Raw genomic sequence first — 114,844 nt, forward strand, 5'->3', positions numbered from 1 at the left:
TTGTCGAAGCCCTGGGCGTCGCCCTTGAGTTTGCCCAGCCACAGGTAGGTAAGCGGGCCGATCACCACCGGCTTGACGCAATGGCCGAGGGCCTGGGCTTCGGCCACTTCCTCGAACAACTGTTCCCAACTGAGGGCGAACTGCTGGTCGGCGGTGAATTCGGGCACCAGGTAGTGGTAGTTGGTATCGAACCACTTGGTCATCTCTTGCGCATGGGCACCGCCGCAGCAGGCGTCGCCACTGACGCCACGGGCCATGGCGAACAGCGTCTCCAGGGTCGGCTTGCCGCTGGCCGGGCGGAAGCGCTCGGGAATCACGCCGAAGGTCAGCGAGTGCGCCAGCACCCCGTCATACCAGGCGAAATCGCCGACCGGCAGCAGCCCGATGCCGGCGTCCTTCTGCACCTGCCAGTGGCGAGCACGCAGCTCGCGGCCCACGGCGCGCAGACCGGCTTCGTCCAGCTCTCCTTTCCAGAACGCTTCCTGGGCTTTCTTCAGTTCACGGTCACGTCCGATTCGGGGGAATCCGAGGCTGTGGGCCAGGGCCATGGCGATCTCTCCAATACATAAATGATGGTGTGCATTGTCGAGACTCTTTTAAGTTGAAACAAACTCAACGCACTAACGTTAAAAACAAGTTTCCCTCATGTTGAAAACGTCGGCTCAGGAGTTCCGCTCCCTGGCTTGAGGTGGCTGGTGCATTCGGGCAAGCTGGCCGCAGCCTTCTGGACAGAAATGGCATGCCTGAATTTCCCGACGACCCCGCCCAGACCGAGCGCACCCGCGAAACCGTGCTGCGCTATCACTACAGCTGGAAGTACCGCGACCTGGACGCAGTAATGGCGCTCTATCACCCCGAGATCGAGTACCACGACTTCTTCCTCAACCGCAGCATGGGCCTGGCCGAGCTGCGCGACTACGTGCTCGGCACCATGCCGCGCCAACCGGACGAAGCACTGGAACATACCGACCGCATCCGCATCGACGGCCATACCGCGTTCATCCAGTACCGCTACACGCTACATGGCGGCGAGGGGCTGGTATCGTTTCGCACCGCCGAGGCCATCACCGTGCGCGACGGGCTGATCTGGCGGGTCAACGAATATGCCTCGCTGGTGCACGAAGGCCCCGATGCGCGTGCGCCGATCCAGAGCAGTGCGGCAATCAGCAAGCTGGGCCTGTCGACCCGCCAGCTGGGCTTCATGGCCCAGGACCTGCAGGATTACTTTCAGCGCCGCCAGCCTTTTCTCGACCCGGCCCTGAGCCTGCAGCAGGTGGCCAGTGCCACCGGCTACAGCCGCAACCAGATTTCCTACCTGCTCAATCAGGTGCTCGGCCAGAGCTTCTACCGCTACGTCAACCAAGCGCGCCTGCAGCATCTGCTCGATCGCCTGCAGGCCGGCAACGACCTGCGGCGCATGGACGAGTTGGTCTTCGAAGCCGGCTTCAACTCCCTGACCGCCTTCTACAGCACCTTCCGCCGCCATACCGGGATGACGCCCAAGGCCTACCTGAAGGAGCTTTACGCGCGGGCACGCACGCAAGACAACACCTGAGTCGGCCACTAGTCTTGCCCCATACATCTTGTGTGGAAGCGGTGCATGAACGACTGGCGCAACATCAGCCTGTGGATGGATCAACTCGATGAGCCACTGACGCCGCGCCCGTCGCTGTCCGGCGATCTGCAGGTCGACGTGGCCATCATCGGCGCGGGTTACACCGGCCTGTGGACGGCCTACTATCTCAAGCGCCAGGCGCCCAATCTGCGCATCGTCATCCTCGAGGCGAAGATCGCCGGTTTCGGCGCTTCCGGTCGCAACGGCGGCTGGCTGATGGGCAACCTGCTTGGTGAGGATCGTCTGCTCGCCGGCCTCACCCCGCAGGCACGACGGGAATCCTACGACCTGCTGCACGGCATTCCCGACGAGGTCGGCCAGGTGCTGGAGCGCGAAGGCATCGACTGCGACTACCGTAAGGGTGGCGTGCTGTACTGCGCGGCCCGCTACCCGGAGCAGGAGTTGCGCCTGCGCGAGTACCTGCGCGGCTACCGCGATGAGGGGCTGAACGAGGACGATTACCGCTGGCTGCCCGCAGAGGAGTTGGCCCAACAACTGCGCATTCCCGGTGCCTACGGGGCCATCCACACACCGCATTGCGCGACCATCCAGCCGGCCCGCCTGGTCCGTGGTCTAGCGCGCTGCGTCGAGGCCATGGGCGTGAGCATCTATGAAGGCACCCCAGCCCTGAGCTGGCAGGCCGGCAGCGTGCGCTGCGAGGCTGGTGAGGTGCGCGCCGACTGGGTGGTGCCGGCCGTCGAAGGCTACTCACCCAAGTTGCCGCCGCTGGGTCGCTATCAGATTCCGGTGCAGAGCCTGATCGTCGCCACCGAACCGCTCCCGGCCTCGACCTGGGCGGAAATCGGCCTGGAGCGCGGCCAGGCGTTCAGCGAAGCCAGCCGCCAGGTTACCTATGGCCAGCGCAGCCGCGACGACCGACTGATCTTCGGCGCCCGCGGTGGCTATCGCTTCGGTAGCCGCCTGCGCAGCGACTTCAACCTCAACGACGAGGAACGCGGCCTGCGCCGCTACCTGTTCAGCGAACTCTTCCCGCAGTTGCGCAGCGTGCGCATCACCCACGCCTGGGGCGGCAACCTTGGTATGGCGCGGCGCTTCCACCCGCACATGCTCTGCGACCGCAGCGCCGGTATCGCCCTGTCCGGCGGTTATGGCGGCGAAGGCGTGGGCGCCAGCAACCTCGGTGGCCGCACCCTCGCCGACCTGATTCTCGGCCACCACACCCTGCTTACCCGCCAGCCCTGGGTGCGCCACGACACCCGCGTGCAGGACCTGCCACGCTGGGAGCCGGAGCCCTGCCGCTGGCTGGGTTACAACGCGATCATCCGCAGCTTCGTGCGCGAAGACAAATTGCTAGCCGACCCAGCCAGCCGGCCTTGGCAACGCAGCATGGCGCAGCGTGTGGCCAGTCTGATGGAAGGATTCATGAAGTAGACGCCCCTCCCCAACCCAAGGTTGCAAGCCATGACCATCACTCACTTCCGCGACACCGCAAGCGTCGCACTCGATGAACACAACCCGGTCGCCGTGCCGCTCAGCGAACCCGCCGCCGTCACCTCGGTGACCTGCGTGGAGCGCGACGATGGTGTGGAAACCGGCATCTGGGAATGCACCCCCGGCCGCTGGCGTCGGCAGATCGTGCAGCAGGAGTTCTGCCACTTCATCGCCGGGCGCTGCACCTTCATCCCCGATGTGGGCGACCCCATCGAAATCAAAGCTGGCGACGCCCTCATGTTGCCGGCCAACACCACTGGCGTGTGGGACATACAAGAAACGCTGCGCAAAACCTATGTACTGATTTTCTGACTGCTGCCTCCAAAACATCGACAACAATCGTTGAGGTCTCCCATGCTGAAAACGCTCATCCCGCTAATGCTCGTCGCCTCGGTCAGCCAGGCAGCGCAGGACGTACGCATCTACAACTGGACCGACTACATCGCCCCCGACACCCTGAAGAGCTTCCAACAGGCCAGCGGTGTCACGCCCCACTACGACGTCTACGACAGCAACGAAACCCTCGACGCGAAGCTGATGGCCGGGCGCTCCGGTTACGATGTGGTGTTTCCCTCCAACCACTTCATGGCCCGGCAGATTCAGGGTGGCGCGCTCAAGGAGCTGGACAAGAGCCAGCTGCCCAACTGGAAGAACCTCAACCCGACGCTGCTCAAGGCCCTGGAAGGCAACGACCCGGGCAACAAGCACGGCTTCCCCTACCTGTGGGGCAGTACCGGCATCGGCTACAACGTCGAAAAGGTCAAGGCCGTGCTAGGAAGCGACGTGCCGTTGGATTCCTGGGACCTGATCTTCAAGCCCGAGCTGATGGCCAAGCTGAGCAAATGCGGCGTGGCGATTCTCGACAACGGCCCGGAAATGCTGCCCATCGCCCTGCACTACCTGGGCCTGCCGCACCACAGCCAGAAGGCAGAGGATTACAAGAAGGCCGAAGCGCTGCTGATGGAGATGCGCAAAAACGTCGCCTATTTCCACTCGTCCAAATACGTGGGCGAGCTGGCCAACGGCGACGTGTGCATGGCGGTCGGTTTCTCCGGCGATATCATGCAGGCCAGCGCCCGTGCCAAGGAGGCTGGCAACGGCGTGAACATCGCCTACGTGATCCCCAAGGAAGGCGCACCGATGTGGTTCGACATGGTCTCCATGCCAAAGGACGCGCCCAACGAAAAGGCCGCCTACGCCTTCATGAACTACCTGCTCGAGCCAAAGGTAATTGCCGGCATCAGCGATTACGTGCATTACGCCAATGGCAACAGCCAGGCCGACGCGCTGGTCGACCCGGCGCTCAAGGCCGACACCACCGTCTACCCACCCGATGACGTCATGGAAAAGCTCTACGCCTTGGAGGCCATGCCGCTGAACATCGACCGCATCCGCACACGGATCTGGACCAAGGTGAAAAGCGGCACCTGACACGCTTGCCAAGGGTTGGCGCTCGCAGGAGCGCCAACCCGGCCGTCAGATCCACAGATCATTGATCGCCGTACGTTCCCCGCCCTCCGCCCCGGTGTTCAGCACGCCGCGCGGCTCGATCAGCAGCAACTTCACCTCATCCTCGGCATAGGGTTTGTGCTCCACGCCCCTGGGCACCACGTACAGCTCGCCGCTGCCCAGGGTTACCGAACCGTCGCGAAAATCCAGGCGCAACTGGCCGTCGAGCACCAGAAAAGCTTCGTCGGTCTCGGCATGGGCGTGCCAGATGAAATCGCCCTGCAGGCGCGCAACCTTGAACTGGTAGTCGTTCATTTCCGCGACCACCCGCGGCGACCATTGCTCGGCGATCAGGTCGAACTTGCGGATCAGGTTGATGGATTGTTTGGCAGACGAAACTGGCGGGTTCATGGAGCGTTCCTCGGTTGATTTTCACCACTCTAGCGAGGGGCCCCAGGCGCTATCTTGTACGATCCTGCAACTTCTGCATGGCCAGCCAGCGCGCCGGGGCCAAGCCGAAGCTGGCCACGAAATGCCGGGTCATGTGGCTCTGGTCGAAGAACCCGGCAATCAGCGCCGCATCGGCCAGGCCGACACCCGACAGAGCCAGTTCACGGCAGCGCGCCAGGCGGCGCATGGTCACGTAGCGATAGGGGCTGGTACCGAACAGGGCACGAAAATCCCGCGACAGGCTCCAGCGATCCCGCCCGCTGACGTGCTCCAGCTCGTCCAGGGTGACGCTCGCGCCGTTGCGGCTGTGAATGTACTCGCGCGCCCGCTGCGTGGCGGGGTAATCGAAGGCGCGGCGGCCACGGGGCTTGCCGGCAACCGCCTGCAGGGCATGGGCCAGGTCGTAGATCGCGTCGTCTTCCTGCAAGGATTCCAGCGGGTCGTCCATTGTCTGCAGGAAGCGCTGCGTCGCCCGGCGCAGGCGTACGTCATCGCTCAAACCACCCTGAATGAACGGCAGCGGCTGGCCGCCCAATACCTGCTGGATCAGCACGGGGTCGATGTACAGCATGCGGTAATGAAAGCCGGCGTCGGTGCCGGCCATGCCGTCGTGGAGCTCATCCGGGTGCAGCACCAAAGTGCCGCCGGGCAGGCTGTGACGCATGGCGCGCCGGTAACGAAAACTCTGCACACCGGACAGCGTGCAACCGATGGCGTAAGCGTCATGGCGATGAGGGTCGTACCCATGGCCGCTGAAATACGCCTCGATGCGCTCCACCCGCCCCTGATCAGGGCTGCGCAGCAACCAATCGCTGCGGCCTGTCGATTTGCCCATGTCGCCGTTCTCCGTGCCGCTGCCAGGCAGGCGATACGGTAAACCGTCGGGCGCTAAAAAGCTCGTGGCTCGATAACCCGGGCGACGTCAAGGCATCCGTTGCGCCGCCCTCCTCACCGCGACCACTGCGGGTCCGTGGTGAAGGCGATGGTCAGCCAGCGGTTGGGGCCTTCGTCGCCGATGGCCTGGCCGATGACGTCGCGCACGGCGTCCCATTCGTCGAGGGTTTGCGCCGGCCAGTCGACCGGCACGATGAAGTACAACTCGATCTGCCGGGCGCGGCCAATCCGCGCGACATAAGCCTGGTAGCTGATGAAGCCGTACTGCTCGACGATGTCCTGGGCCACGGCGTCGACATGCTGTTTGAGATCCGGCGGGGTGGCCAGCAGGATGTCCGACAGCGCCTGGCGTATGGTCGCCAGCGGCATCGGCAGGATCACCAGGCAGATCAGCGCCAGCACCGCCGGGTCGATGTAAGGGCCGAGCCAGGCGTAGCGCGTCTGCTCGGTCAGGTAGCCGACGGCGAAGGCGATCAGAAGGGCCAGGGAAATGCACCCGGACATCACCCAGCCTTTGGCATCCAGGGCGAGAAAATCCGAGCGGATGCGCCGGTTGGCGCGAAATTCGTAGCTGGCGAATGCGAAGCAGATCAGTGTGGCGGCCCCGGCATACAGCGAGGCCAGGCCGAACTCCAGCGGCGTGCCGCCGGACAGCAGGTTGGCCACGGCGTTGATCAGCGCGTAGGCCGCCACCCCGCACAAGAGCGTGCCGTTGAGCGCCAGTACCATGGGCTCCAGGTGCCAGAAGCCCATGTTGAAACGCTCGGCCAGGCGGCGGCTGGCCTCGTTTTGCGTGGTGTGCCGGAGAATCAGGGTGGAGACCATCAGAGCCAGGCCGCTCATGCTGGCGTCGGCCAGGGAATAGACGCCATCGAAAACGATGGAGAACGATCCGGATGCCAGGCCGATGACGATCCCCAAGCCGCCCACCAGCAAGGTCATGGCAATCGAGCCGCGCAAGATGCCCTGTTCCGTTTTCATCGCCATCTGCACGCTCCCTTTTCGGACAAAACCGTAAGGATACCGGTCCCGTTCAGCCGCTGCTGGCAGGCTTGTTTAGCGCCTGTTTCAGGCCGAGGAGTTCAGCGGTTTACCGTGCAGGCTGCGCCGCCCGAAGGTCAGCATGATGATCACCAGCACGCAGCCGATCAGGATCGCCCCCGCGGACAGCACGAAGATGCTGTGCCGGTCGTTACCCTCGATGAACAGGCTCAGCAGGGTCGGCGCCGCGGCGGCCGATGCCACCTGCACCACGCCGACCAGCTTGGTCAGGCGGCCGGCCGGGTCGTGGGCCACCACAGAGGACATGTAGTAGGACAGCGCCAGGTTCCAGCCGAAGTTCATCAGAAACACCGCGATCATCAGGTCGGACGCCGTATGGATGCGCGTGGCCAGCATATAGATGGCGCCCAGCACGGCCAGCGAACCAGTGAGGATCATTGGCACGCGGCCCAGGTGCCGCCCTGCCACACTGGGCAGCGCCGCGCCAGGCAAGCCGCCGAGCAAGCCGATGCTGATCGCCCAGCCGATGTCCACCGGCGCGACGCCCGCCTCGCTGGCGATGCCCTCGACGAAGCCCCACAGCGAGTAGATCGACAGTTGCAGGAACAGCATGCCGAGCAAGGAGCAGACACCGATCAGGGTCAGTCCGGACAGCAGCGGCTCGCTGGATACCTGGCGATCCTCCAAACGCTGCCTGACCGGCAGGCAGAAGCACACCAGGCAGACCAACAGGAACCAGGCGGCCAGGTAGTAAATCGCCCCCGCGAAGCCTTTCCACTCGGCGATCATCGGCAGAATCACCGCGCTGCTGGCGAACAGGCCGGTCTGCACGAACAGCAGGATGCCGAAGGAGCGATCCGGCCCGTTCATGCGGCCCAGGCAATAGATGGCGTAGGAATACAGGATGCCCGAGCAAATGCCCGAGATGCAGCGCAGCACCAGCAGCGTGTCGAGCCCGCTGATACCGGCAGTGGCGGCGTTGGCGACCAGCAGCAGGAGCGCCGTGCTCAGGGCGATGGTGCGTGGGCCGAGAAAGCGCAGCATCGGCACGTACAACAGTGTGCCGACGATGGAGCCGCACATCTCGGCGGACATGGTCCAGCTCTGCTGGGTCAGCGTCAGTGCCAGGCGCTCGGTCAGCAGGCCGATGAAGATCGGCTGCACGCCGATGACGAGAATCGAGGCCGCGGCAATGAAGATGCACGCGGCACGCACTACGGTTTGATTAGCGATGTTCATGGTCGTTACCCGCCGGCTCGGCCACGGGGTGGCCTGCCGCTTCAGTGAAATTCATCAATGCCGATAAGGAAAGCTGGTCAGGTGAGCCGATAGCAATGAATGGCGACCTGCTCCGCAGTGGGGTAGATCACCTTGCCGATCATCACGCTGCGGGTCAGCCAGTCGAGCCGTCCGCTCGCCACCTGAAAACGCGGTGAGCAACTGCATCGGTACTCCTGCTCGGGAATGGGCCAGATGCCCTGCGCTTCCAGCTCGCGGCCCTTGTCGCTGAGCACGATCAGGCCGGTGTTGTGGATGTTGATCCACTCACCGCGGTCGCTCAGCAGGCTGTATCGAGCATCCAGCTCACCCACGCCGTCGCTGCGCTGAAGATAGAAATCGGCGCCGCCGGCGATCACCTCGCCGCGCACCTCCAGGCCTTCGAAATGGCCACCGCGTATCCGGTAGTTGCTGCGTTGGCCATCCGGGCAGGTGCCCAATCCATCGCCCGGGGCGATCGCCACATGGATACTCATCACCCATTCCAGGGTCGGCACGCCGAGCCCGGTTTGCGCTGTCGTCGTCATCACGCACTCCTGCGCCCCGAGGGGCGTCTGTGGCCCGGTTTCAGTAGCGGTAGGTGAAATACAGTTCAAGGGCGCTGAATTGATCGTCGTCGCCAAACGCCTGCCTGGCCGCCGACTTGGCCTGCACCCAGTTGTACGAGAGCGAGCTGTAGAAACGCTCGTTGGGCGTCCAGTCGAGATACACCACGGTCTCGTCGGCGAAGCGGCGGTCGTCCACCGCGGCGCCGCGGAAGTTCTTTTCGTCGAGCCAGAACTGATAGTGGATGGCGCCTAGTGTGAGGGTATCGGTGAGGCGGTTCTTGATGGAGAACTGCTGAACCCGCTCGTTGCTGTTGAACAACAGGTAGTTGCCCACCACGTCACCGACCAGCCAGGTGCTCCAGTCCACGAAGCCCTTGCTGAGCGGGTCCCAAGCTTTCTGAGTGTTGTCGCCCAGGTCGTCATCACCGGAGAACACCGCATAGCGATAGCCGAGCGTGGGGGTGAAGGGCAGCGCCTGGAACTGGTAGTCGACCTGGGCGTACCAGGCCTTGGCGTCGTACTTGAGGGAGCCGTCGCCGCCGCGCTGCACGGCGTACTCACCGTTGAGGGTCAGGTTCGGCACGCCCGGCAGGTGGCCACGCAAGGCGCGCAGGTTGAAGACCTGCATGCCGTCGCGGCGCACGGCGTTGCTGCGCGTGCTGGCCAGGGTGTCGACTTCCATGGCCATGGCGCCGAGCGTCACCTGGCCGTCGAGGTCGTAGTCCAGGTTGGCGCCGTTCATGCGGTAGTCGCCATAGTGGTCGTCGGTGCGCAGGGTGAACGCTTGCGCCTGCACCGGGCCATGGCTCCAGGCCAGGATGGCCGAGTCCTTGAAGGCGGTGCGCGGGCCGAGCCAGTAGGCGCCGTCGTCGAGCAGATCGAGGTTGCCGTCCATGACGATGAAGCCGCTGCCGATGATGTAGTTCTGCCGGCCAGCGGTGAACCTCCAGTCGCCCGCTCGCACGCCGGCGTAGAGTTCTTCGGTGGCCACCCGACCATCGGAACTGCGCGAAGTGCCGCCGGCGTCACCGTCGCCAAAGGTGGTGGCGCCGATCACCGAGCCGCCGGCGAGCAGGCTGACGGTGTCGCTGAGCGAGTAGTCGAGGGTGATACCAGGCTTGAAGTAGAACTCCTGCCAGCCGATCTTGGTGCCGTCGTTTTCGCCGTTACGGGCGTCGATACGACCGGCACCGAAGTTGACGCCGCGGGTGGTGACGGAGGCGCCACCAACCGTCAGGTTGAGTTCGCCTTTGAGGTTATCGTGCTCGAACTGATAACCCGCCAGGGCCGATTGGCTGGCCAGCGGAAAGCCGAGTGCGAGCAACACGCAGGGAAAGCGCTTGGACGTGTACATATGAAGCTCCTGTGTATTTTTCTTGTATTACAGGGCAGTGAGCGGTGGCCGAAAGCGACCACCGAATACCTGACGCAGCAGGCAGGAGCACTGGCGAACCGGCGCTCTTGAATCTTGTAATGGTTGATTCAGCCGTGCAGATGGGCGGTGATCGCTCGCAGCATGCGCACGGTGTCGATATCCAGTTCGGTGACCGCTTCGGGCAGCGACGACTGCTTGACGATCACCACGTCCGAGGCGCAATCGACGAACAGGTACTGGCCATGGATGCCAGCGGCCATGATGGCTGGGCTGTGATCGTTGAAGACGTACCACTGGCTGCGGTAAGAAGCGCCCGGCGTCCACTCGGAGAAGTCCTTGTGCACGCCGTAGACTGCCGGATCGGCGCCGGCCGCGATCGCTTCGATCACCTGTTTATCGATGACCTGCCGACCGTCGACCATCCCGCCGTTGCCGAGCATCAGGCCGAAGCGTCCCATGTCGCGCAACGTGGCATTGAAGCCGGCACCGGCGACGCTGCGACCCCAGGGATCGGCCATGAAGTAGCCGTCGCGCTCGCAGCCGAGCTGTTGCCATACCGCCTGCAGCTGCTCGGCGCAGGCCACACCACTGGCGCGCTCCATCACCCAGGCCAGCACCTCGGTGGTGGCCGTGACGTAGTGGAACAGGCCGCCGTGCTCGCAGCGTTTGCGCAAGGAAGGCAGGTACTGATACAGCGACGCGTACTGGGCATATTCGGGCAGCGCCGGTTTGAAGCCACAGGCGTAACCGTATTGGGAGCTTTCCGAACTCGGGTCGTCGTAGATCTCGCTGTAGTGAACGCCTACCGCCATGTCGAATAGCTGGCGCACGGTGGCGTCGCCAAAGGCGCTGCCGGCCAGCTCCGGCACGTAGTGCTGGGTCTGGGCGTTGGCGTCAAGCAGGCCGTCGTGGATCAGTTGCTCACCGAGCACGCCGATCAGCGACTTGGTGACCGAGAACATGATGTGCCGGTCGCTGGCGACCTGACCGTTGAAGTAGTTCTCGTAGACCACACGCCCCCTGTGCAGCACCAGAAAGCTGTCGGTCTTGCTGGCCTCGAGGTGGTCTCGCACCTGCACGGTGCGACCGCAGGTGCTTTCGAAACTCAGGCCTTCGACTTCCACCGGAGCGTGGGCCAGCACCGAGCTGGGCCGTGAGCCGGCGGCGACGTCGATGCTCGGGCGCAGGCGCGCCAGGTTGCGAAAGCCCCAACGGTTGAAGGGTGGCGACATCCAGTTGGCCCAGGTCACACGCTTTTCGGGCTCGGCAGGGAAACCCTGCATCAGTACGGGTTCTTGTTCTTGTCTGTCGTACATCTCGCTGACTTCCGTATGACGGGAAACCAGGGAGCGGTCGAGAATCTGGTTCATGTGACGGGTCCTGGAAGTGGCCCTGCGTGAAGCAGGTACGAGCAAATAATTAATCCTATTAATTTCTTTAGTCAATAAAATATTTTCCCAAGAAAACCTGGCCAGCTATGATGGCCCCATCTCATAAATGCCCAGGAGCGACGGTGAGCGGATTACGCGAGCGCCAGAAGGAATTACGCCGCACGGCCATTTCGGCAGCGGCCGTGGCACTTTTTCAGCGACAGGGCTTCCGCGAGACCACGGTCGAGCAGATCGCCCGTGATGCAGGCGTCTCGGCGCCCACGGTGTTCAAGTATTTCGGCAGCAAGCACGAGATCATCCTAGAGATGATCAAGGAGTCCGATCGCCGCGCCCTGGTGGATGTACGCCAACGCATCCGCGAGTTCGACGACCCGGTCGATGCGCTTTGCCATCTGGAACACCTGCTGGTCAGCTATGCCCTCGAAGTGCTGCCCGCCGCACTCTGGCGCGAGCTGCTGCCGCTGGTGCTGGTCGGCGGCGACACGGGCCTGCCCGAGGCTTACCGGCAGACGAATCGCGGCCTGCAGGGCGAGATCGCCAATGTACTGCGCGAGTTGCAGGAGACCGGCAAGCTGCGCGCCGATCTGGATGTCGAACTGGCTGCCTTTCTGCTCAACGATTATTCCCACCTGCAACTGCTGCGTCTGACCGCCAACGACCGGATGGACCGCCAGGCCCACGCAGCCAACGTGCGCAACACCACACGCCTGATCTTCGAGGGCATGCGCGCGTCGCCGTGATGGCCTTCAGACTTCATTAAGGTTGCGCCTCGATAGTGTCTCCACCGCCTGGTCGCTGGAGCACCACCGATGATCGATACCGAATGGAAACTTGCCTTTCCCCTGCCTATCGGCCCCCACGCCGGGCGTGATCTGTCGCTGGCGCTGGTGCCGCAACAACACGCCGATCGTGAGCCCCTGGAGTGGTTCGTTCGCGAGTGCTTCGCCAACGTCCACCAGGCCGATATACGCCATTTCATGCCTACCCTGCTGGCCCTGCGCGACCGGCACGGCGCGTTCTGCGCTGCCGCCGGCGTGCGCACCGCCGACAGCGGCGCGCTGTTTCTCGAGCAATACCTGCAACAGCCGGTCGAGCGCGTGGTGTCCCGGCTCGCCGGCAGCACGGTGGAGCGCCGGCAGATCGTCGAGGTCGGCAACCTGGCGGCTCGCAGTGGCGGCAGCGCACGGCTGATCATCGTGGTGATGACCTGGCTGCTGGCCCACCGCAAACTCGACTGGGTGGTGTTCACCGGTGCCGCCTCGCTGATCAACAGTTTCCAGCGCCTGGGTCTCAATCCGCTGCTGCTCGGTGATGCCGATCCGCAGCGCCTGGGCAGCGAACAGCACAATTGGGGCCGCTACTACGCCGGGCGCCCGCAGGTGTTCGCCGGCAGCATCCGCGCCGGTCTGGCCCATCTGCAGGTCAGTGGCATGGCCGCGCGCCTGGGCCTGCCGGCCTCCCTGGAGCACAGCCATGCTGCCTGAGCTGAATGATTTCAAGGCGCTGTTGCTGCTACATGCTCATCGCCAACCATCGCGCCCGGCGCTGCGCGACGAGACCGAAAGCATCGACTACGGGCAACTGTGGAGCGAGATCGAAACACGCAAGGCGCTGCTGCTCGCCCAGCCCGGCAGAACCTTCGCACTGATCATGGACAACGGCCCGCAGATGCTGCTCTGGGACCTGGCCGCGCTATTCGCCGGCATTCCCTGCGTGACCCTGCCGCCGTTCTTCACCTGGGCGCAGACCGCCCATTGCCTGGAGCAAAGCGGCGTCGACTTGCTGCTGAGCGACGCGCCCCTGGCCGAACGACTGAGCGCAGCGGGCTTTCGCCAGGCCGGTGGTTTCTGGATGCGCGAGCCCTCGCCGGGCGAGCCGTTGCCGAGCGGCACCGCCAAGGTCACCTACACCTCGGGCACCACCGGCGCGCCCAAAGGCGTGTGCCTGAGCGCCGAAGCCCTGCTGCGCGTGGCCAGGGAGCTGCACGCCGCCAGCCGAACGGCCGCGCCACGTAATTACCTGGCGCTGCTGCCGCTGGCGGTACTGCTGGAAAACCTGGGTGTATACGCGGCCCTGCTGGCCGGCGCCAGCGTCACCCTGCTGCCCCAGCCGAGCCTGGGCATCGAAGGCGCCACGCGGGTCGACTGGCCGCGGCTGCTCGGCCAACTGGTGCGCCAGCAGGCGCAGAGCCTGATCCTGGTGCCGCAATTGTTGCTCGGCCTGATCACCGCCCTCGAACACGGCCAGCTGGATGCCGGGCAATTTCATTTCGTCGCCGTCGGCGGCGCGCGGGTCAGCGATGAGCTGCTCGAACGTGCCGCGCAGCTCAACCTACCGGTGTACCAGGGCTACGGGCTGTCCGAATGCGCCTCGGTGGTGTGCCTCAACACCCCGGCGTACAACCGCCCTGGCAGCGTCGGTCGCCCCCTGCCCCACGTGCAGCTGCGCATCGCCGATGACGGTGAAGTGTGGGTGCGTGGCTCGGCGCTGCTGGGTTACCTGGGCGAGGCGCCATTAGCCGGCGACTGGCTGGCCACCGGCGATATCGGCCTGCTCGACGCCGACGGTTATCTGTTTCTCAAGGGCCGCAAGAAACACCAGTTCACCACCAGCTTCGGCCGCAACGTCAACCCCGACTGGGTCGAGGCCGAACTCACCCAGCGCGGGGTGATCGCCCAGGCCTTCGTGCACGGCGAGGCCATGGATCACAACATCGCCCTGCTCTGGCCGGTCGACCCCGAGTGCAGCGACGAGGCCCTGGAGCACAGCGTTGCCTGGGCCAACATCGAGCTGCCCGACTACGCCCGGGTGCACCAGTGGCAACGCCTGGCCGAACCCTTCACCGCGGCCAACGGCCTGCTCACCAGCAACGGTCGCCTGCGCCGCGTGGCCATCCTGGCCCGCTATGCCCATCGCTTTTCAACCCCCGTTGTCCCCAAGGAGCAACCATGAGTTTCTTCGACCAACTGCAGGATGCGACTGCCGCCGAGCGCCAGGCGCTGAACGCCACGCCGGTGATCCGCGATGCGCTGGCCGGCCAGGTCAGCCTGGAGGCTTATCGCGCCTTCCTGACCCAGGCCTACTACCACGTGCGCCACACCGTGCCGCTGATGATGGCCTGTGGCGCGCGCCTGCCGGCACGGCTGGAATGGCTGCGTGGCGCGGTGTGCGAGTACATCGAGGAGGAATACGGCCACGAGCAGTGGATCCTCGATGACATCCGCGCCTGCGGCGGCGATGCCGAAAGCGTGCGCGACGGCCAGCCATCGTTGCCCATCGAGCTGATGGTGAGCTTTCTCTACGATCTGATCGCCCGCGGCAATCCGGTCGGTCTGTTCGGCATGGTCAACGTGCTCGAAGGTACCAGCATCGCCCTGGCCACCCAGGCTTGCGAAGCCATCCGCGAAGGCCTGCAACTGCCGCCCACCGCGTTCAGTTACCTGGCATCCCACGGTTCGCTGGATGTCGGCCACATGAATACCTACCGCGGCCTGATGGACCGTCTCGACGAGCCCGCCGACCAGCAGGCGGTGATTCACGCCAGCAAGGTGGTCTATCAGCTCTACGCCGACATGTTCCGCGGCCTGCCGCGCCTCGAGCCGGCCCAGCGGGAGACCCGCCATGCGGCTGTCTGACTGCCAGGTAGTGCTTACGGGCGCCAGCGGCGGCATCGGCCAGGCGCTGGCCGAACAGCTATGCGCCGAGGGCGCTCAGGTGATCGCCGTGACGCGCCAGCCCCAGGCACTCGAGGCCCTGCAGCACCTCTACCCGCAACGCATCCATCGGGTGGAGGCCGATCTGCGTGATGCCGCTGGCCGCCACGCCGTGCTCGATGCGGCGCGGCGCCTGGGCGGCATCAACCTGCTGCTCAACGCCGCCGGAGTCAACCGCTTCGCCCTGTTCGAGCAGGTCGATGACGGGCAGATCGACGACCTTCTGGCCGTCAACCTGGTCGCCACCCTGCAACTGACCCGCGCCCTGTTGCCGACCCTGCGCAAGCAGCCCCACGCGCTGATCGTCAACGTCGGCTCGACCTACGGCTCGATCGGCTACCCGGGCTACGCGGTGTACTGCGCCAGCAAGTTCGCCCTGCGCGGCTTCTCCGAAGCCCTGCGCCGCGAGCTGGCCGATACCGCAGTGGACGTGCTCTATGTAGCCCCGCGGGCGACCCGCACCAGCATGAACAGCAGCGCCGCCATGGCCCTCAACGAGGCCCTCAACAGCCGCGTCGACGAGCCCCAGCGCGTGGCGTGGCAGGTGACCGGCGCCATCGAGCGCAACCTCGCCGAGCTGTATCTAGGCTGGCCGGAAAAACTTCTGGTGCGCCTCAACGGCCTGTTGCCCGGCCTCGTCGACCGGGCGATCCGCAAGCAACTGCCGATCATCCACCGCATCATCCACTCCACCGAGATGCCACCTCGATGAACGCCTCCCCGATGAAAAAGACCCTGACTCACCTCGCCCTGGCCCTAGCCGCCCTGGGCATGCAAACCGGCGCCTGGGCGCTGGACACCGCCGGCACCCAGCAGCTGCAAGACATTCAGCAACGCTGGGCGCAGATTCAGTACGCCACCGCGGACGACCACAAGGTCGCTGAATTCGAGAAGCTGGCCGGGCAAGCCGAGGCCTTCACCCAGGCCCAGCCGAAAGCCGCCGAGGCGTGGATCTGGAAAGGCATCGTCACCAGCAGCTGGGCCGGAGCCCAGGGCGGCCTCGGTGCGCTGGGCAAGGCCAAGCAATCGCGCAGCGACTTGGAAAAGGCCCTGCTGCTAGACCCCGACGCCTTGCAGGGCTCGGCCTATACCAGCCTGGCGGCACTCTATGATCGGGTGCCGGGCTGGCCCATCGGCTTCGGCGATACACAGAAGGCCGACGAGTTGCTCCGGCAGGCGCTGCTGATCAACCCGGACGGCATCGACAGCCTGTATTTTTGGGGTGATCATCTGGCCCGCGAGGGCAAGTACGCCGACGCCAAGGCGGCGCTGCTCAAGGCCCGCCAGGCAGCGCCACGCCCCGGTCGCGAGCTCGCCGACAAGGGTCGCCAGCGCGAGATCGCTGCTTTACTGGAGCAAGTCGAGCACAAGCTCGACTGATCGCCACCACCTGACCGAGGACACCCATGCGACTGCTTCTGGTGGAGGACGACCTGCCGCTCGGCGAAGGCCTGCGCGCGGGCCTGCAAGCCGAGGGTTACACCGTCGACTGGCTGCACGACGGCGCCAGCGCGGTGCACGCCCTGCTCAGCGAAACCTTCGACCTGCTGGTACTCGACCTGGGCCTGCCGCGCCTGAGCGGCATCGGGGTGCTGCAACAGCTGCGCAAGAGCGGCTCGCACCTGCCGGTGCTGGTACTTACCGCGCGGGACGAAACCCGCGACCGCGTCGCCGGCCTGGATGCCGGTGCCGACGACTATCTGGCCAAGCCGTTCGACCTCAACGAACTCAAGGCGCGTATCCGTGCCCTGCTGCGCCGCAGCGCCGGTCGTGGGCGGGCGTTGATCGAACACGCCGGCATCACCCTCGACCCGACCAACCAGCAGGTGCATTACGCCGGCAACCCGGTGCCCCTGACGCCGAAGGAATACCTGCTGCTCCACGAACTGCTCGCCCATCCGGGCAAGGTGTTCACCCGCGAGCGCCTGGTGCAGCTGCTCTACGGCTGGGACGAAGAAGCGGAAAGTAACACCCTGGAAGTGCACATCTCCCACTTGCGCAAGAAACTGTTCAGCGAGCTGATCAGAACCGTGCGCGGCATCGGCTATCTGGTGGAGACCTGAGATGACCTCGTTGCGTCGCCGCACCCTGGTGCTGGTGCTGGGCCTGTTGCTGCTCGGCACCCTGACCATCAGCGTCTACAACTTTCACGACAGCCGCCACGAAATCGGCGAGATCTACGACGCCCAGTTGGCCCAGAGCGCCCGGCTGCTGCAGGGTGCCATTCAGGCAAAGCTGCCGGACGAGCAGCGCCAGGCGCTCTACCGCGCCTTCAACGCCGCCTTGAGCCAGGCCGGCAGCCACCGCATCGGCCACCCCTACGAGGGCAAGATGGCCTTTCAGGTGTGGGACAAGGAGGGCCACAGTCTGATCCGTTCCTCCAGCGCGCCGAGCTTCGAGCGGCCGCCGATCACCCCTGGCTTCTCCGACCAGACCCTGTACGACGTCAACTGGCACGGATTCCTGCTGCCCGATGACCGCCACGGCCTGCTGATCTGGGTGGGCGAGCGCGAGGACGTGCGCCAGGACCTGGTCAATCGCATCGTGCGCCACACGCTGATTCCCAACCTGATCGGCATCGTCGTGCTGTCGGCGCTGATCTGGCTGGCCATCGGCTGGGGCCTGCGGCCCTTGCAGAACATGGCGCAGATCATCCGCAAGCGTCATGGCGGCTCGCTGGAACCCTTGGAGCTCACCCCATTGCCCAGGGAGCTGGAACCGATGCAGGCAGCGCTCAATCGCCTGTTGTCGCAGATCGAGCAGTTGCTGCACCGCGAGCGACGCTTCATCGGCGACGCTGCCCACGAAATGCGCACACCTCTGGCGACCCTGCGCATCCATGCCCAGAACGCCCTGCAGGCCACGCAAGCCGAGCCACGCGACAAAGCCCTGAATCATCTGGTTGGCGGCGTCGACCGACTGACCCGCGTGGTCAACCAGCTGCTGACCCTGGCCAGGGTCGAGCCGCAGGTCGCTCGCCAGGCCTGGCAACCCGTCGACCTGGAAATGACCGTGCGCGAGGCCCTGGTAGAGCTGACGCCCTGGATGCTCGGCAAGGGCCTGGAGCTGGCCCTGGAGGTGAAGCCCGGCCGCCACCTGATCCACGGCGATGCGCAACTGGTCGAAATCGCCCTGCAGAACCTGGTCACCAACGCCGCCAACTTCTCGCCCGCAGGCGCCGAGGTGGAGGTGAGGCTGGAGACCGACGAGCGACAGCAGGTCTGCCTCAGCGTGCGTGACCACGGGCCGGGCATCGACGAACAGAAGATCGAGCGCCTGTTCGAGCGCTTCTACAGCCGCGGCAACCCTGGCGGCGCGGGCCTGGGCCTGTCCATCGTGGAGATGATCGCCAGCCACCTGGGCGGCAGCATCGCCCTGAGCAATCACCCGGACGGCGGCCTGCAGGCCACCCTGGTGCTGCCCTGTGCGCCCCACGACGAATCCTGATTTTTTCCAATCGTAATCCCGAGAGGTCACCATGAGCAGTACCGGCACCCCCCATCGCGACGCCGCTCGGACGCCGCCCCGCTACAGCGCCGCCAGCCGCCGGCTGCACTGGCTGATGGCCGTCCTGGTGGTGCTGGCCTACATCCTGATCACCAGCCGCAGCTGGTTCGAAAGAGGCAGCGATCCGCGGCTATTCGTGGTGCAGGGCCACTTCTGGGTAGGCATCGCGGTATTCGCCCTGGTGTTGCCTCGCCTGCTGGCACGCTTCGCCAACCCGACACCGGCAATCGTGCCACCGCTCGCCCCGCTGACCCACCTGGCCTCCAGGATCACCCACGTTGCTCTGTACGCCTTCCTGCTGCTGCAACCGGCGATGGGCATGCTGGTGGTGTTTCTAGAACGCGGCGGTATTCCCCTCGGCGGGCTGATGCTGCCCTCACCCTTCGAGCTGAACCCGCACCTCGCCCACCGCATCGAGGACCTGCACATCACCGTCGGCACCGCGTTCTACTACGTGATCGCCCTGCATGTCGCCGCTGCGCTCTGGCACCACTTCGCGCGCCGCGACAACGTGCTCAAACGCATGATCTAGACGCAGCCCAGCCATCGGACGGCCGCCTGGAACACCCCGGCGCAGATCAAAAAATACGGATTCTTTATGCGCCACTAGTTGTGTCCGGAGCGATTTTCGAGGTAAATCGCGTCCAGATATTTCAGGTGGCGTGATTCGAGCCTGGGCATGCAGCGGAAAAAACCTTGGTCACGGGCAGATTCAGCCAACCCCAGGCACCGTTCGGCCCTCGCAGACGCCACCCGCGAACCGACTGCACGCTGCCGGGCATTGCCTGGTGGCGTGCCTTGGCATTCCACGGGTAGAGAGCATCGCAGGCATGGCAAACCGCTTCAGCGCTCACCCAACGACCGCCGACCGCAACGCAGGCTGCCCGGCCCTTCACCAGGGCCGGCAGCTACCAGGCACCGCATCGATCAACAACACCACGCGCTGCCTGGAAAAACCCACCTCTCTCACGAGCCAGACGTAACCTTCCATGTTCGAACTATTCAGCGGGCTTGATGCCTGGTTGGCGCTGAGCCTCGCACTCGCCCTGCTCTTCGTCCTCACCTTCGAATTCATCAACGGTTTCCACGACACGGCCAACGCCGTGGCCACGGTCATCTACACCAAGGCCATGCCGCCAAACCTGGCGGTGGTCATGTCCGGCATCTTCAACTTCCTCGGCGTGCTGCTGGGCGGCGTCGGCGTGGCCTATGCCATCGTTCACCTGCTGCCGGTGGAGCTGCTGATCAACGTCAACACCAGTCGCGGCCTGATCATGGTGTTCTCGCTGCTGGCTGCGGCCATCACCTGGAACCTGGGCACCTGGTATTTCGGCATCCCGGCGTCCAGCTCGCACACCCTGATCGGCTCGATCCTCGGCGTCGGCCTGGCCAACGCGCTGCTCACCGACATCCCGCTGGGTGACGGCGTGAACTGGCAGAAGGCGATCGATATCGGCCTGTCGCTGGTGTTCTCGCCGGTGGCCGGCTTCGTGGTCGCCGCCCTGCTGTTCCTGGCGCTCAAGTACTGGATGCCGACGCCCAAGGTGCACAGCACGCCGGTGGTGCGCAAGGAAACCAAGGGCAAGAACAAGCCGCCGTTCTGGAACCGCCTGGTGCTGATCGTTTCGGCCATGGCGGTGAGCTTCGTGCATGGCTCCAACGACGGCCAGAAAGGCATCGGGCTGATCATGCTGGTGCTGATCGGTATCGTGCCGGCCAAGTTCGTGCTCGACCTGAACAGCACCACCTACCAGATTTCCCGTACCCGCGATGCGGCCGTGCACCTGGGCGAATTCTACCAGCGCAACGCGCCGACCCTCAGCGAATACCTGGCCCTGGGCCAGGCTGCCAATACCGAGCTGCCCAAGCAGTTCCGTTGCGATCCCAAGCTCACCGAGCCGACCATCAACGGCCTGCTGCGCACCCTCGATGGCGTCAACGACTACCGCGACCTCAGCGAAGAAGCGCGCATCGACATCCGTCGCTACCTGCTGTGCCTCGACGACTCGGCCAAGAAGGTCGGCAAGCTGCCGGACCTGCCGGCGCGCGAGAAAGCCGACCTCGACAAGCTGCGCAAGGACCTGACCGCCACCACCGAGTACGCGCCCTTCTGGGTGATCCTCGCCGTGGCCCTGGCCCTGGGCATCGGCACCATGGTCGGCTGGAAGCGCGTAGTAAAAACCGTCGGCGAGAAGATTGGTAAACAGGGCATGACCTACGCCCAGGGCATGAGCGCGCAGATCACCGCGGCCTGCGCCATCGGTCTGGCCAACGTCTACAGCCTGCCGGTGTCGACCACCCACGTGTTGTCCTCGGGCGTGGCCGGCACCATGGTCGCCAACCGCAGCGGCCTGCAGGGCAGCACCATCAGCAACATCCTGCTGGCCTGGGTGCTCACCCTGCCCACCTCCATGGCCCTGGCCGCCGGCCTGTTCTACGTCTCGACGCTGATCTTCGGCTGATCGAATAAACGAGGCACCCGTTCCGGGTGCCTCGTCCTTTCACCAATCGTTACTTGCAGCCCCAGCGCATGCTCTGCGCCAGGATATGCGGGTGGCTGTCGATGGGCTCCCATTCGTCCAAGAACACGAAACCGTGCCGCTGATAGAACTGCACGGCGCGCCTGTTCTCGGGAGCAACTTCGAGAAACAGCGCCTCCAGGCCCAGCTCCACGGCATGCGCCTTCACCGCCGCCACCAGCTCGTCCGCCACGCCTTTGCCCCGCGCTGCCGGCTCGACCCACATGGCGATCAGCTCATAGCGGGCGGGATCGCGAAAGCCCGCGCCCACCAGGCCGACCGGCCTGCCACCGTCGAATGCCAACCAGAACCGCGTCCTCTCGCCCGCCGCCCGCGCCTGCCATTGCGCATCGCTGTCGGCCGCCGCCGTCTGGTAACTCACGCCAAAGGCAGTAGGCGTATCCTGCAGGGCAGCGAGACGGATCTGTTTCAGTAGCTGCCAGTCATTCTTTTGCGTGGCGCGGATATCCATGGGTGTTCCGTTGGTGATTTGAAAGAGGCATTCACGACCATTCAGTAATTTCATGGCTGGCAGAGTCGCTCTGCACGGGCCGAAAGCCACAGCGAACATAGAACGCGGCGCCCGCTTCGGTATCAGTGAACAGACGCACCTTCTGAAAGTGCTGCGTCGCACGAGCGAGGAGCGCCCGTACCAACGCTTCGCCGATGCCATGCCGCCTTGCTGCAGGGGCGACATAAAGCCTTCTCAAGCGCCCGGTCTGCGCGTTGCCATGGGGATCGCGGGACAGACCGCCGATGGCGACAAGCTCGCCCCGACACCAAGCACCCAGCAAGCATTCGCCGGGCCGGTCGAAGCGATTCGAACCGTTCTCCCACTCCAGCAACAAGCGGGTGAGAAATCTGAAGCCTTCGGATATCGCGGCGGCTTCGAACGCCGCAATAGCGTCCGGCAATACCCTGACCTCTCGTATCTCCAGGTCATTCATCGCGCCGCTCCGTCATCCAGATGATCGATTGATCATTTTCCACAGGCCCGACACGCGCGCCCAGCTCGAAAGGTAGTGCCGACCTTAGGTCGCCGACAACGGTTCTTCTGAGAACTGAGCATCAGCCCAGTGCAGGTCGGTTCAGTACCATCGCACCACGACCTGTCCGAACCAATAGCCCACAAGAAGCGCTGCGATGAAACACAGACTCAAACAACTGGCGATTGTCCTGGCTGTCATTCTGGCGGCGCTGAGCGCGCTGTTCGTTGCCATCGCTTACTGGGCCGTACCGACCGCTCAGGTGCGCAACGACTCGGCCGAGGCCGTGCAGGTGGTGGCGCAGTGGCGGGATCAAAGTCGCGATCTGGGCTCGATCCGACCTGGGCAAACCGTGGCGTTCAAGGTGCCTGGCGAGGGCGGTATCAACTTCAGCGTGACCTACGCCGATGGCCGTCAGGTGACCAGCCGGGAGATGTATTACACCCTGACCACCACCGTGCTGGCGGTGGTCAGCGAGCAGAGCATCAGCGTCGATAGCGAGCTGGGGCTGGCGACCGCTGACCAGGCTGCGCGCAAGAAGCCCGAGCAGGCGCGCTAACGCACAGCCCGGCGTCGCTCAGCCCAGCGCTTCCAACCCCAGCTCGCGCGCGCACTCGGCCAGCGAGCGGCGCTGGGTTTCGGCGTACAGTGCCAACTCGTCGTGCACCGTGGCGCCGAGGGCGGCGTGGAAGGCCTGCTGGTTGGAGGTGGCGTCGTAGCTGACCTGGGCGTCGTCACCGAGGTTGGACTGGAAGATGCCAGCAGCGCTCACCGGCAAGAAATCCTCGTAGACCAGCGGCTCGAAATGCACATGGCCGGCCTCGATCAGGGCGTCCAGGCTGCGCGGTGCGGTTTCGTCTCGGCGCGCGGCCTTGCCGGCTTCGGTGACGAAGTAGCGGAAGTAGGCCAGGCCTTCGCGGCGCATGGCCGTGTAGCTGTCGGGGAAGGCTTCGAAGTGTTGCTCCAGCAAGTCTGCATAGCGCTGGGCATTGGCCTCGTTGGGGAATTCGCCCAGATCCTCGCGGGCCTCACTCAGCAACTGGTCGTACAGCGCGCGGCCGGCAGGGGTAAGCGCTGCACCGCGTTGCTCGATCTCACCGAAGCGCGCGGTATGACTGCCCGCCGCGCCGGGCTGGCCGACGAAGGCCACCGCCTCCTGCAGCGCCTTGAAGCTGGTCTGGCGCAGCAGGATCGGGCACTGGCGCCGGGGCGGGCCCTCGACCACCGCCTTGGGCGTGATGCCGCGCCGGGGCATGGCCGCCTGCACTTCATCGATGTCCAGGGTGCGCGGCGTCAGGTGGTTGATGTGCGGCCCCTTGAAGGCCACCACGTCGGCGATCAGGCGGTGCTGGCCGTGCAACCTGTCGTACTCGGCGGCGCTGACGGTGGCCTCGGTGTGCCAGCGAAAGGTCTCCAGGGCTTGCTTGACGAACGCCTCGGCATCGGCGGCATTCAGGCCGCCCTGGGCTTCGCATTGTTCGATCAGCGCCCGTGCGCGCGGGGTGAAGATGTCGCGCTTGGCGAGAATCTCGGTGGCCAGGGGACGCAGCGCTTCGTCCTCGATCAGTTCCAGGCGCAGCAGCGAGGTGAACACGCGAAACGGGCTGACCTGCAACTCGGTTTCGTGCACGGCCCGAAAGGCGGTGGAATGCACCGGCACGCCGGCCGAGCTGAGGTCGTAGTAGCCCACCGGCTGCATGCCCATGACCGCGAACAGGCGGCGGATGGTCGACAGTTCCTCGGCGGTGCCGACGCGAATCGCGCCGTGGCGCTCCATGGCCAGACGCTCGATTTCACCGGTCCACTCCAGCTGCTGCTTCAGCGCTGTAGAGCCCGCCAGCGCCTGGGCGTTGGTGTCCGCCACCAGGTCTAGCAGGTCGCCATACAGCGGCACTTCGGCGCGGTACATGGCGGACATGGCGCTGGAAAACTGCGCACGGATTTGCGAGGGATCGACGAATCCTGAAGTGTTCATAGCGGGCGAATCTCCTGTCGCACTTGTCGGTTGGCCGTGGCGTTACTCGCCGGCCTGAAAGTTGGCGAATACGCTCAGCCGAGGTTGGCCAGGCAATGTTCGATGATATCCAGGCCCTGCTCGAACAGCGCCGGCTCGATGGTCAGCGGTGCCAGCAGGCGCACGATATGGCGGTTCTTGCCGCTGGGCATCAGCAACAGCCCCTTGGCCCGCGCCGCCTCCAGCAGTTCGGCCAGTTGCGTGGTGCCGGGCTGACCGTCACGGGTGACCAGCTCGATACCGCGCATCGCGCCAACCCCGGTTAGCCGGCCCAGATAAGGCGACAGGCCCTTGGCGCGCCACTGCTCGTAGCGGCGCAGCAGCGCCTGTTCCTGGGCCTCGCCCCAGGTGGCCAGGTTGGCGTCGGTCATCTGCCGCAGGCTGGCCAGGGCCGCCGCACAGGCGATGGGGTTGCCCGAGTAGGTGCCGCCCAGCCCGCCCTTGGGCAGCGCACCCATCAGCTCGGGGCGGCCAACCACGGCGCCCAGCGGCAGGCCGCCGGCGATGCTCTTGCCGAGCAGCAGCAGGTCGGGCTCGATGCCCAGGCGGGTGAAGGCGAAGCGCTGGCCGGTACGGCCGAAGCCGGACTGGATTTCATCGAGCATCAGCAGCACGCTGTGCTCGTCGCACCAGCGACGCAGGCGCTTGGCGAAGTCCGGGTCGAGGGCCAGAAAGCCGCCCTCGCCCTGCACCGGTTCGATGATGAAGCAGGCGACATCGTTGACGTCCACCTCGACGCTGAACAGCCGCTCGATGGCCTTGAAGGCTTCGTCCGCGGTCACGCCGGTATCCGCGCTCGGGTACGGCACGTGATAGACGGGCCCCGGCAGCACGCCGACTTTCTGCTTGTACGGCGCCACCTTGCCGTTGAGGTTGAGGGTGGCCAGGGTACGACCGTGGAAGCCGCCGTCGAAGGCGATCACCACGCTACGGCCGGTCGCCGCGCGCACCACCTTCAGGGCATTCTCGGCGGCCTCGGCGCCGCTGTTGGTGAGCATGCCCGCCAGCGGATAGCTGACCGGCACGAAGGCCGCTAGGGCGTCCATCAGCTGGCGATAGCCCTGGTGCGGCACGGCGTTGAAGGTCGAATGGGTCAACCGCCCGGCCTGCTCGGTGATCGCGCTGACCACCTGCGGGTTGCAGTGGCCGAGGTTGAGCACGCCGATGCCGCCGACGAAGTCGATGTACGACTTGCCCTCGGTATCCCATACCTGGGCGTTCAGGCCATGGGACAGAGTGATGGGATGCACCACGGAAAGGGACGAGCTGATGGGCGAAGCACTCATGGATTACCTACCTGGGCCACCATCACCGCGGCGCGATGACAGGCAGCTGTGCCTGGAAACGATGCGCCTATCAAAGCGAGTCAGGCGGGCCTGCCACAAGCGAAATAAAGTGCTGCCGTCATTCCTTAAATTCAGGAACTGGCTGAACGCCGCCGGCCCCGGCCCTGGCCTTTTCCACAATCCAGTCGATCAGCGCCCTGACCTTGGGCACCTCGGCGGACTGCTCGGCGAAGGCGATGAAGTGGGCGCCCTGACTGGGCTTGTAGTGCTGCCAGGGGATCACCAGCTTGCCTTCCTGCAGCTCGTCCAGCACCAGAAAGCGCGGCACCAGGGCCACGCCGCAGCCCGACTCGGCGGCACGGATGCACATGTAGAAGGTGTCGAAGCGCGGCCCGTGGTAGCTGTTCTCGGTGCTGATGCCCTGCTCTTCGAACCACTCGTGCCAGGCGCCGGGGCGCGAGGTGCATTGCAGCAGCACCAGGCTGGTGAGGTCGCCGGCATCGAACAGCGGCTCATTGGGCAGGATGTCCGGTGCGCACACCGGGATCACATCCTCGCCGAACAGCTCGATGCAGATAGCGCCCGGCCAGGAGCCGGTGCCGTAGAAGAACGCCACGTCAGCCTTGGCCTGCACCAGGTCGAAGGGTTCGAGCTCGTTCTTGATGTCCAGGTGGATAGTCGGGTGGCGCTTCGAGAAACCCTTGAGGTTGGGCACCAGCCAGCGCGCGCCGAAGGTCGGCTGGGTGGCCACTTTGAGCACCTCTGTTTCGCCGCCGTAGGAGAGGATGTAGCGACTGGAGATATCCACCTGGGTGAGGATCTTGTTCACCTCGGCCAGGTACAGCTCGCCGGCCGGCGCCAGTTGCAGGCGGCGGCGCACGCGATGGAACAGCGGGTGCTGAAGCATGTCCTCGAGCTGCGCCACCTGCTTGCTCACCGCGCTCTGGGTCAGGTGCAATTCCTGGGCGGCGCGGGTGAAGCTCAGGTGCCTGGCTGCGGCCTCGAAACATTGCAGGGCGGTCATGGTTGGCAGCAGGCGTTTGGACATGGGTTTCTCGAGGTCAGACGGGGCGACTTGATTCCATGACGGAATGATATGGTGCGTAAACGTCGTTTGTTGAGCGCAGATTCGGGATTAATACTGATCCTCATCCCGGATTTCAACTTCACGACTCAGGAGATCGCCATGGTCAACTCGCTACTCGAACGTCTCGGTGTCAGCGCCAACGCCTACCAGAACGGCAGTCACGCGGTTTACACCCCGATCGACGGCAGCCAGATCGGCAGCCTGACCCTTGAGGGCGCCGACGCCGTGCGCGCCAAGATCACCGCCGGCCACGACGCCTTTCTGGCCTGGCGCAAGGTGCCGGCGCCGCGCCGTGGCGAGCTGGTGCGTCTGTTCGGCGAGGTGCTGCGTGAGCACAAGGCCGATCTCGGCGAGCTGGTGTCCATCGAAGCCGGCAAGATCACTCAGGAAGGCCTGGGCGAAGTGCAGGAAATGATCGACATCTGCGACTTCGCCGTCGGCCTGTCGCGCCAGCTCTACGGCCTGACCATCGCCTCCGAGCGCCCGGGCCACCACATGCGTGAAACCTGGCACCCGCTGGGCGTGGTCGGCGTGATCAGCGCCTTCAACTTCCCGGTCGCCGTGTGGGCCTGGAACACCACCCTGGCCCTGGTCGCCGGCAACGCAGTGATCTGGAAGCCGTCGGAAAAGACCCCGCTGACCGCCCTCGCCTCCCAGGCGCTGCTCGACAAGGCTCTCGAGCGCTTCGGCAACGACGCCCCGCAAGGCCTGGCGCAACTGGTGATCGGCGACCGCGAAGCCGGCGAAGTGCTGGTCGACGACCCCCGCGTGCCGCTGATCAGCGCCACCGGCAGCACTCGCATGGGCCGTGAAGTCGGGCCCCGAGTGGCCGCCCGCTTCGGCCGCAGCATCCTGGAACTGGGCGGCAACAACGCCATGATCCTCACCCCCAGCGCCGATCTCGACCTGGCGGTGCGCGGCATCCTGTTCAGCGCCGTCGGCACCGCCGGGCAACGCTGCACCACCCTGCGCCGCCTGATCGTCCATCGTTCGATCAAGGACGAGGTGGTCGCCCGCGTCAAAGCCGCCTACGCCAAGGTACGCATCGGCGACCCGCGCCAGGGCAACCTGATCGGCCCGCTGATCGACAAGCAGGCGTTCAGCGCCATGCAGGACGCCCTGACCAAGGCCCGCGACGAAGGCGGCCAGGTGTTCGGTGGCGAGCGCCAGTTGGCCGACAGCTTCCCCTACGGTTACTACGTGAGCCCCGCCATCGTCGAGATGCCGGGCCAGAGCGCGGTGGTGCGTCATGAAACCTTCGCGCCGATCCTCTATGTGCTCGCCTACGACGACTTCGAAGAGGCGCTGCGCCTGAACAACGAAGTGCCCCAGGGCCTGTCCTCGTGCATCTTCACCACCGACGTGCGCGAGGCCGAAGCCTTCCAGGGCGCGGCCGGCAGCGACTGCGGCATCGCCAACGTCAACATCGGCACCAGCGGTGCGGAGATCGGCGGCGCCTTTGGCGGCGAAAAGGAAACCGGTGGCGGTCGCGAGTCCGGCTCCGATGCCTGGAAGGCCTACATGCGCCGCCAGACCAACACCGTCAACTACTCCCGCGAACTGCCGCTGGCCCAGGGCATCGTGTTCGACTGATTGCGAGCATTACATCGACACAGTGGGAGTGGGCTGGGACGCCTATTTATGCGAGCGAAATCTCGGGCATGGCCCGCTCCCACAGGACTCGCGTCAACCCGTAATTGCGATAAACCAACCTGATCGGTTTATGGATAGGTTCCAGCCAACACACGGAGCCGCATGGCAAACCGGTGTCGCCCCCGCCACCGATATCTGGAGAGAAAGCGTGATGAGTGGCTTCCAGCAACAGTGTCTGTGGGAAGTGGCGACGCCGGCGCCGATTGACGCCGGCGCCCTGGTTGGCGAGGTGAAGGCCGATGTCTGCGTGATTGGCGGCGGGATCACCGGGCTGTCGGCGGCGCTGCAACTGCTCGAGGCGGGCAAGCGCGTGTGCGTGCTGGAGGCCGTCGAGGTCGGCCATGGCGGTTCGGGGCGTAACGTCGGGCTGGTCAACGCCGGCACCTGGATCAAGCCCGACGACGTGGAAGCCACACTGGGCGAAAAGGTCGGCGGCCGCCTCAACGCGGTGCTGGGCGATGCGCCGGCCAAGGTGTTCGAAGCCATCGAGCGCTACCAGATCGACTGCCAGGCGCGCCATCAGGGCACCCTGCACATGGCCCACAACGCCGCCGGCCTGGAAGATCTCAAGGCCCGCGAATCGCAGTGGCGCCGCCGTGGCGCGGATGTCGAGCTGCTGACCGGCGCGACCTGTGTGGAGCATTGCGGTACCGACAAGATCACCGGCGCCCTGCTGGATCGCCGCGCCGGCACCATCAACCCCATGGGCTACACCAAAGGCCTCGCCGCTGCCGTGCTGCGCCTGGGCGGTACCCTGCATCAGCAATCGCCGGTCACCGAACTGCACAAGCAGGCCGATGGCTGGCTGGTGCGCACCGCCCTGGGCACGGTCACGGCCGAGAAGATCGTGATTTCCACCGGCGCCTACACCGAGGGCGACTGGACCGAGGTGCAGCGCAACTTCTTCCGCGGCTATTACTACCAGGTCGCCTCGAAACCGTTGAGCGGCGCGGCGGCCGACGCCGTCTTGCCCCACGGCCAGGGCTCGTGGGATACCCGCACGGTGCTCAGCAGCATTCGCCGTGATGATCAGGGCCGCCTGCTGCTGGGCAGCATGGGCAAGTCGAGCAACAAGCCGGACTGGTTCGTGCGCAGCTGGGCGGACCGCATCCAGGGCCATTACTTCCCGCAGCTCGGCAAGCTCGACTGGGAAATGCACTGGACCGGTTGCATCGACTTTACCCCGGATCACCTGATGAAGCTGTTCGAGCCGGCGCCTGGCGTGGTCGCGGTGACCGGCTACAACGGCCGCGGCAATACCACCGGCACCGTGTTGGGCCACGCCCTGGCCGACTACCTGCTCAAGAGCGACACCAGCGTGCTGCCCATTCCCCTGTCGCGGATGAAAGCGCTACGTACCGCCGGGCTGCGCGCCTGCTACTACGAAGCCGGCTTCTCGCTGTACCACGCTGGCCAGTGCCTGCGGGTGATCCTTTAGAAGCTGTTCACGGTCTTTTCAGGCGGCGCTGGTGAGGCTGCTGCAAGGCAGGAGCAGACACTCAAACCAACCTGTGGGAGCCCCGACCTCGGGGCGAAACGATTGCAGCCTGACTGCCTATTTCGGCGGTGCCTGAGCGATTCGCCGCGAGGTCGCGGCTCCTACAGTGGATCGGATAACAGCCGCTCCCGCCACTTAACCGCCACCTGGGCTTAAGGATTATGAACAGGCCCGCCCTCCCTTCGGGAGCGGCGGGGACGCCTGGTCCGTGCCCGCAAAAATCCCAGGCCTGCCGCGGTGCTCCCTGTCCTACCTCGCGGCAGGAAGCATCACCAACCAGCCCGTTATTGCAAATGCTCCAGCAACGCCTGAATCGGATGGCGCAACGTGGCGCTCTTCAGGCGCGCCACCTGGCTGCGGCATGAATAACCGGTCGCCAGGGGCTCGGCGGGGGCGCCGGAATCCAGCGCCAGCTCCCAGGACTGGGCGAAGATCGTCCGTGAGGTTTCCAGGTTGCGTGCCTCGTGCCCGTAGGTGCCGGACATGCCACAGCAACCGGTGGCCTCGGCCGACACCTGCAGCCCGGCCTGCTCGAACACCTTCACCCACATCGCCGCACTGGGCGCCGCGTTGGTCTTCTCGGTGCAATGGCCCAGCAGCCGGAACGCCACGCTCTTGGCCGGCGGCTTGGGCTGGCCGTCGAGGGCCTTGAGCAGCCATTCCTGGGGCAGCAGCACGTCCGGGCATTCGAGGCCGGCGATCTTGCGGTACTCCTGGCGGTAAACCAGGGTCATCGCCGGGTCCAGCCCCACCAGCGGGATGTCGAAACCGGCCAGCGCCTGCAGGCCTTTCGCGGTGCGCCGTGCGGTGCGCTCGAAGGCCGGCAGAAAGCCCTGCACGTGCAGCGGCTTGCCGTTGGCCATGAACGGCGCCAGCCACACGCGATAGCCAAGGCGGCTGGCCAGTTCGATGAAGGCGGCGAACACCGGCGTCTCGAAATAGCGGGTAAAGGCGTCCTGCACCAGAATCAGGCTCTTGCCCCGCTGCGCCGCGCTCAGGTGCGCCAGTTCGGCTGGCGTGGCGATCGTCAGGCGATGGCGCGCCACCAAGGCCTTGAAGTCGAAATCGCTGAGCAGCGGGCTGTCAACCATGCCGATGCGCTCGGCCAGCAGGCGCGTCACCAGCGGCGAACCCATCACCCCGTTGTACAGCCGCGGCATGCGGGCGAACAACGGCAGGCTGAATTCCAGCGAGCCGATCAGGTAGTCGCGCAGCGGGCGCAGGTAACGCTGGTGGTAGCGCTCCAGGAAGCGCGAGCGAAACTCCGGCACGTTGACCTTCACCGGGCACTGCCCTGCGCAGGACTTGCACGCCAGGCAGCCGGCCATCGCCTCGTAGACCTCGTGGGAAAAGTCGTCATCGCCTGCGCGGGAATGGCGCCAGCGACTCGGCAGGCTGCGCAGGAAGTCCAGCGGACCGCTGGCGATCGGCGCCAGCACGTCCACGCCGGCCTGGCCCTGCAGGCGCAGCCACTCGCGCACCAGCGAGGCACGGCCCTTGGGCGAATGCACACGCTGGCGCGTGGCCTTCCAGGACGGGCACATGGCGTCGTCCGGGTCGAAGTTGTAGCAGGCGCCGTTGCCATTGCAGTGCACCGCGGTGCCGTAGCTCTGCCACACACGCTCGTCGATCTGCCGGTCGAGGTCGCCGCGCAGGGTCACTCCGTCGATCTTCAGCAGCGCCTCGTCACTGCCCAGGGGGGTGGCGATCTTGCCGGGGTTCAGCTGGTTGTAGGGGTCGAACGCGGCCTTGAGTGCCTGCAGCGAGGGATACAGCTCACCAAAGAACGCCGGCGCGTATTCCGAGCGCACGCCCTTGCCGTGCTCGCCCCACAGCAGACCGCCGTAGCGCTGGGTCAGGGCCGCTACCGCATCGGAGATCGGACGGATGGCCGCGGCCTGCTTCGGATCCTTCATGTCCAGCGCCGGGCGCACGTGCAGCACGCCGGCGTCGACGTGGCCGAACATGCCGTAGGTCAGGCCGTGGCCGTCGAGCAGCGCGCGGAATTCGGCGATGAAGTCAGCGAGGTTTTCCGGCGGCACCGCCGTGTCCTCGACGAATGGCTGGGGTCGCACCTCGCCGTCGACGTTGCCGAGCAAGCCCACCGCGCGCTTGCGCATCGCATAGACCCGCGACACCGCCGCCCGCCCGCTGGCCAGGGTGTGGCCGAGGCGCACTACGCTGGTGTCCTGCTGGATGTGCTGGATGAAACGCTCGACGCGGCCATTGACCTCATCGGGGTCGTCGCCGCTGAATTCCACCAGGTTGATGCCCAGGGTCGGCCGCTGGGGGTCTTCGGGGAAGTACTCGGCGACGCCGTGCCAGACGATGTCGTTCATCGCCAGCAGCAGCACCTTGGAATCCACGGTCTCGATGGACAGCGGCTGCAGGGTGATCAGGTTGCGCGCATCGCGCAGCGCGTCCATGAAGCCGGCGTAACGCACGTTGACCAGCACCGAGTACTGGGGAATCGGCAGCACGTTGAGGCGCGCGTCGACGATGAAACCCAGGGAGCCCTCGGAGCCGCACAGCACGCTGTTGAGGTTGAAGCGCCCGTCCGCCTCGCGCAGGTGCGCTAGGTCGTAGCCGGTCAGGCAGCGGTTGAGCTTTGGAAAGGTCGCCTCGATCAGCGCCGCCTTCTCGCGCTGGATCTGCTCGGCGCACTGGTAAACCTGGCCGGTGCGGTCGCTGCGGGCCAGTTGTTCGCTGAGGGTCGACTCGCTCACCGGGTGGCTGTGCAGGCGCTCGCCGCCGAGCAGGATGGTGGTCAGCTCCAGCACGTGGTCGCGGGTCTTGCCGTAGGTGCAGCTGCCCTGGCCGCTGGCGTCGGTGTTGATCATGCCGCCGATGGTCGCGCGATTGGAGGTCGACAGCTCCGGGGCGAAAAACAGGCCGTGGGGCTTGAGCGCGGCGTTGAGCTGGTCCTTGACCACCCCGGCCTGTACCCGCACCCAACGCTCCTCGGCATTGATCTCCAGGATGCGGTTCATGTGCCGCGACAGGTCGACCACCACGCCGTCGGTGAGCGACTGGCCATTGGTGCCGGTGCCGCCGCCGCGTGGCGTCAGCTTGACGCTGCGGTGCGCAGGCTCGCTGACCACCCGCGCCAGCACTTGCACGTCGTCCTCATCGAGGGGGAACACCGCCGCCTGAGGCTGGCGCTGGTAGATGGAGTTGTCGGTCGCCAGCACCGTGCGGCTGGCGTGGTCACGGGCGATCTCGCCGCGAAAGCCGGCGGCGCCGAGCGCGTCGAGAAAGGCCAGGTAAAGGGCCTGGGTCGGTTGTGGAGCACTCAGGCTGGCGATCATCGGTTATCTCCCATTGAGCTACACGCCTCTAACGGGCGATTGCATCAGACAGTTCAGGTAATGGCAGCATTTTCGGCAGCCTGCGCCTGTGCTACAAGGGTATTTGCCGTGGCAACCCATGAGTTTTATGAATGAATCTGCGCAGACTGACGCCCTCGATGTCCCTGCTGCTGGCCTTCGAGTCGGCAGCGCGCCACCAGAGCTATACCCGCGCCGCCGCCGAACTGTCGCTGACCCAGAGCGCGGTAAGCCGCCAGGTGCAGGCGCTGGAAGCCTTCCTGGGCATCACCCTGTTCCAGCGCGAAGGCCGCAACGTGGTGCTCACCGACGTGGGCCGGCTGTACGCCGACACCCTGTCCGACGCCCTGGCGCGCATTCGCAACGCGACGCTGCAGGCCATCGACTACGGCTCCGGTAGCGGTACCCTGCGCCTGGCACTGCTGCCCACCTTCGGCTCGACATGGCTGCTGCCGCGGCTGCACGAGTTCTACGCCGCCAACCCGGGCGTGCAGGTGCACATCCATTCGCGCATCCAGGCTGATTTCAGCGACGGTCAGCTCGACGCTGCAATCTGCGTGGGTGACGGCGCCTGGCCGGAACTGATGGCCCACCCGCTGCTCGAGGAATCCATGGTGCTGATCGCCAGCCCGGCGATTCTCGCGGCCGGCGAGCCGCTGACGCCCGAGCTGGCTGCCAGGCAGTTGCTGCTGCAGGTCGCCAGCCACCCGCCGATGTGGTCGACCTGGTTCGCACGGCATGGGGTGAACAGCGCGCAACTGCAAGACGGCCCCAACTTCGAGCTGACCTCGCACCTGATCCAGGCTGTACGTGCCGGTATCGGCGTCGGCCTGGTACCTCAAGTGCTGGTCGAGGAAGAGCTGCGCCAGGGCCAACTGCGCACCACCGGCACGCCGGTTGCCAGTGGCCGCACCTATTTCCTCGCCTACCCCAAACGCAATGCCGTGCTGCCGGCGCTAGGGGTGTTCCGGCAGTGGTTGCTCCATGGTGTGGCCAATGGTGGCGAGTGTGGTTGAGGATCGAATCAGCACCGCAAATCGGCCAGTCCTCGGCAACAGCTGGCGGACTGAAAGCCCTTGCGTCGCAAGCGCTTGACGGCGCCCGGCCCGACGCTCATAAACGCATGCCCAAGCGCCTCCAGGAACCGAGCCCATGCCCCGCCCGCCAGACGACCTGCCCATCTACCGCGTATTGACCGGCCCCGACGACGCCAATTTCTGCCGGCGGGTCAGTGCCGCCCTGGAGATGGGTTACCAAATTCACGGCGCTCCGGCCCTCACCTTCAACGGCAAGGACGTGATCGTCGCCCAGGCGGTGATCTGGCCGGGCATGAAGGCTGTGGGGGCTTGAGGCCGCCTATACCGGCAGGAGGAGGGTCACCGCCGCACCTCATGCGCCAGGCAGCGATCGTGCCTAGCCATGAGACAACGCAGCGGCAAGCTCAATGAAAAGACTCGCGGCTGGACTCACAGCGACTGATCTCAGGCCTCTTCCTCCTGGAAGGCTTCCTCTCGCTTCTTGCGAAATGCCGGCAAGACCATCATGACCAGCAGGATCGCCGATGCCGCGAACAGCACCGCGCTGATCGGGCGTTCGATCAGCACCGCAGGGTCACCCTGGGAAATCAGCAGCGCGCGGCGCAGGTTGGTTTCCAGCAGTGGCCCCAGCACGAAACCGAGCAGCAACGGGCCGGGCTCGCATTTGGCCTTGCGGAACAGGTAACCGAGCAGGCCGAAGATGATCACCAGCGCCACGTCGAAGCCGCGGTTGTTGACGCTGTAAACGCCCACACAGCAGAACAGCAGGATCGCCGGGAACAGCAGCCGGTAAGGCACCTTGAGCAAACGCACCCACAGGCCGATCAGTGGCAGGTTGATCACCAGCAGCATCACGTTGCCGATCCACATGCTGGCGATCAGTCCCCAGAACAGCGCCGGCTGATGGTTGATCACCGAAGGCCCTGGAGTGATGCCGTGGATCATCATGGCACCCAACATCATCGCCATGATCGAGTTGGACGGAATGCCTAGCGTCAACAATGGGATGAACGACGACTGCGCCCCGGCATTGTTGGCCGCCTCTGGCGCGGCGACGCCTTCCACCAGGCCGGTGCCGAATTTTTCCGGAGTCTTGGAAACCTTTTTCTCCAGCGAGTAGGCACTGAACGCACTCAGGGTCGCGCCACCGCCCGGCAATACGCCCAGGAAGGTGCCCAGCGCCGTGCCGCGCAGGGTTGCCGGCCAGGCTCTGCGAAAGTCTTCGCGGGTCGGCCACAGGCGGGTGATCTTGCCGGCCAGCGAGCCACGGGCTTCGCGCTGTTCCAGGTTGACGGCAATCTCGGCGATACCGAACAGGCCAACGGCAATGACCACGAAGTCGATACCGTCGTACAGGTCGGTCGAACCGAAGGTCAGACGCGTGGTACCGCTGCTGACGTCCATGCCGACCATCCCCAGTAGCAGGCCCAGGCACACCATGGCCACGGCCTTGATCACCGAACCACTGGCCAGGATGGTCGCCGCCAGCAACCCGAATACCGTCAACGCCACATATTCAGCCGGCCCGAAGGATAACGCGAACTTCGACAGCACCGGCCCCGCAACCGCGAGCGCCACCGTGGCAACGGTGCCGGCGAAGAACGATGCCAACGCCGCCGTTGCCAGGGCAGCTCCCGCCCTGCCCTTCTTGGCCATGGCATGACCATCGAGCGCAGTCACCACCGCCGAGGCTTCCCCCGGCAGGTTGACCAGGATCGCCGTGGTCGAACCGCCGTACTGGGCGCCGTAAAAAATGCCGGCGAGCATGATCAACGCAGCCAGCGGGGGCAGGAAGTAGGTGATCGGCAGCAGGATCGCTACCGTGGCGGTCGGGCCAATGCCAGGCAGCACGCCAATCAGCGTACCCAACAGGGCACCGATCAGACAGAACGCCAGGTTGGTCGGACTCAGGGCTTCGGAAAAGCCTAGATACAGGAGATCGAGAAACTCCATCAGAAAGGCCCCACTGGCATTTGGACGTCCAGTCCATAGATGAAGACGACGAGGCCGAAGAGCGTCAGCAGGGTGCTTGAGATCAGCACCTCACGCATCCGCCACTCGCGGTCGGCCATGCTGCCGAAGATGATCAGGCCGGCTGCCGCGATGATGAAGCCCGCCGACTCGGCGGCCAGCGCGAAACCTGCGACGGAGGCCAGCAGAATCACCAGGGGCCGTAACTGAACGGTGCCGATCGGCTCGCCACCTTTGAACAGTCCGATCAGGCCGACGACGAGCCCAAGGATGACGGTCAGCAAGCCGATCATCCTGGGCATGTAGCCCGGCCCCATCATCGCGGCGCTGCCGGCGGTAAGGTCGCGAGTCGACCACAACACCAGAACGCCCAGACCGATGAAGATGGCGCTGGCCAGAAGATCTGGCCGGCTGCCGCGAATGGTTACTTCACCCATGGCGACTTGTCCCACAGCGCCTGATAGCGGGTCTTCTGCTCATCCAGGCCCTTCTGCCAGTCTTCACCGGAGAGGTAGGCGATGGGCAGCGACAGATCCTTGGCCTTCTTGAGAAATGCAGGGTCTTCCAGCACGGCCTTCACGGCGTCGGCCATGCGCTTTTCGATGTCGTTCGGCACCTTGGCGGGTGCGGCGATGCCTCGTTCAGAGGTCATTACCAGATCCACGCCCTGCTCTTTAGCCGTCGGCAGCTCCGGTTCCTGAGGCATGCGCTCACTGGAGAACTGCGCCAGCACGCGGTACTTGCTGTCGTCGCTCAGCTCGCTGATGTTCTGCCCGGCAGAGCTGATGTGCCCGCCCATCAGCGCGGTGGCCGATTCGGACGCGCCGGCGAAGGGCACATGGGTGAGGGTGATGCCCGTCAACTGTTCGAGCTGCACCATCATCAAATGATCATCGGTGCCGACACCGGAGGTGCCTACCGAGAGCTTTCCAGGCGCGGCCTTGGCGGCCTGGACGAAGTCATCGAGGCTCTTGTAGGTCGATTCGTTGGGCACCGCCAGCACGGTGGGGTCGTCGACGATCCGCGCCACCGGGCGAATGGCGGTTTCCTCGTAGCCGACCTTGCGTTGCACCCGGGTGCTGACGAAGCCTGGAGTATTGATGAACGCGAAGGTGTAGCCGTCCGGCTTGGCCTTGCTCAGCGCGGTGTAGGCGATCTCGCCCGCCGCGCCGGGGCGGTTGACGATGACGATCTTGGCATCCAGACGCTTTTCCAGAAACGGTTGCATGGCACGGGCCATCACATCGGTGCTGCCGCCCGGTGCGTAGGCGACCAGAAACTCGATTGGCCGATCCTGCGGCCAGGCAGCATGGGCATTCGCGGTGAACAAGGCGAGTGAGACGAGCGCGGCACGCGCGCAGAACTTGAACGTGTTCATGGAGGATTCCTCTTTGTTTTTATTGGTGCGGAACGAAACAGATCAATGCGAGCGGCGCCGCGGCTTGCGCGGCCCATCGAATCGGGGCGGGGCATGATGAGGGCTGTAGATAAGCGCCATGGGATGACCTGTGTTTTTTATTGATGTTTCGGGCCAGTCAGCAAAATCTATCAGAATGGAATGTCATTTTAAAATACAATTTTTTGAGTAATTTTCATCGCCAGGCGAGCTGAAGAAAGATCACCATAAATGGCCTGTTGACGGGAAAAGTCGGGGAAATTGGCCCGCCCATCAAAATGATGAAAATAAAATATTGTTTCCGGATAAGCGCTTACACCCGAAAAAACGCCAGCAACACTGGCTCGCGGTGAGCCAGCCCGGCTTGATGGGAGTGCCGCAGCGAGAGGTCGATGTGTGGTCCAACCGCTTGCGGGCCGACGGTCGAGAAGAACGGTATCGCCGTGATCAAGCCCGGCACGCCATTGCAGCGATCAGGCATCCGGGGATTAGCGGCGCAAGGCCTGATAGACGCGCCTTGCCTGGCGGCAGGCGCGCCTCGCAGGAATCAGGCGTCGCCTGGCAGCGCACAGCCCTTGGCTTTCAGCGCCTGGATGACCCAACTGCGATCATTGGTGCCCTCGGCGATCTGCCCCATCTGCTTCTGCTCAGCGGCGTACTTGGCTGTCGCGCGGGCATAGACACTTTCCACATGCGCGAAAGGAACGCAGAGCAGGCCATCATCGTCGCCGATCACCAGGTCGCCCGGTTCGATCACCATGCCGTCGATGGCGATGGGCACGTTGATTTCACCGGGACCGTCCTTGTATGGACCGCGGTGCGATACACCAGCCGCGAACAGCGGGAAGTCACCGGCGCCGATATTTGCCGCATCGCGGATCGCACCGTTGATGACGATACCGGCTACACCGAGCTTCACGGCATAGGCCACCATCATTTCGCCGATCAGTGCGTTGCTCAGGTCACCGCCGGCATCGACCACGATCACGTCACCGGGTTCTGCGATATCCAGGGCGTAGTGCAGCATCAGGTTGTCTCCCGGGCGCGCCTTGACCGTCAGTGCCGGGCCGGCGAGCCCGCCCTCCTTGTGCATGGGCCGCAGACGCGCCCCACCTGCGGTCATGCGATTCATCGAGTCGCTGACGTTGGCGACCGGCAACTCCCGATAACGGGCAACCCATTCGGCGCTGACCTTGCGTGCGCGCTCCAGTACCTGGAAACCAATACTCATGTGACGAACCCTCAGCTGTTGTCTTTGTTATTTTTAGAATTGCATTTCATTTGAATGCAATCAACAGCTTTATCATCCGTCCCAACACCACCCAAATCGACATTGAAAGATAATATTGCAACGTCGTTTCGATATGGTAGGGTTTAGCCGCTACTGTCGCCTCTAGCGCCAGCATCGACACTCAGATAAGAACAAGGTATTCACGATGTCCCGCACCGTTCTGATAACAGGTCCCGAACTGGCGACCGATGCCATGACCCTCGCCGCCGCCGAGGGCGTCCGGATCATCCCCACCACGCCTTACCTGCCTGCCGATGAGCTGCAGGCCATCATCCAGGCCGAGCAACCCGACGCGATCATCGTTCGCCAGGGCCAGCTGACCCGCGCGATGATCGGCGCCTCGGCGAAGCTCAAGGTGATCGCCAAGCACGGTGTGGGCTACAACACCATCGATATTCAGGCTGCCGCCGAGCGCGGCGTGCCGGTCACCATTGCCATGGGTGCCAATGCCCAGTCGGTGGCCGAGCACGCCTTTGCGTTGATGTTCAGCGTCGCCCGCCAGACTGCACTGCTTACTGCCCGCATGCGCGAGGGACACTGGGACAAGTCCACTGCCAACGGCATCGAACTGTCCGGCAAGACCCTTGGCCTGATCGGCCTGGGCTCGATCGGCAGCATCCTGATGGACCTGGTCGCGCCGCTGCGCATGACCGTCAAGGTCTATGACCCCTACCTCAAGGAGCTTCCTCAGCGCGCGCACGTCGAGCGCGAGGAGAACCTCGACCGGCTGTTCAGCGACTGCGACGTGATAAGCCTTCACTGCCCACTGACCGACAGCAACCACAACCTGATCGGCGCGCCACAGCTGGCGCGCATGCGCCCGGACAGCATCATCATCAACACCGCCCGGGGTGAGCTGATCGATACCCAGGCTCTGGTTCAGGCCCTGCGCGACGGCAAGATCGCCGGCGCCGGCCTGGACACCTTCAGCCCCGAACCCCCACCCGCCGACAGCCCGTTATGGGGGCTGACGAACCTGGTCGCCACGCCACACATCGGCGCCAATACCTCGGAAGCCCGCGACCGGGTTGCCCAGGTCGCGTTGCGGCAGATCCTCGACGTCTGCAACGGCGTCGCGCTCGATCCGCGCTGCGTCGTCAATCGGCATTTGCTCGATAATTGACAGATCAAGCGCTGCTTGGCCCTCAGGCAGCGCTTTAAACTGAGTCCGTCAACCTCCAGCCCTAGTGGAGAGCACCATGACTGCCACTACTCCAGCGGTGAGCGAGCTCGAGCGCGTCACCATGCGCCGGGTCGCCTGGCGCATCCTGCCGTTTCTGATTCTCTGCTACCTGATCGCGATCATCGACCGCGGCAACATCGGCATGGCTTCGCTGCAAATGAACGATGACCTGGGCCTCTCGGCACGGGTCTTCGGCTTTGCCAGCAGCCTGTTCTTCTTCGCCTACTTTCTGGTCGAAGTGCCCAGCAACCTGGCGATGCAAAAGTTCGGCGCGCGCATGTGGATCGCCCGAATCATGATCACCTGGGGCCTGGTCTCAGCCGGCACGGCGTTCGTGGTCGGCCCTTACTCGCTGTACGTGATGCGCTTTCTGCTCGGCGCCGCCGAGGCCGGCTTCTTCCCTGGCGTGCTGCTGTACCTCACCTACTGGCTGCCCTCCGCCTACCGCGCACGCATGGTGGCCATCTTCATGGTCGCCATCCCGGCCGCCAACTTCATCGGCTCGCCGCTCTCGGGCCTGCTGCTGGGCCTGGACGGCTGGCTGGGAATGCGTGGCTGGCACTGGTTGTTCATCCTGGAAGGTATTCCGGCAGTGCTGCTCGGCATTGCCTGCCTGTTCGTGCTCACTGATCGTCCCGAACACGCCAAGTGGCTGAGCGACGAGCAACGCAACTGGCTGACCGGGCGACTGCGCGAAGAGGCCGCGAAGAAAACGGCCATCGGCCACATCTCGCTGTGGAAGCTGTTGCGCCACAAGGATATCTGGGTGCTGGCGCTGATCTACTCGGGCGCCTCGGCGGCCGGCAGCACCATGAGCGTCTGGGCGCCGCAACTGCTCAAGACCTTCGACCTTAGCGCTCAGCAGATTGGCCTGGTCAACGCCATTCCCTACGGTATCGCCTCGCTGCTGATGATCCTCTGGGGTCGCAGCTCCGACCGCACCGGCGAGCGCCGCTGGCACACGGCACTGACCCTGCTGCTGATTGCGGCGGGCCTGCTGATGACGCTGTTCACCGATTCGCTGACCGCCACGGTAGTGATGCTGACCATGGTGCTGGTGGGTGCCTACTCGATGAAGGGCCCCTTCTGGGCGCTGGTATCCGGGTGGCTGTCGTCGTCGACGGCAGCTGCCGGCCTGGCAGCCGTAGGTGCCGTGGCCAATCTGGTCGGCGGCGGCATCATGGTCAACGCCTACGGCGCGATCCACGACGCCACGGGCAGCTACTCGCTGGCGCTGATGCCGCTGGCCGCGCTTTGCACGCTGGCGGGCATCATGGTGCTGGTGATTGGCCGCAAGCGCCAACGCGAGCAACAGCAGGCCGGGGCCACGGCAAGCGCCGGCTGACGGCATGCGTAGCAAGACGCCAATCCTGCCCCGCGCAGGATTGGCGTCCTCATCCCCCACAACAAGAAAAGAGACCCACCATGCAGTTTTCCCGACGTCGCTTCCTGCAGGCCGGGGGCGCCCTGGGCGCTACCCTCGCCTTCAACGCCCTCGCCAGCAAGCCCTCGAACAACGCCGAGCTACGCCCGCGCTTCACGCCTCCAGCCGGCAGCGTTGACTGCCACATGCACCTCTATGACAGCCGCTACCCCACCTCACCGACGGCCACATTGTTTCCGCCCGATGCCTCTCTTGAGCAGTACCGCGCCGTACAGAAGCGCCTGGGCATTCGGCGCATGGTCATCGTCACCCCGTCGACCTACGGCACCGACAACCGCCTGATGCTCGACGGCCTGCTACGCAGCCATGGCGATGCGCGCGGCGTCGCGGTGATCGAGAACTCGATCGACGACGACGCACTGGCCAGTCTGCACGAGGCCGGCGTACGGGGCATTCGTTTCAATCTGAGCACGGGCGGGGTAGGCCTCGATGATTTGGAAACCCTGGCGGCGCGGGTCAACGAACTGGGCTGGAACGTGCAATTCGCAGCCGGTAACCTGCTCGCCGAGCTGGAAAACCGGCTGGCCAAATTGCCGGCGAAGGTGGTCATCGATCATCTCGGCCACGTGCCGCAACCCGAAGGCATTCACTCCGATGCCTTCGCGGCCCTCAGCCGCCTGGTGGACAACGGCAAGGTCTGGGTCAAGCTGTCGGCACCCTACGTACGCTCGAAGGTCGGCGGCCCCGGCTATGAAGACGCGGGCAAGGTCGCCACGGCGCTGATCGGCCGGAACCCGGAACGCATGCTGTGGGGCAGCGACTGGCCGCACCCAACCCTCGCCGAAGACCAGAAACCCGATGACGCCAGGGTGCTCGATTTGCTGGCCGACTGGGCGCCTGACGAAAAGGCGCTCAGCCTGATCCTGCGCGACAACCCGGTGTCACTTTACGGTTTCTGAGGCCTTTGTCTTGCCGTCGGCCGGTTTGAAACCGAGGCTGCGCATGAGATCCCGGGCGGTGTCGAGGAACACCTGGCGCAGGCTCGCCGCCGCCTCCTCGGTCAAGCGGCTGGCCGGCCCGGAGATTACCAGCGCGCCCATCAGCTCCTGCTGGGCGCCATAAATGGGCAGCGCGATGGACGAAGCATGGGGATCTGTAGCGCCCCGCGAGTAATAAGGTTTGTCCAGCTTGCTGCCGACTTCATACGACGCACGCAGGGCCTGCGCACCCGCGGCCTCATCCATCGGGCGCATGTCGCCTGGCTGCATATTCATGCGCAGGCGATGCCTGGAGTTCACCCGGAACTGGCACATCCGGTAGGCGCCATGGCGAACGTAGAACGACGCCGTCTCGCCCGAGTACTCGGCGAGTTCCTGCAGCCTGGGCATCACGTGGCGCTCGAGATCCAGCGCCTCCTGGTACACCGCATTGAGCCGCATCACCTCGCTGGCCAGTTGATAGCGCCCGTCGGCCATGCGATTGATGAAGCCGTGATCCTCCAGCGACACCATGAGTCGCATGATCGTGCTCTTGATCAGCCCGGTACGCTCCACCAGCTCTACCAGACTCAACGCCGTATCGCCGACCTGAAAGGCAGACAGAACGGTCAGAACCCGGTCAGCCGAAGCCACTCCGTTTACCGCCGGACGCGGCCGCGCTTTCACCATCAGTGATTCCTCATCAATTTGCCATTGGCCCCGCGTTCGGGACAGCGGCGCATTATCCGCCAACACCGCACGCCCTGCCATAGATGCACCGAACACGGCCGGTCGCACCCCGCTTCGCGCCGACAGGGTCCAGGCGTGCGGCCAACCTGGGCGGCCTCTCTCTGGTACCCGGACGGCAGCGCAGCTAGAAAGGACCGCAAAAAACATAATGAAACAAAGTTTCAAACCCTAGATTTTGGTGCTAACGGCGATGCTGGATCGGGCGTCCATCAGCTGGAGCCCACACCATTGCTGACGCGACAGCTGCAGCCAATTATCGCGTTCTAATCCCAGAGTGCTCGCTGGTCAAAATGCCTGCATGCCATGGAGTCATTTGCCGGACCGCCAATATTGAAATGACGTTCTGTTATGTTTAGTCTCGCAAAATGCTGCGACGCCTGAGAGCGACAGCGGCCGGCGATCAATAAAAAGACAAGGATCCCACCATGAGCCCATCCACGCTCCACACCGCGACAGCCCCTATGGCGCAAACCATCGCTTCGCGCACCTGCCTGCGCCTTCGCGATCACACCCCGAGCCCGCGCTCGACGCCTTGCGCAACCCGACTTAGCGACTAGAACGGCATGCTTCATGGTCAGCATCGGTCTGCCATGAGCAATCCTCTACCAACCCCGAGATGAACGCCCGCACCTGGCACACAGGCCAGAACTTCTGCTGCATTCGCGATCCCGCGTTCACTCACCAGACACCCCGGCAGCCTCTGCCATCGACAACAAAAAGTGCGGTACGAGCGTCTTCGTAGATCCGCCCCAGACAGGAACCCGACCATGGCCATGAACACTCCACGCAAGATGCTGGCATGCGCGGTATTCGCTATCGCCGCCACCGTGTTGCCCGCCCAGGCGGACAGCTACCCGCAGGGCAACATCAACTTCGTCGTGCCCTTCCCGCCCGGCGGCGGTACCGATATACCCTCGCGTCTGCTGGTACAGCAGATCGGCAAGGAAACCGGCTGGAATTTCGTGGTCGAGAATCGTCCGGGCGCGGGCGGCAACATCGGTCTCGCGCAGCTGGCGCGCGCCACCGCCAATGGCCAGTACATCGGCATGGGGCAGACCTCGAACCTGGCGGTCAACCCATCGCTGTACAAGGACATTCCGTACGATTCGATGAAGGACTTCAAACACATCGCGGTCATCTCTACCCAGCCCATGGTGCTGGTGACCCATGCCAAGTCGCCAATCGAGAATATTGAAGGTTTCCTCACGGCCGCCAAGAAGGCCCCGGGCAGCGTACTTTTCGGCACACCGGGCTCGGGCACCGTCGCCCACCTGTCGGTCGAGCTGCTGTCGAGCGAAGCCGGTATCGAGCTTACCCACGTGCCCTATCCCGGCATCGCCCAGGCCATCTCGGACGTGATGAGTGGCGTGGTCGACGTGTACATCGGCAGCCTGCCCAGTGTTCTGCCGCACATCCGCTCCGGCTCGATCCGTGCCCTGGCCGTTACTTCGGCTGAGCGCAACGCGGTGCTGCCGGACGTCCCCACCGTGGCCGAATCGGGCTTCGCGGACTTCGAAACCAGTGACTGGAAAGGTGTCGTCGGGCCGGCCGGCATGACCGACGAGCAAGTGGCGAGCCTCAACGCCGCGATCAACAAGGCCCTGCAATCCGAGCCGCTGCGCAGCTCGCTGGAAGCCGAAGGCAGCACCGTGGTGGTCGAGGACAGCCAATGGTTCTCCACGCTGCTCTCCCAGGAGCTGGAGCGCTGGGCAAGCGTCATCAAGACCTCGGGCGCGACCGTCAACTGAAACCGGCCGGCGCCTTCCTCGGCTGCATGAGGGCGCGAGAGTCACCCTATCCCACTGATGCTGAGGAGCCCGATATGCCGGCTCGCAATTATCAGGATGTCGTCGTCGGCATCCTTATCGCCCTGTGCGGCTTCGCTGTGGCCGCCTATTCATCGAGCGCCTTCAACGCCGGCACCCTGCAGCGCATGGGGCCCGGCATGTTTCCCCTGGCAATGGGCGGCCTTCTGGTATTTCTCGGCCTGTTACTGAGCCTGGTTTCGCTATTGCGCACGCAGGTCGTCAAACCCATCGAGGTGCAGTGGCGGCCTGCTGCGCTGGTGCTGATCGCAGTCACCCTGTTCGCCGTCAGCGTCAAGACGCTGGGCCTGCTACCTGCGGTGCTGGCGGTGGTGCTGGTCTCCTCGTTCGCCGAGAACAAGGCCCGCATCGCTCAGGTGGCGATCCTCGGCGCCGTGCTCTGCGCGCTGGCCTACCTGATCTTCCAGGTCGGCCTGGGCATGAACTTCGTCCTCATTCGGTGGGACTTCTGATGTCTGAAAACATACTGCTCGGCCTCGAGACCGCGTTCTCGATGTACAACCTGTTCTACTGCTTCGTGGGCGTGTTTCTCGGCACTCTGCTGGGGGTGATTCCCGGCATCGGCGTGCTGGCAGCGATCTCCATGCTGTTTCCGATGACCTTCCACCTGGAGCCCACCGCCGCGCTGATCATGCTGGCGGGCATCTGGTACGGCACGTCCTACGGTGGCAATACGGCGTCCATCCTGCTCAACGTGCCCGGCTCGCCCTCCAACGCCGTGACTTGCCTGGACGGCTACCCCATGACCCTGCAGGGCCGCGGCGGTATCGCGCTGCTGATGACCACCGTGGCCTCATTCTGCGGTGGCTCGATCGGCATCATCCTGCTGATGAGCTTCGCGCCGACCATCAGCGCCTACGCCCTGAACTTCTCCTCGGCCGAGTACTTCTCGCTGATGCTGCTGGGGCTGGTGGCGGCGTCCAATATCTCCGGCGGCTCGGTGATCAAGGGTCTGATCATGGTGACCTTCGGCATCCTGTTCGGCACCGTGGGCAGCGACATCTACACCGGCACTCGGCGTTTCGATTTCGGCATTCTGGACCTGGCTGACGGCATCAACCTGGTGGCGCTGGCGATGGGTCTGTTCGGCGTGGCCGAGGTGATCTCCAGCATCGGCAAGGTCGACGGCAGCCGCGTAGACCGCAGCAGCCTCAAGCTGTCCGCCATGAAGCCCACGCGCGATGACGTCAAACGCTCATGGATGCCAATGGTGCGCGGCTCGTCCATCGGCTCGTTCTTCGGCACGTTGCCGGGCACCGGCCCATCGATTGCCGCCTTCATGGCCTACGCAGTGGAACGCCGCGTCGCCAAACAGCCCGAGCGCTTCGGCAAAGGCGCCATCGAAGGCATCATGGCCCCCGAGTCAGCCAACAACGCGGCCGACCAGACATCCTTCATCCCCACTCTGGCCCTGGGCATTCCCGGCAGCGCCACCATGGCGCTGATGCTCGGCGCGCTGATGATCCACGGCATCGCCCCTGGCCCACAGCTAATGACCGATCAGCCGTCGTTGTTCTGGGGGCTGGTGATGAGCTTCTGGATCGGCAACGTGCTGCTGGTGATCCTCAACGTGCCGCTGATCGGCCTCTGGGTTCGCCTGCTGATGGTGCCTTACAAGCTGCTGTTTCCGGCGGTGCTGATGTTCATCTGCATCGGCACCTACAGCGTCAACAACAGCGCCTTCGACGTGTTGCTGGTTGTGGTGTTCGGTGCCATTGGTTACGGCATGCGCGTGCTGGGTTTTCCCGCCGCACCGATGCTGCTGGGCTTCGTGCTCGGCCCGATGATGGAAGAACACTTCCGCCGCGCCATGCTGCTGTCGCGCGGTGATTTCTCGACCTTCATCGACCGCCCGATCAGCGCCACCGTACTGGCCTTCACGGTATTCGTGCTGCTCCTCGGCTTGCGCCCGCTGTTCAGCAGAAAGGCGCCCGCTGCGCAGTTGCCCAACTGATCGTTTGGCTGAGCACAAAGGGCCGCAAGCGAGAGTTTGCGGCTCTTTTTTATGCCCCTTGCACCAGCGCCGCCGCCAACTCCTGCGACGCGTTGTACAACGGCACGTGCCCGCGCTGCAGCACCTGGGCGCTGCGGCGGTAGGCGACGGTGCTGACCTCCAGCCCGGTACCGGCATCGCGAGCCACCACCGTGGCGTCGAGAACACCGGCGGGGTTTTCCATGGCTACCGCATATTCGGCGAACTGCTCGCCGACTTGCGGTGTGGCTGCGGCCAGGCGGGCGGCGACGGTGCCGGGTATCAACGTGGCAGCGGCCAGGCAGCAGCCGCCGGACACGGCCATCGAGGCGTGCAAGGTTTGCGGGGTGAAGTAGCGCACCGAGAGTGTGCCGCCGTTCATAGCCGGGCCGATGATGCACACCTTGGGGATGGTTTCGCTGCGGCTGATGTCCTCGCGGCTCATCGGCTCGCCACTGCGCTTTTTCAGGCCCATGCGCAGCCCCGCCTCGATCCACACTTCACGCAGCGCGTGCATGAAGGCGCTATCGGCTTCCAGCTCGGCGAGCGGCTCGCGTGCAGTCTTGCCAAAGGATGCTGCGTCGATGATCACCATCGGCACCGCCACATCCACGCAGGACACCGGATGGCCGAGAATCTCGTCGAGCGCATTGCCGGTCGGCAGCAAGGCACCGGTCTTGGCGCCGACCGGGTGATGGAGGAACAGATCGACACCGGGAAACTGCCCCGGCACGCCGGGAATCGCCACCTTGCGCAGGGCGTTGTCGGCGTCGCGCAGCACCCGCCCGGTGGTGATCACGCCGGTGTTGGTATTGCGGATATCGATCTCGAAATCACCGTTCGCGCCGTCAGCCAGGCCTACGTCCAGCGCCCACAGCGGCAGCGCCGACGACATGTTGCCGCAGTTCACACTCCAGTCGATGGCCGAGTGGCTGGCGGCCAGTTGCGCCAGGGTGCTGACCAGGCGCAACTGACCCTCGACGTTTTCCAGCTCGACGAAGAATACCTTGTTGCTGGTCGCCGGGCCGCGGCCCAGGCCGGTGAGCTGGCGGTTGCCGGGCGCCTCGCCATGTAGCGGCACACCCATCAGGTGACGCAGCAGTTCTTCGCGCAAGGCGATGTCCTGAGGGGCGAAGCGCTCGTCGATGACCAGGCCGGTCGAGGTGCCGCCGCGCATGAAGTGCACGGGAAAGGCCACCACGCCGCCTTCCACGCGGATACCTGTCGAAAGGGGCTCATGCATTGCCGGTCACTCCTGCTGCTGTGGGTCGTTTGGCGGCACTCAGGCGCTGCGAGAAGTTCTGGTCCTGGAGCGCCTGGGCAGCCGACTGCAACACCAGGCGCAGTGGATGGCCGATCTCCTGCTCGAGCCGTTCTATGGCACGGAAGGTCGCCGCCCAATGGCCGATCAGCACGGGCATCAGCCGCTGCCCGGCCGGTGCCAGGTGAATTTCGCTCTTGCGCGCATCGGCGCCGCGTTGGCGGGTGATCAGGCCGTCCGCCTCCATCTGGCTCACCGTCTGGCTGATCGCCCCTTGAGTCAGGTGGGTGCGCGCGGTGATCTCGGTGATGGTCTGCGCGCCCGCCTCGATGGCGCGCAGCACTGGCGTATAGCGCGCGCGGTAGGTGAGGCCCATGTCCTGATAATGCTGCTCGGCGCCCCGCTCCACCAACTCGGATACGTAGCGCAGCAACTCACCCAGGCCGGGTTCGATCTTCATGGTCATCGACGGCTCCATCAGCACCTTTGCCAAATACATTAGCGCTAATGTAGTTCTCCAGCAACGAACATCCATCGCCTGTCCCGGAGACCACCCCATGTCGACCCTGACCTTTCGCAAAGCACAGCGCGCCGACCTGGAAACCATCGTCGCTCTGCTGGCCAGCGACTCACTCGGCCAGGCTCGCGAAGATGCCTCCACGCCACTGCAAGCGGCCTACGTCAGCGCCTTCGAGGCCATCGACGCCGACCCGAACCAGGCGCTGGTGGTGGTCGCTGACGCGGGCCGGGTGATCGGCACCCTGCAGCTGACCTTCCTGCCGAACATTTCGCGCCTGGGTGCCTGGCGTGCACAGATCGAGGCAGTGCGCATCGACCCGAACTGCCGTAGCGCCGGCATCGGCCGCGAGATGTTCCTGTGGGCCTTCGAGCAAGCCCGCGCACGCGGCTGCCAACTGATCCAGCTGAGTTGCGACCACACCCGCAAGCACGCCCAGCGCTCCTATGAAGGGCTGGGCTTCGAGGCTTCGCATATCGGCTACAAGAAGGCGCTATAGCCTTAACGCTCCTCTTTCAGGCCAGGGCGTCCAGTTCGGCCAGCAACGCAGGGGGAATTACCAGCTCGCTGGCGCTGAGATTCTCTTGCAGGTGCGCCACCGAGGAAGTGCCCGGAATCAGCAGGATGTTCGGCTTGCGCTGCAGCAGCCAGGCCAGCGCCACCCGCAGCGGCGACGTTTCCAGGCGCGCCGCCACGCTGGACAACGCCTCCGATTGCAGCGGCGAGAAACCACCCAGCGGGAAGAACGGCACGTAAGCGATGCCCTGGCGGGCCAGTTCGGCGATCAGCGACTCGTCGTTGCGGTGCGACAGGTTGTAGTGATTCTGCACGCAGACCACCGGCGCGATGCGCTGGGCCTGGCTGATCTGCACCGCCGATACGTTGCTCAGGCCCAGCTGACGAATCAGCCCCTGGCGCTGCAAGTCGGCCAGGGTGCCGAACGCCTCCTCGATGGACGCTTCGTCGGGGGCATGCAGCGTACCCCACGCCCGGAAATTGACGACGTCCAGCGCTTCGAGCCCCAGGTTGCGCAGGTTGTCGTGCACGGCCTGCGTCAGTTCGGCGGGCGTCGCGGCCGGGTGCCAGGATGTATCCGCTTCACGCCGGGCACCGACCTTGGTGACCAGCACCAGCTCATCGCCATAGGGGTGCAATGCTTCGCGGATCAGCTGGTTGGTGACGTGCGGACCGTAGAAGTCCGCGGTGTCGATATGGTCGACCCCGGCATCGCGCGCGGCACGCAGCACCGCCAACGCCGCAGCGCGATCCCGGGGCGGGCCGAACACATGGGGCCCGGCGAGCTGCATGGCACCGTAGCCCATGCGATTGACGGTGCGTTCATCGAGAGTAAAGGTACCGGCCTGGCTGGCGTTGCTCATGTCATCTGCCTCGATCAGTGGATGTCGAGGCCACTATAGGCGTTGACCACTGCGCCGATAATCGAGTGCAATCAGCACAGGTCGTACGGGAGAGCGAACAGTGAGCACCGACATTCAGGATCTGCTGGCCTTCGTGACCGTGGTGAACGCCGGCGGTTTTCGCGAAGGCGCGCGGCTCAGTGGCAAATCCGCCTCCAGCCTGAGCGACGCCGTGCGGCGCATGGAGGCCGGCCTTGGCGTGCGCCTGCTCAATCGCACTACGCGCAGCATCCTGCCGACCGAAGCGGGCCGCCTGCTGATGGACCGCATCGTACCGGCGCTGGGCGAAGTGACCTCGGCGCTGGACGTGATCAACGACTTTCGCGACCGCCCCACCGGCACCCTGAAACTCAACGTGCCACTGAGCGCCGCGCGGCTGGTCCTGCCCACGCTGATCACCCCGTTCCTGAAAGCCTACCCCGACATCCGCGTTGAAGTGATCGCCGAGGAAAGCTTCGTCGACGTGCTGGCGGCTGGCTGCGATGCCGGCATTCGCTACGACGATCGCCTGGAACAGGACATGATCGCCGTGCCCATCGGCCCGCGCCTGCAGCGCTGCGCCACCGCGGCCTCGCCCGCCTACCTGGACGCCCACGGCCGCCCCGAACACCCGCGCGACCTGCTGCAGCACGCCTGTCTGCGCGGCAAGTTCCCCAGCGGCGCGATGCCGTTGTGGGAGTACGAACGCGACGGCGAGATCATCAGCGTCGACCCCGCCGGGCCGCTGATCGTACGCATCGGCGGCGCCGTCGACCTGGCCGTGCAGGCGGCGATCGATGGCCTGGGCTTGATCTACCTGTTCGAGGACTGGTTGCGCCCGCACCTGCAGAGCGGCGCGTTGGAACCGGTACTGGAACCCTGGTGGCAGAGTTTCTCGGGCCCGTTTCTGTATTACCCAGGGCGCCGCTACCTGCCCTCGCCGCTCAGGGCCTTTATCGATTTCGTCAAGGCGGCGCCCTGCTGAGCATCCATGAATGGGGTTTATGTGGCAAAGTCGCACCCGAGCGAATCGCCGCGCTGACTGACTCGGCCAGATGAAACGGGAAACGGCTGCTGCGCGACAGGCTCGTGCCTGGGTAAGCCGCCCAGTCCGCCCGGCATCTCAGGTACGAACCCATGCCCCAGCTGCAGCTCCCCATCCCACCCAGAGCCCTTGCGCATGCCTAGATCCCGTTTGTTCAGCACAGGCGGCGGCCTCTGCCTGGCGGTATTGCTGGGCCTGCTCATGGTGTTTCTGCTCGACCCGGTGCCGGTGCAGAAGGCCCGCCATGCGGTGTTCGATCAGTATCAACGCTTGCAGCCGCGGCCTTATCAGGAAGCGCCGGTGCGCGTCGTCGACCTGGATGAACAGAGCCTCGCGCGCATCGGCCAATGGCCCTGGCCGCGCACCCAGGTGGCGGCGCTGGTGGAGCGGCTCGAGCAGGCTGGCGCGGCAGCGGTGGTGTTCGACGTGCTGTTCGCCGAGCCCGATCGCACCTCGCCCGAGCAGCTCATTCGCGGCAACCTGCTACCGCCGACCTTGGCCACGCAGCTGGCAACCCTGCCGGCCCATGACGGGCAGTTCGCCGAGGTATTGAAACGCAGCAATGTCGTGCTCGGCTTCGCCGCCGAGCAGAGCCCCCGCAATGGCGGGCCACCGCTGAGCCGCTTCGGCATGGTGCAGCAAGGCCCCTCACCCATCGCCTTCATGCCCGCCTTCCAGGGCGCCGCGCGCCCGCTGCCGGCACTGGAACAGGCCGCCCGCGGTATCGGCGCCATGACCTTCAGGCCCGACGCCGACGGCGTGGTACGCCGGGTGCCGCTCTTCGTGTCGCTGAACGGCGAGCTGCGCCCCTCGCTGGTGGCCGAGGCGCTGCGTGTGGCGCAGCGCACGGGGCGCTACCGGATCGTCAGCAGCGAGGCCGGCGTGCAGCGTGTCGATATCGGCCGTGTGCAGATTCCCACCGCAGCCAGCGGCGAGCTGTGGGTGTATTTCTCCCGGCCGCAGGCGAGTCGCAGCATTCCTGCCTGGCAGGTGCTGGACGGCTCGGCGCCGCCGGTCGACGGCAGCATCATTCTTGTCGGCACCTCGGCCCAGGGCCTGCAGGACCTGCGCTTCAGCCCGCTGGGCGGAATCATTCCCGGCGTCGAGGTGCACGCCCAGGCCCTAGAACAGGTGCTGACCGATACCTTGCTGCTGCGCCCCGGCTGGGCATTGGCCGTGGAGGCCCTGGCCCTGCTGCTGGGTGGCGTGCTGCTCGGCATACTGGCACTTTACGCGCCGGCCCTGGTGTCAGCCGTACTGATGCTCATGCTGGTAGCCGCGCTGAACGCGGTGGCCTGGTACGGCTTCGTGACCCACCGACTACTGCTCGACCTGTTCACGCCGTCGCTCGGCCTGATGCTGGTCTACGGCGCCGCGAGCATCGTTCGCCACATGGCTGCCGAGCGCGAGCAGCGCTGGATCCAGGCGGCTTTCTCACGCTACGTGTCGCCCAACCTGGTCAATCATCTGGTCGCCCACCCGGAGCAACTGACCCTCGGCGGGCAGCGGCAAAGCTGCAGCTTCGTGTTTACCGACATCACCGGTTTCACCGCGATGATGGAGCGCCAGGCGCCCGAGGCAGCAGTCAGCCTGCTCAACGACTACCTGGAACAGGTTATCGGCATCGCCTTTCGCCACGAAGGTACGCTGGATCGCATCGTCGGCGATGCGGTGGCGATCATGTTCTCGGCGCCGATCCCCCAGGCCGATCATCAGCAGCGCGCCCTGGCCTGCGCCCTGGAGATCAACCGTTTCGCCCAGGGTTACGTAGCCGCCCTGGGCGAACGCGGCATCACCTTCGGCCAGACGCGCATCGCTGTGCACAGCGGTGACGTGGTGGTGGGCAACTTCGGCGGCTCGGTGATCTTCGATTACCGCGCCCTGGGCGATCCGGTGAACACCACCTCGCGGCTGGAAAGCCTGAACGGGCAGGTCGGCACCCTGCTTTGCGTCTCTGGCGCAATCCGCGAGCACTGTCCAAAGGTGCCGATGCGTCCGGTCGGCGAGGTGGTGCTCAAGGGCAAGGCCGAGGCGGTGCAGGTGTTCGAGCCGCTGGAGGCCATGGTCGTGCCGATGAGTGAGCGTGATGACGCCTATGAAGCGGCATACGGGCTGCTGGCGAGCGGCGCCAGCGAAGCCCTGGTCGCGTTCGAAACCCTCGCCGAGCAGCGCCCCCGGGACGGCCTGGTGGCCTATCACCTGCAACGGCTGCGCCATGGCGAGCATGGCAGCCGGCTGGTGATGGCCAGCAAGTGACGCGGGCTCAGCGGATGGTGATTTCCACCCGGCGGTTGGCAGGCTCCGGCGTGTTGTCCGGGGTTTTCACCAGCAGGTTGCCCTCGCCGTGGGAGGTCACCACCAGTTCCAGTGCCTGCAGGCCGTTGTCCTGCAATTGGCGGGCGATGGCCCGGGCGCGCAGCAGGCCGAGGTCTTCGTTGTCCAGCTTGCTGCCAACGGTGTCGGTATGGCCGATCACCGAAACCGCGGACGGCCCGCGGTCACGCACGGTTTGCAAGATCTCGGGAATTTCCGCCTGGGATTTCGCAGTCAGCTTGGCGCCGCCAGTCCGGAAATACAGCAGGTAGCTCTTGGGCAGCGCCGGCTGGGCTGCCCGCGCGGCGGAGAAGTCCTTGTCGATGCGCGGCTGCTCGACCTGATACGGCGTGGCGCTGCGGCCATCGAGATTGACCCCGTAACCCTTCTGATCCACGCGGGCCAGGCCCCTGTCGGTGCGAACCTCGATGGCGCCGGTGCTGCCATCGGGGCTCTCCATCAGCACCACGTAGGATTTGGAGGCGCAGCCAGTGCTCAGCAGGGCGCAGAAAAGGAGCGCAGCGGCGCGCATCGGATTGGAAAACATGCCGTGTCGGCCTCAATCAACCTTGACGAGAAAATGCGTGCCACGCACGCCGATGGTGCCAGTCGGGGTGTTGATCTCGACGGCCTCCGGCTTGAGCTTGGCGATGGTGCCGGAAATGTAATCGAGCGTGCCGTGGGTGATCTTGGCGCTCAGCTTCAGATCGTCCTGGGCGGGGTCGAAGATGAATTCGTCTAGGGTCAGCTCGCTGTTGGGGCCGAAGGACATCACCGTGTTGTCCTTGAGGGTCACGCCCATGGAGCCCGCCGGGCCGGTCTTCACCGTGCTGCCGACGTACAGCGGCGTGCCGATCGTCGCGGCCTGGCTCGATCCGCCCTGGGTGACGCTAGCCTCACCCTGAACCTTCATCACGTAACCGATCGACGAACTGGGTTCAGCGGCAAAAACCGAACTTACTAGCAATACGCCAGCTAGTGGCCATATCCTGAAAGGTGCAAACACAGTACTCTCCTTCTTCATTCTCATTCCCTGAGTCGAACTGAGCGTTGCACATCCAGCCGCAGCACCGTTGCCTGGTCGGATGGTACGTGAAGTACACGATGGGACCGTAGCGCAGGTTGCAGTATGTCATCAGGGCAAATCAAGCAGCGATTCAGACTCCGCTTCAGGAGCAGGAGCCTGGTCGTCACCCTGTTTCTGCTGCTGCAGCTGGCGCCTCTGCTCGCCCTGACGCTGGGTGCCCCGCCATTGCTGGTGCTGGGCCTGTCCGTGGGCATCCTGTTGTGCACGATGCCGCTGGTGCTGGGCGGTATGCAGAGCATAGATCGCACCATCGATCTGCTGGTGCAGGACACGCAAAAAATCCGCCAGATGGATTTCTCCGGCGAATTGCCGCCGGCGTCGCTGTTCGCCGAGATCGAAACCCTCAACCGCAATCACATCGACATGAAGGCCGCCCTGCAAAGCCAGACTCAGGCACTGCAGGCCTCGCAGCTCAAGCTCGCCAGCCTGGTGGAAAACGGCCTGCTGCTGTCCTCCGAACGCGACCGTGACGCCCTGCTGCGCCATATCCTGATGCAGGGTAAACGCACCTGTAACGCCCAGGCCGCCACCATGTACCTGAAGACCGAACACGGCACGCTGCGCTTCGCCCTGCGCTCGATGGACGACGAGCTGCCGACGGTCGAGATTCCCTTGCACGATCCGCACAGCGGCGCACCCAACGAACGGCACGTGTCGACCTACGCGGCGCTGCACAACGAAACCGTGGTGATCGACGACGTGTACGCCGAAAGCCGCTTCGACCTCAGCGGGACGCGTCGCTTCGACAGCGATTCGGGCTTCCACACCGTCTCCATGCTCACCGTGCCCCTGGCGCCCCGCGGCGGCGAAGTGATCGGCGTGCTGCAGTTCATGAACGCCCTGGACGTCGAGACCGACGAGGTCATCGCCTTCTCACCGCCAGTGGTCGCTTTCATCGGCGCCCTCGCCTCCCAGGCCGCCGTGGCGCTGGAAAACCACAACCTGATCGATTCGCAGCGGGCGCTGATCGACGGCATGATCGAGATTCTCGCTGGCGCCATCGACGCCAAGAGCCCGTACACCGGCGCCCACTGCGAGCGCGTGCCGGAACTGGCGATGATGCTTGCCGAGGCCGCCAGTGAAGTGAACGAAGGGCCACTGGCGGGCTTTCGCTTCACCACCGCAGACGAGTGGCGCGAGTTTCGTATCGGCGCCTGGCTGCACGACTGCGGCAAGATCACCACGCCCGAGCACGTGGTCGACAAGGCCACCAAGCTGGAAACCATCTACAACCGCATCCACGAAGTGCGCATGCGCTTCGAGGTGCTCCTGCGCGACGCGCAGATCGAGCGGCTGCAGCAGCTACGGGACGGGCAGGAGCCGGCGCGGGCGGACGCCCGATACCAGGCTACCGCCCAGGCGCTGCAGGACGAATTCGCCTTCATCGCCGGCTGCAACATCGGCAGCGAACTGATGAACCCCGAGCACGTCGGCACCCTGCAAAAGGCTGCCGAGCGCACCTGGCTCAGGCATTTCGATGATCGCCTGGGGTTGTCCCAGGCCGAATTGATGCGCGTGGCCGAACTGCCCGCCGAGCCACTGCCGGCGCGCGAGCGGCTGCTGGCCGACAAGCCGCAGCACATCTTCCCACGCCCCGAAACCAAGGACTTCGACCCCAAGTATGGCTTCCAGGTCAGCGTGCCGGAGCACCTCTACAACCATGGCGAGCTCTACAACCTGAGCATCAGCAAGGGCACCCTGACCGCCGAAGAGCGCTTCAAGATCAACGAGCACATCATCCAGACCATCGTCATGCTGGAAAACCTGCCGCTGCCGTCGAACCTCAAGCGCGTGCCGGAATACGCCGGCACCCACCACGAAACCCTGCTCGGCACCGGCTACCCGCGCAAGCTGGACAAGAGCCAGCTGTCCATCCCGGCGCGCATCATGGCCATCGCCGACATCTTCGAAGCGCTGACGGCCTCCGACCGCCCCTACAAGCAGGCCAAGACCCTCTCGGAGTCGATCGCCATCCTCGCCACGCTACGCGACAAGGGGCATATCGACGCCGACCTGTTCGCCTTGTTCCTGCGCAGCGAACTGCCGATGCGCTACGCCCAGCGCCACCTGCACCCCGACCAGATCGATGTCATCGACATCGAGCGTTTCGTGCCCGGCGAGCAGACGCAGGAGAACCAGGCTGCTGCAAGCCCTGTGCATTGAAGGCTACCAAGGGGCGGTGTAAGGCGAGCACCTTGCGGCGCCCGCTTTCGCTGCCGCGGCATCACGGCTACCGACCCGCGATCTAGCTCAGCCCCTGCATCACCTGCGCCGGGCCGCCGTCGAAACGTGACACCGCCACCAGCAATGCCTGAATCGAGGCGACGACGATGTTCGCGTGGCTGCCGGCACCGAAGCGCGAGCCGGCCACACCTGGCCAGGCCACCTCGACCAGCGCCAGGGCATCGGCGGCAGCACCGCCACCCAGGCTGCGCTCTTCGTAGCTGTCGACACGGATCGGCAGGCCCAGCGCCGCCACGGCAGCGTCGATGGGGCCGGTGCCGATACCCCGCAGCGTCTGCCGGCGCCCGTCCGGCAGCATGATCTCCAGCGTCACGCCCTGGCCCGCTTCGTCTTCGAACAACTGGTGGCCAAGATAGGCCAGTTCGCCACCGGCACGTGCCGGGGCCAGATAGTGGCGCTGGAACAGGGCCCAGAGCTCGGCGCTGGCCAGCTCCGTTTCGCTGCTGTCGGCCATCTTCTGCACGATGGCGCTGAACTCGACCTGCATGCGCCGCGGCATCGACACGCCGTGGTCGCGCTGCAGCAGGTAGGCGATGCCACCTTTGCCCGACTGGCTGTTGACCCGCACGATGCTGTCGTAAGTGCGCCCCAGGTCTTTCGGGTCGATCGGCAGGTACGGCACTTCCCAGGTGCCATTCGGATCCTGGGCGGCAAAGCCTTTGGCAATGGCATCCTGGTGCGAGCCGGAAAAGGCGGTGAACACCAGATCACCGACATAGGGATGACGCGGATGGATCGGCAGCCCGGTGCAGGTTTCGGCGACTCGCGCCACACCGGCGATATCGGAAAAATCCAGATGCGGGTCGACGCCCTGGGTATAGAGATTCAGCGCCAGGGTGACCAGATCGAGATTGCCGCTGCGCTCACCATTGCCGAACAGGCAGCCTTCCACCCGCTGGGCGCCAGCCAGCAGCGCCTGTTCAGCGCAGGCCACGCCGGTGCCGCGGTCGTTGTGCGGGTGAACCGAGAGCACCACGTGCTCACGGCGCGCCAGGCGCTCGTGCATCCATTCGATCTGGTCGGCGAACACGTTGGGCGTCGCCACTTCCACCGTGGTCGGCAGGTTGATGATGATTGGCCGACCGGGGCCGGCATCCCAGGTGCGAATGGCGGCGTTGCACATGCGCAGCGATACCTCCAGTTCGGCCATGCAGAAGGTTTCCGGGGAATACTGCAACACCCATTCGGTCTCGGGATGCGTCGCCACCTTTTCCTTGAGCAATTGCACGTGGCGCACCACCAGTTGCTCTACCTCGTCCACCGACAGGCCGAACACCACCCGCCGCCAGACTGGTGCGATGGCGTTGTACAGGTGCACGATCACCCGCCGCGCGCCAGCCACGGCGCGCACGGTCTCGTCGATCAGGTCTTCGCGCAGCTGGGTCATGACCATGGGCGTGACGTCGTCGGGAATGCCGCCTTCGTCGATGAGCTGGCGGATGATCTCGAAATCGGTGCGCGAGGCGGCTGGAAAGCCCATCTCGATCTCCTTGAAACCGAGGCGCACCAGCTCGCCGAACAGCTGCAGCTTGCGCTGCCGGTTCATCGGCTCGAACAGCGCCTGGTTGCCGTCACGCAGGTCGGTGGACAGCCACACCGGCGCCTGGCTGATACGGCGCGACGGCCAGCGTCGGTTGGGCAGGTCGATAGAAGGAAAGGCACGGTACTTGGAATGTGGATTGCGCAGCATTGGGCGAACCTCGAACGGGAGACGGGCGTTGCCGACCTCCCCTGCCCGCTATGGCGAGCTGTTCAAGGCCGGGATCTGGGGGAGATCGCAAGTCGGCGCCACACACGCGGCGACAGACCCCGGCCGAAGCTCAGGGCTAGTAGCGGTAGCGAGGGCAGCACAAGGTTCATGGCGCAGTTCCGGTCAGAGAGGTGCCCAGCATAGGCAGACGGGCGGCTGACCACTCACGACAAATGGTCCGTCGTTATCGCCAAATGGTCATCACTGCCGCTAAGCTGGCAGACCGCACAGAATGGACGCGCCCATGGTCGACCACAGCCACCTGCCCTATGAATCGCTGGTGATGCCGGTTACCGGCGTTTCGGTCGACTATCCCAATGGTCATAAGGTGCCCGCCCACAGCCACCCGCGGGCGCAGCTGATCTACGCCATATCCGGAATCCTGTCGGTCGAGACCGCAGCGGGCCGCTGGGTCATACCGCCAACCCGCGGCGTGTGGGTGCAGGCAGGCGTCGAGCACGCCCTGCGCATCCGCGGCAAGGCCTGCATGCGCAGCCTGTTCGTCAACCCCGATGCCGTCGACGGGCTGCCGACCGGCAACTGCGTGATCGATGTATCGCCCCTGCTGCGCGAACTCATCCTGGCGGCCACACAGGTGCCCGCCCATTACAGCGCCGACAGCCGGGACGGACGCCTGATGCGCTTTCTCCTCGATGAACTGCGCAGCCTGCCGGTACTGCCCTTTCACCTGCCCTGGCCGCAGGACGAACGCATCGCCCGCGTGTGCCTGGCCCTGGCACAAAACCCGGCGCAGGCCGATGGCGCCGAGCACTGGGCAGACCACCTGGCCATGAGCCCGAAAACCTTTCACCGCCGCTTCCTGAGCAGCACCGGCATCACCTTCGGCCGCTGGCGCCAACAGGCGCGCCTGCTGCTCTCGCTGGAAGCCCTGGCCGAAGGCCAACCCGTGCTGCAAGTCGCGCTGCAGCACGGCTACGAAAGCCAGAGCGCGTTCGCCGCCGCGTTCCGCCGGCAGTTCGGCGTGGCGCCTTCGAGCTTCTACAGCTGAGTCAATCGTCAAGACGCTGAACATTCCTGATGACATGCCCTGGAAATGAGTGCTTTACCAGCAAAAGGTAGCGCGCGGGCTGTGACCTTGCCGCCTATACGGTGGGATTTTGAGATGGGAGCAATCGGTCTCAATTGGCTGATTCGGGCGCTGAACGATTGCCGTACTACCAAAAGAGCTAGCCTACCGGCATGATGCCAGCAATAATGCGATCGCTTATCATTTATCAGCCTTTTGGCAGGAATAGCATGTCCGGCAGACATCCCATCGAGCATCTCTATGTCGAGCATCACAGCTGGCTGCGGGGTTGGTTGAATCATCGGTTGAACAACGCTGCCGATGCTGCCGACCTCGCTCAAGATACCTTCGTGCGGGTATTACAGCGCCGCCATGCACAAGCTTTGCTTGAGCCCCGTGCTTACTTGCGCACCATCGCCCGTGGGCTGGCGGTCGACCTTTGGCGTCGACGCGATGTCGAACGCGCCTGGCTGGAGACCCTCGCACATCTGCCTGAGGTCGAAGTGCCTTCACCTGAAACCAGTGCCCTGGCAATCGAGTCGCTGATTGCCATCGATCAGCTACTCGATGAGATACCGCCCCGGGCTCGGGAAGCCTTCCTGCTCGCTCAGTTGGACGGCATGACCTGTCCACGAATTGCCGAGCGCCTGGGCGTATCTCTGTCCACGGTCGAGCGCGACATTGCCATGGCCTTGCGCAACTGCTACCGACTGGCGTTCGAGATTAACCCGTGAGCGGCGTGGCACCTCCTGCGCTCCCGAAAGAGATAGTCGATCAAGCCATCGAGTGGTCCATTCGCCTGACTTACAATCAGCCCGAAGAGGCCACCCGTCTGGCGTTCAATGATTGGCTTGCCCGAGGAGAAGAGCATCGGCAAGCCTGGGAGCGCATCCAGAGTCTGGGTGGTCGTTTTGCAGGTATGCCTGCCGGGCTGGCCATGCAGGCCATGGACAGGCTGCCGGAGGCAAGGCTGCAACGTCGGCAGATGCTCAAGTTTCTTACCTTGTTCGCGGCGGCAGGCGGTACAAGCTGGACAGCTTACGAGACCACGCCGTGGCAGCGACTGGTGGCCGACTTCAGCACCAGGGTTGGCGAACGTCGACGCTGGCATCTGGAGGACGGCAGCCTGCTCGATCTCAATACTGACAGCGCTGTGCGTCTGCGCTTCGACGCAGTCAGCCGAGAGCTTGAACTGTTGCGAGGTGAGCTGCACGTGATCAGTGGCAGTGATTCGAAAACGTCTTTGCGTAGACCGTTGACCGTGTCCACTGCACTCGGAGCATTCGAGGCGCTGGGCACCCGCTTCAGCGTGCGCCTGGACGATCGGACCTGCAGTCTGAGTGTCATGGAAGGTCAGGTTGGTATCCGGCCGCGAGTAGGTAATCCAACCATCGCACAAGCGGGCCAAATCTGGCGGCTGACGACTTCCGGCGTTGAGCAGGAACCGGGCAATGCAGCAGATGTGGCCGCTTGGTGCGATGGCCTGCTGGTGGCGCGCGATATGCCATTGGCCCAGGTTCTGCGCGAACTTGGCCGCCATCGCAATGGCTATCTCGGGTGCGCCCCCGAGATAGCTGAGCGCCGTATCAACGGCAACTTCAATCTTGCCGATACCGATGCCACCCTACTTTTTCTGGTGCAGGCGCAGGGCCTGCGTATGCACGCTCTCACTCGTTACTGGATCCGCCTGAGCGCTTAGCGCGATGCACACGCAAAAAATCTCGTGATCGTGAAGGAGTTTTCGTTCTGGTCCGGCATATAGGTCAGAACACTCCGAATGCCAATGAGAATCATCGTGCCCAACAACTCATCGCTATGCCTCGCCATCCGCCGTGCCATCTTGTGTGTCGGACTCGGCCTTACCTTCGCTCCGATCGTGGCTGCGGCGCAGCCCAACAGCGCGAACCATGCGTTGGCCATTTCCGCCGGCTCGCTGGATTCGGCGCTGACTCAGCTGAGCCGTGATACCGGTTTGAACATTGCCTTCGAATCCGCCGATTTGGCAGGCAAGCGCAGCGCTGGATTACATGGCAGCTACAGCCTCGACGAGGCACTAAAGCAATTGCTTGTAGGCAGTGGTCTTCAGGCAGTAAAACTGGGTGAAGGCGGTTACCGTCTGGCGCCAGCGCCGAGTACGGCTTCGGCCGGGAGCATCGAGCTGCCCGGCACGGATATTACCGGCATTACCGACCTGACCGGAGCGACCGAGAACACCGGTTCCTACACTACAGGTTCGGTCGCAGTGGGCAGTAAAGCACCGCATAGCCTGCGTGAAACGCCGCAGTCCGTCTCCGTCATTACGCGCCAGCGAATCGAGGATCAGAACCTGACCAATCTGGCTCAAGTGCTCGATCAAACCACCGGCATCACCCTGATCGGCGGTAACGACAGCAATACCAAGATCCTCTCGCGTGGCTTCAACCTCACCAACATCCAGGTCGATGGCGGCGCTCCGGCATTCAGGGAACAGACCTACGACACCCTGGCAGACACGACGGCCTACGACAGCATTCAGGTGCTTCGCGGCTCCGACGGATTGTTCGGGGGAACCGGCGAGCCTGCGGGCGCCATCAACCTGGTACGCAAGCGCGCACTGTCCGAGCCACAGCTAAAGGCCAGCACTTCAGCCGGGAGCTGGGACAACTACCGCACCGAGGTGGATGCCACCGGCCCACTCGCCTTCGACGGTGCACTGCGCGGGCGGCTGGCGGCCTCGCAAGAAGACAAGCGCTATTTCTACGGTGGCGCCGACAGCGACAAGCATGTGCTTTACGGTGTTTTAGAGGCTGACCTGACACCTGACACTCAAGTGAGTGTCGGCGGAATCTACGAATGGCGTGACCAGGACGGTTATTGGGAGAGTGGCCTGCCGCGCTTCAGCACTGGCGAAGCGCTGGGTCTGTCACGCAGCACGAAGCTCTCGGCGGACTGGTCGAGCAATAATTACAAAAGAACTGAAGCCTTCGTAAAAGTCGACCACAACTTCACGCAAGACTGGAAAATCAACGCCAGTTTCATGCGCGCCAAATACGATACCCAGCAGGACCTCGGCCAGGTCGAGGAGCCCGTCAATCCCGACACCCTGGCAGGCCCGACATTCCAGCGTTTCATCCGCGGTTATACCAATGATCAGGATCTGTTCGACGCCAACCTGCAGGGCACGTTCGCTGCATTCGGTCGCAGCCACGAAGTGCTCTTCGGCGTTGACTACTCCGATATCAAGCGCAGCTACTCGGACCTCAGTGACTGGACGGTAACGACTCCGGTCGACATTTTCGCTACTGATGTCGGGTCGTTGCCGAAACCGGGAACCCCGCCGCTGTATTACGAAAACCCTGCGTGGAACATCCGCAAGAGTGGCGCTTATTCGACCGTCCGCCTGCACCTTGCCGACCCTCTTAAACTCATAATCGGCGCTCGCTACTCGGACTACGCCAACACCGTCGACGTTCTCGTGCCATCGTTCGGCACGGACCGCAAGAATGGCGGTCGCGAAAGTGGCATCGTCACGCCCTATGGCGGAGTCGTGTATGAAATGAATCCGGCGTGGTCGCTGTACGCGAGCTACGCACAAATCTACAAGTCACAGACTGAATTCCTCGACAGCTCCTACGCTCCACTTGAAGCAATCACCGGTGACACCTACGAGGTGGGAACCAAAGGCGAGCTGTTCAACGGGCGCCTTCAGCTGTCTTCGGCGCTGTACTACGCCAAACAGGGAAACAACGCGATCCAGCAGTTTTACGAGGGTTCATCCGCCAACAACTGCTGCTATGTCGCGGGCGGAGAAAATATCAGCAAGGGCTTGGATACCGAGATATCCGGGGAGCTGACACCAGGCTGGCAACTGACCGCCGGTTACACCTTCAACATCAACGAACAGCGTAAAGTCGGAGACGACACTGCAGTTGGCAAGCCGCTTAGTACGCAAACGCCAAAGCACCTGTTCAAGTTCTTCACCACCTACCAGCTGCCTGGCCAGTTCGAAGACTGGAAGCTCGGCCTTGGGGCGACGGTGCAGAGCAGCAACTACGTTAGCGGCAATGTCCAGCGTCGCCTGGGCGACGGCTCGCTGAGCCCCAGCACCAACAGCTACAATTACACCCAAGCTGGCTATGCAGTTTGGAATGCACTGGTCGAATACCGCCTCGATGAACACTGGACAGCGGCGCTAAACGGCAACAACCTGTTCGACAAGAACTACTACCAGACTGTCGATAGCAGTGCCAAAGGCAACTGGTACGGTGCACCGCGCAACTACATGTTGACCCTTCGCGGTACCTTTTAAACTCTCTGGGCGCTTAGAGCCTGTTCAAAGTCTTATCTGCGCATGAAGCGGCAACTCCAAGGCAGAAGCGGACATCAGCGCAGTATCTGTGGGTGCGGGCGGGGACGCCTAGTCCATGCCCGCGAGTTTTCGCGCGCATGGTGCGCTCCCACAGTGGATCTGGGAACGACCGCTAACGCCGCCAAAGTCGCCGAACCTGGGCTTAATTATGAACAGGCTCTAAGAACTTGGCCCGTTTTTGTGGGAGCCGCGACCTCGCGGCGAATTAGTCAGGCACCGCCGATAGGCTGTCAGGCTGCAATCGTTTCTCCCCGAGGTCGGGGCTCCCACAGGTTGGTTTGTGCGGCCGTTTTTGCCTTGTAGCGCTCTCTTTGTGCTGCCCAAAAAAGATCGTGAACAGGTTCTTAGAGACAGCCCGCTTGACGTGAGCAGTCTCAAAAAATGGCACCGTCTGAAATATCTTTCGAGCTCTCAGAGCTGTTTTCTTATTGATTGACCATCAGCGTCCTTCTGCCCGGAGACAGCCCTTCAACGGCGTACACCTGCGGCTAGCAGCGCACGTTTACAACGGCTAGACAATGGGATTGGAAGCATCGGCGAAGCCAAGAAGATTTAGATGAACTAGCATCAAAAGTCAGATCGTTTTCCCCTGCTAGCAACTTACCGATTTTCATCTCGGATAAGCCCGGCGATCCAGTCAGCGAATGCGCTCACGGCTGGCGAAAGAAACCGTTGATGCGGATATAGCAGGTGTACGGGAACCGAAGCCGGTTGCCAGTCAGCAAGCACTTCGACCAGCCGCCCTTCTCGCAGATGCTCGCTGACAACGTTCTCGGCAAGCTGCACCAGCCCAAAGCCTTCAAGGCACATTTTGATGTACAGCCCCGTCTCGTTGACGGCTGCAGTCCCGCTTACCGGGACCGAGATCTTTTCAGTGCCACGGGCGAAGCGCATTTCGCCCGCTTGCCGTGCGCGGCTCGAGAAGTAATGGATGGCACGATGGTGAGACAAATCCTGTGGCGTTTGCGGAGTACCGTTCTCTTCGAGATAGGCGGCAGACGCACAGGTCACCCAGCGAAACCGGCCGAGTGGGCGCGCAACGAGCGTCGAATCATGGAGCTCGCCGGTACGAATCACGCAATCGACGCTCTCCTGAACCAGATCAACCTGTCGATCATTCACACCTATCATCAGGTAGATATCCGGGTAGCGCCGGTAAAAGTCGTACAGATTCGGCATGACAATGAAGTGGGCAATGCCGCCCGGCATATCGACACGCAAACGCCCCTGCGGCCGTTTTACGGAATCCGTCAGGCTGGTCTCCGTTTGTTCGATCAGCTCCAATATTTCCCGGCATTGCGCCAAATATTGTGCGCCTTCCGGCGTAAGGCTGACCCGCCGTGTTGTTCGGTTGAGCAGGCGCACTTGCAAGTATTTCTCAAGATTTTTAACGCTGCTGGTGACCGTCGAGGCCGGTAAAGAGAGCGTCTGCGCCGCCTGGATGAAGCTTCCTGCCTCAGCCACACGGACGAAAACCTGCATCGCTTGAATACGGTCCATGGCGGCTGGCAACCTCAAACCAGTGATCGGGAAAAGCGTTATTATTCGCCAATACTGAATAATTAAAACAGTTTAACCATCTTTTTCCCGCAGTACTGTCTTGCGTACATTTCTTCCAACGAAATTTGAAGAGGTGTACTGATATGGCGGACTACAACCGCAGCATCGTGCAGGCCCCGGCCGCTCCGGCCGCCCGCACACTTATCCGCGGCGCCACAGTGCTGAGCATGGACGGGGACGTCGGCAATCTGGCGCGTGGCGATATCCTCATCGAAGGCAGCACCATCGCGGCCATCGGCGAAAATCTCGAAGCCGGCGACGCTGTTGTGATCGAGGCATCCGGCATGATCGCCATGCCGGGCATGGTCGATACGCACCGTCACTCCTGGGAAGGACAACTGCGTCGAATCAATCCGAATGCTGCCACCCTGGAAGACTACTGCAACGCCACGCACTTCTCGTTCGCCAAATACTATCGTCCGGCGGATATGTATATCGGCAACCTGTTGAGTGCATTGGGCTGCATCGATGCCGGTATCACGACCCTGGTGGACAACTCGCACAACAGCCGCACCGGCGCTCACTCCGACGCTGCGGTCGAGGCGCTGCTTGACGCTGGTATACGCGCCGTACACGCCTCGGGGACGCCGGTTGCGGGTGAGTGGGACAAAGCCCACTGGCCGGGCAACCTGGCGCGCCTGCAGGAAAAATACATCAAGAACGGTGACAACCCGCTGCTCTCTCTGGCGGTGATGGCGCAGCTGGAACCTGAGCTGTGGGCTGAGGCCCGACGCCTGGGGCTGCCGATCATCACCGAGTTTTTTGGCGGAGACATGGCTGCTAAGTTGGAAGGTTTGCATCGCGAAGGCCTGCTGCGCTCCGACAACATCTTCAACCACTGCACCACACTGCCGGACGCCGGCTGGAAGATCCTTCGCGAGGCTGGAGTGAGAGTCAACGTATGCCCACGCTCAGATGCTCACTACGGCATTGAAGATGGAATGTTCGCCATGCAGTCGGCCCAGCGTCACGGCATCAGCCCGGGGCTGAGCGTCGATAATGAAACCTCCTACAGCGGCGACATGTTCATGGAGATGCGGGTGGCGTTCTACCTGCAACGCGTCATGGGCATGCACCAGCAGCGCTGCTGCGGTGAAGGCCATAGTCCAGTAGTGACCCTGCCCGCCCACGGCCTGCTCAAAGCCGCGACTGTCGACGGCGCCGTCTGTGCCGGCTTACAGGACAAAGTCGGCAGCCTGGTTCCCGGCAAACAGGCGGACCTGATCCTTATCAACGCGCAGGACCTCAACCTTTACCCGTCAGGCAACGCCTTCGGCACCGTGGTACATGCAGCCGAGCGCAGCAATGTCGACACGGTCATGATTGGCGGGCGTATCGTCAAACGCGGCGGCAAAGTGCTGGGCGTGGACAGCGAAAGGCTGCGTGCGGCGATCGACGAGTCCCGTGAGCATCTGTTTGCTGCTGCAGGCTATCAGCCGGATATGTTTGCCGAGACATTCCTGCCGCTCGAGTCAGCCAAGTAAGGGGCGTGAGATGAACGCAGCCTACTACCTGCTGGCCGTCTGTGCGGGAATCGGCATAACCCTGCAGACCACACTCAATGGCCAACTCGCTAAAGGTGTGGGTGGGGATTCCGTGGCGGCGGCGCTGTTCTCTTTCACTGCCGGCGCAGTATGCCTGGGCATCTTCTCATTAATGCGAGGCGCGATAGTGGCCTCACTGGCGGCTATCCCTGCCCAGCCCTTGTGGAGCCTGCTGGGCGGTTTGCTGGGTGCCGCTGCGCTGCTCAGTTATGTGGTGCTTGCGCCGAAGATCGGTCTGTCAGCCCTGCTCGGCATCGCTATCGCCGGGCAGATCATTTCGTCACTGGTTATCGATCATTTCGGCTTGATGGGGGCATTGGAAAGGCCGGTGTCTCCCATCAAGTTGATCGGGGCGATGGTGATGCTCGCGGGTCTGGTCATCGCACTGTTCGGCGATCGGTGGTCAGCGCTTTTCTCCGGCTAGCGTCACTGGCCCAATTTGTGAGTGCTGAGGTGCGGATGGGGATTGCGATGCCGAAGGTTCGTTCCTGGCCGATAGCAGCCTGCCGCAAGCAACCGTATCCAGCCCAACAGCAGACGCTTGGGATAAGCGCCATGGGTTTGACCATCCTGGTGAAAGGCGCTGACCGTAGCGGCTTTGCCCCTACCGCCAGAGCTCCAGGCATCAGATGCCTTTAGCTGCAGGCCGACCTGCCCCCTGATTGCCCGACAGCTGCACCAGCGCAACACCTGCCAAAATAATCGCGATGGCGAACCAGGCGCTTGCCGTTACCGGTTCGCCAAGCAAGAAGCCGATCAGCAGGGCGATCACTGGCGGGATGTAGGTCACGGCAGACGCTGCCAGTGCCCCCACGGCATCGACGATGAAGTAGTAGGCAAGATAGGCCGCTCCGTTTCCCAGCAGGCCGAGCCCGAAGACCAGTCCTACCCAGGCCCGGGTGTCATCGAACACGGCGCCAATGCCGTGCAGGGGCGTGACGATTGTCAGCAAGCCAAGCGCGATGCCGATCTGGTAGGTGACGAGCGCAACGGGTGGCAGCCCCAAAGGGCTGATGAAGCGCTTGGCGTAGACGAATGAGCAACCCACGCTCAATGAGCCGAGAATCATGTAGATGATGCCCTTAGGATCGATACCGCCCTGTGCCGACCAGGGCTTGGCGACCACGATGATGCCGAGAAAACCGAGGCCGATGCCGAGTGTCTTCAGCCGGGTCAGCCGTTCACTGCGGAGAAAGAGCCAGGCGCAGAGAAAGGTGAACAAGGGAATCGCACCACCCAGCATGCCGGCGATGCTGCTATCGAGTAAGGCCGTCCCTTCGGCGAAGGCGAAGTAGTAGAGCGCGGTGGCCAGCAATGACATGACCAGAAAGTGGTGGGCATGTTTGCAGTGTTCACGACGCATCGCGCCGGTGAAGACGGCATAGATCAGCACCGGGATGAACCCGAACAGCACGCGCAGCAAAGTGATCTGCAACGGTGAAATGAACGCCGCAGCCATTTTGACGAAAATGAAATTGCTGCCCCAGATCACGCCCAGAAAAGCGCACACGGCGATGGCAGACTTGTTCATGGCAGCTCCGACTCTGGAGATGGATTTACTACTGGCGGCGGCTTCCCATTGCCTGACAGCAGGCGTAGCCTCGGCGCTACAGGCTGCAAAGCCTAACAAGCCCATGCGCTCTGCAGAGAGACAGAGAGGCTTTTCACAGCCAATAGAAAATCCATCACCATGCAGACAGGCTTTCCCGGCTTGCCATCGCTCAACGCATTGCGCGTACTCGAAGTGGTGGCGCGCCACCTGAATTTCCGTATCGCCGCCGAAGAGCTGGGCGTGACCCAGGCCGCAGTGGCGCAACAGATCCGTGGGCTGGAGGCGAGCCTGGATATTCGCTTGTTCGAGCGGCTACCACGCGGCCTGGGGCTGACCGATGCCGGCAGGAGCTACAGCGAGAGCGTGCGCAGAGCGTTGACGATGATCGACGAGGCGACACGCCTGTTGCGCCCGGAGTCGTCGCAACTCACGGTGAGCGTTACGCCCACGTTCGCCTCCAAATGGTTGATACCGAGGCTCGGCAACTTCGCAGAGAGCAATCCGGATATCGATCTGCGATTACTGGCCACCGAGCGCCTTTCTCACTTCCAGACCGATGGCGTCGATATCGCCGTGCGTTACGGCCAACCGCCATTTGGCCCGGGGCTCAATGCCGAGCTGCTGATGGAGCAGCAGATCGTGGCGGTGGCGAGCCCAAGGCTGCTCGAGGACAAGGGCCACCCAGACTCCTTCGAAGCCTTGCAGGGCTTTGTCGCACTGCATGATGCACATAACTTCTGGCCAGAGTTCACGGCCATGGTTTTTCAGGAACACCCGTTGCCGTCGGCCAGAAACCTGCACTTCAACCAGACCTCACTGGCTATCGAGGCCGCCATAGGCGGGCAAGGGATAACCCTCGCCACCTATGCATTCGTGAAGGATGACATTGCCGCCGGCAGGCTGGTGCAGGTGTTCGCGCAGCGCCTATGCCTCAACAAAGCGTTCTATCTTGTGTGGCCCCGCAAGGCACCGGAGGCAGCGCACTTAGCTGTCGTCAAAGAATGGCTCAAACGCCAGGGGACCGATAGCTAATCTACTGGCTAGACGAAGCCGGGCTACCTCCCTCACATACCGGGCGGCTGCTAGTGTGGCGTTATCTGCATCACCGCAGTTTCATCCTCTGGGAGGCAGCATGCCTGAAGAAAAAGTTGCGATCATCACTGCCGCTGGCAGTGGCATGGGCGCCACGGTCGCGAAGCGCCTGGCGGCGGACGGTTTCAAGGTCGCTATTCTATCGTCGTCCGGTAAAGGCGAAGCCCTGGCCAACGCGTTGGGTGGTATCGGCGTGACGGGGAGCAACCAGTCAGTCGAGGATCTTCAGCGCCTGGTCGATGCCGTGGTCGCCAAATGGGGCCGCATCGATGTGCTGGTGAACAGTGCAGGCCACGGCCCGCGCAAGCCCATCCTGGAGCTTACCGATGAAGACTGGCAGCAAGGCATGGAAACCTACTTTCTGAATGCCGTACGCCCGGCGCGCCTGGTTACGCCGATCATGCAGAAACAGCAGGACGGGGTGATCATCAACATTTCCTCCGCATGGACGTTCGAGCCCAGCGACCTGTTCCCGACTTCGGCTGTGTTCCGCGCAGGCCTCGCCTCGTTCAGCAAGGTATTCGCCGACACCTATGCCAAGGACAACATTCGCATCAACAACGTGTTGCCCGGCTGGATCGACAGCCTTCCAGCCACCGAAGAGCGCCGCCAGGGCGTGCCGCTGCAACGCTATGGCACCAGCGATGAGGTAGCGGCCACCGTCGCGTTTCTGGCAAGCACCGGCGCGGCTTACATCACGGGCCAGAACATCAGGGTCGATGGCGGGGTCACGCGCAGCGTCTGAGCCTGGCAGACTGCCTGCCCCGGCAAACGCGCCACGCTGGAGCGGGTCAAGGCTCCATGCCGTTCCAACAAGCATGAAAAAGCCCCCGATCAGCGCTGCCGTTGGGGGCTCTTTCTATCCGACAAGCCGAGGCTTACAGGCCCAGCTCGGTCAGGCCTGGGTGATCATCCGGGCGGCGACCCAGCGGCCAGTGGAACTTGCGTTCGCTTTCCTTGATGGGCATGTCGTTGATGCAGGCGAAGCGGCGGTGCATCAGGCCATCGGCTTCGAACTCCCAGTTTTCGTTGCCGTAGGAGCGGAACCAGTTACCCGAATCGTCATGCCATTCGTAGGCGTAGCGCACGGCGATGCGGTTGTCGGTGAAGGCCCAGAGCTCCTTGATCAGGCGATAGTCCAGCTCCTTCTTCCATTTGCGGGTGAGAAAGCCCTTGGCTTCTTCGCGGTTGGTCGCGAACTCGGCGCGGTTACGCCATTTGGTGTCCAGCGTGTAGGCGAGCGAGACTTTTTCCGCATCGCGGCTGTTCCAGCCATCTTCGGCGAGTCGTACTTTCTCGATCGCGGTTTCACGGGTGAACGGAGGAAGTGGCGGGCGAGTTTGGGCATCGGACATGGTAGTGCCTCCAGGCAACGTGGATAGATCGGTTGGGGTAGCGTCTTCGAAGCTCAGACCGTCAGGGCGAGGCCTGTTCTAACAACAGCTGCGCAACGTCCCTTGCGCTGTCGGCGGCGCTGTAATCGCCCATCACACGTGCCATGGTGATTGCGCCCTCGATCAATACCAGCAACTGCCTGGCCAATGCCTGCGGTTGCTCGATATCCAGTTGCTCGGTCAACTCGAGCGTGTAATCCAGCAACTTCTGTTTGTGCAGTTTGGCGAGCTGACGGATGGGGTCCTCGGGGTCGCCCACCTCCCCTGCCGTGTTGATGAACGCGCACCCGCAGAAACCCTCGGATTCGAACCAGCCCTTGAGCACGGTGAACATGCTCAGGATGCGCGCCTGGGGCGTATCCGCCTTGTCGCACTCGGTTCTGAACCAGTACATCCAGCGGATATCGCGCGCTTTCAGCGCGGCTTCGGCCACTTCGTCCTTGGTTACGAAGTAGCGATAAATACTTTTCCGGGCGACGCCTGAAGTTCTCACCAGAAGGTCCATGCCGGTGGCATGGATACCGTTCTGATAGATGAGCTGCTCGGCGGTGGCCAGAATCTTTTCGCGGGTATCGGTCGTCTTGTTCATGACCCCAAGGTAGAACGATCGTTCTACATCGTCAAGCACGCGCTGAAAAACCTTTTCCGAATCGCGAAAAACGCCGGGTAGTCACCATGAAAAAGAGGTCGGCAATCTTGCTTGAATGCTCAGCCGACAATCAGTCGCCACTGAAGAACTGACGGCCATTCTCACGCAGCATCGAGACCAGGGTCGCCGCCGCCGACGGCAGATAGCCCTCTGCCCGGACCGTTACCGCGACGGTTCGCTGCATGGTGGTTTCTGCCAGTTGCACTTCCCGCAGCCGGTTCATGCCCTGGCTGAACTGCAGCGTCTCCCTGGCCAGAAAGCTCAGCAGGTTGGTACGGGCGATCAGCCTGGAGAGCATGGATATGGTGTTGGTCTCGATCTGCACCACAGGCGCGGCCAACTTGTGCGCGGCGAACACGTTGTCCACCCAACGCCGAGAAGAAACGGCCGGCGACGGCAATATCCAGCGGTAGCGGGTCAGGTCGGCAAGGCCGTAGGACGCGGCGAAAATCGGATGATCGACGCTGGCCACCACCACCGCTTCGTCCTGCAGGATCGGATAGGTGACGAACTGCGGATCCTCGGCATGCAGCGGGCTGATGATCGCGTCCAATTGCCCGGATCTCAGCGAGCCTTTCAACACGTCGTCCTGGGCGATCGACAGGCTGAGCCGCACCTCCGGTGCCCGCTCCAGCAATGACGCAGCCAACTGCGGCAGCAGGTATTCGGCCATGCTGGCCGCGCAACCCAGGCGCACGTTGCCGATCAGGCCGTTGGCGAGGTCGCGCACCTCGCGCTGGGTCTCGGAAACGCTCATCTGCAGCTGTTTGCTTCTGATCAGCAGCAGCTCGCCCACCTCGGTCAGCTTGATGCCCCGACCATCACGCTGGAACAGCCGCGCGCCGAGCGACTCCTCGAGGCGCTGGATGCTCTTGGTCAAGGCGGGCTGGCTGCGATTCAGCTTGTCGGCGGCCCGACCCAGGTGGCCGATTTCAGCGATGGTTTCGAAATAGCTGAGGTCGCGCAGATCCATGATTCATTCACAAAAGTTATCGTTAATCAAAAATTAGAAAATAGACGTGATGAATCAGGCTGTCGATAATTTGCATCAAAGCGCTCACGCGCGTGACGTTCAGGATGCCAATGCAAGCGCCCCACTCCCCTCTCTCACGGCCCGCCCAGGCACTGCGCTGGCTGGCCTTGATCCTCAGCGCCGCGGTTGCCGGGCAAGCCCTGCATGCCGTCGAGGTGCCGGCTGGCCTGTTTCTGGGCCCCATGCTGGTGGCCATCGTGTTCGGCGTGTGCGGTGCGGGGCTGCGCCTGCACAAGAATTTCTTCCGGTTCGGCCAGGGCTGCGTGGGGTTGCTGGTCGCCCACACCATGACCTGGTCGGTGCTGATGTCGCTGGCGACCTCCTGGCACATCATGCTGCTGGCGACGATGCTGACGGTCTGCCTGAGCGCACTGGTCGGCCTGGGTACCGTGCGGTTCGGTGGCATCCCCGGCAATACCGCCGCCTGGGGAACCGCGCCCGGCGCGGCATCGGCGATGGTTGCCATGGCCGAGGATTACGGCGCCGACTCGCGTCTGGTGGCCACCATGCAGTACGTAAGAGTGGTGTGCGTGGTGATGGTAGGCGCTCTGGTCAGCCACCTGCTGGGCGCGACGACCGGGGTGAGCCAGGCCATCGCCAGCGCGCCAGTAGCGAGCCATGGGAACTTGGCGCTGGGTATCGGCGTGATTCTGACCGGCATTGTAGCCGGTGCGTTTCTCCCCGCCGGGGCGCTGCTGGTGCCCCTGCTGCTCGGCGCCACACTGCAGTTGGCCGGCCTTCTGACCATCACCCTGCCCAGCGAGCTGCTGGCCTTCGGCTACGGGGCCATCGGCTGCTACATCGGCTTGCGCTTCGATCGCGAAACCCTGAGCTACGTCTGGCGGCGCCTGCCATCGATGATCATCGGCGCCCTTGTACTGATCATGCTCTGCGCCGGGCTCGCCGGGCTGCTCGCCTCGCTGACCGGGACGGACTTCCTGTCGATGTACCTGGCGACCAGCCCGGGCGGGCTCGATGCGATGGCGATCATCGCGGTAGAAACCAATTCCGACACCGGCCTGGTGCTGGCCATGCAGACGCTGAGATTGTTCGGCGTGATTCTCACCGGGGCCTTCTTCGCCAGGCAGATCATCCGCCTGACGACACCCGCCGTGGCAAGGCCGGAAGAACGGGACAACCCGGCCTGACAGGCACGGTTCATCACCTAGTCTGACCTTGCGCTACGGTCAGTTGGCCTACGGCGCCGCGGCTTCGGCCTCGGGCGCCTCGTCCCAGGATTCGCCGCGAAGCTGAGCCAGACTGGCCGCCAGTTCGCTCTTGCGAAACGGCTTGGTGAGCCGTGGTAGCTCCGGGTCAAGTCCCTCGCGCTCCGCGTAGCCGGACACCAGCAGAATGCCGATGCCAGGCCTTGAGGCACGCACCAGGCGGGCCAGGTCGGTGCCATTGATGCCCGGCATCAGGTGGTCGGTAACCAGCAGATCGAAGGGCTCGCCGCTGGCCACCCGCTGCATGGCCTCCTCGCCGCAGCCGGCCTCGATCACCCGGTAACCCAGCTCGGCCAGCATGTAGCACGTGCTGGCGCGCACCAAGTCTTCGTCATCGACCAACAGCGCCGTGCCGCGGGCCGGTCGCGGCTCGCAAGCCTCGACGATGCGCAGCGCCGTCACTGGCTCGGCGAGGCTGCGCGGCAACCACAACTCGACACTGGTGCCGAGCCCCGGCGCGCTCTGGATGGTCAGCGCGCCGTTCAGCTGCGAGGCCAGCCCATGCACCATCGACAAGCCAAGGCCAGTGCCCTTGCCCACGCCCTTGGTGGAAAAGAACGGTTCCACCGCGCGGGCCAGCGTCGCCGCGTCCATGCCGGTACCGGTATCGGCGACGCACAGGCACAGATAGTGGTCAGCCGGAAGTTTGCAACGGTGGCCCTCATCGACCGCCTCCAGGCTGACCGAGATACGGATCGTCCCGCCCTCGAGCATGGCGTCACGGGCGTTCACCGAGAGGTTGAGCAGCGCCATTTCCAGCTGGTTCTGATCGGCGATGGCTGCGGGCAGATGCTCCGGCGCATCGACGATCACCTTGATCTGCGGGCCGGTGGTGCTGGCCAGCAGGTCGCCCATGTCCACCACCAGTTTGGCCAAGTCGACCGGCTCCATCTGCAGCGGCTGGCGACGCGCGAAGGCCAGCAGCCGCTGCACCAACGTCTTGGCACGCTCGGCCGATTGCATGGCACCGGAGATCAGCCGTTGCTCGCGCTCGCCGCCCACGCCGCGGCGCTGAAGCATGTCGAGGGTGCCGACGATGGGCGTGAGCAGGTTATTGAAGTCATGGGCGACGCCACCGGTAAGCTGCCCCATGGCCTCCATCTTCTGGCTCTGGCGCAGCGCCTTCTGCACTTCCTCACGCTCGGCGATGGCCTCGGCAACACGCCGTTCGAGGGTCTCGTTGAGCTCGCGCAACTCCTCCTCGGCCACCTTGCGCGGGGTGATGTCGATGGCCGTGCCGGTCACGCGCAAGCATTTGCCGGCAGCGTCGAACACGCCCCGGCCCTTGGCCGCGACCCAGCGCACGATGCCGTCCTCGCGGCCGATGGTGCGATAGTCGACCTCATAGAGCGCCCGCCGCTCGGGGTCGGCGGCGGCCGTGAAGGCGGTGATCGTCGCCTCACGGTCCTCAGGGTGCAGGCCGTCGTAGAAGTCCTGCAAGGTGACATCTACATGAGCCGAGATGCCGAACATCGCCTTGGTCTGCGACGGCCAGACCAGGGTGTTGTGAACGAAATCCACGTCCCAGAAACCCACATCGGCGTGATCGACCGCCAGGCGCAACCGCGCCTCGCTGATTCGAATCGCCGAGTCCGCGCGGGTGCGGTGCACGAGCAACCCGACGGTATGCACCGCGAAATCGATGATCTCGATATCAGCCTGCAGTGGCTCGCGGCGCTCCGGGTGATACAGCACGAACGCGCCGAGCAAGGCGGCTTGCGCCGAACGGATGGGGATCGAACAGCAGATCTGCAGCCCCTGCTCCACGGCCAGGTTCCGCAGTTCGGCCCAGCTCGGGTCGTTGCTGATGTCGGCCACCGCCGTGACCGCGTTTGGGGCAATCGCGATACCTTTGGCGGCATCCTTGTATACGCAGGGCAGAGATGGCCCTGCGCAATGCTCCAGGAGCTCCCCACTTTCATTGAGAAGCAGGATACTGCCCATGAAGCCAGACACCGAGAGCACATCCACTTCGCGCACGATGGCATCCAGCGTGACGTTCAGCGGCGTTTCCTCTACCGCCAGTTCGAGAATGCGTTTCTGCGCTGCGCCGATGGCCACCTCGCGGTTGCGCGCCTGGGTCAGCCGCGCGTTCTCGATGGCGATGGTCGCCAGACGTGCCAGGCTCTCCAGGCGCTCGATGGTATCGGGGTGGTGATCGCGCACATCGGACCAGTAGGCACCAAGCGCCGCGCTCGGCACCGGCCGGCCGATGGGCACCATGACCAGGCTGCGCACGAAGGTGGTCGCGTAGGCTTCCTGGGGAACGCGTGGGTCAAGCCGAACGTCGCGGATCGCCGCGGTCTGCTGATTGAGTATCGACCAACCGGAAATGCACTGCTCGGAAGGGAAGCTCTGGCCCTGCCAAAGCGGAGCGGCGGCATCCTCTGCCACGTAGGAGCAGCGCCCCTGGCTCTCGACGATGATCGCCACACCCTCCGCGCCAACGCTGGCACGCGCCGTGTCACGCAATATGGCGACGACCTCGTCGACCGAGGTGGCTCTGGCCAGGCGCTCACTGGCATCGAGCACATGAGCGAGGCAGTCATCAGCCATCAGATCCATCGGAACGGTAAGCAAATGGATCTCCCGACGGCTACAGAGCGTGGTCCGTAGTCTCGTTCATATTGAAGGTGGGAAAGAGGTGGTGTGGCGCGACCTTCTCGTCTCAGTATGGTCGGTTTTCAGTGTCTCAGAAAGGCAACCGTGAAACATCAGTATGGCGATAATGAGCGACGGCCAGTGAGTGGCCTGAAGCAGGCAATTCGAGTACGCCTGACCGGCCAGGCCGGCAACCCTAAACAGCGAGGCCCCAATGCTCAACATCCGTGTAATGACCCTGGACGATTACGACGCGGTCATCGAACTGATGCGCATGACCCCAGGCATCTCCCTGCGCGACGCCGACTCGCGGGAAGCCACCTCGCGCTACCTGAAGCGCAACCCCGAGATGAGCTTCGTCGCAGAGGTCGACGGCGCCTTGTGCGGTTGCGTGATGTGCGGGCATGACGGACGCCGCGGGTATCTGCAGCATCTGCTGGTGCTCCCGCAGTATCGGCGCCAGGGCATCGCCAATGCGCTGGTGGAGCGCTGCCTCGCATGCCTCGAAACACTCGGCATAGAGAAATGCCACCTGGACGTTCTCAAGACCAACGAGGCAGCGGCCCGCTACTGGCAACGGCACGGCTGGCAGCTGCGAACCGATATCGACCGCTACTCGTTCATCCGTTCGGGGAACCGGAACGCCTGAGTGGATTGGCGATCATGGTTTCCCGTCGGCAGCCACCCGTCCTGGGAGATGCTCGACGGGCATCCGCCGAGGCGGAGGCAGCCCGCCACCTCGAGTTGAGAATCACGGGGCCCTGACGATAAAATCCCCTGCTTGGCGTGTGCTGCGTGCGCCCGGGGCCAGCCCCGAATACGGAGAACGATCAGTCGTTTTCCGTAAGGCTCCGAATACATGCAGCAGTCCCTTTTTACATGGCAACGCCCCGCTTCCCAGAAGCCTCACCGGGCACATCCTGCCAACCTGGTTTCCCTCACTTCCTACACCTGGCCGCACTCCTGCCGCCCGGTACTTCGCTGCGTCCGTCGTGCAGCCCTAGCCGCCCGTGCGGTGCCACGCAGCGCCTGCTTTCGTTCGTCAAAGGAGAACCCTGCATGACCCAATCGTCATCAACCCAAAGGCGATCGGCGATCCAGCGCTTTCTGGCCAGAAAGACGGATTCTCCAAAGACTCGTTAGCCCACCAATATCGTTATGATATAACGTTTGCTTAATGTTTATCTTACACCTGGGGAATGTCTGCTTTATGTACGGATCCGCGAATCACCGAAAGGATTGGGTTTTGAGAGGCGCAGCGCTGACCTGCCTGGTCTCGTGTACCGCGCTTTGCGCTGCCGAGGCTGAAAACGTCACGGAGCTGGAAGCGATCGAGGTAGTCGGCGAAGGCAGCACACCGGGGCAGATCAAGCCGCTGACGAGGAGCAAGGTGAGCAACGCGCCGGACAGCCTGCCTGCCGCGGTGACGACCATCACGGATGAGGAAATTCGCACGCTGAACGTCGACCGTGACATCTCCAACATCTATCGCCGCGTACCCGGTGTCGTCGCCAACAATATCGACCAGGGTGACACGGGCAACGGCTTCCGCATGCGCGGGTTCACCACCAATGGCACGCACGGCGCCGACGTGGCGGTGTACGTCGACGGTGTGCCACAGAACATCCCATCGAGCCAGGGCGGTGCCGGTCATGGCCCGGTGTTTCTCGAGTGGCTGACGCCGCAGATGATCAAGCGCGTCGATGTGATCAAGGGGCCGATATCGGCGCTGTACGGCGACCAGAATCGCGCCGGTGCGGTGAACATCGAAACGCTCGACGGCGGCGATGTCGCCAACAGCATCGGCCTGGAAGTGGCGAGCTTCGATGGCCGGCGATCAAACCTGGTGCTGGGTGGCGAACACGAAGGTTTCCAGTCGCTGTTCGTCGCGGATATCTACAAGACCAATGGCTACCGCAAGGCGGCCGAGACCAACCGCGACAACTATTTCTGGAAGCTCTCCAAGGTCTTCGGCGATGCCAAGTACTCAGCGCGCTTCAGTCACTATCAATCGGATTTCAAGAATGATGGTTATCTGAACCTGCCCGCCCTGAAAGCCGGCACGATCAGCCGTCGCGATACCGACAACCTGTACGGCTTCGGCAACGCCAACCGCAACACTTACGTGTTCAACCGTGCGCCTGCCGACGGAGAAGAAGGCCTGTACTACACCGCCTACTTCGAGGACTTCAAACGTGTGCGCGGTATTTCCAATGGTGCCAACACCCACAACTACGGCAGGGATGACCGCGACATTTATGGCGGCCGCCTGGCCTATAACTTCGTGCACGAGGAGACCGCCTCATTGATGGTCGGGGCCGACGTGCGCCGCGACAAGGGCGATGCCTATCGCCAGCAATACCGCAATTTCGAACCGACGCCGAATTTCTATTTCGACTTCGACCAGGACCTGATCACCTACGGCGTGTTCGCCCAGGGTCAGTACAAGCCCGTCGACTCGCTCAAGGTACTGGCCGGTATTCGCTACGACCGCTTCGACTACGATATCGAGAACCTGAAATTCCGCGACGCCGACACGGGTTATCACAGCTCGGTCACCACGCCGAAACTCGGCCTGGTGTGGGCGCCAACCGAACGGTTCGAAGTGTTCACCAATGCTGCCCAGGGCTTTCGCTCGCCAGCCGCCGAGTACATCAGCTCAGGCAGCAGCGGCGCCTTGCCATCAAGCGAGACAGGCGGTCGGATCAACGGCAGCGTGCGCCCGAGCAAGGTCACGTCCTACGATATCGGCTTCACCGTGCGCCCGACGCAGCACCTGTCCAGCACCACCGAGTTCTACTACATCGAGAACGACAGCGAGACATTGCAGACCTCGCCAGGCGTCTTCGAGCAAGTCAGCGACACCACGCGCAAGGGCATCGAAACCAGCCTCAACTACCAGGCCACTTCCACCATCAGCACCTACGCGAGCTATGGGCGCATTCTCGATGCAGTGATCGACAATCCGCCTGCCGGCACCGGCGATCGCCTGGTAGTGCCCGAGCACACCTACAAGGCGGGCGTGCAATACCGCGACAACTTCATGGCCGGCCAGCTGACGCTCAACGCCGATGCGTACCACCTCTCGGGCGTTCCTTATTACGTGGGATCCGAGCAACGGGAGATGCCGGTCTACACCCGCTACGACCTGCGCGCCTCCTACGACTACAGCGACTACCAATTCAGCGTGTACGGCATCTTCCAGCCGCACCGCTACGGCAGCGAAGTCGCCTACGGCACTACCAGAGGACTGGTCACGGTGCCGCAGCCGTCCACGACACTGGGCGCGTCGGTCAGGTACTTCTTCTGAGCCGGCGCTGACCTGGGCCGGCCGCCCAGCGATCCGATCGCCGGCGGCAGGTTGGCAGCCCGTCACCTGCGAACATCAAACTGATATGCAGGTGCCCCGACCTCGCGGTGCCGCGCTAGCACCTGATGTCGCTTCTGCCAGGTTGCCCCGGCAGAAGTGACCGGCTAGAAGAGGCTCAGCGTATAGCTGACGATCAGCCGGTTCTCGTCGATATCGGTGCGGTAGTTGGAGCGCGCGGTGACGTTGCGCCAACGCAGGCCCACGCCCTTGAGCATTCCGCTTTGCACCACGTAGGCCAGATCCAGGTCGCGCTCCCAGTCCTTGCCTTCGAAGCCGCGGCCAGTGTCCACGCTGTCGCCTGTCACATAGCGCAGGGTGCTGGTCAGGCCGGGGATGCCGAGTGCGGCGAAGTCGTAGTCGTGGCGAACCTGCCAGGAACGCTCGCCGGGCGCGGAAAACTCGTAGGTGGGTAAGGTGTTGCCCATGGGGTTGGTATTGGCGCCCACCTGGATGAAGCCGTCGTCGCCGTCGATACGCTGATGGCCGATGTAGAAGGTATGCCCGCCGTGCTTGGCCGACAGCAGCGCATAGGTCGACTGGTTGTCCAGCTTGCCGGCGATGCTGCGCCCCTCGTCGCGGGTGTCGAAGTAGCCGACATTCGCACCCAGAGTCCAGTCGCCCAGGGGTTCGGCATGCTTGAGGCTGTAGAAGCGCTGGGCATAGACATCCTCAAGTTGGGCCTGCCAGATACCGACGCTGGTGCGCTTGTCATTGAAGGCGTAATCGGCGCCCAGGTAGTTGAACCGGTCGCTGGTGAAGCGGGCGATGCGCGCCGGATTGATGGGATCGTTGATCAGCCCGTACAGGTCCTGGCGATCGGTGGAGTCGCGCAGGCTGGTGGAGCGCATCTGCCCGGCCTGCAGGGTCAGGCCCGGAATTTCATTGGAGACCAGGGCGGCGCCCTGATAGGTCGGCGGCAGCAGACGCAAATCGCTGTGCACCAGCACCGGCAGGTTCGGCCGCAACTCGCCGACCTTCAGCTCGGTGTTCGACAGCTTCACCTTGAACGCCGCGCCCATGCGCCCGTATTCGTCGGCCGCGCGGCCATCGTGCACCGGCAACAGCCCGCTGCTGGTATGACCGCGACCGCTGTCGAGCTTGATGCCGTACAGGCCCAGCACGTCGACCCCGAAGCCCAGCGGCCCCTGGGTGTAGCCGGAGCGAAAATCGAAGATGAAGCCTTGCGCCCACTCCTGGGTGCGGGACTGCGGGTTGCTGCCCACGATGCCGGAGTAGTCGCGGCTGAAGAAGTAATTACGCAGTTGCAGGTCGGCGTGAGAACCCTCGATGAAGCCGCCCTCCTCGGCCTGGGCAGAAAAACTCAAACCAGCTGCCAGGCAGCTGCCGAACATACGACGCAGATAGATCATGTCGATTCCCCAAAACACGGGCACGAACGCGCCCCGCCAGCAATGAGCGTGGCGAACGAAAGAATGAAAGGTGTAAAGGCCAGAGCGTGAGGATTCACGCCCTGGCAGCGCCAGGAGGAGTTTCCCGCTAGCGGTTGACCAGCTTGGCTGGCAGGGCGATCACCAGCAGGCAACTGAGGATCAGGCAACCGGCGAAGAACCACAGCGCCGCGTGGCTGGTGCCGGTCAGATCAGTAACCAGGCCCATCAGCGAGTTGCTCACCAGGCCGGCGATGTTGGCCACCGAGCAGGCCAGGGCGAAGCCGGTCGCCGCTGCCGTGCCCTTGAGGAAGGTCGCCGGCAGGCTGAAGAACACCGGCACGGCGCCAATGATGGCTGCCGAAGCGATGGCGAACAGCGTCACGGTCATCACCAGGTTATGGCTGAACAGCGTGCTGCTGGCCATGGCGGCGGCACCGACGATGAAGGGCACGATGATGTGCCAGCGTCGCTCGCGATGGCGGTCCGAGCTGGCGCCGATCAGCAGCATGCCGGCCAGCGCCGCCAGGCTGGGAATGGCGGTCAGCAGGCCGATGTGAAAGGTGTCGGTCACCCCGGTGTTGCGGATGAAGGTCGGCATCCAGAAGCCCATGGCGTAAGCGCTGAGCAGGATGGAAAAGTCGATGCCGCCCAGCATCCACACCTTGAGGTTGAAGAAGCCGTCGCGAAAGCTGTGCTTGCTGTCTTTGCCTTCTGCGTCGTCGGCTGCCAGGTCATTGGCCAATTGCGCCTTCTCCTCGGAACTGAGCCACTTCGCCTGGTTGAAGTGATTGGGCAGTGCCCAGAAGGTGAGGATGCCGAGCAGCACGCTGGGAATCGCCTCGAGCAGGAACAGCCACTGCCAGCCACGCAGGCCGTTGACCTGGTCGAAGTGGTTCATGATCCAGCCGGAAATCGGCCCGCCGATCACGCTGGACAGTGGCAGGCCGATCATGAACAAGGCGATGATGCGCCCGCGTCGGTAGGTCGGGTACCAGGTGGTCAGGTAGTACAGCACACCCGGCAGGAAGCCGGCCTCCGCCGCACCGAGCAGGAAGCGGATGATGTAGAACTCGGTGGTGGTGGTGACGAACATGGTGCAGGCCGACAGCAGCCCCCAGGTGATCATGATGCGGGCGATCCACACCTTGGCGCCGACCTTCTCCAGCACCAGATTGCTGGGCACCTCGAAGAGGATGTAACCGACGAAGAACAATCCGGCGCCCAGGCCATAGGCCGCCTCGCTGAATTGCAGGTCGCTGAGCATCTGCAGCTTGGCGAAGCCGACGTTGATGCGGTCCAGATAAGCGGCGAGGTAGCAGAAGCACAGAAACGGAATGAGCTTCCAGGTCACTTTGCGGTACAGCTCGTTCGAGCTGTCGGCAGCACTGCCCATGGCGGTGCTGGTAGCGGGTACGTAAGGCATTGCGTGTCTCCTGGCGGTGACTTGTGATTTTTGTTGAAGCCAGCAGTCGTCGACGCGTTGAGCGTCGCAACGGCGACTTCCCAAGGCAGCGTCAGTGCCATGCATGCATGGCGACCGCCCTCGGTGGGGCGATCAATGGAAAAGGCAGCGTACCGCCAGCTCCTTATGGTGAATCAGCGGGCGAGCCGCTGCAGATAGTCGAGTGTTTCCTCCAGGCTGACGACATCGCCATACTTGCTGTCGATGTCGAACAGATTGGCCTCGTGGGGCGCCTGGTGGCGATCGCCGACGCACTCGCGCACGACGATGGTGCGAAAGCCATGCTGCACGCCGTCCACGGCGCTCGCCCGAATGCAGCCACTGGTCGAACAGCCCGCCAGGATCAGGGTATCGATACCCTGGGCATGCAACTGTGCAGCCAGGCTGGTAGCGAAGAACACGCTGGCGTACTGCTTGGTCACCACCTGCTCCCCCGGCAGCGGTGCGACCGCTGCGCAGAACTCGGCCAGCGGGTTGCCGTCGACCATGTCCTTCATCACCGGCGCCTTACGCACCCACATGCCACCGTCAGCACAATCGGCGGCGTAGTAGCGGATGTTGCTGTGCACCAGCAAGACGCCCAGCCGGCGCGCCGCATCCAGCAACGCCACCGACTGCTCCACGGCGCTGACCACACCCGGCGCATACAGCGGCGCGCCTGGCGTGGTGTAGCCCTGCATAAAGTCGATCATCAACAGGGCCGGTCGCGCACCGAAGCCGATACGCTGCCCCCAGACGCCCTGATAATTGTCGCTAAGGCTCTGCGCGCTCATGGTCGTCTCCTCAGTAGGCGCCTGACAACAGCGCGCCGGCGCCCGGCACGATCGGCTCCAGGTCCAGCGCCTTGAGCATGCAATAGGTGGTGGCGATGGCCGCCGTGACCACCGGCTTGCCGGTCAGCGCCTCGACCTTGGCCACCGCCGGCAGCGACTGCATCTGTACGCACGCCGACAGCACCACCACATCGACGCCTTCCAGGTTCATGCCGGCAACGATGTCCGGCAGGTTGGCCGGGTCGTGGCGCGCGACCTGCAGGTTGTCGGGAATCTCCAGAGCCCGCCAGTCGACCACCTCGAAACCTTCCTCGCGGATGTAATCGACCACCAGCTCGGTGAGTGGCTTCATGTAAGGCGCGACGATGGCGATGCGCTTGGCCCTCATCACCTTCAGCGCCTCGACCAGGGCACCGGCACTGGTGATCACCGGCGAGTTGGCGTCGTTGTCGGCGGTCACCTGGCGCAGGCGTTTTTCGGACTGGCGATGGTAGCCCAAACCCATGGCCATGATCGCCACCAGGCAGGCATAGCCGAGCACGTCGACCTTGGCGTCGGACAGCTCCAGCGCGCAGCGGTCGGACTCGGCATCCATGGCCGCCAGCTCTTCCTTCTTCACCTGCTTCATGCGCATGCGCGCCGAGTGAAAGGTGAAGCGCTCCGGGCGGATGGCCTGGCGAGCGGTGAGCATCGCCGGGATCTCGGTTTCCATGGTGGTGTTGGAGCTCGGCACGATCTGGCCGATGCGATAGAGCCTGTTCATGGCAGCACCTCGTGGTGAATGGGTTGGCCGAGAAAATCGCCGAAGGCGGCGAAGAACCCGCCTAGGTCGTCCCAGGGAATCATGTGGCCGGCATCGCTGACGCGCACGATTTGCAGGTCCGGCTTGAGTTCGCGCATCTCGGCCTCGTCGACCGCCTCGATCACCCCGCCACGGCCGGCCACCATCAGCAGCGCTGGCTGCTGCACGGCGGGCAGGTGCTGATGGATATCCACGCTGTGAAACTCTTCGAAGGCCTGCACGATGGCCGGCTCGTAGCAGGTGTGCAGCCATTCGGCGCGCAACTGCAGTTGCTCGGGCGTCCAGCTCGGGCAGAAGGCTTTCATCGCCTCACCGTCCATGCCTTGCTCCGCCTGGCGAATGGAGTCGACGTACCAGGGCAGCTTGCTCGGATAGTCACGGCGCCCCGGCCCGGACACGGGCGGGTCGATCAGCACTAGGCGCTCCAATCCGTCGGCGCCCATCGCTGCGGCGCGAATGGCGAAGCGCGCGCCCATCGAGTGGCCGAGCAGGCTGTAACGTTCGAAGCCCAGAGCGGCCGCGAAAGCGATGATGTCCGCGGCGCAGGTGTCGGTGTCATAGGCCAACTGCGGCCCGGTTGCGGACAAGCCACGGCCGCGCACATCGAGAATGTAGGTGTCGAACTGGCGGCCCAGCACTTCGCCGACGAAGCCCCAGGTGATCGCCGGGCTGGTGATGCCCGGCACCAGCAACAGCACCGGCCCCTTGCCGCCATAGCGCAGGTAGTGCTGGCGGATGCCGTTGGCCTGCACGTTGCCGCCGCCGATCAGCGTGCTCATGCCGCTACCCCGCTCTTAAGCGGCTGGGCATAGACGTCATACCCGTAGACCCAGGCCGGGTCTTCCTGGGTGCGCAGGAAGGTGTTGGCGTTGGAAACCGCCTGCACGCGCGACGCACGCTCTTTGCGGTTGGCCTCGTAGAGTTCGAACGCGGTGCGGTAGTCGGTCAGCCCGGTTTCCTGCAGGCAGCGGGTGAGCATGGCGGCATCTTCGATGGCCATGCCGGCGCCCTGGGCCATGTGCGGCTTCATCGGGTGGCAGGCATCGCCCAGCAGTACCAGCCGGCCACGGCTCCACAGCGGCAGGGGGTTGCGATTGCGCAGTGGCCACTTGGTGATGTCCTCGGTGGAGCGGATCAGCTTCTGCACCGTGGGGTGATAACCCTCGAACGCCGCCAGCATTTCTTCCTGGCTGCTGTCCACGTAGTTGCCCTGGAAGTCCCAGGCCTCGTGGGGCACACCGGTGACGAAGTAGTACTCATCACGCTTGGCGGTGGTGTGATAGACCATCATGTGGCGGTCGTCGGTCCACCACTTCACGCAGGGCTCGAACACGTCGGCATGGCGTACCAGATTCTCGCCACGAATCAGCGCCCGGTGCGCGACCCAGCCGCTGTAGATCGGCGCTTCGGCGCCCAAGAGCTCTTCGCGGATCTTCGAGTGAATGCCGTCGGCGCCGATCACGATGTCGGCCGTGGCCTGGCTGCCGTCGGTGAAGGTCAGGCGCACCTGGTCGCCCTCGTCGACGATGGTCTCCAGCTTCTTGCCGAACTGCAGCGTGCCCGGCGCGATGCTGTTGATCTGCAAGTCGTGCATGTCGCCGCGGTGCACCGTGACGTAGGCCGCGCCGTACTCGCGGCGCGCGAACTCACCCAGGGGGATGCGCGACAGGTAATCGCCGCTGATGCCGTCGCGGCTGTGCCAGAAATCCGGGTGCGAGCCCATCTGCTCCAGCGGCTGCTCCAGCCCCATGCGCCGGAAGATCTTCATCACGTTCGGGCCGACATGGATACCGGCTCCCAGACGCGAGAACTCCGGCGACTGTTCGTAAACGGTCACCTCGAAGCCAGCCTGCTGCAGCAAGGTGGCGGCCGCTGCCCCGCCGAGACCGGCACCGACGATGGCGATTTTCTGCTGAGCGCCCATGGGCATCTCTCCTCTTCTTGGCTACGAAGCGGGACGATGCCCGCAAGACAATTACAGTGTATGCACTATATTTTTAGAAAGTGAAGAGGCTTTCTTCAAAAAAATTCGAGGGGTCTTGAAAAGATCTAAAAACACTTAGAAGCCATATAAAACGGCATTTGTGTAGATTGGTAACGCTAAAACAGAAAGATTGCCAATCGGCTTTGCATGAGGTTTCATTAAAACCAATAGAGTGAACACTCTATAAAAACGCACCAACATCCAGCAGCACGACTCACCGTGGTGCACAGCCAAAGCAGAGCGACCAGGAGACCTGCCATGCCGGTAAGCGATAGTGAACTGACCCAGATGTTCGAACAGGTGCTGACCCTCTCACGGGTCGACGAAACCCAGAGCGTGGCCATTCTCAAGAGCCATTATTCGAACCCGCGCACCGTGCGTGCGGCGATGGACGCCGCGCAGCGCCTGAAAGCCAAGGTGTATGCCGTCGAGCTGCCGTCCTTCAATCACCCGCGGGCCATGGGTAACGACATGACGGCCTACTGCGGCGACACCGCCCTGACCGGCAACCTGGCCGCGCAGCGTGCGCTGGAAGCCGCCGACCTGGTCGTCGATACCATGATGCTGCTGCACTCGCCCGAGCAGGAGCAGATCCTCAAGACCGGCACCCGCATCCTGCTGGCCGTGGAGCCGCCCGAAGTGCTGGCGCGCATGCTGCCGACCGAAGACGACAAGCGCCGCGTGCTGGCCAGCGAAGCGCTGCTCAAGCAGGCACGCCGCATTCACGTACGCTCGGCAGCGGGCAGCGACTTCCATGCCGAGCTGGGGCAGTACCCGGCGGTGACCGAATACGGCTTCGCCGACGAGCCGGGCCGCTGGGATCACTGGCCCAGCGGCTTTCTGTTCAGCTGGCCCAACGAAGAAACCGCCCAGGGTACCCTGGTGCTGGATGTCGGTGACATCGTGCTGCCGTTCAAGAACTACTGCCGCGAGCGCATCACCCTGGAGATCGACAAGGGCTTCATCACCGGTATCCACGGCGGCTTCGAGGCCGAGTACCTGCGCGACTACCTGAAGTACTTCAAGGACCCCGAGGTCTACGGCATTTCCCACATCGGCTGGGGCCTGCAGCCGCGCGCCCAGTGGACCGCCATGGGCCTGCACGACCGCAACGACGGCATGTGTATGGACGCCCGCGCCTTCTACGGCAATTTCCTGTTCTCCACCGGGCCGAACACCGAAGTCGGCGGTACTCGCAAGACGCCGTGCCACCTGGATATCCCGCTGCGCGGCTGCGATATCCATCTCGATGACCAAGCCGTGGTGCTGGCCGGCGACGTGGTCTACCCGCCAGAGTCGAAGGCCAACTGACAACGCCGCAGCGCAGCGTCAGCAGCCGCCCCAATGCCCGCAAGCCGGCACAGCGAACACCTCGCCAGCTTGCGCGGTTATAATCGGCGCCCAGCGCCTGTCAGCGAAGTTTTCCCATGTCGATCGACGATTCGTCCGCCAACACCTATCAGGTCACCGAACAGATCGGCCACTTGCTGCGCAAGGCTTACCAGCGCCATACCGCGATCTTCCAGCAGAACGCCTGCGACGCCCAACTCACCTCCATCCAGTTCGTCACCCTGTGCGCCCTGCGCGACCATGGCCCCAGCTCCCAAGCCGAGCTGATCAAGGCCACGGCGGTCGACCAGGCCACCATCCGCGGCATCGTCGATCGCCTCAAGGCCCGCGACCTGGTCGCCCTGTCGCCGGATCCCAGCGACAAGCGCAAGGTCATCGTCGAACTCACCACCGCCGGCAGCGCGCTGCTCGCCGACATGATCCCCTGCGCCCAGCAGATCAGCGAGCTGACCATGGGCAGCCTAAACCCGGGCGAGCGCATCGCCATCCTCTACCTGCTGCGCAAGATGAACGACAGCGGCGAGTAGGCTGCAGGCCGTTTACCCCTTCAAGCAAGCCACAAGTGTCCGCTCTACGCCCCCTGCGGGGGCGGGCGGGGACACCCGTTCCCACAGATGAAGCAACGATGTCCGCTTCTGCCTTGTAGCTGCCTCTTCAAGCGCATACAAGACTTTGAACAGGCTCTAAGCGCCCGGCCCACAACTTGCTGCGGAGGCTGGCCATGCCCGCGATTCGTGCGCATCGCGTATTTCCACAACCGCGAGCCAATCACCACCTACCTACCCTGCTGCCACTGCGTCGCAATCCCCAAGGCAGCTACCGACAGGTAGCCGCGCCCTGCCGCTGTTTACCCAAAACCTTTCCCCTGGCCCATTCCTTGCCTACTCAAAAGCATATTTCATGAAGTAAGCACTTAACGAACAAAACGCCTATTTCCTGGGTACTGCGGTAACGCTGGGAATCGGGCAGAAAAGGCGCCCCATGGAAAAGACCCTGACCCTGCAGGTGAACGGACAAACGGTGCAGCTCGACGCTGAGCCGCAGACGCCGCTGCTCTATATCCTGCGCAACGACCTGGCCCTCAATGGCCCCAAATACGGCTGTGGCCTTGGCGAATGTGGCGCCTGCACGGTAATCGTCGATGGCCGCGCCACCCGCTCCTGCGTATTTCCCGTCGGCGGCGCGGTAGGCCGCAGCGTGACTACCCTGGAGGGCCTCGGCAGTCGGCAATGCCCCGATCCGGTGCAGCAAGCCTTCATCACCGAACAGGCAGCGCAATGCGGTTACTGCCTCAACGGCATGATCATGACCATCAAGGCCCTGCTGCTGCGCGACCCCAACCCCAGCGACGAACAACTGCGCCGTGAGCTGTCGGCCAACCTGTGCCGCTGCGGCACCCACGTCGAAATCATGCGCGCCGCCCTGCGCGCCGCCGGCCGCCCGGCCGCCCCGCACGGAGACACCCCATGCAGCTGACCCTCGAGCAATGGCTGGCCCAGCCCGACGTATTGCTGGTCGTCGACACCATCCAGCCACCCTCCGGGCCCATGCCCAAGGGCCAGAGCGCCACACTCAAGCCCAAGGAGCTGGGTCTGTTCCTGGCCATCACCGGGGCCGGCAAGGTGTACGCCTTCAACGGGCACGTGGATCTGGGAACGGGGATTCGCACCTCCCTGGCGCAGATCGTCGCCGAAGAGCTTTACCTGCCGCTGGACCAGGTCGAAATGGTGCTGGGCGATACCGAGCGCGCGCCCAATCAGGGCGCCACCATCGCCAGTGCGACCATCCAGATCAGTGCCGTGCCCTTGCGCAATGCCGCTGCCGAAGCCCGTCGCCACCTGCTGCAACTGGCTAGCGAGCGCTGGCAGACGCCAGGCGAACAGCTGACCCTCGAGGACGGCATGTTCAGCCATCCCGATGGCCGCCAGCTGGCTTTCGGTGAGCTGATCACGGGCGGGCATGTTCGCCTGCAAATCAGCGGCGACGCACCGCTCAAACCCGCCAGCGAATACCGCCTGGTCGGCCAGGGCGCGGCGCGGGTGGATATCCCGGCCAAGGCCACCGGCGAGCTCACCTACGTGCATGACATGCGCCTGCCCGGCATGCTCCACGGTCGCGTCATCCGCCCGCCCTACGCCGGTTACGACAGTGGCGACTTCGTCGGCAACAGCTTGCTCGCAGTGGATGAAAGCTCCATCGCCGAGCTTCCCGGCATCGTTGCCGTGGTGGTGATCCGCGACTTCGTCGGCGTAGTCGCCGAGCGCGAGGAGCAAGCCATCCGCGCCGCCCAGCAACTGCGCATCGAGTGGAAACCCTGGCAGCAGAAGCTGCCTGACCTGCGTGATGTCGCCCAGGCCATCCGCGACAACCCGCGCATCGCCCGCACCGTGCTGGACAAGGGCGACGTCGAGCAGGCCCTGAAGGATGCCGACCAGCGTCTTACCCGCACCTACCTGTGGCCCTACCAGTTGCATGCCTCCATCGGCCCGTCCTGCGCCCTGGCCGACTACAACGAGCAGCACTCACGGGTCTGGTCCGGCACGCAGAACCCGCACCTGCTGCGCGCCGATCTGGCCTGGCTGCTGGAATGCGACGAGCGCCGTATAGAGATCATCCGCATGGAGGCCTCGGGCTGCTATGGCCGCAACTGTGCCGATGATGTGTGCGCCGATGCACTGCTGCTGTCACGCGCCGTGGGCAGACCCGTGCGCGTGCAGTTGACCCGCGAACAGGAACACGTGTGGGAGCCCAAGGGCACCGCGCAACTGATGGAAGTGGACGGCGGCCTGAACGCCGATGGCAGCATCAGCGCCTATGATTTCCAGACCAGCTACCCGTCCAACGGCGCGCCCACCCTGGCCCTGTTGCTGACCGGCCGGGTCGAGCCGCTGCCGATGATGTTCGAAATGGGCGACCGCACCTCGATACCGCCCTACGACTACGAGCACATGCGCGTGACCATCAACGACATGGCGCCGCTGGTGCGCGCCTCGTGGATGCGCGGGGTCTCGGCGCTGCCCAACAGCTTCGCCCACGAATCCTATATCGACGAACTGGCTTTCGCCGCCGGCGTCGACCCCGTTCAGTACCGTTTGCAGCACCTTGAGGACCCCAGAGCCCGCGACCTGATCGAAGCCACGGCCAAGCGCGCCGACTGGCAACCCCACACCCAGCCACAGCAGACACCGGCCGAGGGCGACGTGTTGCGCGGTCGCGGCTTCGCCTACGCGCGTTACATCCACAGCAAGTTTCCCGGCTTCGGCGCGGCCTGGGCGGCCTGGGTCGCCGACGTGGCGGTGGACAAACGCACCGGCGAAGTGGCGGTGACCCGCGTGGTGATCGGCCACGACGCCGGCATGATGATCAACCCCGACGGGGTGCGCCACCAGATCCACGGCAACGTGGTGCAATCCACCAGCCGGGTACTCAAGGAGCAGGTGCAGTTCGAGGAGTCCAGGGTCGCCAGCAGCGAATGGGGCACCTACCCGATCCTCACCTTCCCGGAGGTGCCGGCCATCGACGTGATGATGATGCCGCGCCAGAGCGAGCCACCCATGGGCAGCGGCGAGTCGGCCTCGGTGCCCAGCGCCGCGGCCATCGCCAACGCGATCTATGACGCCACCGGCCTGCGCTTTCGCGAGCTGCCGATCACCGCCGAACGGGTAAGAGCGGCTCTCAATGGCCACTCACCGGATGAAGACGCACCCACCACGGCAACCGGCAAGAAGCGCAGCAAATGGTGGCTGGGCGGCCTGGCTGGCGTGGTCGGCACCGCACTGGGGCTGCTCGCCACCGCCATGCCCTGGCGCGCCGAAATCGCCCCGGTGGCGCCCGCGGCGTCAGGCACCTGGTCCGCCGCCACGCTGGAGCGTGGCCGCTTGCTGGCAGCGGCTGGAGATTGCGCCGTTTGCCACACGGCAGCGGATGGCGCCACCAATGCCGGTGGCCTGGCGATGGATACGCCGTTCGGCACGCTGTACAGCACCAACATCACCCCGGACCGGGAAACCGGTATCGGCACCTGGTCGTTTGGCGCCTTCGAACGGGCGATGCGCGAGGGTATCAGCCGCGACGGTCGTCATCTCTACCCGGCGTTCCCCTACACGGCCTTTCGCACCATCAGCGATCCCGATATGCAGGCGCTCTATGCCTACCTGATGTCGCAGGCGCCAGTGAAGCAGGCAGCTCCCGCCAATCAGATGAGCTTCCCGTTCAACATCCGCCCGCTGATGGCCGGCTGGAATACGCTGTTTCTCGGCCGCGGCGAATACCAGGCCGACACCCGCCGTACCGAGCAATGGAACCGCGGCGCCTACCTGGTCAACGGCCTGGGCCACTGCGCTGCCTGCCACTCGCCGCGCAACCTGCTGGGGGCGGAGAAAACCGGCAAAGCCTTCCTGGCCGGCGGCGTGGTCGATGGCTGGGAGGCGCCGGCCCTGAATGCCCTGAGCAGCAACGGCGTGCCCTGGACCGAGGCCGAGCTGAGCGAGTACCTGAGCAGCGGTTTCTCCAGCCGACACGGTGTGGCCGCCGGGCCCATGGGGCCGGTGGTCAGCGAGCTGGCAATGCTGCCCAAAAGCGATGTGGACGCCATCGCTCACTACCTGGTGTCACTGGATGCCGGCACGGCCCCAGCTACCACGAATGTGGCTGCCGCCGGCGTCGACACGCTTTCGCTGAGTCGTGGCCAGCGCATCTTCGAAGGGGCCTGCCAGGCGTGTCACAGCGACGGCAACGGGCCCCAACTGTTCGGCGTCAGCCCATCGATGGCGGTCAACACGAACGTGCATAGCGCCGTTGCGGACAACCTGCTTCAGGTCATCCTGCATGGCATCGACAAACCGGCAACGCCTGATCTGGGCTACATGCCGGCCTTCAAGGACAGCCTCAGCGACCGCCAGGTGGCGGACCTGGCAGGCTACCTGCGCCAGCGTTTCGCCGGCGAGAAACCGGCCTGGAAGAACCTGCCGGAAAAGGTCGCCCATGTGCGCGCCAACCCGGGCAGCCACTGACGCTACCAGCGCGAGCTAGGCGCTCTCGCCCCCTTGCGCCAGCCCGCGCAGCACCAGGTCGGAAATGAAGCCCAGCCAGTTGTGCTTTTCGCTCGGCGAGGCCAGCGCGTCATCGAGAAAGCAGCTCAGGGTGTGCAGGTTCGAGTTATAGAAGTAGCAGAGCGAGGCGATCATCAGATACACGTGGCGGATGTCGATGTCCTCACGAAACAGTCCCTGTTCCTGCCCCGCCCTGACGATCGGTTCGAGCATCCCCACCGCCGTCCCGGACAACGCCCGCAGGTTGCTCGACTTGCGCGCATGCACGCCCTGCAACAGGTTTTCAGTACCCAGGATGGTGATGAACTCGGGGTGCTTGAGGTAGTAACTCCAGGTGAAGCCGACCAGATCGCGGATCGCCTGCCGGGGTTGCGCCAGATCGAAGCGCTGGCGCGCCTCGGCGCGGTTGAACTGGGCGTAGATATGCTCCAGCACGCTGACGAACAGTTCGTCCTTGCTGCCGAAGTAGTAATAGATCATCCGCTCGTTGCACTGCGCCTGGCTGGCGATCTGCTCGGTACGCGCCCCAGCGTAGCCCTGGCGACTGAACACCTTGACCGCTGCCTTGAGAATCGCCGTGCGCGTGCGGTCTGCCTGAGCAGCTCGGGTACCAGGCCCAGGCTTTTGCATGATGAATTCCACTGACAGAGACGTTGCCGAAGTATGGAGCATCGAAGGCTCGATACCAATTGCCTAGCGCCGTCAAAAGCCTGCTGGCCGTTGCTGCACGACCAGTTTCCAGGCAATGGCCCCATGCCGCTGTCGAAACGTGACAACACGCCGGCCCACGTGAAAAGGCGATGACCGAACGGGTTGCCGATTTCGCCAGGAACGCTCACGCCCTGGCCAAGCGCGGCACATGGCGGGGCAACGCCATGCTCAGGAGCCCACCAAGGCAGCGGAGATCGTCACCCACTTCACGCTAACCCCAGCGTCCCTGCTGGCACGCGTATAAATTACTTACCAAATTATTGTTACGTTATAACAAATTGAAGATATAAAGCGGCCCGTTCAATGCCGGTAGCCGAGTTGGCGAGTGAACAAAGATTCACGCCACGCGCTCGCCATCACTTCACAGGCCGCAACCCGCCCCATTCGAGCCTTCAGGAGCTTTCATGAAAAACGCCTCGGTCTCCCTCGCCGTTCTGACTGCGCTGGTTACCCCCGATCTCTATGCCAATCAATCAGGCAACTCCACGATTACCCTGGGCGAGGTGCGCATCTCGCAAAAGGAAAGTACGCAGTTGCGTACCGAAAATATCCTTACCTCCGTCGACGTCATGGGCGGTGATCAGGTAGAGGACAAGAACGTGATGAACAGCTGGCAGTTACTGGGACAGATGCCCGGCATCCAGCTGACCGAAACCGGCCAAGGCGCCGAATCCGGAAAGGCGACTTTTCGTGCCTTCAATGGCGAAGGCTACATCAACGCGATCAAAGTGCTGATCGATGGCATTCCAAGTAACGTCAACAGCGGTAATCAGCGCTTCATCGACATGATCTTTCCCCTCGATATCGAGTACATCGAGGTCGTGCGTGGCACCAACGACCCACGCTACGGCTTGCATAACATTGGCGGGAACATCAACTATGCCACCCGCCAGGGTGGTAACTACACCGATAGCCGTCTGACCTATGGCAGCTTCAACACCCGTGAAGTGCAGCTGGCCATCGGCCACGAAGAAGGCAACTTCGCACAGAACTACCTGCTGGCCAAACAGGACTCCGATGGCTCACGTGACCACAGCAACTCCAACAAGTATTCGTTGGGTGGCAAATGGTTCATCAGTAATGACCAGCAGACGTTTCGCATCGGCACCATCGCCCGGCTCTACCATCACCAGGCAGACGAAGGTGGCTACCTCACCCGAGACGAGCTGCGCGCCAGTCGTACCGATTCGCCGGCCAAGAATGCCAACGACCGTAGTGACCGTGACATGAAGCACCTGAGTCTGCATATGGACTGGCAGCTCGATGAGGACATGGTTCTTAGCAACAAGCTCTACTACAACAGCTACAACGATGACCGCTCGATTACCTTCACCAGCTATCGGCCTGGTAATGCACCTCGCCAGCGGCGCTTCTGGGACGAACAGCAGCGAGGCGTGCTGAGCAATCTGACCTGGCGCAGCAACGATGTGGTCACGCTCGATGGCGGTATCAACTACGAAGAGCAGGACAATGCCTACGAGCGCAAACGCTTCACGTATACCGTGCCAACCGATTTCGACGCTGCGCCAGCGCGCATCCAGAATGACGATCACTACACGCTGCGCAATCTGGGGGGATACGTTCAGGCAGTCGTGCAGCCGACCGATGCGCTGAAAATCATCCCCGCCATGCGCGTAGACAAGTTCAGTGGCCATACCAAGGCCTTCGATGGCAACTCGGTGGCGAAAGGCTCGTTGCAGGACTATGGCTGGATCGAGCAGCCTAAACTCAGCGTGGTCTACAGCGTCAACCCGGACATCGACATCTATGCGAACTGGGGCCGCACTTTTCAGATCCTCACAGGAAGCACCAGCCCAGCCTATTTGATCAATGGCGCCTCCTCGTACTCCCCCTCCATCAATACGGGTAAAGAGGTGGGTGTGAAATTGCGCCCCTTCACCGGCACGCAGGCACGCGTCGCGGTATGGCAACAGGACGCCACAGACGAAGTGTCGAACATGCCAGCCACCGGCACGACCGAAGGGCTGGGAGAAACACGCCGCCGGGGCATCGATATGCAATTCACCGCACAACTCGATGACCACTGGACCGTCTGGGGTTCGCACGCCATTCAGCAGGCCAAGGTGATCAAGGCATTCAATGCCGATGGCGAGTCGCTGGCAGGCAAAGAGGTGTTCTCCACGCCCCGCTACATCAGCAACCTTGGATTCGACTATCGCCTCGACGATGACTGGCGCTTCGGTATGCAGGCCCGCGCTCAAGGTGATTACTACATCGAGACGACCAACGAGGCCGGCAAGTACGGTGGTTTTGCGCTGCTAGACGCCAATGTCAGTTATCGCGTGAGCGCCGCGACGAGTATCGACTTGCAGGTCAAGAACCTGACCGACCGCCAGTATGAATACGTCTGGTACGACAACTTTTTCTGGGGTGGTGATGACCAGGCAATGTTCTCACCAGCCGCCGGACGCGCAGCTTACGTCTCGCTCAACGTGAAGCTTTGAAACCCTGTTGTGGCACATGCGAGCCAGGGTCAACCCTGGCTTTTCCATTTGCCTGCCGCCTGCATCGCTCAAGCTCCGAGCCTTGGCTTGGCGACGCCATCCCGTGAGAAGCCCAAGCCACAGATTTACTCACTGCGCTTTAGCATCAGCATAAAGAACAAGCCGCCTAGTGCTGCCGTCGCGATACCGATAGGCAGATCTTCCGGCGCGATCAGCGTTCTCGCGGCCACATCGACCCAGATCAGAAACAAGCCGCCGAGCAGCGCAGAGACCGGCAACAGCCGGCGGTGTTCGGCACCTACCAACGCGCGGGCCATATGCGGCACCATCAAGCCCACGAAACCGATGGCTCCGGAGAGCGACACCAGCACTCCTGTCAGCAACGAGGTGCAAACGAAGGCCTGCAGGCGCAGGTGTTTGCCACTGAAACCCAGGCTAATGGCGGTCTGCTCACCGCTCATCAAGGCATTCAGCCCCCTGGCCATGACCAGCAGTGCGGCGAGGCCAAGCACTACGCAGACTCCAGGTAGCCAGATCACGTCCCAGCGTGCAGCCCCCAGCCCACCCAGCATCCAGAAAACCACTGAAGCGGCAGCATGATGATCGCCTGTATAAAGCAGCAGGTTGACCAACGCCATCAGCACGAAAGACACCGCGACTCCGGCTAACACCAATCGATCGCTTTCCAGCCGACCACTACGTCGTGCGACGGCGAGCACCAACAACATGCTGCCGGCTGCACCGATAAAGGCTGCCAGTGGCAAACTGAAAACACCGATGAATTCGCCCAGGTACATCACGACCAGCACCGCACCCAGCGCCGCACCGGAGCTGACACCCAGCAAATGGGGATCTGCAAGCGGGTTTCGGGTCACCGCCTGCAGCGCAGTACCTACCAGAGCCAGACCGGCGCCGACAAGCGCCCCCAGCAGAACCCGTGGTGCGCGAATCATCCAGACGATCTGTTCCTGGCTGCGGCTCCATTCACCGGCATCGGCGAAGCCAAGTTGCTTACCGAGAATCCCCCAGACATTGCCGATGGGTACCGCTGCCGGGCCGAAAGCCAACGCCGTAACGCAGGAAAACAGCAGGCAAGCCAGCAGGCCCAAAATCAGCCGGCGATAGGCTGCAGCGCTACGAACAGGCATTACCGCGGCCCATCCTGGACAAGTTGCGGATGAAGCCCCGCCGCCAGCTTTTCGATAGCCAGCGCGTTCTGCACGGAAGGTGTGGCTTCCAGATAGGTCAGCACGATAAAGCGCTGCTCCCTGATGGCACGCACGTCCTGCAACGCTGGCTGCTGGAGCAGGAAGTCGCGCTTCTGCTGCCAGGTGCGTGGACCATAGTCGACGATCACGATTACTTCAGGGTCGCGCTCGACCACGCTTTCCCAGTTCACCTGGGTCCAGCTGGCTGCCACGTCAGCCATGATGTTATGGCCGCCGGCGGCATCCATGAGCGCCTGGGGCATGCCTAGCCGTCCGGAGGTGGTCGGCCGGTCTTCGCCGCTGTCGTAAAGAAATACCCGAGGCTTTTCGCTCGTCTGGCTAACGCTGTCGCTCACCGATTCGATCCGCGCGCGCAGCTTCGCCACCACATCTTCGGCCTCGGCCTGCACGGAGAAGATTTCGCCCAGGTTGAGCAGGTCACGGTACAAGTCTTCCAGGCTCGCGCGCCGCTGCGCCATGATCCGCGAGCACGATTCGCTCAGTTCGTACACGGGAATCCCGAACGGTTGCAACGTCGCAGGCGTTACCGGCCCGCCGACGCGCATGCCGTAACTCCAGCCGGCGAAGAACAGATCCGCATTGGCATCGAGGAGCGTTTCGAGGGATGGATACCGGCTGGCCAACTGCGGCACATTCGCCAGTTCCTCGAGCACCCAGGGCTCGCGGGGCTTGCTGTCACCAAAGCCGGTATAGCCGACGATCCGATCACGCAGCCCAAGACTCAGCAGCATGCTGGCGAGGCTGATGTCATGGACCACCACACGCTGGGGTGGCCGGTCGAAGGTCACCTGCCGATCACAGCTTCGCACCGTGACCGGATAATCCACGGCGCCGGCAGCGAGAGCGTTCAGGGTCAGCAGGCCGCCGACCAGTACGTACTTGATCATGGTTGGGTTATCCAGGTTATTCGCGGGTAAGCGTGCAGGGGATGGCTGTCGACCAAGGCCCTCACCCCAAAGACCTCGTGCAGCAACTCGCCCGTCAGCACCGCTGACGGAGCGCCGCTGGTTACCAGTCGGCCCTGATCGATCACGTACAGGCGGTCGCAGAAGGCCGCGGCTAGATTCAGGTCATGAAAGCTGGCCAGCGTACTCAGCCTCAGGCGGCGCAGATGTTGCAGCAACTCCAACTGATAACGCGGGTCCAGGTGATTGGTGGGCTCGTCCAAAATCAGCAACCCGGGTTGCTGAACCAGCGCACGCGCCAGTAGCACTCGCTGCTTTTCGCCACCCGAGAGCCTGGCAAAGGCATGATCCGCCCGGCCCCCAAGCCCAACCTGACGCAGCGCCTCGGCCACCAGCGTTGCGTCTTCGCGGCTATCGCCGTCCAGCAGCGCCTTGTGTGGTGTGCGTCCCATGGCGGCGATGTCACCTGCTGTCAGGCCGAATTCCTGGGGAAACTCTTGCAGCACGACGGCTATGCGCTGTGCCGACCAGCGTGGCGAGCGCCGCCACAGATCCTCCCCATCGAGTTGCAGATGGCCGCACGCCGGTTGCGTCGACCGATAAGCACAGCGCAACAAACTCGTCTTGCCACTGCCGTTGGGACCGATGAGCCCGACGAACTCTCCCTCCCCCACGTGCAGGCCGATATCACGCAGCAGCCAGCGCGGCTCGCGGCTGCGCGTGTCGAGCGCCCAAGACAATCCCTCGATGTTCAATGTCGACATGGTCGTGCTCCGGGCTGCACCGGTGATGAACCGGTGCAGCGCTGGCTAGAAGCGATAATCTGCGGTGACGAAGAACGAACGCGGCTCGCCCAGGTACCACTGCCGACCATCGTTGCCGGTGGTGGTGGCGTACTGGCGGTCGAACAGATTGTTCAGCTGTATGCCCAGAGTCAGGTCAGGCTGGACATGCCAGTCGAAGTTGGCATCGACTACGGTGTAGCTCGGCACGCGGACGGTGTTGGCATTGTCGCCGTAGCGGCTGTCCACATAGCGTGCACCGGCACCGATGCTGAAACGCTCGGCGAAGTCCTTGCTGAGCCACAGGTTGGCAGAACGACGCGGCACGTTGAGTGGCTGATTGCCAGAGAAGTCCCTGCCACCGCTGACGAACTCGTCATACTCGGCGCGTACCCATGAAGCATTGGCAGATACCTGCATGTCGTAAAGCAAACGCAGCTCGAGGGTCGCTTCGATCCCGTCGGCGGACTGCTGACCTACCTGTTGCTGAATCCCGGGATTGAGCGGGTCAGCGCTGAGCAATTTTTTCTTCACGATGTGATAAGCGGCGAGCGTCCACTCGCCATTACCCTCGAGAAATTGCTGTTTGATGCCCACCTCGGTCTGCTTTGCCGTACTCAGGTCCCATTGCTGCTGTCCTGCGCTAAGGGTCAGCAAGTTGCCTACACCTTCAGTGCTGGTGGCGTACTGACCGTAGAGTGACAGGTCATCGGTTACCGCGAACACGAGGCCGGCACGCCAGTTGTTGCCGGTCAGGCTGCGGTCGCTACGGGTGCCGGCGAGCAAGTCATTTCGATCCAGGTGGACCTGGTCACGGCGTACTCCGGTAATCAGCGCCAGTTGCTCGGTGAGTTGAGTGCGGTTCTCGGCGAACAGTGAGAATTGACGCGCCTGATTGGCCTCGCGAGAGCGGTAGGGATCATCGCTGATGTAGTTGCCACCGCCTGACTGACCGAGTGGCACGCTGTCGCTCAAGCTATTGCCGAAGTCATGCTTGCGCACGAAACGGATGGAGTTGTAGTCACCGCCTAGCACCGTGCGGCTGTCGAGACCAAACAGTGAATGCTGCAGGGTGAACGTCTGACGGTCGCCAATCTGTTCCTGGGTGTGTTTGATGCTGATGAAGTCACTTCGCTCGATCACATCACCGGGTTGCCACGTGTAGGTCTCTGCGTTGCGCCAACGCCGCTGAGTCTTCAGAAAATACAGCTGATTGCTCGCCGTCAGGTTTTCACTGATCGTCCAGTCGGTGACCAGCCGCGTCGACTGATCGTTATAGCGAATGGTCGAATCCTCGACGTTGTAATTGTTGTCGCGCAGGCTCTCGCGCAATCGTCCATTGACCAGAGGGGTTGCGAAGTACCGCATCGGCTCCTGATCACCGTAGTCATGGCTCAGCGTAAAGCTCAGATCGTCGGTGGCGTCCCAGCGCAGCGCGGCACTGATCGCCGTGCTCGTCGAGTCGCCACGGTCCACCCAGCCATTGCTGGCTTGCTGATTGAGGTTGAAGCGATAGCTGACGCTGTCGCTCAACGAGCCGCCGCTGTCCAGCGCGGCCTGGCGCCGGTCATCCGAGCCGTAGCCCAGGCGCACACGGTTGCGCACATCGCCCTCGAATGGCTTCTTCGGCACGACATTGATCACCGCACCAGTGGCCCCTTCGCCGTAGAGCACCGAGGCAGGCCCGCGCAGGATGTCGATGCGCTCGACCGACCAAGTGTCCACCGGAAAGCTCACCGTACCAGCGCCTACGTACAGTCGATTGCCGTCGAACAACTGCATGGTCGACGCATGGCCGGCGAAGCCGCGTGCCGACAGTGCTGTGCCGCCGTTACCAGGCGTACCGATGAAGGTGATGCCTGGCGAGCGAGTCACCGCATCTTGCACGGTGGCATTGTTGCGCTGAAGAACCTGCTCGGCACCGATGCTGGTGACACTTGCCGGTGTTTCCAGGGCGGTCAGCCCCAAACGTGATCCAGACGTCGTCGGCGTATGCAGATCGGGCTGTGCTTCAGGTTCGGCAGCGCCTGTGATGGCCGTGGAAGGCAGTGCTAGCGCACCGTCATCGTCAGCGGCATGCACCGAAAAGGTCAGCAATACGCAGGGTGCCAAGCACGCGCGAAGTGAGTTGCCCGAGAGGGCATTGAACAGGGAATTACGGGACATATCGTTCCACTCGAACAGGAATGAGAAAATCCCGGAGGGAACAACGCATAGGGAATCGCAGGCGCAACTAGCCCGCGGAAACCGGCCTGCGCCCGCCCACCGCGGGTTTGCCAAACGAAGTTACAGGCCGGTCTCCGGGCTCGCGAGGGTCATGAAGCATTCACCTTCCCATGCCGGAGCACAGTGGTGTATCGAACGCTTCGCTCGCATACCGTTGCGGGGGCAGCGCCGGACTGATCACCGAAGTGACGAACCGGCTTCCCGTTTCACCCCATGCACGGCGGCATGGGACACCTGAAACAGGCGCGCATCTGATCATTGATCAGACTTGAATGTCCAGCAGGATCGCTGGCTCGCTCGAGTAGGAGCGCGGGCACATGGGCCTCACAAGGCCCACAAGTCATCAGCCGTCTTTCCTCCCTCCCCAGGATGAGAGGCCTGTAGGCCGACCGCGGCAAGTCGCCGACGGTTACAAACCCAGCTCGGTCAGGCCCGGGGGATCATCCGGGCGACGGCCGAGTGGCCAGTGAAACTTGCGCTCGCTTTCCTTGATGGGCATGTCGTTGCTGCAAGCGATACGGCGGTGCACCGGGCCATCGGCCTCGAACGCCCAGTTTTCGTTGCCGTAGATACTCTGTTGTTGATCAAGCGTTTCTCAGGTGGTCTTCACTGAATAGCTCGGATGAGTCGAAAGCCATTGCGAGCCTCAGGCAAGCCCAAGCACCTGTCGGGTACTTACCCATGACGGCGTACTTATTCTGAGCGATGGTGGCAGGCTAACCGGACGAAAGCGGCACCGACTGAATAACGGCCACGCCTATCATTCGAAAAAAGCAGCATCACTCCCGCGCCGGCTGCTTCACCCGCCCCAACGCCCGGTACAGCGTCGAGCGGTGCACGCCCAGGTTGCTGGCGGCTTCGCTGACGGAGCTGCCCTGCCCGATCATCTGGTTGGCCAGCGCGATCTGCTCGTCGGACAGGCATGGCTTGGCGCCGAATTGCACGCCCCGCGCCTTGGCGGCTTCGCGGCCGAGGCTGGTGCGTTCGACGATCAGCGAGCGCTCGAAGGCGACGATGCCGGCGAACACCGCCAGTACCGGCTGGCCCGCTGCATTGCCGTTGACCCAGGGCTCGGCGAGGCTGGCCAGTCGGGCGCTGGCGAAGTGAATGTGCTCGGCGATCTCCAGCAGGTCGCGGGTGCTGCGCGCCAGGCGATCGAGCCGGGTGACCATCAGCGTGTCGCCCGCCTGGATATCGCCGAGCAGGCGCGCCAGCTCCGGTCGGCTGCGCCAGACGTCCTGGCCCTGTTCCACGTACAGCTGGCGACAACCAGCCGCTTGCAGCGCCAGGATCTGCACCTGCGCATCGGTCTCGTCGCGGCTGGGGCGGGCATAGCCGATGGTGCGCCCGGCTACTGTCAGCGGGCCGTTGGTGGGTGTGTGCGGCACTCAGTACTCCTCATCGATCAAGCGGTAACCGACGCCCACGATGGTCTGGATGACCCGTGAAGCGCCCGGGTCATCCCCGAACTTCTGGCGCAACCGGCCGACCACCGTGCGCAGGCTGCGGCTGTCGCCCAGATGACTGGGCCCCCAGACCAGGCGAATCAACTGTTCGGCGGTGACGATGCGGCCGTGATTGCGGGCGAGAATCTCCAGCACGCCGTACTCCTTCCTGCTCAGGCTGATCGCCACGCCGCGCAGGGTGACCAGACGCTGGGACAGGTCGACGTACAGCTGCCCCGAGCGGATGGCCGGCTGCAGCACCAACTCGTCCGACGAGGCGCGCAGCAGCGCCCGTGCGCGGGCCATGAACTCCTGGATGCCGAAGGGCTTGGTGACGTAGTCGTTGGCACCCAGGTCCAGCAGGCGCACCTTTTCCTCCTGGCTGTTGCGCACCGACAGCACCAGCACCGGCACCGCCGACCAGGCACGCAGATCGCGCAGTACCTCGCTGCCGTCCATGTCCGGCAGGCCCAGGTCGAGAATGATCAGGTGCGGCGACTGGATCGCCGCCAGCGTCAGGCCCTTGGCGCCCGTGGCGGCCTCCAGCACGGTGAACGACTGGGTGGCGAGGCTGATGCGCAGCAGCTTGCGAATCTGCTTCTCGTCGTCGATCACCAGGATGCGCGGCGACTCATTCATCGGCGCCTCCCGGCATCTCGGCATGGCGGGCCAGCGGCAGGTGCAGCGACAGGGCCGTGCCGCGCCGATCATCGCCGTCCGCCACCTCGACACGGCCACCGTGGGCACCGAGCATGCCCCGGCAGATGGCCAAGCCCAGCCCGGTGCCCTTGCCGCCCCGGTCGCCACGTGCCGCGGTGTAGAACATGTCGAAGATCTGCTCGCGCTCGGCTGCCGGAATGCCCGGCCCCTGGTCGGTCACGCGAAACACCAGCTCGCGCTCGTCATGGGCGACGCTGACCGTCACCCGACCGCCCTCAGGCGAAAAGCGCGCGGCGTTTTCCAGCACGTTGACCAGCGCCTGTTCGATGAGCGCCGCATGCACGTGAAGCAGCGGTAGTCCGGGCGGCACCTTGACGCTGAGTTGCAGGTCGCTCAGCACGTGGCGCAGACGATTGACCGCACTGCTGACGATATCGCCGGGCGCCACCCAGTCCCGGGAGAGCTTCATGCCGCCGTGCCCCAGACGGGTCATGTCGAGCAGGTTCTGGATGTAGCGGTCGAGCCGCTCGGCCTCGTCGCGGGTACCTTCCAGCAGCTCGATGCGCTCGGCAGGCGGAATCACGCTCCCGAGGCTGAGCAGGCTGTCGATCGAGCCGCGCATGGCGGTCAGCGGCGTGCGCAGGTCGTGGGAGACCGAGGCCAGCAAAGCGCTACGCAGTTGCTCGGTTTCGCCGTGCAGGCGAGCCGCTTCCAGATTTTCGGCCAGTCGCGCACGCGCCAGCGACTGGGCGATGGGCTGGGTGAGCGCAGTGAGCACGCGGCGCTGCGCAGCCGTGATGGCGCCGGCCCCGCGCGGGCGAGCGCCAAGCACGGCGAGCGGGCCGTCTTCATCGGTCAGCGGAAACCACCACCAGGCGCAATCCGGCAGGGTATCGGTGCCCAGGCCGGCGGGTTCCATGTGGCGCCAGGCCCAGTCGGCGGCCGCTTCGTCGCGCTCGCCCAGCTCGGCCTGCACGCCGGCTTCGGTGAGCCATTGCTGGTGCTCGCCGCGGCCGATGATCAGGAAATCCATGGCCATGCGCTCTTGCAGATGCGTGACCGCCGCGTTGATCACCGCCTGGCGATCCGTCGCCTTGGCCAGGCTGCGCGACAGCTCCAGCAGCGCCACCGTCGAGCCCTGGGTTTCGCGCAGGCTCTGTAGCTGGCGGCGCTGGTGCGAGGCCAGGTTGCCGGTGAGCGCGGCCATGAACAGGAAGAAGAACAGCGACAGTACGTCCTGATGGCGGTCGATCGTCAGCGAGTACAGGGGCTCGATGAAGAACCAGTTGTAGGCGACGAACGACAGTACCGCGCAGGTCAGCGCCGGGCCGATGCTGCTGCGCACCGCCACCACCAGCACGGCGGAGAGGAACACCAGGGCGACGTTCGGCAGTTCCAGAAAGTGCGTCAGCCCCATGGCCACCAGGGTCGCCGCGACGCTGACCAGGGCGGCCAGCGCATAGGGTTTCCAGGCCAGTAGCGCTGGCGTGTGGGGTCGGGCGTCGCGGGTTTTCGAGGCGATGTCGAGCACGCTGATTTCCAACCCGGCACCCAGGGCGAGCAGGCGCGCGGCCAGGTTCCTGCGCCAGAACGCGCGCGGTTCGCCGCGGGCGATCAGGATCGAGCTGGCGCGTCGGTCGTGGGCATGTTCGATCAGGCTTCTGGCCGGCTCGCCGCGCAACGTGACCACTTCGCCGCCGAGGCGCTCGGCCAGTTGGCAGGCCGCCTGCAGGCGCTGGCGCCAGCGGTCGTCGACGGGTTTGCCGGCGTCGACGTGCACCACCGTCCACGGCAGGTGACGCCGCTGCGCCACGCGGCTGGCGTGGCGCACCAGCGCCTGGGCGCACTCGTCGCCCTGGATGCCCACCAGCAGCCGGCCACGCACCGCCGGCAGGGCTTCGCCGTGCTGCAGCGCGCGGCGGTCGAGATCGGCATCCACCCGGGCGGCGGCGGTCTGCATCGCCAGCTCGCGCAGCGCGGTGAGGTTGGTCTGGCTGAAGAATGCATCGATGGCCGCCCGCGCCTGCTCCGGCACGTAGACCTTGCCCTCGCGCAGGCGGTCGAGCAGGTCACGCGGCGGCAAGTCGATGAGCAGGATCTCGTCGGCCTCCTGGATCACCCAGTCCGGCACGGTTTCGCGAACCCGGATGCCGGTGATGCCATGCACGTGATCATTGAGGCTTTCCAGGTGCTGCACGTTGATGGTCGAGTAGACGTCGATCCCCGCCGCCAGGAGCTCCTGCACATCCTGCCAGCGCTTGGTGTGCCGGCTGCCCGGGGCGTTGCTGTGGGCCAGCTCGTCGACCAGGGCCAGGGCGGGCCGCGCGGCCAGCAGAGCGTCGAGGTCGAGTTCGGCCAGGGTCATGCCGCGGTAGGGCACGGCGCGCGGCTCCTGCTGCCGCAGGCCTACCGTCAGCGCCGCGGTTTCGCTGCGCCCGTGGGTCTCGACGATCCCGCAGCGCACGTCGACGCCCAGCTCCTGCTGGCGGCGCGCGGCCTGCAGCATCGCGTAGGTCTTGCCAACGCCCGGCGCGGCGCCCAGAAAGATCTTCAGCCTGCCACGGTCGCCCCGTGGCAGGTCAGCCAGCAGGGCATCTGCTCGCTGGGTGCTGTTCATCGCGACCGATCCCCTGCCAGGTCAGCGAGCGATGCGTTGAGGGCCAGGACGTTTACCACCGCCGGGCCGATGGCCGGGCGCTGCTCCAGGGCTTGCACCCGCTCGCGCAGGGCCTGCGGGTCGATGCCCCGCGCCGCCGCCACACGGGGTAGCTGGTAGAGCACGGCGGCCACCGGCAGGTCCGGGTCGAGCCCGCTGCCCGAGGTGGTCACCACGGCCAGGGGCGCCGGCGCCTGTACACTGGCGCTCAGGGCAGCGGCATCCTGGGAAACCCGCTCGGCCAGCGCCGGGTTGGAGAACGACAGGTTGCTCGCCGAGCTGGCGACCGTGGCGAAGTCGCCGGCGGAGGGGCGCGAGTGAAACCACTGGTCGCCCGCGAACTTCTGCGCGATCAGCCAGCTGCCGCGCACGGCACCGCTCGGGTCTTGCATCAGGCTGCCATTGGCTTGCGCCGGGAAGACGCTCTGCGCCACCACGGTGACGAACAGCGGGTAGGCCGCGCCGGTGATCAGCGTCATCAGCGCCAGGGTGGCGATGGCCGGGCGCAGGTGAGCGAGCCAGTTGCCGGGTTGCTCGATAGCGTTCATGTTCATGTCCTCACACCAATCCCAGGGCGACCATCGCCAGGTCGATCAACTTGATGCCAACGAACGGCGCGACGATGCCGCCGAGGCCGTAGATCAGCAGGTTGCGGCGCAGCAGGCTCGACGCATCGGCGGCCTGCACGCGCACACCACGCAGGGCCAGGGGAATGAGCGCGACGATGATCAGCGCGTTGAACACGATGGCCGAGAGAATCGCGCTCTGCGGGCTGTGCAGCTGCATCAGGTTCAGCGCACCGAGCTGCGGGTAGATACCGGCGAACAGCGCCGGCAGGATCGCGAAGTACTTGGCGACGTCGTTGGCGATCGAGAAAGTGGTCAGCGCGCCACGGGTGACCAGCAGCTCCTTGCCGACCTGCACCACGTCGAGCAGCTTGGTCGGGTCCGAATCCAGGTCCACCAGGTTGGCAGCCTCGCGGGCGGCCTGGGTGCCGTCGTTCATCGCCAGGCCCACGTCGGCCTGTGCCAGCGCAGGGGCGTCGTTGGCGCCGTCGCCACACATGGCCACCAGCTTGCCGTCGGCCTGCTCGCTGCGAATGCGCTGCAGCTTCTTCTCCGGCGTCGCCTCGGCGATGACGTCATCGACGCCGGCCTCGGCCGCGATCGCCGCAGCGGTCAGCGGGTTGTCACCGGTGACCATCACAGTACGGATGCCCATGCGGCGCAACTCCGAGAAACGCTCACGGATGCCTGGCTTGATCACGTCCTTCAGGTGAATGGCGCCGAGCAGGCAGCCATCGGTTGCGACCAGCAGCGGGGTGCCGCCGCTTTGCGCGATCTGCTGGACCTCCCGTGCCAGCACCTCGGGCATCTCGCCTCGCGTCAGGTCGAGCCAGTTCAGCACCGAATCCACGGCGCCCTTGCGGTACTGCACGCCCTGCCAGTTGACGCCGGACAGCCGGGTTTGCGCGCTGAAGGGCACCACCTCCAGGCTCTCGCGGCGCGGCTCGTCGATGGGCTGCAGGGCGCGCAGGTACTCGACGATCGACTTGCCTTCCGGGGTGTCGTCGGCGAGCGATGCCAGCAGCGCGGCGTGGGCAAGCTCCGGCGTGGTGACGCCCGGCGCCTTGAACAATGCGCTGCAGCGGCGGTTGCCAAAGGTGATGGTGCCGGTCTTGTCGAGCAGCAAGGTGTGCACGTCCCCCGCCGCTTCCACCGCACGACCGGACTTGGCGATCACGTTGAGGCGCACTAGGCGATCCATCCCGGCGATGCCGATGGCCGACAGCAGGCCGCCGATGGTGGTGGGAATCAGCGTCACCAACAGGGCGGCGAGGTACACCAGCGGCAGGTCGCCGCCGGCGTAGCGGGCGAATGGCTGCAGGGTCGCCACCACCAGCAGGAAGATCAGCGTCATGCCGATGAGCAGGATGTCCAGCGCGATCTCGTTGGGCGTCTTCTGCCGCTTGGCGCCTTCGACCAGGGCGATCATGCGGTCCAGGGTCGACTCGCCGGGGTTGGCGGTGATGCGGATCATCAGGCTGTCGGAGACCACCTGAGTGTTGCCGGTGACTGCCGAGCGATCACCGCCGGACTCGCGGATCACCGGTGCCGACTCGCCGGTGATGGCCGCCTCGTTGACCGCCGCGACTCCTTCGATCACCTCGCCGTCACCGGGGATCAGCTCGCCGGCATCGACGCGCACCACATCGCCCTTGCGCAGCCGCGAGGCCGGCACGTGCTCGAAGTAGCCGTGGGCCGTCAGGTAGCGGGCGGTGAGGCCTTCGCTGCCGGACTTGAGGCTGTCCGCCCGGGCCTTGCCGCGGCCTTCGGCGAGGGCTTCGGCGAAGTTGGCGAACAGCACGGTGAACCATAGCCACAGGGCGATCTGCAGGGTGAAGCCGGTGCTCACGGCGTCACTGGGGATGACGCACAGGATGGTGGTGACCAGCGCCGTCAGCTCCACGGTGAGCATCACCGGTGAGCGCGTCAATTGGCGTGGGTCGAGCTTGACGAAGGCTTGTTTCAAGGCCGGGCGCCACAGCGCACGGACCGTGGTGGCAGCAGCAGCGCGTATGGGCGCCTGAGTATGCATGTTCATGTTCGCTCCGCCTTACAGGGCCGCGCCGAGGTGGTCGGCAATCGGGCCGAGCGCCAGGGCGGGTAAAAAGGTGAGGCCGCCGACCAGCAGGATGGTCAGGGTCAGAAGGGTCACGAAAAGCGAGCCGTGGGTGGGGAAGCTGTTCGGCCCGAGCGGGGCCTGCTTCTTGGCCGCCAGGCTGCCGGCGATCGCCAGGATCGGCAGGATGTAGCCGAAGCGCCCCAGCAGGATGGCGAAGCCCAGCAGCAGGTTGTGAAAGGCCGTGTTGGCGCTGAAACCACCGAACGCCGAACCGTTGTTGGCCGTGGCCGAGGTGTAGGCGTACAGCGCCTGGCTGAACCCATGTGGCCCGGGGTTGCTGATGGATGCCGCCGGCCCGGCCATGCCGACCGCCAGGGCGCAGAACACCAGCACGCCCACGGGCATCACGATCAGCGTGGCGACCAGCAGGCGCACCTCGCGGGCATCGAGCTTCTTGCCCAGGTATTCCGGCGTGCGGCCGATCATCAGGCCGGCCAGGAACACGGCGATCAGAACGAACAGCATCATGCCGTAGAGGCCGGCGCCGACACCGCCGAAGATCACTTCGCTGAGCATCATGTTGAACAGGGCGACCATGCCGGCCAGCGGGCTGAGGCTGTCGTGCATGGCATTGACCGAGCCATTGGAGGCCGCCGTGGTGGTCACCGCCCAGAGAATCGAGGCGGCAACGCCGAAGCGGCTCTCCTTGCCCTCCAGCGACCCCGCCTGCTCCACCGGCAGGCCGGCGAGCGCCGGATTGGGCTGGTATTCGGCGTAGAGCGCGACGCCCAGGCCGGCCACGAACAGGATCAGCATGCAGGCCAGCAAGGCGCGGCTCTGGCGCATGTCCTTGACGTAATGGCCGAAGGTGAACAGCAGCGCAGCGGGTATCAGCAGAATCGAGACCACCTGGAACAGATTGCTCCATACCGTCGGGTTTTCGAACGGGTGCGCCGAGTTGACGCCGAAGAAGCCCCCGCCGTTGGTGCCCAGCTGCTTGATGGCGATCTGGCTGGCGGCCGGGCCGAGCGGAATGCTTTGCTCCTGGCCCTGCAGCGTGTTGGCGTTGACGTAGGCATCGAAGGTCTGCGGCACGCCCTGCCAGACCAGGAACAGCGCCAGCAGGGTGCTCAGCGGCAACAGCGCATAGAGCGTCGCGCGGGTAAGGTCGACCCAGAAATTGCCCAGGCTGTGCGAAGAGCGTGCGCTGATCCCACGGGCCAGTGCGGCGAGTATCGCCAGGCCGACTGCCGGGCTGACGAAGTTCTGCACGGTCAGGCCGGCCATCTGGCTCAGGTAGCTCAGGGTGGCTTCGCCGCTGTAGGCCTGCCAGTTGGTGTTGCCGACGAAACTGGCGGCGGTGTTGAAGGCCAGCGTCCACTCGACGCCCGGCAGGCCTTGCGGGTTCAGGGGCAGCAGGCCCTGGCCGATCAGCAGCGCGAAGAGCACCAGCAGGCTCAGTGCCGAGAACATCAGCACCGCACCGGCGTACTGTTTCCAGCTCTGACCCTGGCCCGGCTTGATGCCGGCACATCGGTAGATGCAGTGCTCGACCGGCTCGAAGATCGGCTGCAGCCAGGTGCGCTGACCCTCCATCGCCTTGTAGATGAATTTGCCCAGCAGTGGCGCGGGTATCAGCACCAACGCGAAGAAGGCGACCAGCAGAATCAGGTCCTGTAGCGTCATGGCATTCACTCCCGGCCTGCCTGGAGCAGCGCATGCAGCAGGTAGACGAAGAGGCCGGCAACCAGAAGCAGCGATAGCCCATCGAGAACGTTCATCTTTCACTCCTCGGATACGGGGGATCCCGTGGTGCGAAAAGTCTCGTTGGGATGGCTGTAAATTATCGATTCTGAAAAAACCGCAGGCGCGTAAAAAAACCGTATTTTTCTAGGGCTTGCTACGGACTCGAGAGGCGCCATGGACGGCCGCCAACGGCTCGTTCAAGCTGGCCCTGGTGTTCATCGGCGCCAATGCCTTCGTCGCGGCGTTCAGCTATCTGGTGATCGTCGGCGAGATCAAGCGCTTCGAACTCAAGGGCCTCAAGCCCGAAGACAACGCCGGCGCGAACCTCGCCACTGGCGAAGTGACGCGCTGACGGACACGGTCGCGTGGTGCGGTCGTCAGAATTTTTACATCGTATGGATAGCGTTATGCGCCACGCCGAGCGCCCGATAGCCGGGGATGTGGAGGTTCATCTTCGCGGGTTCGCAGGCGCCCTGGCACCTGGGAGGCAGGCTGGAGGCCGATTGCCAGCGTTTCGACAGCCTGGCCATCGGCACCGAGCAGATCAGTCGGTACGACAAGGCGCCCCCCCGGAGCGAGCCAGCCCCAGACACGGCTGCGGCGCTATTCGCCTCAGGTAGTCTGCGAGCGTTCCTGCGTACCTTTTTCGGCGCCCCTGTAGGTTTCATGATACTGATCGGCCATGGCTCTGAGCGCGCGACCGATACTGGCGTACTGGTATTCGTTGAGGTTGGCGAGTGACACGCGCGCGGCCGGTTGCCGGGTGCCAAAGCCCTTGCCCGGCAACAGCACGATTCCGGTTTCCTTGGCGATTCGGAACAGCAGGTCTCCACTGCTGAATTTGGCTTTCACCCAAGCGGCGAAGTCATCGCCATGGATCTTGCGGGCCAGGTCTTCGAGGTCGAGCAACGTGTAGTACTCGACCGCATTCTGGTCACGCGCCGGGGCAACTCCCAGCTCCCGATACAGCGCGGCCTCACGGCGTCGCACCAGTTTTTTCAACTCGGTCTTGTAGCCATCGCTTTCATCCATCAACGCGAAGAGGGAAAACAGCACCATCTGCACCTGCTGAGGGGTCGACAGACCGGCCGTGTGGTTGAGTGCCACGGTGCGGCTGTCGGCAACGATACGGTCGATGAACTTGAGGCGCTCGACATCGGGCAACAGCGTGCCGTATCGCCGGCTCAGGGAGGCTTTTGTCTCGTCGGGCAACGCCTCCAGTGCCTGGTCGAAAACGCTGTCCTTGTGCGTTGCGATTACCCCCAGGCGCCAGCCGGTCGCGCCGAAGTACTTGGAGAAGGAATAGACCAGCATGGTGTTGCGCGGACAGATGGCGAACAACGAACGAAAATCGTCGGCAAAGGTGCCGTAAACGTCGTCCGTCAGGATGAACAAATCCGGGCGAGACTCGGCGACGATGCGCGCGACGGTTTCCAGGCTGCGCTCGTCCATCTTCACCGACGCCGGATTGCTGGGGTTGATGCAGAAGAAGATCTTGACTTCCGGGTCCTTCAGTTTGTCGAGCTCGGCGTCTGGATACTGCCAGCTGGCATGGGGATCGGCGTCGATGTGCACCTGCTCCAGGCCGAACTCCTCGAGTTCGGGAATCTCGATATAGGGCGTGAAGGCCGGCATGCCGATCGCCACCTTGTCGCCACGCTTGAGCAGGCCGTTTTGCTGAAGCGAGTGGAAAATGTAGGTCATGGCTGCCGTGCCGCCCTCCACGGCGAACAGATCCACGGAGCCGGCGGGAATGAAACCACCGATCATTTCCTTGACGATGTACTCACGCACTATCTGCTCGGAAACCCTTAGCATCCGCGGCGGAACCGGATAGTTGACGCCCAGGATGCCCTCGACCATCTCATGGAGGAACGCCGACGCCGACAGGCCGAGCTGGTCGCGTACGTAGCTGAGGCTTTTGGCAAGGAACAGCACTCCAGGTTGATCACGGTGCTCGGCGGTGTAACGCTCGAAGCGCGCCTCGATGCCATCGATTTGCGGCAGCCCACCCACGCCATGCGGCATGTAGGAATACGACAGCTCCGCTTCGTTGGTGGCGAACAACCCAAGGCGGAAAAAGGCGCGTCGCGGCAGCGTCGCCAGGAAGTTGGGGTTGCCGCGCCCGGCATTGAGCATCAGCCGGTTCTCATTACCCGAGGCCAGCTTTATCAGCTCGTCCTTGAGTTCGAATGGGCTCAATTTGGCGTACTGGGCGTAGTCTTCGTTCTGGGTGGGTTCGTTGCTCATGAGATCCTCTGTGCAGCTATGCGAATGCGACGACCAGTGGCCCGAGCAACGTGAGAAACACGTTGGCCAGGGCGTACGTGACCGCGAAGGGAACCGTCGGTATCGAATTGCCGGCCTTGTCGAGCACTTCACCAAAGGCAGGGTTGGCGCTGCGTGCGCCGCTAAGAGCACCAGCGAAAAGCGCCAGGTTGTCGTAGCGCAGCACATAGCGCCCCACGAGCATGGCGACGATAATGGGGACGATGCACACCACCACTCCAACCAGGAAAATGGAGACGCCTTGCGAGGCGATGGTTTCTACCGCTTGACGCCCCGACTGCAGACCCACCACCGCCACGAACCCGGCCAGCCCCAGATCACGCAGCAGCGTCGAGGCCGCCGTCGGCATGTTGCCTCGGGTCATGTGGCGGCTGCGATACCAGCCGAAGGCCAGCCCGGCGATCAAAGCGCCACCGCCGCTGCCCAGCGTCAGCGGTACCGTACCAAGGCGTATCACCAGCATGCCGATGAGCAGCCCCACAGCCAACCCGAACCCATGGAATACGAAGTCGGTCTTGTCGCTGGGGACGATGACCGAGCCAACCTGCTTGGCCACCCGCTGAATATCATCCGGGGTACCGTAAAGTGTGACCAGATCGCCGGAGGTGATCACGGTGTCGGCCTGCAACGTCAGCGGGCGCCCGCCACGCTTTACCTCGACGACGTAAACGCCATGGCGCAACGACTGGTTAGCCTCCTGGCGGATGTGCGCCACGGTGCGATTGAAGAAGGCTGGGTTGTCGATGCTCAACTCACGCTGGACAACAGTCACATCCATGTCTGAGTAAGACTGCAGCTCGGTGCCCAGCTGTCCGGCTATCGCCACGACTCCAGCGCGTCGCCCTACCACCAGCACCACATCACCCATTTCGAGCCGCGTGTCAGGGGTCACGCCGATCAACGCGCCGCCGCGTTTGATACGCTCGACGGTCAGGGTCGTCTGGCCACTTCCTCGCCGGAGCGCCTCGACCTGCTCCACGGTTTGTCCCGCAGCCTGCTCCACGCGGTAGATGCGGCCTACCAGCGCCGCTATCGCTGGCTGTTCCCCAGGCCCGTACAGGTGGGCGCCCGCCAGTAACTCGGCTTCGGCCTTGACCGCATCGTCGCGGATGGTGCGCTTCATGAACCAGGGCAGCACGTTGACGCACATGATGATCGCGCCGAACGAACCGAAGATGTAGGTCACCGCGTAGCCAACGGCGACGTTGCCCTGAAGTGCCTGAATCTGCTCGAGAGGCAGATCCAGTTTGGCGATGGCCGCACTGGCGGTTCCAATGATCGCCGACTGGGTCATGGAACCGGCCGCGATCCCGGCGGCCAGCCCTTTATCCAGATCCAGGAGTTTGGCAGCGATCACCACCGTTGCCAGGCCGCTAAGCGCCATCAATGCGGCCAGCACGATTTCGCGCAGTGAATGGCGCCCCAGTGAGCGAAAGAACTGCGGCCCGCTCTCGAACCCCACCGCGTAGATAAACAGCGCGAACAGCACCGCCTTGATACCGTTGTCGATGCTCACGCCAACCTGACTGATGACAACGGCAGCAAGCAGCGACCCGGCCACGCCACCCAGTTGAAACTTGCCGAACTGTATGCCGCCAAGCCAATAACCAACGGCCAGGGATAGAAACAGCGCGAGTTCGGGTGACTGGTTCAGAACCTGTTGCAGATATTCCATGGAGCTACCTTTGGTGAGCAATCCATACGCGTTGAAACGTAGGTGCGCAGCAATGCAGGAATATCCGCGTGGCCAGATCCCGGGCGCCACAGCGATACAACATTCGTCACAGCATGCGAAGAGTGGTGAGCGAATCGCTCACTGCACGTTCAGGTGTGAGTGACCGGGCGCGTGACGCAGCGCGTTCATCCCATGAGCTTAATGACTCAAGCACAGCGCTAATAGCCTGTCAAAATCCCTCATCAGCGTCAGACGGTCAGGCTTTGGTGGGGCTTCACCTCGTGGCAGGCACGCTGCCCAAATGGGCGAGCAGACTGCGCATCGGCATCGACAACTCGCTCCAGTCCCTGAAGCACAGGCACAGTTCGCGCTGGGCCCAGGCGTCGTCCAGGGCGATCACTTTGAGGCCATGGCGGCGCCTGTGCAACTGGGCGATACCTAGCGGCAGGATGCCGAGGCCAATGCCATGGGCGACCATCTGGCAAAGCGCCTCGAAGCTGTTCATGCGAATGCGCACATCCAGTGGCCGACCGGCTACCCGCGCGTGCTCGTTGATGTGATCCTGCAACGCACTACCCTGGGCCAGCCCCACGAACGCTTCGCCGAGCACCTCGGCGAACGCCAGGCTGCGGCGGTCGGCCAGCGCGTGATGGGGCGCGGCGACCAGTACCAGATGGTCCCTGGCCACCGGCTGCAGGTGCAGGTGCAGGCCTTCGGCACTGACGGCACTGGACACGATGCCCGCCTCGGCCAGGCCGCTGGCCACGATGCGCACGA

General features: G+C 64.0%; 98 protein-coding genes, 1 pseudogene and 1 riboswitch (2 of these 100 running past the window's edge). Of the genes and pseudogenes, 46 read left to right on the plus strand and 53 right to left on the minus strand.

Going from position 1 to position 114,844, the window contains the following annotated elements; all coding sequences use genetic code 11:
- On the minus strand, positions 1–548 hold the start of the coding sequence (metE, locus tag BVH06_RS14905) for a 5-methyltetrahydropteroyltriglutamate--homocysteine S-methyltransferase (protein ID WP_075934561.1). Its footprint begins 1,750 nt before the window's first position; 548 of the gene's 2,298 nt are visible here — the first part of the coding sequence; it begins with the start codon at positions 546–548; the stop codon falls past the left edge of the window.
- Between the two features lie 191 nt (positions 549–739).
- On the opposite strand from metE, the gene BVH06_RS14910 reads away from it, so the two are divergent.
- Genes BVH06_RS14910 through BVH06_RS14925 form a run of 4 tightly spaced genes read left to right on the plus strand, consistent with a single transcriptional unit; the run spans position 740 to position 4,498 of the window.
- On the plus strand, positions 740–1,555 hold the full coding sequence (locus tag BVH06_RS14910; RefSeq protein ID WP_075934562.1) for an AraC family transcriptional regulator: 816 nt from the start codon (positions 740–742) through the stop codon (positions 1,553–1,555).
- A 45-nt stretch (positions 1,556–1,600) separates the two neighbouring features.
- Positions 1,601–3,007 (plus strand): FAD-binding oxidoreductase, encoded by a 1,407-nt coding sequence (locus tag BVH06_RS14915; RefSeq protein ID WP_075934563.1) that lies wholly within the window; start codon positions 1,601–1,603, stop codon positions 3,005–3,007.
- A 30-nt stretch (positions 3,008–3,037) separates the two neighbouring features.
- Positions 3,038–3,379: a cupin domain-containing protein gene (locus BVH06_RS14920; RefSeq protein WP_075932653.1), complete on the plus strand. Its 342-nt coding sequence runs from the start codon at positions 3,038–3,040 to the stop codon at positions 3,377–3,379.
- Between the two features lie 42 nt (positions 3,380–3,421).
- Positions 3,422–4,498, plus strand: coding sequence for a polyamine ABC transporter substrate-binding protein (locus BVH06_RS14925; protein ID WP_075932652.1), 1,077 nt, complete (start codon positions 3,422–3,424; stop codon positions 4,496–4,498).
- A gap of 45 nt (positions 4,499–4,543) precedes the next feature.
- Here the strand turns inward: BVH06_RS14925 and BVH06_RS14930 are convergent, their stop codons facing one another.
- From BVH06_RS14930 to BVH06_RS14960, 7 genes are all read right to left on the minus strand, one after another.
- Positions 4,544–4,927: a cupin domain-containing protein gene (locus BVH06_RS14930; RefSeq protein WP_075932651.1), complete on the minus strand. Its 384-nt coding sequence runs from the start codon at positions 4,925–4,927 to the stop codon at positions 4,544–4,546.
- 49 nt (positions 4,928–4,976) lie between these two features.
- The gene (locus tag BVH06_RS14935; RefSeq protein ID WP_075934564.1) at positions 4,977–5,801 is read right to left on the minus strand and encodes an AraC family transcriptional regulator; all 825 of its coding nucleotides are present in this window, start codon (positions 5,799–5,801) and stop codon (positions 4,977–4,979) included.
- Between the two features lie 113 nt (positions 5,802–5,914).
- A complete protein-coding gene (locus BVH06_RS14940; protein WP_075934698.1) occupies positions 5,915–6,841 on the minus strand; it encodes a cation diffusion facilitator family transporter in 927 nt (308 codons plus the stop codon).
- A gap of 87 nt (positions 6,842–6,928) precedes the next feature.
- Positions 6,929–8,101, minus strand: a complete 1,173-nt coding sequence (locus tag BVH06_RS14945; protein ID WP_075934565.1) for an MFS transporter — start codon at positions 8,099–8,101, stop codon at positions 6,929–6,931.
- A gap of 77 nt (positions 8,102–8,178) precedes the next feature.
- Positions 8,179–8,667: a DUF3237 domain-containing protein gene (locus BVH06_RS14950; RefSeq protein ID WP_075932648.1), complete on the minus strand. Its 489-nt coding sequence runs from the start codon at positions 8,665–8,667 to the stop codon at positions 8,179–8,181.
- A 40-nt stretch (positions 8,668–8,707) separates the two neighbouring features.
- Positions 8,708–10,042, minus strand: coding sequence for an alginate export family protein (locus tag BVH06_RS14955; protein ID WP_075934566.1), 1,335 nt, complete (start codon positions 10,040–10,042; stop codon positions 8,708–8,710).
- A gap of 128 nt (positions 10,043–10,170) precedes the next feature.
- On the minus strand, positions 10,171–11,433 hold the full coding sequence (locus BVH06_RS14960; protein ID WP_075934567.1) for a serine hydrolase: 1,263 nt from the start codon (positions 11,431–11,433) through the stop codon (positions 10,171–10,173).
- A 143-nt stretch (positions 11,434–11,576) separates the two neighbouring features.
- Between BVH06_RS14960 and BVH06_RS14965 the strand changes: the two genes are divergently transcribed.
- From BVH06_RS14965 to BVH06_RS15010, 10 genes are all read left to right on the plus strand, one after another.
- Positions 11,577–12,194, plus strand: coding sequence for a TetR/AcrR family transcriptional regulator (locus tag BVH06_RS14965; RefSeq protein WP_075932645.1), 618 nt, complete (start codon positions 11,577–11,579; stop codon positions 12,192–12,194).
- A gap of 69 nt (positions 12,195–12,263) precedes the next feature.
- Positions 12,264–12,938: a thermostable hemolysin gene (locus BVH06_RS14970; RefSeq protein WP_075934568.1), complete on the plus strand. Its 675-nt coding sequence runs from the start codon at positions 12,264–12,266 to the stop codon at positions 12,936–12,938.
- On the plus strand, positions 12,928–14,406 hold the full coding sequence (locus tag BVH06_RS14975; RefSeq protein WP_075934569.1) for an AMP-binding protein: 1,479 nt from the start codon (positions 12,928–12,930) through the stop codon (positions 14,404–14,406). The genes BVH06_RS14970 and BVH06_RS14975 overlap by 11 nt, the downstream gene beginning before the upstream one ends.
- Positions 14,403–15,089 carry a TenA family transcriptional regulator gene (locus BVH06_RS14980; protein WP_075934570.1) on the plus strand — a complete coding sequence of 229 codons (687 nt, stop codon included), beginning with the start codon at positions 14,403–14,405 and terminating at the stop codon, positions 15,087–15,089. Before BVH06_RS14975 ends, BVH06_RS14980 begins: the two co-directional genes overlap by 4 nt.
- Entirely contained in the window at positions 15,076–15,879 is an 804-nt protein-coding gene (locus BVH06_RS14985) for an SDR family oxidoreductase (RefSeq protein WP_075934571.1), read from the plus strand. The genes BVH06_RS14980 and BVH06_RS14985 overlap by 14 nt, the downstream gene beginning before the upstream one ends.
- An 11-nt stretch (positions 15,880–15,890) precedes the next feature.
- Positions 15,891–16,547, plus strand: coding sequence for a hypothetical protein (locus BVH06_RS14990; RefSeq protein WP_075934572.1), 657 nt, complete (start codon positions 15,891–15,893; stop codon positions 16,545–16,547).
- A 26-nt stretch (positions 16,548–16,573) separates the two neighbouring features.
- The gene (locus BVH06_RS14995) at positions 16,574–17,230 is read left to right on the plus strand and encodes a response regulator transcription factor (RefSeq protein WP_075932640.1); all 657 of its coding nucleotides are present in this window, start codon (positions 16,574–16,576) and stop codon (positions 17,228–17,230) included.
- 1 nt (position 17,231) lies between these two features.
- The gene (locus BVH06_RS15000; RefSeq protein WP_075934573.1) at positions 17,232–18,614 is read left to right on the plus strand and encodes a sensor histidine kinase; all 1,383 of its coding nucleotides are present in this window, start codon (positions 17,232–17,234) and stop codon (positions 18,612–18,614) included.
- A gap of 31 nt (positions 18,615–18,645) precedes the next feature.
- Positions 18,646–19,206, plus strand: a complete 561-nt coding sequence (locus BVH06_RS15005) for a cytochrome b (RefSeq protein WP_075934574.1) — start codon at positions 18,646–18,648, stop codon at positions 19,204–19,206.
- A gap of 457 nt (positions 19,207–19,663) precedes the next feature.
- Positions 19,664–21,136, plus strand: coding sequence for an inorganic phosphate transporter (locus tag BVH06_RS15010; protein ID WP_075932637.1), 1,473 nt, complete (start codon positions 19,664–19,666; stop codon positions 21,134–21,136).
- Positions 21,137–21,185: 49 nt separating this feature from the next.
- On the opposite strand, the gene BVH06_RS15015 is transcribed toward BVH06_RS15010, so the two are convergent.
- Both BVH06_RS15015 and BVH06_RS15020 read right to left on the minus strand, forming a co-directional pair.
- A complete protein-coding gene (locus tag BVH06_RS15015; protein ID WP_075934575.1) occupies positions 21,186–21,665 on the minus strand; it encodes a GNAT family N-acetyltransferase in 480 nt (159 codons plus the stop codon).
- Between the two features lie 31 nt (positions 21,666–21,696).
- Complete coding sequence (locus BVH06_RS15020) at positions 21,697–22,140, minus strand: GNAT family N-acetyltransferase (RefSeq protein ID WP_075934576.1); 444 nt, start codon at positions 22,138–22,140, stop codon at positions 21,697–21,699.
- 196 nt (positions 22,141–22,336) lie between these two features.
- Here BVH06_RS15020 and BVH06_RS15025 point away from each other — a divergent pair, with 196 nt between their 5' ends.
- Positions 22,337–22,738, plus strand: a complete 402-nt coding sequence (locus BVH06_RS15025; RefSeq protein ID WP_075934577.1) for a hypothetical protein — start codon at positions 22,337–22,339, stop codon at positions 22,736–22,738.
- An 18-nt stretch (positions 22,739–22,756) separates the two neighbouring features.
- Here BVH06_RS15025 and BVH06_RS15030 read toward each other — a convergent pair whose 3' ends face one another.
- The 3 genes from BVH06_RS15030 to BVH06_RS15040 form a co-directional block, all read right to left on the minus strand.
- Positions 22,757–24,154, minus strand: coding sequence for a VOC family protein (locus BVH06_RS15030; RefSeq protein ID WP_075934578.1), 1,398 nt, complete (start codon positions 24,152–24,154; stop codon positions 22,757–22,759).
- 74 nt (positions 24,155–24,228) lie between these two features.
- On the minus strand, positions 24,229–25,479 hold the full coding sequence (locus BVH06_RS15035) for an aspartate aminotransferase family protein (RefSeq protein WP_075934579.1): 1,251 nt from the start codon (positions 25,477–25,479) through the stop codon (positions 24,229–24,231).
- 118 nt (positions 25,480–25,597) lie between these two features.
- Entirely contained in the window at positions 25,598–26,527 is a 930-nt protein-coding gene (locus tag BVH06_RS15040) for a LysR substrate-binding domain-containing protein (protein WP_075934580.1), read from the minus strand.
- A gap of 138 nt (positions 26,528–26,665) precedes the next feature.
- On the opposite strand from BVH06_RS15040, the gene BVH06_RS15045 reads away from it, so the two are divergent.
- A complete protein-coding gene (locus tag BVH06_RS15045) occupies positions 26,666–28,159 on the plus strand; it encodes an aldehyde dehydrogenase family protein (protein ID WP_075934581.1) in 1,494 nt (497 codons plus the stop codon).
- A 211-nt stretch (positions 28,160–28,370) separates the two neighbouring features.
- The gene (locus BVH06_RS15050; protein ID WP_075934582.1) at positions 28,371–29,657 is read left to right on the plus strand and encodes an FAD-binding oxidoreductase; all 1,287 of its coding nucleotides are present in this window, start codon (positions 28,371–28,373) and stop codon (positions 29,655–29,657) included.
- Between the two features lie 344 nt (positions 29,658–30,001).
- On the opposite strand, the gene BVH06_RS15055 is transcribed toward BVH06_RS15050, so the two are convergent.
- On the minus strand, positions 30,002–33,025 hold the full coding sequence (locus BVH06_RS15055) for an FAD-binding and (Fe-S)-binding domain-containing protein (protein WP_075934583.1): 3,024 nt from the start codon (positions 33,023–33,025) through the stop codon (positions 30,002–30,004).
- A 131-nt stretch (positions 33,026–33,156) separates the two neighbouring features.
- Between BVH06_RS15055 and BVH06_RS15060 the strand changes: the two genes are divergently transcribed.
- Both BVH06_RS15060 and BVH06_RS15065 read left to right on the plus strand, forming a co-directional pair.
- Positions 33,157–34,059, plus strand: coding sequence for a LysR substrate-binding domain-containing protein (locus BVH06_RS15060; protein ID WP_075934584.1), 903 nt, complete (start codon positions 33,157–33,159; stop codon positions 34,057–34,059).
- A 136-nt stretch (positions 34,060–34,195) separates the two neighbouring features.
- Entirely contained in the window at positions 34,196–34,393 is a 198-nt protein-coding gene (locus tag BVH06_RS15065) for a DUF1737 domain-containing protein (protein WP_075934585.1), read from the plus strand.
- A gap of 131 nt (positions 34,394–34,524) precedes the next feature.
- On the opposite strand, the gene BVH06_RS15070 is transcribed toward BVH06_RS15065, so the two are convergent.
- The 4 genes from BVH06_RS15070 to BVH06_RS15085 form a co-directional block, all read right to left on the minus strand.
- Entirely contained in the window at positions 34,525–36,033 is a 1,509-nt protein-coding gene (locus tag BVH06_RS15070; protein WP_075930883.1) for a tripartite tricarboxylate transporter permease, read from the minus strand.
- Positions 36,033–36,488 carry a tripartite tricarboxylate transporter TctB family protein gene (locus BVH06_RS15075; protein ID WP_075930882.1) on the minus strand — a complete coding sequence of 152 codons (456 nt, stop codon included), beginning with the start codon at positions 36,486–36,488 and terminating at the stop codon, positions 36,033–36,035. Before BVH06_RS15075 ends, BVH06_RS15070 begins: the two co-directional genes overlap by 1 nt.
- A complete protein-coding gene (locus BVH06_RS15080) occupies positions 36,476–37,429 on the minus strand; it encodes a tripartite tricarboxylate transporter substrate binding protein (protein ID WP_075934586.1) in 954 nt (317 codons plus the stop codon). The genes BVH06_RS15075 and BVH06_RS15080 overlap by 13 nt, the downstream gene beginning before the upstream one ends.
- A 565-nt stretch (positions 37,430–37,994) precedes the next feature.
- Positions 37,995–38,678: an RraA family protein gene (locus BVH06_RS15085; protein WP_075930880.1), complete on the minus strand. Its 684-nt coding sequence runs from the start codon at positions 38,676–38,678 to the stop codon at positions 37,995–37,997.
- 205 nt (positions 38,679–38,883) lie between these two features.
- On the opposite strand from BVH06_RS15085, the gene BVH06_RS15090 reads away from it, so the two are divergent.
- From BVH06_RS15090 to BVH06_RS15100, 3 genes are all read left to right on the plus strand, one after another.
- On the plus strand, positions 38,884–39,861 hold the full coding sequence (locus tag BVH06_RS15090) for a hydroxyacid dehydrogenase (RefSeq protein WP_075930879.1): 978 nt from the start codon (positions 38,884–38,886) through the stop codon (positions 39,859–39,861).
- Between the two features lie 76 nt (positions 39,862–39,937).
- A complete protein-coding gene (locus tag BVH06_RS15095) occupies positions 39,938–41,266 on the plus strand; it encodes an MFS transporter (protein WP_075930878.1) in 1,329 nt (442 codons plus the stop codon).
- Positions 41,267–41,346: 80 nt separating this feature from the next.
- Positions 41,347–42,264 carry an amidohydrolase family protein gene (locus tag BVH06_RS15100; RefSeq protein ID WP_075934587.1) on the plus strand — a complete coding sequence of 306 codons (918 nt, stop codon included), beginning with the start codon at positions 41,347–41,349 and terminating at the stop codon, positions 42,262–42,264.
- On the opposite strand, the gene BVH06_RS15105 is transcribed toward BVH06_RS15100, so the two are convergent.
- Entirely contained in the window at positions 42,247–42,972 is a 726-nt protein-coding gene (locus BVH06_RS15105) for an IclR family transcriptional regulator (protein ID WP_075934588.1), read from the minus strand. The genes BVH06_RS15100 and BVH06_RS15105 overlap by 18 nt on opposite strands.
- Positions 42,973–43,799: 827 nt before the next feature.
- Here BVH06_RS15105 and BVH06_RS15110 point away from each other — a divergent pair.
- The 3 genes from BVH06_RS15110 to BVH06_RS15120 all read left to right on the plus strand — a co-directional run bounded on the left by BVH06_RS15110 (position 43,800) and on the right by BVH06_RS15120 (position 46,812).
- Positions 43,800–44,780: a tripartite tricarboxylate transporter substrate binding protein gene (locus BVH06_RS15110; protein ID WP_075934589.1), complete on the plus strand. Its 981-nt coding sequence runs from the start codon at positions 43,800–43,802 to the stop codon at positions 44,778–44,780.
- Positions 44,781–44,854: 74 nt separating this feature from the next.
- On the plus strand, positions 44,855–45,310 hold the full coding sequence (locus BVH06_RS15115) for a tripartite tricarboxylate transporter TctB family protein (RefSeq protein ID WP_075934590.1): 456 nt from the start codon (positions 44,855–44,857) through the stop codon (positions 45,308–45,310).
- Complete coding sequence (locus BVH06_RS15120; RefSeq protein ID WP_075934591.1) at positions 45,310–46,812, plus strand: tripartite tricarboxylate transporter permease; 1,503 nt, start codon at positions 45,310–45,312, stop codon at positions 46,810–46,812. Before BVH06_RS15115 ends, BVH06_RS15120 begins: the two co-directional genes overlap by 1 nt.
- A gap of 49 nt (positions 46,813–46,861) precedes the next feature.
- On the opposite strand, the gene BVH06_RS15125 is transcribed toward BVH06_RS15120, so the two are convergent.
- A complete protein-coding gene (locus BVH06_RS15125; protein WP_075934592.1) occupies positions 46,862–48,073 on the minus strand; it encodes a PrpF domain-containing protein in 1,212 nt (403 codons plus the stop codon).
- The gene (locus BVH06_RS15130) at positions 48,066–48,557 is read right to left on the minus strand and encodes a MarR family winged helix-turn-helix transcriptional regulator (RefSeq protein WP_075934699.1); all 492 of its coding nucleotides are present in this window, start codon (positions 48,555–48,557) and stop codon (positions 48,066–48,068) included. Before BVH06_RS15130 ends, BVH06_RS15125 begins: the two co-directional genes overlap by 8 nt.
- Before the next feature lie 91 nt (positions 48,558–48,648).
- Here BVH06_RS15130 and BVH06_RS15135 point away from each other — a divergent pair, with 91 nt between their 5' ends.
- Positions 48,649–49,107, plus strand: coding sequence for a GNAT family N-acetyltransferase (locus tag BVH06_RS15135; protein WP_075934593.1), 459 nt, complete (start codon positions 48,649–48,651; stop codon positions 49,105–49,107).
- Between the two features lie 16 nt (positions 49,108–49,123).
- Here the strand turns inward: BVH06_RS15135 and BVH06_RS15140 are convergent, their stop codons facing one another.
- Entirely contained in the window at positions 49,124–49,987 is an 864-nt protein-coding gene (locus tag BVH06_RS15140; protein ID WP_075934594.1) for an oxidoreductase, read from the minus strand.
- 100 nt (positions 49,988–50,087) lie between these two features.
- On the opposite strand from BVH06_RS15140, the gene BVH06_RS15145 reads away from it, so the two are divergent.
- Both BVH06_RS15145 and BVH06_RS15150 read left to right on the plus strand, forming a co-directional pair.
- Complete coding sequence (locus tag BVH06_RS15145) at positions 50,088–50,990, plus strand: LysR family transcriptional regulator (RefSeq protein ID WP_075934595.1); 903 nt, start codon at positions 50,088–50,090, stop codon at positions 50,988–50,990.
- 195 nt (positions 50,991–51,185) lie between these two features.
- Positions 51,186–53,306 (plus strand): CHASE2 domain-containing protein, encoded by a 2,121-nt coding sequence (locus BVH06_RS15150; protein ID WP_075934596.1) that lies wholly within the window; start codon positions 51,186–51,188, stop codon positions 53,304–53,306.
- A 7-nt stretch (positions 53,307–53,313) separates the two neighbouring features.
- On the opposite strand, the gene BVH06_RS15155 is transcribed toward BVH06_RS15150, so the two are convergent.
- Entirely contained in the window at positions 53,314–53,910 is a 597-nt protein-coding gene (locus tag BVH06_RS15155) for an OmpA family protein (RefSeq protein ID WP_075930867.1), read from the minus strand.
- Positions 53,911–53,922: 12 nt separating this feature from the next.
- Positions 53,923–54,276, minus strand: a complete 354-nt coding sequence (locus BVH06_RS15160; protein ID WP_256575189.1) for a FecR domain-containing protein — start codon at positions 54,274–54,276, stop codon at positions 53,923–53,925.
- 216 nt (positions 54,277–54,492) lie between these two features.
- Here BVH06_RS15160 and BVH06_RS15165 point away from each other — a divergent pair, with 216 nt between their 5' ends.
- Complete coding sequence (locus tag BVH06_RS15165) at positions 54,493–56,613, plus strand: HD domain-containing phosphohydrolase (RefSeq protein ID WP_075934598.1); 2,121 nt, start codon at positions 54,493–54,495, stop codon at positions 56,611–56,613.
- Positions 56,614–56,695: 82 nt separating this feature from the next.
- On the opposite strand, the gene BVH06_RS15170 is transcribed toward BVH06_RS15165, so the two are convergent.
- Positions 56,696–58,384: a 2-isopropylmalate synthase gene (locus BVH06_RS15170; protein WP_075934599.1), complete on the minus strand. Its 1,689-nt coding sequence runs from the start codon at positions 58,382–58,384 to the stop codon at positions 56,696–56,698.
- A gap of 304 nt (positions 58,385–58,688) precedes the next feature.
- Between BVH06_RS15170 and BVH06_RS15175 the strand changes: the two genes are divergently transcribed.
- The 4 genes from BVH06_RS15175 to BVH06_RS15190 all read left to right on the plus strand — a co-directional run bounded on the left by BVH06_RS15175 (position 58,689) and on the right by BVH06_RS15190 (position 63,759).
- On the plus strand, positions 58,689–59,453 hold the full coding sequence (locus BVH06_RS15175) for a helix-turn-helix transcriptional regulator (protein ID WP_139315650.1): 765 nt from the start codon (positions 58,689–58,691) through the stop codon (positions 59,451–59,453).
- Positions 59,454–59,701: 248 nt separating this feature from the next.
- A complete protein-coding gene (locus tag BVH06_RS15180) occupies positions 59,702–60,205 on the plus strand; it encodes a sigma-70 family RNA polymerase sigma factor (protein ID WP_075930862.1) in 504 nt (167 codons plus the stop codon).
- Complete coding sequence (locus BVH06_RS15185) at positions 60,202–61,170, plus strand: FecR domain-containing protein (RefSeq protein ID WP_075934601.1); 969 nt, start codon at positions 60,202–60,204, stop codon at positions 61,168–61,170. Before BVH06_RS15180 ends, BVH06_RS15185 begins: the two co-directional genes overlap by 4 nt.
- 84 nt (positions 61,171–61,254) lie before the next feature.
- A complete protein-coding gene (locus BVH06_RS15190; protein WP_075934602.1) occupies positions 61,255–63,759 on the plus strand; it encodes a TonB-dependent siderophore receptor in 2,505 nt (834 codons plus the stop codon).
- 660 nt (positions 63,760–64,419) lie between these two features.
- Here BVH06_RS15190 and BVH06_RS15195 read toward each other — a convergent pair.
- Entirely contained in the window at positions 64,420–65,319 is a 900-nt protein-coding gene (locus tag BVH06_RS15195) for a LysR family transcriptional regulator (RefSeq protein ID WP_075934603.1), read from the minus strand.
- Between the two features lie 143 nt (positions 65,320–65,462).
- Here BVH06_RS15195 and BVH06_RS15200 point away from each other — a divergent pair, with 143 nt between their 5' ends.
- Positions 65,463–66,863 (plus strand): amidohydrolase family protein, encoded by a 1,401-nt coding sequence (locus tag BVH06_RS15200; protein WP_075934604.1) that lies wholly within the window; start codon positions 65,463–65,465, stop codon positions 66,861–66,863.
- Positions 66,864–66,873: 10 nt separating this feature from the next.
- Positions 66,874–67,347, plus strand: coding sequence for a DMT family transporter (locus BVH06_RS15205; RefSeq protein ID WP_075934605.1), 474 nt, complete (start codon positions 66,874–66,876; stop codon positions 67,345–67,347).
- Positions 67,348–67,548: 201 nt separating this feature from the next.
- On the opposite strand, the gene BVH06_RS15210 is transcribed toward BVH06_RS15205, so the two are convergent.
- Positions 67,549–68,454 carry a DMT family transporter gene (locus BVH06_RS15210; RefSeq protein ID WP_075934606.1) on the minus strand — a complete coding sequence of 302 codons (906 nt, stop codon included), beginning with the start codon at positions 68,452–68,454 and terminating at the stop codon, positions 67,549–67,551.
- 159 nt (positions 68,455–68,613) lie between these two features.
- On the opposite strand from BVH06_RS15210, the gene BVH06_RS15215 reads away from it, so the two are divergent.
- Together BVH06_RS15215 and BVH06_RS15220 are read left to right on the plus strand one after the other, a co-directional pair.
- On the plus strand, positions 68,614–69,507 hold the full coding sequence (locus BVH06_RS15215; RefSeq protein ID WP_075934607.1) for a LysR substrate-binding domain-containing protein: 894 nt from the start codon (positions 68,614–68,616) through the stop codon (positions 69,505–69,507).
- Between the two features lie 100 nt (positions 69,508–69,607).
- Complete coding sequence (locus BVH06_RS15220) at positions 69,608–70,312, plus strand: SDR family oxidoreductase (RefSeq protein WP_075934608.1); 705 nt, start codon at positions 69,608–69,610, stop codon at positions 70,310–70,312.
- A 133-nt stretch (positions 70,313–70,445) separates the two neighbouring features.
- Here the strand turns inward: BVH06_RS15220 and BVH06_RS15225 are convergent, their stop codons facing one another.
- The 3 genes from BVH06_RS15225 to BVH06_RS15235 all read right to left on the minus strand — a co-directional run bounded on the left by BVH06_RS15225 (position 70,446) and on the right by BVH06_RS15235 (position 72,583).
- The gene (locus BVH06_RS15225) at positions 70,446–70,922 is read right to left on the minus strand and encodes a nuclear transport factor 2 family protein (RefSeq protein WP_013790358.1); all 477 of its coding nucleotides are present in this window, start codon (positions 70,920–70,922) and stop codon (positions 70,446–70,448) included.
- A 61-nt stretch (positions 70,923–70,983) separates the two neighbouring features.
- Positions 70,984–71,550 carry a TetR/AcrR family transcriptional regulator gene (locus BVH06_RS15230; protein WP_075934609.1) on the minus strand — a complete coding sequence of 189 codons (567 nt, stop codon included), beginning with the start codon at positions 71,548–71,550 and terminating at the stop codon, positions 70,984–70,986.
- A gap of 130 nt (positions 71,551–71,680) precedes the next feature.
- Entirely contained in the window at positions 71,681–72,583 is a 903-nt protein-coding gene (locus BVH06_RS15235) for a LysR family transcriptional regulator (protein WP_075934610.1), read from the minus strand.
- Between the two features lie 104 nt (positions 72,584–72,687).
- Here BVH06_RS15235 and BVH06_RS15240 point away from each other — a divergent pair, with 104 nt between their 5' ends.
- Positions 72,688–73,791, plus strand: coding sequence for an AbrB family transcriptional regulator (locus BVH06_RS15240; RefSeq protein WP_371915294.1), 1,104 nt, complete (start codon positions 72,688–72,690; stop codon positions 73,789–73,791).
- Between the two features lie 48 nt (positions 73,792–73,839).
- Here the strand turns inward: BVH06_RS15240 and BVH06_RS15245 are convergent, their stop codons facing one another.
- The gene (locus BVH06_RS15245; protein ID WP_256575180.1) at positions 73,840–76,425 is read right to left on the minus strand and encodes an ATP-binding protein; all 2,586 of its coding nucleotides are present in this window, start codon (positions 76,423–76,425) and stop codon (positions 73,840–73,842) included.
- A 259-nt stretch (positions 76,426–76,684) separates the two neighbouring features.
- On the opposite strand from BVH06_RS15245, the gene BVH06_RS15255 reads away from it, so the two are divergent.
- Together BVH06_RS15255 and BVH06_RS15260 are read left to right on the plus strand one after the other, a co-directional pair.
- Positions 76,685–77,119, plus strand: a complete 435-nt coding sequence (locus BVH06_RS15255; protein WP_075934612.1) for a GNAT family N-acetyltransferase — start codon at positions 76,685–76,687, stop codon at positions 77,117–77,119.
- A 597-nt stretch (positions 77,120–77,716) separates the two neighbouring features.
- Positions 77,717–79,780 carry a TonB-dependent receptor gene (locus BVH06_RS15260; protein ID WP_218189100.1) on the plus strand — a complete coding sequence of 688 codons (2,064 nt, stop codon included), beginning with the start codon at positions 77,717–77,719 and terminating at the stop codon, positions 79,778–79,780.
- Between the two features lie 164 nt (positions 79,781–79,944).
- Here the strand turns inward: BVH06_RS15260 and BVH06_RS15265 are convergent, their stop codons facing one another.
- The 6 genes from BVH06_RS15265 to BVH06_RS15290 form a co-directional block, all read right to left on the minus strand.
- Entirely contained in the window at positions 79,945–81,210 is a 1,266-nt protein-coding gene (locus BVH06_RS15265; RefSeq protein WP_075934613.1) for an OprD family porin, read from the minus strand.
- Between the two features lie 127 nt (positions 81,211–81,337).
- Complete coding sequence (locus tag BVH06_RS15270; RefSeq protein ID WP_075930847.1) at positions 81,338–82,654, minus strand: MFS transporter; 1,317 nt, start codon at positions 82,652–82,654, stop codon at positions 81,338–81,340.
- Between the two features lie 173 nt (positions 82,655–82,827).
- Entirely contained in the window at positions 82,828–83,466 is a 639-nt protein-coding gene (locus BVH06_RS15275; RefSeq protein WP_075934614.1) for an N-carbamoylsarcosine amidohydrolase, read from the minus strand.
- A 10-nt stretch (positions 83,467–83,476) separates the two neighbouring features.
- Positions 83,477–84,229 (minus strand): Asp/Glu racemase, encoded by a 753-nt coding sequence (locus BVH06_RS15280; RefSeq protein ID WP_075930845.1) that lies wholly within the window; start codon positions 84,227–84,229, stop codon positions 83,477–83,479.
- The gene (locus BVH06_RS15285; RefSeq protein WP_075934615.1) at positions 84,226–85,047 is read right to left on the minus strand and encodes an alpha/beta fold hydrolase; all 822 of its coding nucleotides are present in this window, start codon (positions 85,045–85,047) and stop codon (positions 84,226–84,228) included. Before BVH06_RS15285 ends, BVH06_RS15280 begins: the two co-directional genes overlap by 4 nt.
- The gene (locus BVH06_RS15290; RefSeq protein WP_075934616.1) at positions 85,044–86,192 is read right to left on the minus strand and encodes an FAD-dependent monooxygenase; all 1,149 of its coding nucleotides are present in this window, start codon (positions 86,190–86,192) and stop codon (positions 85,044–85,046) included. The genes BVH06_RS15285 and BVH06_RS15290 overlap by 4 nt, the downstream gene beginning before the upstream one ends.
- A 318-nt stretch (positions 86,193–86,510) precedes the next feature.
- Between BVH06_RS15290 and BVH06_RS15295 the strand changes: the two genes are divergently transcribed.
- The 4 genes from BVH06_RS15295 (at position 86,511) to BVH06_RS15310 (ending at position 92,614) form a co-directional block, all read left to right on the plus strand.
- Positions 86,511–87,563 (plus strand): 2,5-dihydroxypyridine 5,6-dioxygenase, encoded by a 1,053-nt coding sequence (locus BVH06_RS15295; RefSeq protein WP_075930842.1) that lies wholly within the window; start codon positions 86,511–86,513, stop codon positions 87,561–87,563.
- A gap of 116 nt (positions 87,564–87,679) precedes the next feature.
- Entirely contained in the window at positions 87,680–88,129 is a 450-nt protein-coding gene (locus BVH06_RS15300) for a MarR family winged helix-turn-helix transcriptional regulator (RefSeq protein WP_075934617.1), read from the plus strand.
- Between the two features lie 454 nt (positions 88,130–88,583).
- Positions 88,584–89,078 carry a (2Fe-2S)-binding protein gene (locus BVH06_RS15305; protein ID WP_075930840.1) on the plus strand — a complete coding sequence of 165 codons (495 nt, stop codon included), beginning with the start codon at positions 88,584–88,586 and terminating at the stop codon, positions 89,076–89,078.
- Entirely contained in the window at positions 89,069–92,614 is a 3,546-nt protein-coding gene (locus BVH06_RS15310; protein WP_075934618.1) for a molybdopterin cofactor-binding domain-containing protein, read from the plus strand. Before BVH06_RS15305 ends, BVH06_RS15310 begins: the two co-directional genes overlap by 10 nt.
- Positions 92,615–92,629: 15 nt before the next feature.
- Here the strand turns inward: BVH06_RS15310 and BVH06_RS15315 are convergent, their stop codons facing one another.
- Positions 92,630–93,283: a TetR family transcriptional regulator gene (locus tag BVH06_RS15315; protein ID WP_075934619.1), complete on the minus strand. Its 654-nt coding sequence runs from the start codon at positions 93,281–93,283 to the stop codon at positions 92,630–92,632.
- A 485-nt stretch (positions 93,284–93,768) separates the two neighbouring features.
- Here BVH06_RS15315 and BVH06_RS15320 point away from each other — a divergent pair, with 485 nt between their 5' ends.
- The gene (locus BVH06_RS15320; protein WP_075934620.1) at positions 93,769–95,829 is read left to right on the plus strand and encodes a TonB-dependent receptor; all 2,061 of its coding nucleotides are present in this window, start codon (positions 93,769–93,771) and stop codon (positions 95,827–95,829) included.
- A 125-nt stretch (positions 95,830–95,954) separates the two neighbouring features.
- Here the strand turns inward: BVH06_RS15320 and BVH06_RS15325 are convergent, their stop codons facing one another.
- The 12 genes from BVH06_RS15325 to BVH06_RS15380 all read right to left on the minus strand — a co-directional run bounded on the left by BVH06_RS15325 (position 95,955) and on the right by BVH06_RS15380 (position 110,138).
- Entirely contained in the window at positions 95,955–96,977 is a 1,023-nt protein-coding gene (locus tag BVH06_RS15325; protein ID WP_075934621.1) for an iron ABC transporter permease, read from the minus strand.
- On the minus strand, positions 96,977–97,945 hold the full coding sequence (locus BVH06_RS15330) for an ABC transporter substrate-binding protein (protein WP_139315652.1): 969 nt from the start codon (positions 97,943–97,945) through the stop codon (positions 96,977–96,979). Before BVH06_RS15330 ends, BVH06_RS15325 begins: the two co-directional genes overlap by 1 nt.
- A complete protein-coding gene (locus BVH06_RS15335) occupies positions 97,942–98,727 on the minus strand; it encodes an ABC transporter ATP-binding protein (RefSeq protein ID WP_075930834.1) in 786 nt (261 codons plus the stop codon). Before BVH06_RS15335 ends, BVH06_RS15330 begins: the two co-directional genes overlap by 4 nt.
- Positions 98,728–98,772: 45 nt before the next feature.
- Positions 98,773–100,911, minus strand: coding sequence for a TonB-dependent siderophore receptor (locus BVH06_RS15340; protein ID WP_075934623.1), 2,139 nt, complete (start codon positions 100,909–100,911; stop codon positions 98,773–98,775).
- Between the two features lie 107 nt (positions 100,912–101,018).
- Positions 101,019–101,224: riboswitch (cobalamin riboswitch) on the minus strand.
- Positions 101,225–101,380: 156 nt separating this feature from the next.
- The gene (locus BVH06_RS15345; protein ID WP_083652062.1) at positions 101,381–101,542 is read right to left on the minus strand and encodes a DUF1348 family protein; all 162 of its coding nucleotides are present in this window, start codon (positions 101,540–101,542) and stop codon (positions 101,381–101,383) included.
- A 208-nt stretch (positions 101,543–101,750) separates the two neighbouring features.
- Positions 101,751–102,359, minus strand: coding sequence for a recombinase family protein (locus BVH06_RS15350; RefSeq protein ID WP_083652064.1), 609 nt, complete (start codon positions 102,357–102,359; stop codon positions 101,751–101,753).
- Positions 102,360–103,055, minus strand: coding sequence for a response regulator transcription factor (locus BVH06_RS15355; protein ID WP_075934624.1), 696 nt, complete (start codon positions 103,053–103,055; stop codon positions 102,360–102,362).
- A complete protein-coding gene (locus BVH06_RS15360) occupies positions 103,048–105,693 on the minus strand; it encodes a sensor histidine kinase KdpD (RefSeq protein ID WP_075934625.1) in 2,646 nt (881 codons plus the stop codon). Before BVH06_RS15360 ends, BVH06_RS15355 begins: the two co-directional genes overlap by 8 nt.
- On the minus strand, positions 105,690–106,286 hold the full coding sequence (gene kdpC / locus BVH06_RS15365) for a potassium-transporting ATPase subunit KdpC (RefSeq protein ID WP_256575183.1): 597 nt from the start codon (positions 106,284–106,286) through the stop codon (positions 105,690–105,692). Before kdpC ends, BVH06_RS15360 begins: the two co-directional genes overlap by 4 nt.
- Before the next feature lie 4 nt (positions 106,287–106,290).
- Positions 106,291–108,336: a potassium-transporting ATPase subunit KdpB gene (gene kdpB, locus BVH06_RS15370; protein ID WP_075934627.1), complete on the minus strand. Its 2,046-nt coding sequence runs from the start codon at positions 108,334–108,336 to the stop codon at positions 106,291–106,293.
- A gap of 12 nt (positions 108,337–108,348) precedes the next feature.
- Complete coding sequence (gene kdpA / locus BVH06_RS15375; protein ID WP_075934628.1) at positions 108,349–110,043, minus strand: potassium-transporting ATPase subunit KdpA; 1,695 nt, start codon at positions 110,041–110,043, stop codon at positions 108,349–108,351.
- A 5-nt stretch (positions 110,044–110,048) separates the two neighbouring features.
- Positions 110,049–110,138 carry a potassium-transporting ATPase subunit F gene (locus tag BVH06_RS15380; RefSeq protein ID WP_070885670.1) on the minus strand — a complete coding sequence of 30 codons (90 nt, stop codon included), beginning with the start codon at positions 110,136–110,138 and terminating at the stop codon, positions 110,049–110,051.
- A 146-nt stretch (positions 110,139–110,284) separates the two neighbouring features.
- On the opposite strand from BVH06_RS15380, the pseudogene BVH06_RS15385 reads away from it, so the two are divergent.
- Positions 110,285–110,455 (plus strand): annotated as a pseudogene (locus tag BVH06_RS15385) (MFS transporter); the annotation flags it as partial.
- A gap of 260 nt (positions 110,456–110,715) precedes the next feature.
- Here BVH06_RS15385 and BVH06_RS15390 read toward each other — a convergent pair.
- The 3 genes from BVH06_RS15390 to BVH06_RS15400 form a co-directional block, all read right to left on the minus strand.
- Positions 110,716–112,353, minus strand: coding sequence for a bifunctional aspartate transaminase/aspartate 4-decarboxylase (locus BVH06_RS15390; RefSeq protein ID WP_075934630.1), 1,638 nt, complete (start codon positions 112,351–112,353; stop codon positions 110,716–110,718).
- A 16-nt stretch (positions 112,354–112,369) separates the two neighbouring features.
- Entirely contained in the window at positions 112,370–114,067 is a 1,698-nt protein-coding gene (gene aspT / locus BVH06_RS15395; protein WP_075934631.1) for an aspartate-alanine antiporter, read from the minus strand.
- Positions 114,068–114,341: 274 nt separating this feature from the next.
- On the minus strand, positions 114,342–114,844 hold the 3' portion of the coding sequence (locus tag BVH06_RS15400) for a LysR family transcriptional regulator (RefSeq protein ID WP_075934632.1). It continues 400 nt past the right edge of the window; the window shows 503 of its 903 coding nt (coding positions 401–903); the start codon falls outside the window, past its right edge — the gene reads right to left on this strand; its stop codon occupies positions 114,342–114,344.

It is taken from the genome of Pseudomonas sp. PA27(2017) (genome assembly GCF_001945445.1).
Classification (GTDB): Bacteria; Pseudomonadota; Gammaproteobacteria; order Pseudomonadales; family Pseudomonadaceae; genus Aquipseudomonas.

Excerpts from the sequence above, each read along its gene's own strand:
- BVH06_RS15330 (WP_139315652.1), bottom strand. The coding sequence starts at position 97,945 with ATGATCAAGTACGTACTGGTCGGCGGCCTGCTGACCCTGAACGCTCTC.
- BVH06_RS15135 (WP_075934593.1), top strand. The coding sequence starts at position 48,649 with ATGTCGACCCTGACCTTTCGCAAAGCACAGCGCGCCGACCTGGAAACC.
- BVH06_RS15050 (WP_075934582.1), top strand. The coding sequence starts at position 28,371 with ATGAGTGGCTTCCAGCAACAGTGTCTGTGGGAAGTGGCGACGCCGGCG.
- BVH06_RS14975 (WP_075934569.1), top strand. The coding sequence starts at position 12,928 with ATGCTGCCTGAGCTGAATGATTTCAAGGCGCTGTTGCTGCTACATGCT.
- BVH06_RS15170 (WP_075934599.1), bottom strand. The coding sequence starts at position 58,384 with ATGCTGCGCAATCCACATTCCAAGTACCGTGCCTTTCCTTCTATCGAC.
- BVH06_RS15290 (WP_075934616.1), bottom strand. The coding sequence starts at position 86,192 with ATGGGCGCTCAGCAGAAAATCGCCATCGTCGGTGCCGGTCTCGGCGGG.
- BVH06_RS15140 (WP_075934594.1), bottom strand. The coding sequence starts at position 49,987 with ATGAGCAACGCCAGCCAGGCCGGTACCTTTACTCTCGATGAACGCACC.
- BVH06_RS14925 (WP_075932652.1), top strand. The coding sequence starts at position 3,422 with ATGCTGAAAACGCTCATCCCGCTAATGCTCGTCGCCTCGGTCAGCCAG.
- BVH06_RS15020 (WP_075934576.1), bottom strand. The coding sequence starts at position 22,140 with ATGAATGACCTGGAGATACGAGAGGTCAGGGTATTGCCGGACGCTATT.
- kdpB (WP_075934627.1), bottom strand. The coding sequence starts at position 108,336 with ATGAACATGCATACTCAGGCGCCCATACGCGCTGCTGCTGCCACCACG.
- BVH06_RS15285 (WP_075934615.1), bottom strand. The coding sequence starts at position 85,047 with ATGAGCACGCTGATCGGCGGCGGCAACGTGCAGGCCAACGGCATCCGC.
- BVH06_RS15270 (WP_075930847.1), bottom strand. The coding sequence starts at position 82,654 with ATGCCTTACGTACCCGCTACCAGCACCGCCATGGGCAGTGCTGCCGAC.
- BVH06_RS15150 (WP_075934596.1), top strand. The coding sequence starts at position 51,186 with ATGCCTAGATCCCGTTTGTTCAGCACAGGCGGCGGCCTCTGCCTGGCG.
- BVH06_RS15030 (WP_075934578.1), bottom strand. The coding sequence starts at position 24,154 with ATGAACACTTCAGGATTCGTCGATCCCTCGCAAATCCGTGCGCAGTTT.
- BVH06_RS14940 (WP_075934698.1), bottom strand. The coding sequence starts at position 6,841 with ATGAAAACGGAACAGGGCATCTTGCGCGGCTCGATTGCCATGACCTTG.
- BVH06_RS14955 (WP_075934566.1), bottom strand. The coding sequence starts at position 10,042 with ATGTACACGTCCAAGCGCTTTCCCTGCGTGTTGCTCGCACTCGGCTTT.
- BVH06_RS14950 (WP_075932648.1), bottom strand. The coding sequence starts at position 8,667 with ATGACGACGACAGCGCAAACCGGGCTCGGCGTGCCGACCCTGGAATGG.
- BVH06_RS15045 (WP_075934581.1), top strand. The coding sequence starts at position 26,666 with ATGGTCAACTCGCTACTCGAACGTCTCGGTGTCAGCGCCAACGCCTAC.
- BVH06_RS15255 (WP_075934612.1), top strand. The coding sequence starts at position 76,685 with ATGCTCAACATCCGTGTAATGACCCTGGACGATTACGACGCGGTCATC.
- kdpC (WP_256575183.1), bottom strand. The coding sequence starts at position 106,286 with ATGAACATGAACGCTATCGAGCAACCCGGCAACTGGCTCGCTCACCTG.
- BVH06_RS15055 (WP_075934583.1), bottom strand. The coding sequence starts at position 33,025 with ATGATCGCCAGCCTGAGTGCTCCACAACCGACCCAGGCCCTTTACCTG.
- BVH06_RS15390 (WP_075934630.1), bottom strand. The coding sequence starts at position 112,353 with ATGAGCAACGAACCCACCCAGAACGAAGACTACGCCCAGTACGCCAAA.
- BVH06_RS14915 (WP_075934563.1), top strand. The coding sequence starts at position 1,601 with ATGAACGACTGGCGCAACATCAGCCTGTGGATGGATCAACTCGATGAG.
- BVH06_RS14980 (WP_075934570.1), top strand. The coding sequence starts at position 14,403 with ATGAGTTTCTTCGACCAACTGCAGGATGCGACTGCCGCCGAGCGCCAG.
- BVH06_RS15360 (WP_075934625.1), bottom strand. The coding sequence starts at position 105,693 with ATGAACAGCACCCAGCGAGCAGATGCCCTGCTGGCTGACCTGCCACGG.
- BVH06_RS14930 (WP_075932651.1), bottom strand. The coding sequence starts at position 4,927 with ATGAACCCGCCAGTTTCGTCTGCCAAACAATCCATCAACCTGATCCGC.
- BVH06_RS15355 (WP_075934624.1), bottom strand. The coding sequence starts at position 103,055 with ATGAATGAGTCGCCGCGCATCCTGGTGATCGACGACGAGAAGCAGATT.
- BVH06_RS15245 (WP_256575180.1), bottom strand. The coding sequence starts at position 76,425 with ATGGCTGATGACTGCCTCGCTCATGTGCTCGATGCCAGTGAGCGCCTG.
- BVH06_RS15200 (WP_075934604.1), top strand. The coding sequence starts at position 65,463 with ATGGCGGACTACAACCGCAGCATCGTGCAGGCCCCGGCCGCTCCGGCC.
- BVH06_RS15075 (WP_075930882.1), bottom strand. The coding sequence starts at position 36,488 with ATGGGTGAAGTAACCATTCGCGGCAGCCGGCCAGATCTTCTGGCCAGC.
- BVH06_RS15305 (WP_075930840.1), top strand. The coding sequence starts at position 88,584 with ATGGAAAAGACCCTGACCCTGCAGGTGAACGGACAAACGGTGCAGCTC.
- BVH06_RS15105 (WP_075934588.1), bottom strand. The coding sequence starts at position 42,972 with ATGGTGAAAGCGCGGCCGCGTCCGGCGGTAAACGGAGTGGCTTCGGCT.
- BVH06_RS15230 (WP_075934609.1), bottom strand. The coding sequence starts at position 71,550 with ATGAACAAGACGACCGATACCCGCGAAAAGATTCTGGCCACCGCCGAG.
- BVH06_RS15125 (WP_075934592.1), bottom strand. The coding sequence starts at position 48,073 with ATGCATGAGCCCCTTTCGACAGGTATCCGCGTGGAAGGCGGCGTGGTG.
- BVH06_RS15335 (WP_075930834.1), bottom strand. The coding sequence starts at position 98,727 with ATGTCGACATTGAACATCGAGGGATTGTCTTGGGCGCTCGACACGCGC.
- BVH06_RS15265 (WP_075934613.1), bottom strand. The coding sequence starts at position 81,210 with ATGATCTATCTGCGTCGTATGTTCGGCAGCTGCCTGGCAGCTGGTTTG.
- BVH06_RS14990 (WP_075934572.1), top strand. The coding sequence starts at position 15,891 with ATGAAAAAGACCCTGACTCACCTCGCCCTGGCCCTAGCCGCCCTGGGC.
- BVH06_RS14935 (WP_075934564.1), bottom strand. The coding sequence starts at position 5,801 with ATGGGCAAATCGACAGGCCGCAGCGATTGGTTGCTGCGCAGCCCTGAT.
- BVH06_RS15005 (WP_075934574.1), top strand. The coding sequence starts at position 18,646 with ATGAGCAGTACCGGCACCCCCCATCGCGACGCCGCTCGGACGCCGCCC.
- BVH06_RS15220 (WP_075934608.1), top strand. The coding sequence starts at position 69,608 with ATGCCTGAAGAAAAAGTTGCGATCATCACTGCCGCTGGCAGTGGCATG.
- BVH06_RS15320 (WP_075934620.1), top strand. The coding sequence starts at position 93,769 with ATGAAAAACGCCTCGGTCTCCCTCGCCGTTCTGACTGCGCTGGTTACC.
- BVH06_RS15195 (WP_075934603.1), bottom strand. The coding sequence starts at position 65,319 with ATGGACCGTATTCAAGCGATGCAGGTTTTCGTCCGTGTGGCTGAGGCA.
- BVH06_RS15165 (WP_075934598.1), top strand. The coding sequence starts at position 54,493 with ATGTCATCAGGGCAAATCAAGCAGCGATTCAGACTCCGCTTCAGGAGC.
- BVH06_RS15190 (WP_075934602.1), top strand. The coding sequence starts at position 61,255 with ATGAGAATCATCGTGCCCAACAACTCATCGCTATGCCTCGCCATCCGC.
- BVH06_RS15070 (WP_075930883.1), bottom strand. The coding sequence starts at position 36,033 with ATGGAGTTTCTCGATCTCCTGTATCTAGGCTTTTCCGAAGCCCTGAGT.
- BVH06_RS15235 (WP_075934610.1), bottom strand. The coding sequence starts at position 72,583 with ATGGATCTGCGCGACCTCAGCTATTTCGAAACCATCGCTGAAATCGGC.
- BVH06_RS14985 (WP_075934571.1), top strand. The coding sequence starts at position 15,076 with ATGCGGCTGTCTGACTGCCAGGTAGTGCTTACGGGCGCCAGCGGCGGC.
- BVH06_RS15295 (WP_075930842.1), top strand. The coding sequence starts at position 86,511 with ATGCCGGTAAGCGATAGTGAACTGACCCAGATGTTCGAACAGGTGCTG.
- BVH06_RS15090 (WP_075930879.1), top strand. The coding sequence starts at position 38,884 with ATGTCCCGCACCGTTCTGATAACAGGTCCCGAACTGGCGACCGATGCC.
- BVH06_RS15160 (WP_256575189.1), bottom strand. The coding sequence starts at position 54,276 with ATGAAGGTTCAGGGTGAGGCTAGCGTCACCCAGGGCGGATCGAGCCAG.
- BVH06_RS15110 (WP_075934589.1), top strand. The coding sequence starts at position 43,800 with ATGGCCATGAACACTCCACGCAAGATGCTGGCATGCGCGGTATTCGCT.
- BVH06_RS15315 (WP_075934619.1), bottom strand. The coding sequence starts at position 93,283 with ATGCAAAAGCCTGGGCCTGGTACCCGAGCTGCTCAGGCAGACCGCACG.
- BVH06_RS14970 (WP_075934568.1), top strand. The coding sequence starts at position 12,264 with ATGATCGATACCGAATGGAAACTTGCCTTTCCCCTGCCTATCGGCCCC.
- BVH06_RS15025 (WP_075934577.1), top strand. The coding sequence starts at position 22,337 with ATGAAACACAGACTCAAACAACTGGCGATTGTCCTGGCTGTCATTCTG.
- BVH06_RS15310 (WP_075934618.1), top strand. The coding sequence starts at position 89,069 with ATGCAGCTGACCCTCGAGCAATGGCTGGCCCAGCCCGACGTATTGCTG.
- BVH06_RS15040 (WP_075934580.1), bottom strand. The coding sequence starts at position 26,527 with ATGTCCAAACGCCTGCTGCCAACCATGACCGCCCTGCAATGTTTCGAG.
- BVH06_RS15120 (WP_075934591.1), top strand. The coding sequence starts at position 45,310 with ATGTCTGAAAACATACTGCTCGGCCTCGAGACCGCGTTCTCGATGTAC.
- kdpA (WP_075934628.1), bottom strand. The coding sequence starts at position 110,043 with ATGACGCTACAGGACCTGATTCTGCTGGTCGCCTTCTTCGCGTTGGTG.
- BVH06_RS15340 (WP_075934623.1), bottom strand. The coding sequence starts at position 100,911 with ATGTCCCGTAATTCCCTGTTCAATGCCCTCTCGGGCAACTCACTTCGC.
- BVH06_RS14995 (WP_075932640.1), top strand. The coding sequence starts at position 16,574 with ATGCGACTGCTTCTGGTGGAGGACGACCTGCCGCTCGGCGAAGGCCTG.
- BVH06_RS15000 (WP_075934573.1), top strand. The coding sequence starts at position 17,232 with ATGACCTCGTTGCGTCGCCGCACCCTGGTGCTGGTGCTGGGCCTGTTG.
- BVH06_RS15210 (WP_075934606.1), bottom strand. The coding sequence starts at position 68,454 with ATGAACAAGTCTGCCATCGCCGTGTGCGCTTTTCTGGGCGTGATCTGG.
- BVH06_RS14910 (WP_075934562.1), top strand. The coding sequence starts at position 740 with ATGCCTGAATTTCCCGACGACCCCGCCCAGACCGAGCGCACCCGCGAA.
- BVH06_RS15180 (WP_075930862.1), top strand. The coding sequence starts at position 59,702 with ATGTCCGGCAGACATCCCATCGAGCATCTCTATGTCGAGCATCACAGC.
- BVH06_RS15010 (WP_075932637.1), top strand. The coding sequence starts at position 19,664 with ATGTTCGAACTATTCAGCGGGCTTGATGCCTGGTTGGCGCTGAGCCTC.
- BVH06_RS15155 (WP_075930867.1), bottom strand. The coding sequence starts at position 53,910 with ATGTTTTCCAATCCGATGCGCGCCGCTGCGCTCCTTTTCTGCGCCCTG.
- BVH06_RS14960 (WP_075934567.1), bottom strand. The coding sequence starts at position 11,433 with ATGAACCAGATTCTCGACCGCTCCCTGGTTTCCCGTCATACGGAAGTC.
- BVH06_RS15015 (WP_075934575.1), bottom strand. The coding sequence starts at position 21,665 with ATGGATATCCGCGCCACGCAAAAGAATGACTGGCAGCTACTGAAACAG.
- BVH06_RS15300 (WP_075934617.1), top strand. The coding sequence starts at position 87,680 with ATGTCGATCGACGATTCGTCCGCCAACACCTATCAGGTCACCGAACAG.
- BVH06_RS15280 (WP_075930845.1), bottom strand. The coding sequence starts at position 84,229 with ATGAACAGGCTCTATCGCATCGGCCAGATCGTGCCGAGCTCCAACACC.
- BVH06_RS15115 (WP_075934590.1), top strand. The coding sequence starts at position 44,855 with ATGCCGGCTCGCAATTATCAGGATGTCGTCGTCGGCATCCTTATCGCC.
- BVH06_RS14945 (WP_075934565.1), bottom strand. The coding sequence starts at position 8,101 with ATGAACATCGCTAATCAAACCGTAGTGCGTGCCGCGTGCATCTTCATT.
- BVH06_RS15325 (WP_075934621.1), bottom strand. The coding sequence starts at position 96,977 with ATGCCTGTTCGTAGCGCTGCAGCCTATCGCCGGCTGATTTTGGGCCTG.
- BVH06_RS15175 (WP_139315650.1), top strand. The coding sequence starts at position 58,689 with ATGGTCGACCACAGCCACCTGCCCTATGAATCGCTGGTGATGCCGGTT.
- BVH06_RS15065 (WP_075934585.1), top strand. The coding sequence starts at position 34,196 with ATGCCCCGCCCGCCAGACGACCTGCCCATCTACCGCGTATTGACCGGC.
- BVH06_RS15035 (WP_075934579.1), bottom strand. The coding sequence starts at position 25,479 with ATGAGTGCTTCGCCCATCAGCTCGTCCCTTTCCGTGGTGCATCCCATC.
- BVH06_RS15130 (WP_075934699.1), bottom strand. The coding sequence starts at position 48,557 with ATGACCATGAAGATCGAACCCGGCCTGGGTGAGTTGCTGCGCTACGTA.
- BVH06_RS15275 (WP_075934614.1), bottom strand. The coding sequence starts at position 83,466 with ATGAGCGCGCAGAGCCTTAGCGACAATTATCAGGGCGTCTGGGGGCAG.
- BVH06_RS15205 (WP_075934605.1), top strand. The coding sequence starts at position 66,874 with ATGAACGCAGCCTACTACCTGCTGGCCGTCTGTGCGGGAATCGGCATA.
- BVH06_RS15085 (WP_075930880.1), bottom strand. The coding sequence starts at position 38,678 with ATGAGTATTGGTTTCCAGGTACTGGAGCGCGCACGCAAGGTCAGCGCC.
- BVH06_RS15225 (WP_013790358.1), bottom strand. The coding sequence starts at position 70,922 with ATGTCCGATGCCCAAACTCGCCCGCCACTTCCTCCGTTCACCCGTGAA.
- BVH06_RS15380 (WP_070885670.1), bottom strand. The coding sequence starts at position 110,138 with ATGAACGTTCTCGATGGGCTATCGCTGCTTCTGGTTGCCGGCCTCTTC.
- BVH06_RS15060 (WP_075934584.1), top strand. The coding sequence starts at position 33,157 with ATGAATCTGCGCAGACTGACGCCCTCGATGTCCCTGCTGCTGGCCTTC.
- BVH06_RS15100 (WP_075934587.1), top strand. The coding sequence starts at position 41,347 with ATGCAGTTTTCCCGACGTCGCTTCCTGCAGGCCGGGGGCGCCCTGGGC.
- BVH06_RS15095 (WP_075930878.1), top strand. The coding sequence starts at position 39,938 with ATGACTGCCACTACTCCAGCGGTGAGCGAGCTCGAGCGCGTCACCATG.
- BVH06_RS15215 (WP_075934607.1), top strand. The coding sequence starts at position 68,614 with ATGCAGACAGGCTTTCCCGGCTTGCCATCGCTCAACGCATTGCGCGTA.
- BVH06_RS15080 (WP_075934586.1), bottom strand. The coding sequence starts at position 37,429 with ATGAACACGTTCAAGTTCTGCGCGCGTGCCGCGCTCGTCTCACTCGCC.
- BVH06_RS15240 (WP_371915294.1), top strand. The coding sequence starts at position 72,688 with ATGCCAATGCAAGCGCCCCACTCCCCTCTCTCACGGCCCGCCCAGGCA.
- aspT (WP_075934631.1), bottom strand. The coding sequence starts at position 114,067 with ATGGAATATCTGCAACAGGTTCTGAACCAGTCACCCGAACTCGCGCTG.
- BVH06_RS14920 (WP_075932653.1), top strand. The coding sequence starts at position 3,038 with ATGACCATCACTCACTTCCGCGACACCGCAAGCGTCGCACTCGATGAA.